72 protein-coding genes and 5 tRNA genes are annotated in these 81,026 nt (G+C 62.4%); 53 read left to right on the top strand and 24 right to left on the bottom strand.

Features of this window, described 5'->3' with window-relative positions; all coding sequences use genetic code 11:
• Window positions 1–6: 6 nt before the first annotated feature.
• From Q0J57_RS08960 to Q0J57_RS08970, 3 genes are all read left to right on the top strand, one after another.
• Window positions 7–81 (top strand) — tRNA-Gly (locus tag Q0J57_RS08960).
• Window positions 82–113: 32 nt separating this feature from the next.
• A tRNA-Gly gene (locus tag Q0J57_RS08965) sits at window positions 114–188 on the top strand.
• A 16-nt stretch (window positions 189–204) separates the two neighbouring features.
• Window positions 205–279 (top strand) — tRNA-Gly (locus Q0J57_RS08970).
• Between the two features lie 301 nt (window positions 280–580).
• Here the strand turns inward: Q0J57_RS08970 and mgtE are convergent.
• Window positions 581–2,146, bottom strand: coding sequence for a magnesium transporter (gene mgtE, locus Q0J57_RS08975; RefSeq protein ID WP_297219426.1), 1,566 nt, complete (start codon window positions 2,144–2,146; stop codon window positions 581–583).
• Between the two features lie 148 nt (window positions 2,147–2,294).
• On the opposite strand from mgtE, the gene nadC reads away from it, so the two are divergent.
• The 12 genes from nadC (at window position 2,295) to Q0J57_RS09035 (ending at window position 15,724) form a co-directional block, all read left to right on the top strand.
• Window positions 2,295–3,173 carry a carboxylating nicotinate-nucleotide diphosphorylase gene (nadC, locus tag Q0J57_RS08980; RefSeq protein ID WP_297219428.1) on the top strand — a complete coding sequence of 293 codons (879 nt, stop codon included), beginning with the start codon at window positions 2,295–2,297 and terminating at the stop codon, window positions 3,171–3,173.
• A 33-nt stretch (window positions 3,174–3,206) separates the two neighbouring features.
• Entirely contained in the window at window positions 3,207–4,265 is a 1,059-nt protein-coding gene (gene nadA, locus Q0J57_RS08985) for a quinolinate synthase NadA (protein WP_297219430.1), read from the top strand.
• Between the two features lie 39 nt (window positions 4,266–4,304).
• Complete coding sequence (gene nadB, locus Q0J57_RS08990; protein ID WP_297219432.1) at window positions 4,305–5,903, top strand: L-aspartate oxidase; 1,599 nt, start codon at window positions 4,305–4,307, stop codon at window positions 5,901–5,903.
• 101 nt (window positions 5,904–6,004) lie between these two features.
• Window positions 6,005–7,465: a hypothetical protein gene (locus tag Q0J57_RS08995; protein WP_297219433.1), complete on the top strand. Its 1,461-nt coding sequence runs from the start codon at window positions 6,005–6,007 to the stop codon at window positions 7,463–7,465.
• A gap of 49 nt (window positions 7,466–7,514) precedes the next feature.
• Window positions 7,515–8,978, top strand: a complete 1,464-nt coding sequence (locus tag Q0J57_RS09000; protein WP_297219435.1) for a hypothetical protein — start codon at window positions 7,515–7,517, stop codon at window positions 8,976–8,978.
• A 9-nt stretch (window positions 8,979–8,987) separates the two neighbouring features.
• Window positions 8,988–10,181 carry a class I SAM-dependent rRNA methyltransferase gene (locus Q0J57_RS09005; protein WP_297219437.1) on the top strand — a complete coding sequence of 398 codons (1,194 nt, stop codon included), beginning with the start codon at window positions 8,988–8,990 and terminating at the stop codon, window positions 10,179–10,181.
• 50 nt (window positions 10,182–10,231) lie between these two features.
• On the top strand, window positions 10,232–11,416 hold the full coding sequence (locus Q0J57_RS09010; protein ID WP_297219439.1) for an alanine--glyoxylate aminotransferase family protein: 1,185 nt from the start codon (window positions 10,232–10,234) through the stop codon (window positions 11,414–11,416).
• A gap of 20 nt (window positions 11,417–11,436) precedes the next feature.
• Window positions 11,437–11,727 carry a DUF1844 domain-containing protein gene (locus Q0J57_RS09015; RefSeq protein ID WP_297219441.1) on the top strand — a complete coding sequence of 97 codons (291 nt, stop codon included), beginning with the start codon at window positions 11,437–11,439 and terminating at the stop codon, window positions 11,725–11,727.
• A gap of 24 nt (window positions 11,728–11,751) precedes the next feature.
• Window positions 11,752–12,807: an N-acetyl-gamma-glutamyl-phosphate reductase gene (argC, locus tag Q0J57_RS09020; RefSeq protein WP_297219443.1), complete on the top strand. Its 1,056-nt coding sequence runs from the start codon at window positions 11,752–11,754 to the stop codon at window positions 12,805–12,807.
• A gap of 70 nt (window positions 12,808–12,877) precedes the next feature.
• Complete coding sequence (gene hypD / locus Q0J57_RS09025; protein WP_297219445.1) at window positions 12,878–14,029, top strand: hydrogenase formation protein HypD; 1,152 nt, start codon at window positions 12,878–12,880, stop codon at window positions 14,027–14,029.
• Between the two features lie 16 nt (window positions 14,030–14,045).
• Window positions 14,046–15,059, top strand: a complete 1,014-nt coding sequence (gene hypE, locus Q0J57_RS09030) for a hydrogenase expression/formation protein HypE (protein ID WP_297219566.1) — start codon at window positions 14,046–14,048, stop codon at window positions 15,057–15,059.
• A 104-nt stretch (window positions 15,060–15,163) separates the two neighbouring features.
• The gene (locus tag Q0J57_RS09035) at window positions 15,164–15,724 is read left to right on the top strand and encodes a cupin domain-containing protein (RefSeq protein ID WP_297219447.1); all 561 of its coding nucleotides are present in this window, start codon (window positions 15,164–15,166) and stop codon (window positions 15,722–15,724) included.
• Window positions 15,725–16,297: 573 nt separating this feature from the next.
• Here the strand turns inward: Q0J57_RS09035 and argF are convergent.
• On the bottom strand, window positions 16,298–17,323 hold the full coding sequence (gene argF / locus Q0J57_RS09040; protein ID WP_297219448.1) for an ornithine carbamoyltransferase: 1,026 nt from the start codon (window positions 17,321–17,323) through the stop codon (window positions 16,298–16,300).
• Window positions 17,324–17,534: 211 nt separating this feature from the next.
• Between argF and Q0J57_RS09045 the strand changes: the two genes are divergently transcribed.
• Window positions 17,535–18,959 (top strand): histidine-type phosphatase, encoded by a 1,425-nt coding sequence (locus Q0J57_RS09045; protein ID WP_297219450.1) that lies wholly within the window; start codon window positions 17,535–17,537, stop codon window positions 18,957–18,959.
• A 331-nt stretch (window positions 18,960–19,290) separates the two neighbouring features.
• On the opposite strand, the gene Q0J57_RS09050 is transcribed toward Q0J57_RS09045, so the two are convergent.
• Entirely contained in the window at window positions 19,291–20,541 is a 1,251-nt protein-coding gene (locus tag Q0J57_RS09050; RefSeq protein WP_297219452.1) for a uracil-xanthine permease family protein, read from the bottom strand.
• A gap of 11 nt (window positions 20,542–20,552) precedes the next feature.
• Entirely contained in the window at window positions 20,553–21,179 is a 627-nt protein-coding gene (gene upp / locus Q0J57_RS09055) for a uracil phosphoribosyltransferase (protein ID WP_297219454.1), read from the bottom strand.
• Window positions 21,180–21,397: 218 nt separating this feature from the next.
• Between upp and mnmH the strand changes: the two genes are divergently transcribed.
• From mnmH to Q0J57_RS09085, 6 genes are all read left to right on the top strand, one after another.
• Window positions 21,398–22,486: a tRNA 2-selenouridine(34) synthase MnmH gene (gene mnmH, locus Q0J57_RS09060; protein ID WP_297219456.1), complete on the top strand. Its 1,089-nt coding sequence runs from the start codon at window positions 21,398–21,400 to the stop codon at window positions 22,484–22,486.
• A 7-nt stretch (window positions 22,487–22,493) separates the two neighbouring features.
• Window positions 22,494–23,681: an alanine racemase gene (locus tag Q0J57_RS09065; protein ID WP_297219458.1), complete on the top strand. Its 1,188-nt coding sequence runs from the start codon at window positions 22,494–22,496 to the stop codon at window positions 23,679–23,681.
• Window positions 23,682–23,798: 117 nt separating this feature from the next.
• Window positions 23,799–24,893: a DUF362 domain-containing protein gene (locus tag Q0J57_RS09070; protein WP_297219460.1), complete on the top strand. Its 1,095-nt coding sequence runs from the start codon at window positions 23,799–23,801 to the stop codon at window positions 24,891–24,893.
• Window positions 24,894–25,068: 175 nt separating this feature from the next.
• Window positions 25,069–25,905 (top strand): EamA family transporter, encoded by an 837-nt coding sequence (locus Q0J57_RS09075; protein WP_297219462.1) that lies wholly within the window; start codon window positions 25,069–25,071, stop codon window positions 25,903–25,905.
• Between the two features lie 110 nt (window positions 25,906–26,015).
• Entirely contained in the window at window positions 26,016–27,515 is a 1,500-nt protein-coding gene (locus Q0J57_RS09080; protein WP_297219465.1) for an APC family permease, read from the top strand.
• 158 nt (window positions 27,516–27,673) lie between these two features.
• Window positions 27,674–28,717: a transporter substrate-binding domain-containing protein gene (locus Q0J57_RS09085; protein WP_297219467.1), complete on the top strand. Its 1,044-nt coding sequence runs from the start codon at window positions 27,674–27,676 to the stop codon at window positions 28,715–28,717.
• A gap of 288 nt (window positions 28,718–29,005) precedes the next feature.
• Here Q0J57_RS09085 and Q0J57_RS09090 read toward each other — a convergent pair whose 3' ends face one another.
• The 4 genes from Q0J57_RS09090 to carB all read right to left on the bottom strand — a co-directional run bounded on the left by Q0J57_RS09090 (window position 29,006) and on the right by carB (window position 34,420).
• Complete coding sequence (locus tag Q0J57_RS09090) at window positions 29,006–29,251, bottom strand: glycine zipper domain-containing protein (RefSeq protein ID WP_297219469.1); 246 nt, start codon at window positions 29,249–29,251, stop codon at window positions 29,006–29,008.
• 25 nt (window positions 29,252–29,276) lie between these two features.
• On the bottom strand, window positions 29,277–29,693 hold the full coding sequence (locus Q0J57_RS09095; protein WP_297219471.1) for a hypothetical protein: 417 nt from the start codon (window positions 29,691–29,693) through the stop codon (window positions 29,277–29,279).
• Between the two features lie 350 nt (window positions 29,694–30,043).
• A complete protein-coding gene (gene carA / locus Q0J57_RS09100) occupies window positions 30,044–31,174 on the bottom strand; it encodes a glutamine-hydrolyzing carbamoyl-phosphate synthase small subunit (RefSeq protein ID WP_297219473.1) in 1,131 nt (376 codons plus the stop codon).
• 3 nt (window positions 31,175–31,177) lie between these two features.
• A complete protein-coding gene (carB, locus tag Q0J57_RS09105; RefSeq protein WP_297219475.1) occupies window positions 31,178–34,420 on the bottom strand; it encodes a carbamoyl-phosphate synthase large subunit in 3,243 nt (1,080 codons plus the stop codon).
• A gap of 294 nt (window positions 34,421–34,714) precedes the next feature.
• On the opposite strand from carB, the gene Q0J57_RS09110 reads away from it, so the two are divergent.
• The 15 genes from Q0J57_RS09110 to Q0J57_RS09180 all read left to right on the top strand — a co-directional run bounded on the left by Q0J57_RS09110 (window position 34,715) and on the right by Q0J57_RS09180 (window position 52,093).
• Window positions 34,715–35,923, top strand: a complete 1,209-nt coding sequence (locus Q0J57_RS09110) for an argininosuccinate synthase (protein WP_297219477.1) — start codon at window positions 34,715–34,717, stop codon at window positions 35,921–35,923.
• Between the two features lie 72 nt (window positions 35,924–35,995).
• Window positions 35,996–37,384, top strand: a complete 1,389-nt coding sequence (gene argH, locus Q0J57_RS09115; protein ID WP_297219479.1) for an argininosuccinate lyase — start codon at window positions 35,996–35,998, stop codon at window positions 37,382–37,384.
• Window positions 37,385–37,411: 27 nt separating this feature from the next.
• Window positions 37,412–37,870 carry a hypothetical protein gene (locus tag Q0J57_RS09120; protein ID WP_297219481.1) on the top strand — a complete coding sequence of 153 codons (459 nt, stop codon included), beginning with the start codon at window positions 37,412–37,414 and terminating at the stop codon, window positions 37,868–37,870.
• 505 nt (window positions 37,871–38,375) lie between these two features.
• A complete protein-coding gene (locus Q0J57_RS09125; RefSeq protein WP_297219483.1) occupies window positions 38,376–39,239 on the top strand; it encodes a hypothetical protein in 864 nt (287 codons plus the stop codon).
• An 18-nt stretch (window positions 39,240–39,257) separates the two neighbouring features.
• On the top strand, window positions 39,258–41,300 hold the full coding sequence (gene fusA / locus Q0J57_RS09130) for an elongation factor G (protein WP_297219485.1): 2,043 nt from the start codon (window positions 39,258–39,260) through the stop codon (window positions 41,298–41,300).
• A gap of 24 nt (window positions 41,301–41,324) precedes the next feature.
• Window positions 41,325–42,137, top strand: a complete 813-nt coding sequence (gene rsmA / locus Q0J57_RS09135) for a 16S rRNA (adenine(1518)-N(6)/adenine(1519)-N(6))-dimethyltransferase RsmA (RefSeq protein WP_297219487.1) — start codon at window positions 41,325–41,327, stop codon at window positions 42,135–42,137.
• 88 nt (window positions 42,138–42,225) lie between these two features.
• Entirely contained in the window at window positions 42,226–42,513 is a 288-nt protein-coding gene (locus Q0J57_RS09140; RefSeq protein WP_297219490.1) for an HU family DNA-binding protein, read from the top strand.
• A gap of 153 nt (window positions 42,514–42,666) precedes the next feature.
• Window positions 42,667–42,870: a 30S ribosomal protein S21 gene (gene rpsU / locus Q0J57_RS09145; protein WP_296305852.1), complete on the top strand. Its 204-nt coding sequence runs from the start codon at window positions 42,667–42,669 to the stop codon at window positions 42,868–42,870.
• A 124-nt stretch (window positions 42,871–42,994) separates the two neighbouring features.
• Window positions 42,995–43,453, top strand: coding sequence for a GatB/YqeY domain-containing protein (locus Q0J57_RS09150; RefSeq protein WP_297219492.1), 459 nt, complete (start codon window positions 42,995–42,997; stop codon window positions 43,451–43,453).
• A gap of 126 nt (window positions 43,454–43,579) precedes the next feature.
• A complete protein-coding gene (locus Q0J57_RS09155; protein ID WP_297219494.1) occupies window positions 43,580–45,973 on the top strand; it encodes a Smr/MutS family protein in 2,394 nt (797 codons plus the stop codon).
• A 292-nt stretch (window positions 45,974–46,265) separates the two neighbouring features.
• Window positions 46,266–48,005, top strand: coding sequence for a DNA primase (gene dnaG / locus Q0J57_RS09160; protein ID WP_297219496.1), 1,740 nt, complete (start codon window positions 46,266–46,268; stop codon window positions 48,003–48,005).
• A gap of 174 nt (window positions 48,006–48,179) precedes the next feature.
• A complete protein-coding gene (gene rpoD, locus Q0J57_RS09165) occupies window positions 48,180–49,943 on the top strand; it encodes an RNA polymerase sigma factor RpoD (protein ID WP_297219498.1) in 1,764 nt (587 codons plus the stop codon).
• A gap of 92 nt (window positions 49,944–50,035) precedes the next feature.
• Window positions 50,036–50,827, top strand: a complete 792-nt coding sequence (locus tag Q0J57_RS09170; protein WP_297219500.1) for a thermonuclease family protein — start codon at window positions 50,036–50,038, stop codon at window positions 50,825–50,827.
• Window positions 50,824–51,579, top strand: a complete 756-nt coding sequence (gene queC / locus Q0J57_RS09175; protein ID WP_297219503.1) for a 7-cyano-7-deazaguanine synthase QueC — start codon at window positions 50,824–50,826, stop codon at window positions 51,577–51,579. The genes Q0J57_RS09170 and queC overlap by 4 nt, the downstream gene beginning before the upstream one ends.
• Window positions 51,572–52,093, top strand: a complete 522-nt coding sequence (locus tag Q0J57_RS09180; RefSeq protein ID WP_297219505.1) for a serine/threonine protein kinase — start codon at window positions 51,572–51,574, stop codon at window positions 52,091–52,093. Before queC ends, Q0J57_RS09180 begins: the two co-directional genes overlap by 8 nt.
• Before the next feature lie 253 nt (window positions 52,094–52,346).
• Here the strand turns inward: Q0J57_RS09180 and Q0J57_RS09185 are convergent, their stop codons facing one another.
• A complete protein-coding gene (locus tag Q0J57_RS09185) occupies window positions 52,347–53,231 on the bottom strand; it encodes an ornithine carbamoyltransferase (protein ID WP_297219507.1) in 885 nt (294 codons plus the stop codon).
• Between the two features lie 176 nt (window positions 53,232–53,407).
• Between Q0J57_RS09185 and Q0J57_RS09190 the strand changes: the two genes are divergently transcribed.
• The 6 genes from Q0J57_RS09190 (at window position 53,408) to nifS (ending at window position 58,274) form a co-directional block, all read left to right on the top strand.
• On the top strand, window positions 53,408–54,079 hold the full coding sequence (locus tag Q0J57_RS09190; protein WP_297219509.1) for an HAD family hydrolase: 672 nt from the start codon (window positions 53,408–53,410) through the stop codon (window positions 54,077–54,079).
• A 58-nt stretch (window positions 54,080–54,137) separates the two neighbouring features.
• Window positions 54,138–54,818: a 4Fe-4S binding protein gene (locus Q0J57_RS09195; protein ID WP_297219511.1), complete on the top strand. Its 681-nt coding sequence runs from the start codon at window positions 54,138–54,140 to the stop codon at window positions 54,816–54,818.
• A gap of 73 nt (window positions 54,819–54,891) precedes the next feature.
• Complete coding sequence (gene metA, locus Q0J57_RS09200) at window positions 54,892–55,824, top strand: homoserine O-succinyltransferase (RefSeq protein ID WP_297219513.1); 933 nt, start codon at window positions 54,892–54,894, stop codon at window positions 55,822–55,824.
• Window positions 55,825–55,831: 7 nt separating this feature from the next.
• Window positions 55,832–56,242 (top strand): RrF2 family transcriptional regulator, encoded by a 411-nt coding sequence (locus Q0J57_RS09205; RefSeq protein WP_297219515.1) that lies wholly within the window; start codon window positions 55,832–55,834, stop codon window positions 56,240–56,242.
• Window positions 56,243–56,259: 17 nt separating this feature from the next.
• Window positions 56,260–57,114, top strand: coding sequence for a Fe-S cluster assembly protein NifU (nifU, locus tag Q0J57_RS09210; protein ID WP_297219517.1), 855 nt, complete (start codon window positions 56,260–56,262; stop codon window positions 57,112–57,114).
• A 2-nt stretch (window positions 57,115–57,116) separates the two neighbouring features.
• On the top strand, window positions 57,117–58,274 hold the full coding sequence (nifS, locus tag Q0J57_RS09215) for a cysteine desulfurase NifS (RefSeq protein WP_297219519.1): 1,158 nt from the start codon (window positions 57,117–57,119) through the stop codon (window positions 58,272–58,274).
• A gap of 189 nt (window positions 58,275–58,463) precedes the next feature.
• Here nifS and Q0J57_RS09220 read toward each other — a convergent pair whose 3' ends face one another.
• From Q0J57_RS09220 to Q0J57_RS09285, 14 genes are all read right to left on the bottom strand, one after another.
• Window positions 58,464–59,255 carry a hypothetical protein gene (locus Q0J57_RS09220; protein ID WP_297219521.1) on the bottom strand — a complete coding sequence of 264 codons (792 nt, stop codon included), beginning with the start codon at window positions 59,253–59,255 and terminating at the stop codon, window positions 58,464–58,466.
• A gap of 203 nt (window positions 59,256–59,458) precedes the next feature.
• On the bottom strand, window positions 59,459–60,901 hold the full coding sequence (locus Q0J57_RS09225; RefSeq protein WP_297219523.1) for a cation diffusion facilitator family transporter: 1,443 nt from the start codon (window positions 60,899–60,901) through the stop codon (window positions 59,459–59,461).
• A gap of 68 nt (window positions 60,902–60,969) precedes the next feature.
• Window positions 60,970–61,701, bottom strand: coding sequence for an outer membrane protein assembly factor BamD (locus Q0J57_RS09230; RefSeq protein WP_297219525.1), 732 nt, complete (start codon window positions 61,699–61,701; stop codon window positions 60,970–60,972).
• Entirely contained in the window at window positions 61,694–62,623 is a 930-nt protein-coding gene (gene trxB, locus Q0J57_RS09235; protein ID WP_297219527.1) for a thioredoxin-disulfide reductase, read from the bottom strand. Before trxB ends, Q0J57_RS09230 begins: the two co-directional genes overlap by 8 nt.
• Window positions 62,620–62,943, bottom strand: a complete 324-nt coding sequence (trxA, locus tag Q0J57_RS09240; protein WP_297219529.1) for a thioredoxin — start codon at window positions 62,941–62,943, stop codon at window positions 62,620–62,622. Before trxA ends, trxB begins: the two co-directional genes overlap by 4 nt.
• Before the next feature lie 113 nt (window positions 62,944–63,056).
• The gene (gene tsaD / locus Q0J57_RS09245) at window positions 63,057–64,133 is read right to left on the bottom strand and encodes a tRNA (adenosine(37)-N6)-threonylcarbamoyltransferase complex transferase subunit TsaD (protein WP_297219531.1); all 1,077 of its coding nucleotides are present in this window, start codon (window positions 64,131–64,133) and stop codon (window positions 63,057–63,059) included.
• Between the two features lie 8 nt (window positions 64,134–64,141).
• A complete protein-coding gene (gene fbp, locus Q0J57_RS09250; RefSeq protein WP_297219533.1) occupies window positions 64,142–65,146 on the bottom strand; it encodes a class 1 fructose-bisphosphatase in 1,005 nt (334 codons plus the stop codon).
• Window positions 65,147–65,290: 144 nt separating this feature from the next.
• Window positions 65,291–66,817: a hypothetical protein gene (locus tag Q0J57_RS09255; protein ID WP_297219535.1), complete on the bottom strand. Its 1,527-nt coding sequence runs from the start codon at window positions 66,815–66,817 to the stop codon at window positions 65,291–65,293.
• Between the two features lie 17 nt (window positions 66,818–66,834).
• A complete protein-coding gene (locus Q0J57_RS09260; RefSeq protein WP_297219537.1) occupies window positions 66,835–68,088 on the bottom strand; it encodes a tetratricopeptide repeat protein in 1,254 nt (417 codons plus the stop codon).
• Complete coding sequence (locus Q0J57_RS09265) at window positions 68,069–68,392, bottom strand: septum formation initiator family protein (RefSeq protein WP_297219539.1); 324 nt, start codon at window positions 68,390–68,392, stop codon at window positions 68,069–68,071. The genes Q0J57_RS09260 and Q0J57_RS09265 overlap by 20 nt, the downstream gene beginning before the upstream one ends.
• Window positions 68,393–68,608 carry a hypothetical protein gene (locus tag Q0J57_RS09270; protein WP_297219541.1) on the bottom strand — a complete coding sequence of 72 codons (216 nt, stop codon included), beginning with the start codon at window positions 68,606–68,608 and terminating at the stop codon, window positions 68,393–68,395.
• The gene (gene pgsA / locus Q0J57_RS09275; protein ID WP_297219543.1) at window positions 68,586–69,170 is read right to left on the bottom strand and encodes a CDP-diacylglycerol--glycerol-3-phosphate 3-phosphatidyltransferase; all 585 of its coding nucleotides are present in this window, start codon (window positions 69,168–69,170) and stop codon (window positions 68,586–68,588) included. The genes Q0J57_RS09270 and pgsA overlap by 23 nt, the downstream gene beginning before the upstream one ends.
• 196 nt (window positions 69,171–69,366) lie before the next feature.
• On the bottom strand, window positions 69,367–70,272 hold the full coding sequence (locus tag Q0J57_RS09280; protein WP_297219545.1) for an Mrp/NBP35 family ATP-binding protein: 906 nt from the start codon (window positions 70,270–70,272) through the stop codon (window positions 69,367–69,369).
• A 37-nt stretch (window positions 70,273–70,309) separates the two neighbouring features.
• Complete coding sequence (locus tag Q0J57_RS09285; RefSeq protein WP_297219547.1) at window positions 70,310–70,996, bottom strand: protein-L-isoaspartate(D-aspartate) O-methyltransferase; 687 nt, start codon at window positions 70,994–70,996, stop codon at window positions 70,310–70,312.
• Window positions 70,997–71,172: 176 nt separating this feature from the next.
• Here Q0J57_RS09285 and Q0J57_RS09290 point away from each other — a divergent pair, with 176 nt between their 5' ends.
• Complete coding sequence (locus Q0J57_RS09290) at window positions 71,173–72,492, top strand: M23 family metallopeptidase (RefSeq protein ID WP_297219549.1); 1,320 nt, start codon at window positions 71,173–71,175, stop codon at window positions 72,490–72,492.
• 126 nt (window positions 72,493–72,618) lie between these two features.
• On the opposite strand, the gene Q0J57_RS09295 is transcribed toward Q0J57_RS09290, so the two are convergent.
• Window positions 72,619–73,854: an alanine racemase gene (locus tag Q0J57_RS09295; protein WP_297219551.1), complete on the bottom strand. Its 1,236-nt coding sequence runs from the start codon at window positions 73,852–73,854 to the stop codon at window positions 72,619–72,621.
• Between the two features lie 252 nt (window positions 73,855–74,106).
• On the opposite strand from Q0J57_RS09295, the gene Q0J57_RS09300 reads away from it, so the two are divergent.
• The 9 genes from Q0J57_RS09300 to mobV form a co-directional block, all read left to right on the top strand.
• Window positions 74,107–74,805, top strand: coding sequence for a DUF533 domain-containing protein (locus tag Q0J57_RS09300; RefSeq protein ID WP_297219553.1), 699 nt, complete (start codon window positions 74,107–74,109; stop codon window positions 74,803–74,805).
• Window positions 74,806–74,995: 190 nt separating this feature from the next.
• Window positions 74,996–75,070: transfer RNA gene (locus tag Q0J57_RS09305), tRNA-Gln, on the top strand.
• 17 nt (window positions 75,071–75,087) lie between these two features.
• A tRNA-Glu gene (locus Q0J57_RS09310) sits at window positions 75,088–75,164 on the top strand.
• Window positions 75,165–75,403: 239 nt separating this feature from the next.
• Entirely contained in the window at window positions 75,404–76,630 is a 1,227-nt protein-coding gene (locus tag Q0J57_RS09315; RefSeq protein WP_154508201.1) for an integrase arm-type DNA-binding domain-containing protein, read from the top strand.
• Window positions 76,612–76,779 (top strand): hypothetical protein, encoded by a 168-nt coding sequence (locus Q0J57_RS09320; RefSeq protein WP_195840911.1) that lies wholly within the window; start codon window positions 76,612–76,614, stop codon window positions 76,777–76,779. Before Q0J57_RS09315 ends, Q0J57_RS09320 begins: the two co-directional genes overlap by 19 nt.
• A 171-nt stretch (window positions 76,780–76,950) precedes the next feature.
• Complete coding sequence (locus tag Q0J57_RS09325; RefSeq protein WP_297219560.1) at window positions 76,951–77,856, top strand: hypothetical protein; 906 nt, start codon at window positions 76,951–76,953, stop codon at window positions 77,854–77,856.
• 124 nt (window positions 77,857–77,980) lie between these two features.
• Entirely contained in the window at window positions 77,981–78,199 is a 219-nt protein-coding gene (locus tag Q0J57_RS09330) for an AlpA family phage regulatory protein (protein WP_072337233.1), read from the top strand.
• Complete coding sequence (locus tag Q0J57_RS09335) at window positions 78,192–79,973, top strand: AAA family ATPase (RefSeq protein WP_297219562.1); 1,782 nt, start codon at window positions 78,192–78,194, stop codon at window positions 79,971–79,973. Before Q0J57_RS09330 ends, Q0J57_RS09335 begins: the two co-directional genes overlap by 8 nt.
• A gap of 201 nt (window positions 79,974–80,174) precedes the next feature.
• Window positions 80,175–81,026 (top strand): MobV family relaxase (mobV, locus tag Q0J57_RS09340; protein ID WP_297219564.1); only part of this gene is annotated, 852 nt, incomplete at its 3' end.

An 81,026-nucleotide genomic window follows, 5' to 3' on the forward strand; every position in this document is an offset into this window, starting at 1 on the left:
CACTCTGCGGGAGTAACTCAGTGGTAGAGTGCAACCTTGCCAAGGTTGAAGTCGCGGGTTCAAATCCCGTCTCCCGCTCCACAAAAAATTGCATAGCCGGATGTCTTCACTCTGCGGGAGTAACTCAGTGGTAGAGTGCAACCTTGCCAAGGTTGAAGTCGCGGGTTCAAATCCCGTCTCCCGCTCCACAGTCTCCTTTCTCCGGCGGGAATAACTCAACGGTAGAGTGTCAGCTTCCCAAGCTGAAGGTTGCGGGTTCAAATCCCGTTTCCCGCTCCAGAATTCATGACCCTGCTCAGCAGGGTCTTTTTTTATGCGCAGGGCTTCGCCATCCCACCGCTTCCCATACCGTGCGAGCGCGGCGGGGCGTGCACTCCTGTCCTGGAGCACGGCGGGCACCGTCCCGCCCCTCTGCGCCCGCCTGCCGCAGCTGCGGCATCCTGTGGAGAAAGAAAACAGCACCTTGCTGCCCGCTGCCTGCCGGCGCACCCTGCCTGCACCCGGCTGTTTGCCCTGTGGCACCGCGCGGCAGTCCTGAGCCAGGCCCCGCCGGTGCCGCTGGCCGAAGCCCGGCGACTCTTCAGGAAAACAGCAGCAGCGTTGCCAGGCCCAGAAAGATGAAAAAGCCTGCGCCGTCAGTAATAGTGGTGAGAAAAATGCTGGAGGCCTGGGCCGGATCTCGCCCCATGGCCCGGAAAATAAGCGGAATGGACCCCCCGGCCACGGCGCCGAGCATCATGTCGCACAGCAGTGCACCGCCCATGACAATGCCTACCAGGGGAATGCCCGTGAAGACCCAGGCACCGCCCAGTGCCAGCAACGACATGAATATGCCGGTGACCAGGCCGATCTTGGCTTCGCGCAGCACGGCCAGCCAGGCCTTTTTCTGCTCGAAACGGTCCGTGGCCAGCTGACGGATCATGACGGCCAGCGCCTGCTGCCCCGTATTGCCGGCCTGATTGGCCACCATGGGCATGAGCACGGCCAGGGCGGCCATCTGGGCTATGCTGCCCTCGAACATATAGACCACCGACGCCGACAGGGCGGAATTGACCATGTTGACCACCAGCCAGGGCAGTCGCTTGGCCACGCTCTCCAGCCACGGGGTATCCACGCTTTCGCCGGGGTCGGCGCCCACCATGCCCTGCATGTCGGCGCTGGCCTCTTCGTGCATGATGTCCATGATGTCGTCATAGGTCACAAGGCCCATGATATGCCCCTCGTGATCCACCACGGGCATGGCCAGAAAATTGTAGTGCGACAGCAGGTTGGCCACTTCGCCCTTGTCCATGTCATAGGGCACGGTAACCACGCTCTGATCCCGGACAGCGTCTCCCACCACGGTGCCGGGACGGGCCAGCATGATGTCGCGCAGGGAAAGCACCCCCAGCAGCACGTCATGGGAATCCACCACATAGCCGTAGTAGGGGCTTTCCTTGTCGGCCATTTCGCTGCGGATGTGCGCAATGGCCTCGTCCACGGTCATGCTTTCTTCCAGCAGAATCAGCTCGGTATTCATGACGCCGGCGGCGGAATCCGGGTCAAAGTTGAGCAGATTGCGCAGCTCTTCGGAATCTTCCTTGTTCAGCTTGCCCAGCAGAACGTCGCGATGTTCCTCGTCCAGCTCATCCAGCACGTCCGCTGCGTCGTCCGGCTCCATTTCCGCGATGATCTGGGCGGCCACATCGGCATCGAGATTTTCCAGCACGTCCACGGCCACGCTGCCATCCAGCTCGGCCAGGGCCTCGGCGGCGTCCTCGGTGTTCATGTGGCGCAGGGCGCAGACCTGCTTTTCGAGGCTCAGATTCTCGAGGTGATCCGCCATGTCCGCCGGATGAATGAATTCGGCATCCATGTCCTCTTCATCCTGGCAGATATCCGGCACGCTGTAGCTGTGGCGCTCCTCCGCGGAGGCGGCGCCATCTCCCGTACCGGGCAACGCGCCGGAAACCATGCCCCGCCCCGCCTCCGGGTCCAGCGGCGGCGGCACGGCGGCGGGCAGCTCCCCGGGAACAAGCGAACAGGCCGGCCCCGCCACGGAAGGCGCGGCATCCGTCTTCCCCTGCTGCGGGGAAGGGGCCGGAACAACGGCAGGGACATCCGCCGCGGAATTGTGCTGCTGTGGGCTGTTCTGCTGCTCGCTCATGGGACCTGCCTGAACATCTGGCGACCTGTTGTGAAAAACCTCTCAATTCAGACCCCGCCTTGACGCAACGGGGCACTGAATTTATCAAGGATACTGCATGCCGTCTTCCGGCATGGACTTAGCACGCACCTCCTACCGGGACAAGCAAATGTTGACGCCTTGGGCAACTTTTTTCTCCGGCCGCGGACGGACTTTCCTGGACCGCGCCATCGAACTGGCTCTGGATGAAGACGGCCCGGACCTGACGGCCGAGGGACTCTTTACGGCCGATGCGCCCATGCGGGCAGTCATCCGCGCCAAGGAAGATACCCTGGTGGCCGGTCTGCCCGTCATGGAAGAGGTTTTCCGCTGCATGGGCGCGGCAGACCGGGTCAGCGCTGTCTGCCTGGTCGACGAGGGCAGCCGCGTGGCTGCCATGACCGAGGTGGCCAGCATGCAGGGGCCGGCCGTGGTGCTGCTCAAGGCTGAACGGGTCATCCTCAATTTCATCACCCACCTTTCGGGCATCGCCAACCTCACGGCCCGCTACGTGCACGAACTGGAAGGCTCCGGCGTGCGCCTGCTGGATACGCGCAAGACCACGCCCGGCCTGCGCTGGCCGGAAAAATATGCCGTACTGGTCGGCGGCGGCTGCAATCACCGCCGGGACCTGACGGAAATGCTCATGCTCAAGGACAATCACATCGATGCCGCCGGCTCCATTGTGGCTGCCGTGGCCCGGCTGCGCCAGCGCTATCAGCCCTGTCCCCCCATCGAGGTGGAGTGTCGCACCCTTGACCATGTGCGCGAAGCCGTGGCTGCCCGCGCCGACCGCATCATGATGGACAATATGCGCCCGCCGCTGCTCTGCGAGGCCCTGTCCCTCGTTCCGCCGGACCTGGAAACGGAAGTGAGCGGCGGCGTTACCCTGGAAACCATTGGCACCCTGGCCCGCTGCTGCCCGCGCCGTCCCGACTTCATTTCCGTGGGACGACTGACACATTCCGCCGTGGCGGCAGATTTCAGCATGACCCTGCAGCAGGGTTAGCTTTTGCACCCTATCACCGCAAGGAAAGGCACCATGCAGACCACCACCGACGCCATCGCCGCACTGAAGCGCAAACTGGGTTCCCGCCTCTGTATCCTGGGACATCATTACGAAAACGACGCCGTGATACAGCATTGCGACATCACGGGGGACTCGCTGGAGCTGGCCCGCCGCATACCGGACATCACGGCCGAGCACATCGTGTTCTGCGGGGTCTACTTCATGGGCGAGTCGGCGGCCCTGCTGGCCGCACCCGGGCAGCATGTCTATCTGCCGGCCCCGGATGCGGACTGCGCCATGTCCCTCATGGCACCGGGAGAACGCGCCCGCGCCGTTCTTGCCTGCCTGCATGCCGGCGGGCGTCCGGTCATTCCCGTGGCCTATGTCAATACCACCCTGGCCCTCAAGGCCGTGGTGGGCGAATACGGCGGCACGGTCTGCACCTCGGCCAATGCCCGCACCGTGCTGCGGTGGGCACTGGACCAGGGCCGTGGCGTGCTCTTTCTGCCGGACAGGCACCTGGCCCGCAACACGGGCAGGCAGCTTGGCCTGAACGAAAGCAACTGGTGCCAGCTGGAGCTGGACGAACAAGGGCTGACGCCTGCCGAACAGGACAAAAGCCATCCCCTCTGGCAGGCGGACATGCTGCTCTGGCCGGGCTGCTGCCCCATTCATGAAGAACTGACCGAGGCCCAGGTTCTGGCCATGCGCGCGGCCCATCCCGGATGCACCGTGGTGGCGCATCCCGAATGCCGCCCCGAGGTCATCGCCCTGTGCGACGGTGCCGGCTCCACCTCCTACATCATCAGGGAAGCGGCCCGCCTGGCTGACGAAAAACCGGGCAGCACCCTTGTGGTGGGCACGGAAACCAATCTTGTGCAACGCCTTGGCCGGCGCCACGCCGCCACCTGCACGGTCCTGCCCCTGGCACAGGCCATCTGTCCGGATATGGCCAAGATTACGGAAGCCCGGCTGCTGACCCTGCTGGAAGGCATTGCTGCCGGCACGGCCGAAGCCCTCACGGTGGACCCGGCCCAGTGCCCGCCGGCCCGTCTGACGCTGACCCGCATGCTGGATATCTGCGCCCGCTAGTTCCGACCTGTAACCGCCGAAAGGCAAAAAGGTAGTATTATGAGTCATACCCGCTGTCATGTGCCTGTTCTGATCATCGGTTCGGGGATTGCCGGCTGCACGGCCGCCCTCACACTGGCTGACGCCGGCCACGAAGTGCTGCTTATCAGCGCGGGGGAAGGTCTGGGCAAGGGCAATTCGGAACTGGCCCAGGGCGGCATCATCTACCGTGCGGCCACGGACGACCGGGAGGCCGAGGCCCGCGCCCTGGAACGCGACATTCTTGTAGCCGGCCATCGTTACAATTCGCGGGCAGCCGTGCGACAGCTCTGCCGCCAGGGGCCTGACTGCGTGGATGCCATGCTCATCCGGCGCGCCGGCATCAAATTCGACAGCAATGCCGACGGCAGCTTCAACCTGACCCGTGAAGGCGGGCACGGGGCCAACCGCATCCTGCACTGCGCCGACTATTCCGGGCGGGCCATCATGGAAGGCCTCATTGCCCAGGTGCTGGCCCATCCGCGCATTACCCGCCTGTTCCGCCGGGCGGCCATTGACCTGCTGACCAGCCGTCACCATGACCATTCCACGCAGTACCGTTACAACATCACCAATCGCTGCCTTGGCGCCTATGTTCTCAATGAGGAAAGCGGCGAACCGGAAACCATTCTGGCGGACTGGACCGTTCTGGCCACCGGCGGCGTGGGCCAGGTTTTTCTGCATTCCACCAACGCGCCGGACTGCGTGGGCGCGGGTATTTCCATGGCGGCCCGGGCAGGCGTGACCCTGGCCAACCTGGAGTTCATGCAGTTTCATCCCACCGCCCTGTATGAGGAGCGCAGCAACCGCCGCCCCCTCATCACCGAAGCCATGCGTGGCGAAGGCGCCCATCTGCTGGATGAAAAGGGCCAGCCCTTCATGCTGCGCCACGACAAACGCGGTGACCTTGCCCCACGCGATATCGTGGCGCAGGCCATGATGGAGGAAATGCTGCACAGCGGCTCCCCCTGCCTTTTCCTTGATGTGAGCGACGTCAAGCAGGACCTGCCCACGCGCTTCCCCACGGTGTTCAATCAGTGCCTGGAAGTGGGCATCGACATCCGCAAGGAACCCATCCCCGTGGTGCCGGCGGCGCACTACTTCTGCGGCGGCGTCCTGTCCGACGGGCACGGGCGCACATCCATGCCCGGTCTGTATGCCATTGGCGAATGCGCCTGCACGGGCCTGCACGGGGCCAACCGCCTGGCCAGTACCTCCCTGCTGGAGGGGCTTGTGTGGGGCATGGCCTGCGGGCATGATCTGGCCCGTCAGCTGGACCGCAAGGTCGGCGTCATCCCCAAGGTTCAGGCCGATGCCATCCCCGACTGGCAGCATGAAGGCGACGAACAGCGCGACGACCCGGCCCTGGTGGCGCAGGACTGGGCCAACATCCGCAGCACCATGTGGAATTATGTGGGCATTTCCCGCACGGCGCCCCGCCTGCGCCGGGCATTCGAAGACATGCGCGATCTGGTGCGGCACATCCACGACTTCTACAAGACCACCCGCATATCCCGGCGGCTCGTGGATCTGTTCCACGGTTCGCAGACGGCCTACGTCATCACCCAGGCCGCCATGCGCAACCCCGTCAGCCTGGGCTGCCATCACCGCGTCAACTGACCCTTTTGACGGCAGGAGCGGCCGGACCGACCTGGCGGTGCGGGCCGCTCCGCTTCTGCCGTCTACTCTCTCCGGCCTTTGTGAAAACCGCCGCCATCTCCTTGAAAAAAATTCTTCTTGCCCTTTTGCTCGCCCTGCTTGTGACGCTGGGGGCGCTGGCCGGCGGCATGGCCTGGCTGGACAGTCGCCTGGGCAACGCGCTGCACGACCGGCTTCCCGCCCTGCTGGCAGTGCCTGCCCCCGGTCTGCATGCGGGCGGGGTCAGCCTTTCCCTGCGCAAGCGGCAGGTGACCCTGCATGACCTTACGCTGACGCAGACTGACGGCTCACGCCTGCATCTGGCCCGTCTCACAGCCACGCTGGACAGCGCCGCCCTGTGCGCCCTGCGGCCGCTGGTGCCCCTGCCCCGCTGGCTGCTGGGGCTTCTGCTGCCGCCAATGCCGCCGGCCCTGCTGCCGGACGCCCCCGCTGCACCGCGCCCGCCCCTGCCCCTGCTGGCCGATGTGGAGGCCACGGGACTTTCCTGGCAGACCGCCGCCTTTCGTTGCCGCATACAGCGGGCGCACATCGCCCGTCTGAGCCTGGATGCCGATGCGGCAGAGGCCCTTCTGGCCGGGCAGATGTCCTTCCGTCACCTGCCGGAACATCTGCATCTGCATGAACTGCGCTGCCGCTTTCTTGCCCTGGAACAGCCCTCGCTCCTGCGGCCCGTGCATGTCTCCCTGCAGGAACTGCATGCGGAGGCCCTGCATCAGGGCATCATGCAAACGCTGCGGGGCACGGCCCTGAACGTGCGTGACAGCCAGGCGGACCTTGCCTGCCGGGAAGTGCGGCATTCAGCCCTGTCCCTGCCGGCCCTGCTGGCCGCCCGGGAACCGAAAGAGGCGCTGCTTGCGGCGCTGGACACACCTGCCGCAACGGACAGGCCGCTGCACTGGTCCGTGAGCGGTCTGACCTGTCTGGTGGGCGGACAGACCCTGCTGGATGCGCAAGCCCTTTCCCGTGACGTGCGGACCACGGACGGCGACCGCCGGGAACAGCTGCGCCTTGACGGGGCACGCCTGCATGTGCCGGCGCTGGCGGCCCTTCTCGGACTGTCTCTGCCGGGACAGGACCTCTGGTCCCTTGACGGCAGCAGCGAACGCTGCACACAAACAGGCGGAGACAGCCGGCTGCGGGTAATGGTGAACAGCACCCCGGCCAGCCTGCGCTATACGGTGCGCCTGCACGCATCCCCCGCTAGCCGGCGCTGGAGCAATCTGGATCTGACCCTTGACGACCGGGGCCTGCTGGCCCTGTGGGCGCTGAACTGTCCGGGGCATGATCCGCTGGCTGCCCTGCAGGCCCGGCTGCCCGATCCCCTGCCCCCGGACATTCTGCGTCCCCTGCGTTGCTTTGCGGCCCGGCCGGGCAGCCTGCATCTGACCAGCACCACTCCCGGCGGACATGCTCCCCTGTGGGAATCGCCGTCCGGCTGGGCACAGGATGTGCGCCTTTCCGTACAGCCGGGACCCGACTTTCTGCGTGAACAGATTGACAGACTGCTGCAAATGCAGAAATAACTGAACGACAGTCCTTTTCCACTGATATCCAGTCCGGGGAGAACCTCTCATGAAAAAATGCCTTCTTGCTCTGTTCCTCTGCTGCCTGCTTGTGGCAGGCCTGTTTGGCGGTGCGGGCTATCTGTTCCAGAAACAGGTGGATGCCCAGCTGGCCGCCCTGCCACAGGGCTGGACAGTGGCATCCCGCGACGTTTCGCTGCTTTCCCGTCAGGTTCGCCTACAGGGCGTGCATCTGGTGCTGTCGGAAGGCATGGGCGCCCCCCTTGTCTGCGACATGGGGACCCTGCAGGCCACCCTGTCCTGGAAGGGCCTGCTGAGCTGCCTGCCCCTGGGGGACACCCTTCTGCCCCACGAAGACACCCTGACGCTGCTGGACAGCCTGCACCTGACGGACATGACGGGCCAGCAGCCCCAGCCTGACGGCAGCATCCTCCTGCTGCGTGCCCGGCGCGGCGACTTCCGGCAGGTAAGCCTGCCCGCCCAGGTCTGCCGCGACTGGTCACATGGTTCGGCGGAGGCCACGCATGCCCTCCTGCAGGCGCTTGTCATCGGCAGCGCCAGCTTCACGGACACCCAGCAGGAAATCAAACGAAATGACGTCACCTTGAGCCGGCTGTCCTGCAAAACGCTCCAGGCCGAAAATCTTTCCGCCACGCGCACGCAACGTGCCGTGGCGCAGGAGCTTGCCCTGGACGTGGAGGAAATGCACACCACCATTGCAAGCCTGGAAATCCGTGATCTGCTGCTGCCCACCGCCGATCAGTGGCAACTGCTGGCCGAAGCCGATGAATCGGAGGCCCTGCAAAGCCTGTTGCAGGAATTTTATGCCGAGCAGCCGGCCTTTTCCCTGCTGACCCTTTCCGGGCTGACGGTGCGCAACCGTCCCGTTACCCTGCTGTCTTTGCAGGAACTGCGCATGGACTGGCTCCAGGACGGCGACAGCCAGACCCTGGGAAGCTCGCTGCGTGACCTGAGCATTCCCGTCAGCGTCCTGCGCCTGCTGCTGCCCGTGAACCTGCCCGGCATGGATGCCCTGCACATCAACGGCAATGGCACGGTGCGCTGTGCCGAGGGGCTGGGGCATGTCACCGGATCGGTCAATGTGGAATCCGTGGCCGGGCTTTCCTATGCCTACGACATGCCCACGGCCAGCGTGCTGGGGACGGTTGCGGACGAAATATCCAATCTGGACATGACCCTGACAGACAAGGGACTCATGGCCCTGATTGCCGTGAACATCTCGCCTGATGCCGCCACCTCGCGCATGATTCTTTCGGCCGGGACCGCTGCCCTCAATGACGGCAGCGACAATGGCGCAGCCATGATGCAGGCCCTGCAGGACTTCATTGCCCGGCCGGGCAGCCTGCACCTGACCTCGCAGCCGGGCGTCCCCCTGTTTCTGTTCTCCGCCAGCGATCCGGCCAGCCAGCTTTCCCTGCTGCGCCTGACGGCCACCCCCGGTCCTCGCACGCTGGAAGCCCTGGTGGAAGCCCTGCCCCGCACCGCACAATAAGGAGACGGCATGCGTACCCTCTGGCTTGGAAAAGGCGAAGACCGCCGCCTGCGTGCCGGCCATCTCTGGATATTCGGCAACGAGGTGGACGGGCAGCGCAGCCCCCTCACCGATTTTGCGCCCGGTGAAGGCGTGACCGTGCGGGATGCGCGGGGCGGTGTCATCGGCAGTGCCTTTGTGAACCCGCATTCGCTCATCTGTGCCCGTCTCTACAGCCGCCACCCTGACCGCGAGCTGGACGAGGCCCTGCTGCGGGAGCGGCTGACGGCGGCACTGGCCCTGCGGCAGCGCCTTTTTGACGTGCCCTATTACCGCCTCTGCCATGGCGAAGGCGACCTGCTGCCCGGCCTGGTGGTGGACCGCTTTGGCGACCACCTGACCGTGCAGCTGGGCACGGCCGGCATGGAGGCCCGCCGCGAACAGCTGGCCGCCTGCCTGCACGAGCTGCTGCATCCTTCCTCCATCCTCTGGGACAATGATCTGGCGGCCCGCGGTCTGGAACAGCTTTCCCGCCAGTCGGTGCTGGAAGGGCCGGTGCCCCGGCGCCTGGATATTCCCGAAAACGGCTGCCGCTTCACCGCTCCCCTGCTGGACGGGCAGAAAACCGGCTGGTTCTATGACCAGCGGGCCAATCGCCGCGAGGCCGCCCGGTATGCCCGCGGGGCCGATGTGCTGGACATCTTCTGCTATGCCGGCGGCTTTGGCGGCACGGCAGCGGCAGCCGGCGCCCGCTCCGTCACCTTTGTGGATGCCTCGCCCCAGGCTGTGGAGCTGGCTGTCGACAATGCGGGCCGCAATGCGCCCGAGCTGGCCCGTGCCCAGGCCGTTACGGGCCTGTGCGGCGATGCCTTTGTCCTGCTCCAGGAACTACATGAAGCAGGCCGTCGCTTTTCCCTCATCTGTCTTGACCCGCCGGCCTTCATCAAGCGCCGCAAGGATATGGCGCAGGGCCTGGCCGCCTACCACCGGGTCAATGCCCTGGCGCTGCACCTGCTTGCCCCCGGCGGCATCCTGGTGAGCTGCTCCTGCTCCCATCACCTGCCCGCCGACGAGCTGCGCCGCTGCCTGAGCCACGCGGCCGCCAAGCAGAAGCAGGCCCTGCGCATGCTGTACGCCGGCAGCCAGGGACCGGACCACCCCGTGCATGTGGCCATGCCCGAAACCGCCTACCTCAAGTGTTTCATTGTTCAGAAAAACGCTTGATTTTTCATAACCGGTCCGGCCTTGCCCGGACCTGCCCAAGGAAGTGTACCATGCTTAACAAGACCAGACTGCTGACCCCCGGACCCACGCCCCTGCCGGAACAGGTGCGCCTTGCGCTTGCGCAGGACATGATTCATCACCGCAAAAGCGACTTCATGAACATCATGCAGCGCGTGCAGGGGAACCTGCGCACGCTTTTCGGCACGGAACAGGCTGTGCTGCCGCTGAGCTGCTCCGGCACCGGCGCCATGACCGCAGCCGTCTACAGTCTCTTTTCTCCCGGCGAACGGGTGCTGGTGATCAATGGCGGCAAGTTCGGCGAACGCTGGCGCGACATTGCCCGCATGCGTGGTCTGGATGTCAAGACCATTGACGTGGAATGGGGCAAGGCCGTCGAAGCAGCCGATGTCATTGCCGCTCTGGACGCGGATCCTGCCATCCGCGGCGTTTTCATCCAGCTTTCCGAAACGTCCACGGGCGTGCTGCATCCCGTGCAGGAAGTGGCCGCCGTGACCCGGCAGCGGGATCTGCTGCTGGTGGTGGACGGTGTTTCGGCCGTGAGCATCTCGCCCTGTCCCATGGATGCGTGGGGCATCGACTGTCTGGTCACCGGCTCGCAGAAGGGCCTCATGCTGCCTCCCGGTCTGGCCCTGCTGGCCCTTTCTCCCAGAGCCTGGAAACGCGCCGAGGAACTGACGCCCGGCTGCTTCTACTTCAACCTGCCCAAGGAACGCGACAAGCTGCTCAAGGGGCAGACGCTCTTCACCTCGCCCATCAACCTCATTGTGGGGCTGGACGTGAGCCTGGGCATGCTGCTCAAGGATGGTCTGGAGGCGGTCTATCGCAAGCAGTGGGCGCTGACCATGCTGACCCGCACCGCCCTTGAGGTCATGGGCCTGGAGCTGCTGGCCCGTGATCACTTCACCTGGGGCATCACCAGCGTCAAGCTGCCCGAAGGAGTGGATGGCGTGCAGGTGGTGAAGCTGGCTGCCGAAAAGTACGGCGTCATGATGGCTGGCGGGCAGGACAAGCTCAAGGGCCGTATTGTGCGCGTGGGGCACATGGGCTGGGTGGACTGGTCCGACGTCACGGCCGGCCTGTATGCCCTGAACCGCTGCCTGGCTGCCGTAGGCGGCTACAGCGGTGCCCGCGACTATCTGGAACAGGGCCTTGATGCCTACGAACGTGCGCTGGAAGTGGCCCCCGGCACACCCATTCTGCGTCATCACGGCTAGTGCGCTGCGGGGAGGCTGCCATGAACAAGCAGAATGCGTCGTCCGCCTCGTCATTGCCGGAGGTGACCTTTTCCACCTTTGTCATGTCCCTGGCCTCTGCGGCGCTGGTGCAGCTGGGCGAGGTACCCAATCCCGATACCGGCGCCCAGACCGCCAATCCGGAACTTGCCCGGCACAGCATCGACATGCTGGAAATGCTGCACCGCAAGACCACGCAGGGCCTGGACGAACAGGAGCGGAAGCTGCTGGAAAGCCTGCTCTACGAACTGCGCATGAAATATGTCATGAAATGCGGCAATGCCGCCCGTTAACCCTCTGCAAAGGATACGTCTATCATGGCTGACATGATTCGCGCCGGTCTTGTGGGCATTACCGGCTATACCGGTATGGAACTGGCCCGCCTGCTGGCCATGCACCCCCGCATGCGCCTGGTGGAAGCCTGTTCCCGTGCCGAGGCCGGCCGCCGCCTGGGTGACTTCTACCCCTTCCTGGAAAAACTGCCCGGCGCCGATGTGTGCATCAGCGAGTTCCATGCCCAGCGCATGGCCGCGGCCTGTGACGTGGTCTTTCTGGCCGTGCCCCATGGCACGGCCATGGAAATGGCCGCCGATCTGATCGCTGCCGGCACCCGTGTGGTGGACCTTTCGGCAGACTTCCGCCTGCGGGATGCCCAGGTCTACGAACAATGGTATGTGCCGCACACCCGCCAGAGCCTGCTGCCGCAGGCGGTCTACGGCCTACCGGAACTCTATGCGGACCAGGCGGCCCGCAGCCGTCTGGTGGCCAATCCGGGCTGCTATCCCTCATCGGCCATTCTCGGCCTGTATGCCGCCCTGAAGCATGACCTCATCCAGACCGACGGCATTGTGGTGGATTCCAAGTCCGGCACCACGGGCGCGGGGCGCAAGGCGACCGTCTCCTCGCTGTACTGCGAAGTGGCCGATACCTTCCGGGCCTACGGCCTGGCCAAGCATCGCCATACACCGGAAATCGAGCAGGAAGTCTCCCTGCTGGCAGGCCGGGAGGTGCATGTCTCCTTCAATCCCCATCTGGTTCCCATGAACCGCGGCATCCTGTCCACCATCTACACCATGCTCAAGAATCCGGCCACCACGCTGGATGACGTGCATGCCGCCTACAGCCGCACCTGGGCCGGCAGCCGCTGGATCCGCGTGCTGCCCAAGGGCAAGCTGCCGGAAACCCGCTTTGTCCGCGGCACCATGTTCTGCGATCTGGGCCTGGCTGTGGACCCGCGCACCGGGCGCCTCATCATTGTGGCGGCCATTGACAATCTGTGCCGGGGCGCTTCCGGACAGGCCATTGCCAATGCCAACCTCATGTGCGGCCTTCCCGTGGAAACGGGCCTTGAACTGGCGCCGCTCATGCCGTAATTCCCCTGTCCGGGAAGGGCACCGCCCTTCCCGGACAGACAACCCTTTTCCTTCCGGGGCTTGTGACCTCATGACGCCTTTTTCCTCCACAGACGGTGCCGCAGCGGACAGCAATCTGGCCGCACGGCTCACCCGTTCCCTGCGTGATCCGCAGCTTTGCCACGCCCTGCTGGCCCGACTTGAGCAGGCTCTGGACGGCCGGTCCCTGCGCTTCATGGAAGTCTGCGGCACGCATACCGTGTCCATTTTTCAAAGCGGCCTGCGCTCCCTGCTGCCGGCTGCGGTACGGCATCTTTCTGGTCCGGGCTGTCCGGTCTGCGTCACCCATGATGCGGAAGTGGCGGCCTTTCTGGACCTGGCCGGCCGGGACAACGTCATTGTGGCCACCTTCGGGGACCTGCTGCGCGTTCCCGGCCCCGGCGGCAAAAGCCTCAAGCATGCCAAGGCCCAGGGCGCGCGGGTGGAAATCGTCTACTCGCCCATGGATGCCCTGACGCTGGCCGCGGCCAATCCCCGGCAGACCGTGGTCTTCCTGGGGATCGGCTTTGAAACCACTGCCCCCACGGTGGCCGCCACCCTGAGCATGGCCGAAAGCCGCGGACTGGACAATTTCACAGTCTTTTCGCTGCACAAGCTGGTCCCCCCGGCGCTGCGCGCCCTGCTGGATGACCCCCTGCAACAGGAACAGCCCATCGAAGCCTTTCTGCTGCCGGGGCATGTGTCCACCATTCTCGGCCTTGCCCCCTATGCCTTTCTGGCTGACGAATATCACGTGCCGGCCGTGGTGGGCGGCTTTGAACCGGCGGACATTCTGCTGGCCCTCTGCCTCATGGCCGAACAGCGCCGTGACGGCAGGGCCGCCGTGGTCAATGCCTATCCCCGTGCCGTGGACAATACGGGCAATCCCCGCGCCCGCGCCCTGCTGGAACAGTATTTCCAGCCGGCCGACGCCCTGTGGCGCGGCATAGGCCGCATCGCCCGGAGCGGCCTGGCCCTGCGCCCGGCCTATGCCCGCTTTGATGCTGTGGCCCGGCTGGACATTCCCCTGCCCGACGTGCCGCCCCTGCCGGGCTGCCGCTGCGGCCAGGTGCTCAAGGGGCACATCACGCCCCCGCAGTGCCCCCTGTTCGGCAAGGCCTGTACCCCGGCCACCCCCGTCGGTCCCTGCATGGTGTCCACCGAAGGCAGCTGTGCGGCCTATTACAAATATTCGCAGCTCTGATGCAACAGGAGATATGATGGACGACTGTATCCTGCTTGATGCCGGCAGCGGAGGGCGCGCCTCCCAGCGGCTCATCGGCCAGTGCTTTCTGCGTCATTTTGCCAATCCGCTGCTGGAACGCATGGACGATGCGGCCCTGCTGGACCTGCACGGCCCGCTGGCCATGAGCACCGATTCCTATACCGTGACGCCGCTCTTCTTTCCCGGCGGCAGCATCGGGACCCTGGCCGTGCACGGAACGGTCAATGATGTGAGCATGCTGGGGGCTGTCCCCCGCTATCTGAGCTGCGGCTTCATCATCGAGGAGGGCCTGCCCCTGTCCACCCTGGAACGGGTGGCAGAGGACATGGGCAAGGCGGCAGCTGCCGCCGGGGTACAGATCGTGACCGGGGATACCAAGGTGGTGCAGCGCGGCGCCTGCGACAAGCTGTTCATCAATACCACGGGCATCGGCACCGTCCGCGCTTGCCCGGCGCCTTCCGGCCATGCCGCCCGCCCCGGCGATGCCGTACTGGTCAGCGGGGCCATGGGCGATCATGGCCTGACCATCATGGGCAGCCGCGAGGGTCTCTCCTTTCTGACAGACGTGCAGTCCGACTCCGCACCACTCAACGGGCTTGTGGCGGCGGTGCTGGATGCCGTGGGCGACAGCGGCGACGTGCACGTGCTGCGCGATCCCACCCGTGGCGGTCTGGCCACCACGCTCAATGAAATTGCCCAGCAGTCCGGCGTCCAGATTCGGCTGGAGGAATCGGCCATTCCCGTGCACGAAGCGGTGCGCAGCGGCTGCTCCTTTCTGGGGCTGGATCCCCTCTATCTGGCTAATGAAGGCAAGTGCATCTGCATTGTGCCGGAACACAGGGCCGAGGCCGCTCTGGCAGCCATGCGCAGTACGCCCTACGGCAGGGAAGCTGCCCGCATCGGCAGTGTCACGGACGGCAGGGCCGGTCAGGTGGTGCTGCAAACACCCATCGGCGGCGAACGCCTGCTGGGCATGCTGGAAGGCGCCCAGCTGCCGCGCATCTGCTGACGCCCTGTCCGGCGGCAGGACGGCACCGCCTTCACCGGCGCAGCAGGGAGCTGCCGGCCGCCGGTGCAGGGGAGTTCCTGCCGCCGCATTGTCTGGAAATATCCATGTGCACACGGCAGAAGCTTTCCGCCTCGCAGCTTGTCACCCTGTACAAGCTGGAACCGCATCCCGAAGGCGGCCACTACAGGCGCATCTGGCAGAGTGCCGGCGGCATTGACGCGGCATCCCTGCCGCCGCAGTACGGCGGATGGCGCCATTACAGCACCTCCATCCTCTTTCTGCTGCAAGCGGGCGAATATTCCCGGCTGCATCGTCTCCATTCTGACGAGATATGGCACTTTCTGCTGGGCGGCCCCCTGCGGCTGGTGCTCATCTTTCCTGACGGGCACGGCGAAGAACGGCTGCTGGGCAACCAGCCCCTTTCCGGACAGCTGCCGGTGAGCGTGGTGCCGGGCGGCTGCTGGTTTGCCGCCCGCCCCGCCCCGGGCTGTCCGTATGCCCTGGTGGGCTGCACCGTGGCGCCGGGCTTTGACTTTGCCGATTTTCAGCTGGCGGCGCATGCACGGGACATTCTGCATGGTCTGCCGCAGGCTGATGCCGCGACCCGGCGCATCCTGACGGAATTCCTCCCCGCAGCCGGCCACACCTCACCCCACGACGCCTGATCCGGGCTGCGGCGCCTGCCCGGCCACAGGCAAACGGGTATGCGGCACAACGGCCACGGTACGCACCGGGGTATTTCCCCGCATCCTTCTCCGGCCGCGCATGCCATGTCGCCGCAACGGCTGCCATGCTTGCACCCAGCAGCATGGGACGCCCCGCCGCATGATCACCCTCTGCTGCATGATATGCCCCGTACCGGCAGTGCGCGTCCCTTCCGTCAAAGGTCTGCCTGTTTACCAGCGGATGACGCGGGGCAGCGCCGGAAACAGACCGACAATGTACTGCCGGCCCGGCCATACCTGGGCAGGCTGTTCCGCCCTCTCCGCGCCGCACACATCTCGTCACCGCACACAGGCGATGACCGCCATTTGGCTGCCACCGGAGCGAGGTCACGGCATGTCACCGACAAGAAGCGGCCGTCGTCCCCCGTCCCTGTCGGACAGGCTGCGGCACAGGCCCGCACAGACGGCAGACCGTTTTTACGTCAACAACGGCAGCGCAATGCCGACAAAAAAGGGGACCCGAAGGTCCCCCCATGCTATCGTCACGACGCAGGCTTTCCCGCCGTGCGGCGGCTATTTGCCGTAGATGAAGTCGTCCGGCACATCCGCCAGCGTGGCCACCATGACGGCCTTGATGGTGTGCATGCGGTTTTCCGCTTCCTGGAATACATAGCTGTTGGGGCCTTCGAAAACGTCGTCGCTCACTTCCATGTATTCCAGACCAAAGCGCTGGTAAATCTTTTCCCCAATGGTGGTCTGCCGGTTATGGAAGCTGGGCAGGCAGTGCAGCAGGCCGCAGCGGGGATTGTTGGTCTTGCGCATGACCTCGGCGTCAATGCTGTAGGGGGTCAGCAGATTGATGCGCTCCTGCCATACCTCGTCCGGCTCTCCCATGGAGACCCAGACATCGGTATACAGAAAGTCGCAGCCGTCCACACCCTCATCCACGCTTTCCGTGCGGGTGATGCGGGCACCGGTCTTTTCGGCAATGGCGCAGGCCGTGGCAAAGATTTCGTCCGATGTCCAGAGCGGCCGGGGCGCCACAGACCGGAAGTCAAGCCCCAGCATGGCGCAGCAGATCATGAGGGAATTGCCCATGTTATAGCGGGCATCGCCCAGATAGGCCAGACGCTGTTCCTTCAGCGGCTTCTGGCTGCATTCGCGCATGGTCAGCATATCGGCCAGCATCTGCGTGGGATGCCATTCATTGGTCAGACCATTCCACACGGGCACGGAGGCATAGGCAGCCAGGGTTTCCACAATGTCCTGCCCGAATCCGCGGTATTCTATGCCGTCATAAAAACCGGAGAGCACCCGGGCTGTATCGGCCATGGATTCCTTCTTGCCCATCTGGGAACCGCTGGGGCCAAGATAGGTTGTGGACGCGCCCTGATCATGTGCGCCCACCTCAAAGGAACAGCGGGTACGCGTGGAGTCCTTTTCAAACAGCAGCACAATATTCTTGCCTTCCAGAAAGCGGGGTTCCCGCTTTTCCTTCTTGGCCTTCTTCAGGGCCGCCGCCAGATCCAGCAGATACAGCAGGTCTTCGGCGGTAAAATCCGTTTCCTTCAAGAAATGACGATTGGTCAGTCTGCTCATGCCCTCTTCACCCTTCAGCAAAGGCGGCCGCCGCCACACGTGCGCCCCATGCGCCCGGTACGGCAGCATAATCGGAAAGAGTTACAATAGCAGGGTCCGGGTACCTTGTCCATGAAATACGTTTGCCCCTCCCGGCACGCACGCGGGGAATCTCTTTTCTTGACATTGCTCCATCCCCTCTTTACCCCTAAAGAAAGCAAGGAGGAAGGCCATGCTCAGGAATCTGCTACGGCACACGGCAAGGATACTGCTGTGCCTTTGTCTGCTGCCGCTGCTGCACCATGTTTCCCCTTGCTTTGGCGCCCCGGCCGATCCGCAGGCGCCCCGCCTGCTCAAGGTTGTGGCCCTGGCCGATCACGGCGTGCATGCCCCCGCCCTGTCCGCCGCCCTGCTCGGCACCTGGACCGAACGCCACTGGCCTGTCTGGCCGGTGGAACGTGGCGAACTGACCCCCCGTGGCGCCGCCCTCATCCGCGACCTCTGGACCGTGCTGCGCAGTCACTACCAGCAGCTGGGACTGCTGCCGCAGCATACGTCGCCGGCAGCCATCTACGTCCGTACCGACAATACGCAACGCTGCCGGGGGACGGCCACCTCCCTGCTGGAAGCGCTGCTGCCCCAAAGCTCGGCCCTGAGCTATGCCATTGTGGACGCCATGCCGGATCCTCTCTTTCATCCCGTGCGCACCGGCCAGTGCGTTTTCAACATTGCCGAAACCGCCTCCGACGTGCTCCAGAACATGGATGACGGCCTTGCGGGCCTCAGCGATTCCCTGAGCGATCAAATGTCCCTGGTGGACTCACTGCTGGGGCCGGTGTCGCCTGAACTGTGCGCGCGCTTTGCCATGCCGGAAAACTGTCAGCTCTCCTCCATTCCCGCCATCATCAGCATTGCGGCACAGGGGACATCCGTGCGCATTCAGGGCGGACTGGGCATGGCATCCTCCATTGTGGAAAGTTTTCTCAATGAATACAGCCAGTGGCCCGGTGCGCTTGCTGCCTGGGGACAGGCCGATGCCCCTTCCCTGCGCAAGATGATGGTGCTGCATACGGAAGTCTTCAACGCCGTGCAGCGTACCCCCTCGGTGGCTGCCGCCCAGGGCAGCGCCCTGCTGGGGGCCATGGTGGCTGCCCTTGACGGGCGGGAAACGGACAGCCGCGCCAACCGTGCCTCGCTGGTGGTCTTTGTGGGCACTCCGGCCAATATGGCCAATGTGGCCGCCCTGCTTAATATCCACTGGCAGGCATCGGGCTATGTGGCCAATGCCATTCCGCCCGGTACGGTGCTGGCCCTTGAACTGTGGGAACGTCAGGGCAGGCAGGAAATCCGTGCTGCGGTTTTTGCCCAGTCGCTGGAAAGCCTGCACAGCAGCCAGCTTACGGCCAATGCCCAGTCGCTGGTGCCCTTCACGGTGCGTGTGGGCGATGATGACGATGCCACCGTCAGCTCTGCCGTTTTCCATCAGCGGGTGAAGGATGTGCTGCGGCACGACTGCATGCCCCGGGCCGGCAGGCTGCCCAGGATTGTGTCGGCGGGATCCGAAAAGACAGCCTTTACTGTTCCTCTCAGTGACAGCGAGGCCGAAGCGGAAGCCGGCGGCCCCACCCCGGACGACAGCATCCGTCCCACCCCGTAGACCGGCATGCCCCTGCCGGCAGCGGCATGTCATGGCGGCAGCCCTTCTGCGCAGCCATGCGGGGCAGCCCGGTCTGCTGCCGCTGCCTCTGCTCCCGCCGCGTTTCGCCGGCGTATCCCGTCTGTGTGCTCCGGTGCCGACCGGATGCCCCTCTTCCCCGCCTTCCGCGGCCGTCCTGACGGCCATCGGAGCAGCCTTTCACCGCGTCACGTGCCTGCCCGTGCCCCCCTGCACCGGCGTTTTTTCTGCGCAAAACGCAACGGGGTCCATGGGCAGAACCCGCGGACCCCGTTGGTGGCAAAAGGCGCCTGGATGCTACAGCGCGTGTGGTCTAATCATCCAGTCTGTCCCGCGGCAGCAGCAGATTGAGCAGCACGCCGGTCACCGCCGCCAGGCCGATCCCGCCCAGCTTGAAGGAGCCAAAGTCAAACTGCATGCCGCCCACGCCAAAAATGATGATCAGGGCCACAATGACCATATTGCGCGGCCGCAGCAGATCATGCCCGGCCCGCACCAGCGTATTGAGGCCCACCACCATGATGGCGCCGAACAACAGGATCATGATGCCGCCCATGACGGGGCCGGGGATGCAGCTCAGAAAGGCGCCCACCTTGGCCACAAAGGACAGCAAAATGGAGCAGATGGCTGCCCAGGTCATGACGGCCGGATTGAAGGCCCGCGTCAGGGTGACGGCCCCCGTCACTTCGGAATAGGTGGTATTGGGCGGACCGCCCAGGGCGCAGGCGCACATGGTGGCCAGACCGTCCCCCAGCATGGTATTCTTGATGCCGGGATCCTTAAGAAAATCCTTGCCCGTCACGGAACTGATGGCGATGATGTCGCCAAAGTGCTCGATGGCCGGGGCCACGGTGATGGGAATGATGAAGAGCATGGGTTCCCAGGCAAACTGGGGCAGGGTGAATTCCGGCATGGCGATCCAGGGCACAGTATGCAGGGGGGTCCAGTCACATACGCCCAGCCCCATGCTCACCGCCAGCCCCACCACGATGCCGCAGAGAATGGGAATGAGCCGCAGCAGCCCCCTGCCCAGCAGGGATACCAGAATGGTGGCCAGCAGCGCGGACATGGAGATGATCAGCGCCGTGGAACGCGGCATGCTCTGCTCCTCCCCGTTGAGGCCCAGCGCCATCTTTACGGCCACCGGGGCCAGCACAAGGCCAATGACCATGATGACCGGCCCGGTGACAATGGGCGGCAGAATGCGCAGGATGATCTGTGTGCCCCGAAAGCGTATCAGTGTGCTCAGAGCCACATAGAGCAGGCCGGAGAAGATGAGCGCCCCCATGGTCGGCGCCAGGCCCCAGGTCTGGGTGCCGTACATGATGGGAGCAATGAAGGCAAAGGACGAGGCCAGAAAGATGGGCACCTTGCCCCGGGTGCATATCTGAAAGACCAGCGTGCCCACACCGGCGGTGAAAAAGGCCACGTTGGTGCTCAGCCCCGTGAGCAGCGGCACGAGCACCAGCGCGCCGAAGGCCACAAAGAGCATCTGCGCCCCGAGCAGGGCATCCCGTGGATGAAAATGGTAGCGGCAGGGATCGGAAGAGTCGGTCTTGGCCATGACAACCTCTGCTATTTGGTGCCGAAGATGCGGTCGCCCGCATCCCCAAGACCGGGAATGATATAGCCGTTTTCATTCAGGTGGCTGTCAATGGCCGCCGTGAAGATGTCCACATCGGGATGCGCCTGCTGCACCCGGGCAATGCCTTCCGGCGCGCAGACCAGGTTGAGGCTGCACATCTGGCGGCAGCCCCGCTTCTTGAGCAGGTCGATGGTGGCAATGAGCGAGCCGCCCGTTGCCAGCATGGGGTCAAGAATGATGGCAAAGCGATGCTCCAGATTGCGGGCCGTCTTGACGTAGTATTCCACCGGCTCCAGGGTCTCCTCGTTGCGATACAGCCCCACCACGCTGATCTTGGCGCCCGGAATCATGTCCAGCACCCCGTCCATGAGGCCGAGACCGGCCCGCAGAATGGGCACCACCGTCACCTTCTTGCCGGAAATGACATCCACCTCCACCGGGCCGGCCCAGCCCTGCACCGTGCGCTTTTCCGTTTTGAAATGCTTGGTGGCCTCGTAGCTCAGCAGCCTGGCCAGTTCGTTGGCAATGGTGCGAAATTCGCGCGTACCTGTGGAGTCCATACGCAGAATCCCCAGCTTATGCCGCACCAGCGGATGATCAACCACATGGACAGCCATGACAACCTCCTTGATAACCCCTTGAAATATAAATATAATATACTCCTTTTACAATATACGGCCCCGCTGTGTCTGTCAAGGCAAGGCCGTATTTACATGCGGAAACTTTTGTCGTAGAGCAAAGCCACGCCGTTTTGCCCCCTCGTTTGCCGGTTTCTACGATGTTGCGTATACACGGGGCCGGCAGGTCCCGTATTTTCGTCTATCCCGAACGTCCTATGCCCACCTTCCTTGCCATTGACCAGTTTCTGCGTCTGCGTGATGCCGGCGTCCCGGTTCTGGATGTGCGTTCACCAGGGGAATTTGCCTGTGCCCATATGGCCGGCGCGCAGAACCTGCCCCTGTTCTCCGATGCGGAACGTGCCCAGGTGGGCACCTGCTATGCCCGGCAGGGTCGCACGGAAGCCGTCCTGCTGGCGCTGCGCCTGGTGGGTGATCAGCTGGCCGGCAAGGCCGGGCAGGCGCTGGACCTGTGCCGCTCCTCCGCGCATGCTGCGGCTTCGCCCGCACGGCCGCATGTGCTCCTCTACTGCTGGCGCGGCGGCATGCGCAGCCGCAGCATGGCCTGGCTGCTGGAAAGCTGCGGTCTCACCGTGGCCCTGCTGCACGGCGGCTACAAGAGCTATCGGCGCCACGCGCGCTACGTACTGGGCCTTCCCCGGCCTGTGCTGGTGCTGAGCGGCCTCACCGGCTGCGGCAAGACGGACATGCTGCATGCGCTGGCAGCCCTGGGGGAACAGGTGGTGGACCTGGAGGGACTGGCCTGCCACCGGGGGTCGGCCTTCGGGGCCGTGGGCCTGTCCATCCCCCAGCCCGGCAACGAGGATTTTGAAAACCGCCTTTTTGAGCAGTGGCGCCGGCTGGACCCGCAGCGCCCCGTCTGGCTGGAGGATGAAAGCCGCCGCATCGGCCAGGTGACCCTGTGCGAGGAATTTTTCCATCACATTGACGCCTCCCCCCTGATCATGGTGCATCTGCCCCTGGATGACCGCATACGCCGCCTTGTGCGCATCTACAGCGGCGACGGACACAACCCCGCCGTCCAGGAGGCCCTGTGCGCGGCCCTGCAAAAGCTGCAACGCCGTCTGGGCAGCGAAACCACTGCCCGCTGCTGCGCCGCGGTGCGGGCCGGCCAGCTGGAAGACGCCGTACGGGCCGTGCTGACCTATTATGACAAATGCTATGCCCACCAGCAGCAGCATCGCAGCGGCCCGCTCCTGGCCAGCCTGGACTGCACCACGGACTGCCCGGAGGAAGCCGCCCGCCAGCTGCGCCGGCTGGCCCTGTCCGCTCCCGCTGCCCTGTGAGGTTCCCATGCCCACCGTCATTGCCTCTTCCCTGCGGGACAAGCGCTTGCCCACCCCCTGTCTGCTGCTGGACGAAACCCGCCTGCTGGCCAACTGCGCCAGAGTTTCCGCCCATGTGCGCCGGCAGGGACTGTGCCTGCGGCCGCATCTCAAGACCGTCAAGAATGCGGAGCTGGCCCGCCACTGCATGGCGTCGCCCCATGGACCGGCCACGGTATCCACCCTGGCCGAGGCCGACTATTTTTTCCGTCACGGCATAACGGACCTCTGCTATGCGGTGGGCATGGTTCCGCAAAAGCTGGACAGGGTGCTGGCCCTGCGCCGTCAGGGCGCGGACCTGTCCGTGGTGCTTGATGCCGCAGAAAGCGTGCACCTGCTGGATGCGGCGCTGGCATCCCTGCGAACCAACGACGACAGCCCCCTGCCCGTGCTGCTGGAAATCGACTGCGATGGTCACCGCAGCGGTCTTGCCCCGGAGGGGAGCGAGCTGCCTGCCGCGGCGGAACAGCTGCGGCGCAGCACGGGCCTGTGCCTGCGCGGGGTGCTGACCCATGCCGGGGGCGCCTATGACGCGCCCCATACGGACCGCTGTGCCACGCTGGCCCAGCAGGAGGGGCACGCCGTTGTGCTGGCTGCCCGCCGCCTGCGCGAGGCCGGCCATGCCTGCCCGGTGGTCAGCGCCGGCTCCACGCCCACGGTCCTGCTGGGGCGCTATCCCGCCGGTGTCACCGAAGTCCGGGCCGGCGTCTATCCCTTTATGGATCTGACCATGGCCGGTCTGGGCGTCTGCACCCTGGACGACATTGCCCTGAGCGTCCTGACCACGGTGCTGGGCAGACGCCGCAGTGACGGCAGTCTGGTGGTGGATGCCGGATGGACGGCCCTTTCCGCGGACAGGGGACTGACGCGACAGTGGCCCTTTCAGGGCTACGGTCTGGTCTGCCGTGAGGACGGCACGCTGCTGCCCGGCCTGCGCGTCAGTGAAACCAATCAGGAGCACGGCATCATCAGCTGCGGGCCTGTGGCACCCGCACAGGCCATGCCCGGCCCCGCCGCCTGCCCGGACCTGCCGGTGGGCACGCGCCTGCGCATCCTGCCCAATCATGCCTGCGCCACGGCCGCCTGCCATGCAGGCTATGTGCTGCTGCGGGATGGACGACCGGCGGATTTTCTGACACGCTGCCGCGGCTGGTAAGCCCGCCGGGCCGCAGGAAACGCCTTTTTTCGTGACAGCTGGGCCACGGATGCCTATAGTGAATAAAAGCGTCCGCAGCCCATCTGTCCCGCACTTTCATGCAAGGAGGAACGAACTATGGCTGCCACTGTTTACTTTGCCGACATGCACAGCCGCTCCCACGAGGACAGCAAGCTGGCCAAGCTGGCCCGCCTGTGCGATGCCGTGGGTCTCAAGCGCACGGTCCGCAAGAATGACCTCACGGCCATCAAGCTGCATTTCGGCGAATATGGCAATGATACCCACCTCAACCCCACGCTTGTGCGCCAGGTGGTGGACAAGGTGCTTGCCGCCGGCGGTAAGCCCTTTCTGACCGACACCACCACCCTGTATTCCGGCACGCGCCACAATGCCGTGGACCATCTGCAAACGGCCTACAGCCACGGCTTCACGCCGGCGGTTGTGCATGCTCCCGTGATCATTGCCGACGGTCTCTATGGGGAGAACGATGTGCCGGTGCGCATCAACTGCAAGCACTTCAAGGAAGTGCATATTGCCAGGGAAATCCGCCGGGCGCCCAGCATGGTGGTGCTTTCCCACTTCAAGGGGCACGAAATGGCCGGCTTTGGCGGCGCCATCAAGAATCTGGCCATGGGCGGCGCCTCGGTACGCGGCAAGCGCGATCAGCACGGCACGCACGTTTCCGTGGATCACAATATCTGCGTGGGCTGCGGCAAGTGCGTCCGGAACTGCCCCCAGCATGCCCTGAGCCTGCAGGACAAGAAAAGCCATGTGGATACCTCGCGCTGCATCGGCTGCTTTGAATGTATCACGGTCTGTCCCACCAAGGCCATCAGCATTGACTGGGCCACGGAAATGGAACCCTTTGTGGAGCGCCTGACCGAATACGCCTATGGCACCGTCAAGGGCAGAAAGCACATCTGCTACATCAACTTTGTGATGAATGTCACACCTGACTGTGACTGTGTGGCCTGGAGCGATATGCCCATGGTGCCCGACATCGGCCTGCTGGCCTCCACGGACCCCGTGGCACTGGATCAGGCCTGTTTTGACCTGGTAAACAAGGCGCCCTGCCTTGATCCTGCCCTGAAGGTACAGCCCGGTGACGACAAGTTCACGGCCCGCTGGCCCTATACCCGCGGACATGTGCAGCTGAGCTACGGCGAGCAGATCGGTCTGGGCAGCCGCCAGTACACCCTGGAAAAAATCTAGGCTCCATACTGACAAAAAAATACGCTAACATATTGTCCCGGCAGACTTTTTCCGTCTGCCGGGACATGTGTTATGAACATTCGTCATTTTTGTTTCGCATTGCGTTGACCAGCCGTTTGTGACAATATGCTTGAAGTAGAGACTCCTCCCTTCCCTGCACGCCACTGGAGGGCTTATGTCAAGCCATGTCATGCTGCTGGTTCTCGGAGCCGCCCTTCTGCACGCCACCTGGAACATCATTGTCAAGGGTGGCGACAACAAGCTCTTTGAATCCGCCATGAATGCTCTGGGCGGCGGACTGGGAGCACTGCTCATCCTGCCCTTTCTGCCGCCGCTGCCTGCTGCCTGCTGGCCCTACCTGCTGCTTTCCTGCTGCTGCCACCTGACCTACTACATCTGCATTTCCGCCGCGTATGACGAGGTGGACCTCACCCTCGGCTACACCATCATGCGCGGCTGTGCGCCTCTGCTCACCTCCCTTGTCATGCTCTGCCTGGGGCAGTCGCTGCCGCCGCTTGCCTGGTGTGGCGTGGCCATACTCTGCGGCGGCATTCTGGTGCTCACGCTGGACAATTTCCGCCGCAGCGCCAGCCTGCACGGTATCCTCGTTTCCCTGCGCACCTCCTTTGTCATCATGGGCTACACCCTGGCCGACGGCTTTGGCGCCACCACGGCCCATGACGGGGTGACCTATGCCTGCTGGATATTCTTTCTCAATATCTTTCCCCTGCACATTTACGTTTTCTGGCGTCACGGGCGGGCCTACCTGCCCTATCTGCGGCGCCGTGCCCTGGTGGGCATTGCCGGCGGCCTGGCCGGACTGGGATCCTACGGCATAGCCATCTGGGCCATGACCATGGCCCCCATCGCCATGGTGGCGGCCCTGCGCGAAACCTCGGTGATTTTCGGCATGCTCATGGCCGTCATCTTTCTTGGTGAACGCCTGACGCTCGTCCGGGGACTTGCCGTACTGCTTGTGTGTTGTGGCACAATGCTTCTCAAGATTGGCTGATCTGCTGAGCACATACATGCTCAACTGGCAGCATTCCTTGACTTTCAAGGATTTTGACTGTACATGGTTATTCGTTCTTTTTTGAACAAGTCATACCAGTGGAGGTACAAATGGGGGAATTCGCCAACAAGAACGAACTGATGAATGAAGTTCGTGAAGAACTTGCCAAGACCCTTGGCCCCACCGAAGTTCTGGCTCTCGCCCTTGGTGCCATTGTGGGCTGGGGCTGCTTCATGCTGCCCGGCATCACCTTTCTGCCCAATGCGGGACCCATCGGCACCGTCATCGCCTTTTTCGTCGGCGCACTGTTCCAGTGCGTCGTGGCGCTGACCTACAGCTTTCTTATCAAACCCTATCCTGTGGCCGGTGGCGCCTTTGCCTACGCCTATGCCGGCTTCGGCTCCAAGGGCGCCTTCATCTGCGGCTGGGCACTGGTGCTGAGCTATATCTGCGTCATTGCCGCCAATGCCACGGCCATCATCCTGCTGGTCCGCTTTCTCTTCGGATCAAGCATACAGTTCGGCTACCTGTATACCGTGCTTGACTGGGACATCTACCTCAGCGAGGTAGGCTACATCACCGTCATTCTCATCGGCTTCGGCTACATGAACTTCCGTGGCGTGGACGCCGCCAGCACCATCCAGGTATTTCTGGCCTTTGCCCTGACCATCGGCGTGCTGGTGTTGGCAGGCGGCACGGCTGCCGCCGATACGGCCAGCATCGAAAACCTCAAGCCGTTCTTTGCGGAAAACCGTTCGCCCATTGCCTGTGTCATGATGGTCCTGGCCCTGACGCCATGGCTGTTCGTGGGCTTTGACACCATCCCGCAGACAGCGGAAGAATTTGCTTTTTCGCCCAGTAAGGCCCGCGACCTCATGCTGCTGTCCATCATCTGCGGCGCCATCATCTATGCCCTGGTCACCCTGTCCGTGGCCGGTCTCATTCCCTACAAGGAACTGCTGGCCGCCAACCACTCCTGGGCTACCGGCTGGGTGGCCGACCAGGTCTTCGGACGCTGGGGCGGCGTGGCCCTGGCCGTGCCGGTGCTGGCCGGCATCCTTACCGGCATGAACGGCTTTTTCATGGCCACCACCCGCCTGCTCTTCAGCATGGGGCGCAGCAAGTTTTTGCCGAACTTCTTCTCCGAAGTGCACCCCAAGTACAATACGGCCTGGAAGAGCGTGGTCTTCATCACGGTGCTGACGCTCATCGTGCCCTGGTTCGGCCGCCCCGCCCTGGACTGGATCGTGTCCATGTCCTCCATTGGCACGGCCCTGGCCTACCTTTTCACCTGCCTCACCGCGCGCAAGTATCTTGAGGCCCATCCCGAACTGCGCGAATCCACCTGGGGCAAGCCGGTCTGCATCATGGGCGCCATGACCTCCGTCATCTGCATCGGCCTGCTCATGGTGCCCAGCTCCCCCGTTGCCATCAATGTCCCCAACTGGTGCATGCTCTTTGCCTGGGTGACCCTGGGCGCCATTTTCTTCATCGGCAAGCAGCAGGAACTGCTGGCCATCCCGCATTCGACCATGCGCTATCTGCTCTTTGGCAAGGCTGAGCAGGAAGTGCTCTTTGATACCATGGAGGATGATGAGGACATCATGTAGGGTCCGGCCGGCCGTGACCGCCTGCCCCGTCTGCCGCGGGCTTGCCCTGCCGGCAGCTGACCCGCAGCCCTACCCGTTCATGCACAAAACCCACGGCACCCGCCGGCATGCCCCTGCGCTGACTGGACGCGGCTGGTGCCCGTTATCGGAGATATGGAATGCGCCTGCTTCTCTCGATTATTCTGGCCTTTCTCCTGACCATTGTTCAGGTATATATCGGTCTTGAAACCTTTTTTCCGTCTGTCTTTCAGGAAAAGACCCGTGTTGTGGATGAGCTGATTGCGGACAAGAAACCCATCATCAACAAGCTGACCCCCGAAGAACAGGCCTGGATCACCAGCCACGGTCCGGTTTCCGTTGGGGTTGACCCCTATTTCTACCCCATCGAAACCTTTGATGGCCGCGGGCAGTATTCCGGCCTTGGCGGGGACTACATGCGGCTGCTGCATCACCTGACCGGTATCACCTTCGTGCCCCTGCGCCTCAGCGACTGGGCACAGACCGAGCTGCATGCCCAGGCCCGCGTGGTGGATGTGTACATGGCCGCCGCCCAGACGGCCCGGCGCAGCGAATACATGCTCTTTACCGAGCCGTATATCAACGAACCCGGCGTCATCATGGCCCGGCGCGATTCCGGCTTCATGGACATCAGCATGGCCGACCTGCACGACAAGCGGGTAGCCGTGGTGGCCGCCTATGCCTGGCATGACTTCTTGCTGGAACATCACCCCGAAGTGGTGGTCTGCCCCTACCCCACCACCGTGGATGCCCTCAAGGCCGTGGTCAATGGCGAGGCTGACGCCATCGTGGACTATGAATTCAACCTGAAGGAAAAGATTCATACGGCCGGCATCCTGCAAATCGAGGCCGTGGGCAGCGTGGAATCCAGCTACGGGCATGCCATTGCCGTGCGCAAGGACTGGCCCGTTCTCTTCAATATTCTGAAGAAGGCCATGGATACCATCGAACCGGAAGAACGCCAGGCCCTTGCCAACTACTGGATGAATACGGAAAGCGACATCAGCGCGCCTGACACACATCTGCAGTGGCTGTTCTTCTTCTTTACGGAAATCATCCTGCTGGGCTTTGCCTTCCATACCTGGTGGCGTATCTCCGTCATGAAGGCCACCCGTGCCGCCATTCAGGACATCCGGGAAACCAATCGCGCCCGGGCCGCCAGAGAACAGCAGCAGGCCTCCTGATCTCCTCTCACACGCCATACTGGCAGGAAGCGGCACGGTATCCCCTACCGTGCCGCTTCTGTCGTCAGGGGCAGTCCCTGCGGCCATGCCGCGCGGCACGCTTGCAAAGCCCATAGCCTGCCTTGCCTCGTCTGCCGGACTTGCCGGGCAGATGGCGCGGTCTGGCCCATGCGCCATGCGGCAACGACGGCAAAGCCGCCGCCGGCCCCACCCGTAAAAAAAGGGGGAACCGGATGTCCGGTCCCCCCTGCATCACCAGCCAGAGGTCACCCTCTGCTGTACGCTTTTTTACCAGTGATGAGAACGGCGTTCCTGGCTGTTACCAACAATGCCGCCGGCCAGCGCACCCACACCGGCGCCGGCCAGTGCGCCCCAGCCGGCGGAGCCGCCGGAAATGGCCGCCACACCGGCGCCGCCAAGCGCACCAAGGGCCGCACCGCTGGCCACACCCTGCTGGGTACGGCTCATATTGGTGCAGCCAAAGCCACCAACACACATGACGACGAGCAGGGCGCCCGCAAACAGCTTTTTCATAAAAAAGACTCCTCGTATGGCCTGGCTACTTTGCAGCAGCGGAGGCCAGTGTCGGCTTGATAAACACAATCCAGATGGCCGTCATGACCGGCGTATCCAGCTTGTCGGGATTGGCAGCATACCAGGCATCAATCTTTTCGATGATCTGGCGGCGGCTCACATCCTTCATGGCGGTCATCCAACCCTTTTCAAAGGGCGAGAGGTTGGAAGCCGGGGCCTTTCCTTCCTTGGCAGCCTTTTCGGCGGCCTTGCTGTTCACAAAGTATTCCACCGTAATGGCCGATTCCACGCCAAAAAGAAATGCGGCCTTGTTGTCCGGGCTGGTCGCCTGCCACACCGTACCCGTGAACTGGTCCACGGGATTGCTCCGTGGTGCGGCCTGCGTGGAAGCCCCCATTGCCAACGTAAGCATCAATGCCAGCGCAGCGATGGTTTTCTTCACGTCAAGACTCCTCTTGGTCTGGAGGCTGCGCGGGAACATCCCGCCCTCCGCCTTCTGCACATGCCAAAGCGGGAGGTACCTCTTACGCCGCTATAGCCTACATCCCGTCATCTTGGCAAGTATGCCGCTGGGCGTGGGCCGGGCACGCCACCAGACAGCAGGCTGGCCTCATGCGCCCTGCGCCGGGTTCCTTCGCAGCCGCGGGCATATGCCGGCCCGTCCAAAGGCATTGCGGATGCCCTGCGCCCCCGTGGCATATGCCTTTCCCGCACAGTGGCCTGCGCCGCAAAAAAAAACGGGAGAGCCGCCATGCAGCAGCTCCCCCGTGTGACATCGGCATGCAGCGCGATCTAGTCTTTAGTAGCCGCGCTGGCCATCTGGAAAAAGCGGTCAAAGAGGTAACGCCCATCATGGGGGCCGGCGGCGGCCTCGGGATGGTACTGCACGCTCATGACCGGCAGCGTCTTGTGGCGCATGCCTTCCAGGGTCTGGTCGTTGAGGTTGATATGGGTCACTTCCACATCCTCCACGCCATCAAGCACCACATGGAAGCCATGGTTCTGCGAGGAGATTTCGATGCGTCCGGTGGTCAGGTCCTTGACGGGATGGTTGCAGCCATGATGCCCGAACTTGAGTTTGGCCGTGGTTCCCCCCAGGGCATGACCGAGCAGCTGGTGCCCGAGGCAGATGCCGGTAACGGGAAATTCCTGCACAAGCCCGCGAATGATCTCGATTTCGCCTTGCAGAGTTGCCGGGTCGCCGGGGCCGTTGGACAGAAAGATGGCCCGGGCGCCGCTGGCTTTGGCCTGCTCCACCGTAAAGGTGGGCGGCACGGCCACCACCTCAAAACCGGCCTGCGCCAGCAGGCGCAGAATGTTCCATTTCACGCCAAAGTCATAGACCAGCAGCGGAATGCCCGTCCCTTTCCAGGCATAGGCCCCGCGACTGTTGAAGGAAACCTCTTCCGTATGGTCACCATTCAGGACATAGGGCTTTCTGGCGCAGACATAGGGCACAAGGTTCTGCCCTTCCATGCTGGGCAGCGCCCGGGCCTTGGCCTGCAACGAGACCGGATCAAGGTCCCGGGTGGAAATGATGCCCCGCATGGCCCCGTTGATGCGCAGGTGCCGGGTCAGCGCGCGGGTATCGATGCCTTCCAGACCGGGCACGCCCCATTGCTTGAGAAAGGCCGGCAGCGACTTGGTGGCACGCCAGTTGGAAGGCTGCTTGCAGCATTCCTTGACCAGCAGCGCGCGCAAATGGATGCGCGGGGACTCCATGTCCTGCGGATTGATGCCATAATTGCCGATGAGCGGATAGGTCATGCAGACCATCTGCCCGTAGTAGGACGGGTCGGTGAGAACTTCCTGATAGCCGGTCATGCCGGTATTGAAAATCACTTCACCGCCGGTTTCAAACTCGCCGGTAAAGGACTTGCCTTCCAGGCAGAAGCCGTCTTCGAGCACAAGTAACGCTTTCATCTCTTACCTCCGCACTTCGCGGGCGTAGTATTCCTGCAGGCTTTCCACGTGCATGCCATCGCTCTTCTTGCCAATGGCAATGGCCGTGGCCTTGGCGCCGGCCACCGTGGTGCAGTACGGCACCCCATAGGTCACCGCCGCATGGCGGATGGACTTGGAATCGCGGGCCGTGTTCTTGCCCGAGGCGGTATTGACCACCAGGGCAATCTCATGATTGACGATACGATCCACGATGTGCGGCCGTCCTTCATAGACCTTGCGCACCTCTTCCACCTCCAGCCCGTGTTCGCGCAGCAGCTTGGCCGTGCCGCGCGTGGCCAGCAGGTGGAAGCCCAGCTCCGCAAACATGGCCGCCACCTCGGGCAGCAGGGGCTTGTCGCGATCATTGACCGACAGGAAGACGTTGCCGCTCTGCGGCAGGGACTGGCCCGCGCCAAGCTGGCTTTTCATGAAGGCATCGGGGAAGTTGGTGCCCATGCCCATGACCTCGCCGGTGGAGTGCATTTCAGGGCCGAGGATGATGTCCACGCCGGGGAAGCGCTGGAAGGGCAGCACCGCTTCCTTGACGCAGGTAAAGCCGCCGCGCAGCATGCTCCAGGGGTCCAGTTCCTCCAGGGTCTTGCCCAGCATGATCTGCGTGGCCAGATAGGGCAGCGGCACGCCGGTGGCCTTGGACACAAAGGGCGCCGTGCGCGAGGCGCGGGGGTTCACTTCCAGGATGTAGACATCATCGCCCTTGACGGCAAACTGGATGTTCATGAGGCCCACCACCTTGAGTTCGCGGGCCAGGGCCTCGGCCTGCGCAGCAATGAGGGCCACATGATCATAGGACAGGGAGAAGGGCGGCAGCACGCAGGCCGAGTCGCCCGAATGGATGCCCGCCTCCTCGATGTGCTCCATGATGCCGGCCACATAAACGTCGCTGCCGTCGGACAGGGCGTCCACATCCACTTCCACGGCATGTTCCAGGAACTTGTCGATGAGGATGGGATGTTCCGGCTTTTCGGGCACCTGCTCCGCAAAGTATTCGCTCAGCTCTTCCTTGTCATAGACCACGGCCATGGCACGGCCGCCCAGCACGTAGCTGGGGCGCACCACCACGGGATAGGTGATGCGTTCGGCCACGGCCAGGGCGTCTTCCAGGCTCATGGCCGTGCCGTTGTCCGGCTGGAGCAGCCCCAGCTTTTCGATGAGGGCCTGGAAGCGCTCCCGGTCCTCGGCGCGGTCGATGGCATCCGGGGACGTGCCAAGAATGGGCACCCCGGCACGCATGAGCGGCACGGCCAGATTGAGCGGCGTCTGCCCGCCGAACTGCACGATGACGCCCTCGGGCTTTTCCTTTTCGATGATGTTCATCACATCTTCAAAGGTCAGCGGCTCGAAATAGAGCCGGTCCGAGGTGTCATAGTCCGTGGACACGGTTTCGGGATTGGAATTGACCATGATGGCCATGACGCCGGCGTCACGCAGGGCAAAGGAGGCATGGCAGCAGCAGTAGTCGAATTCGATGCCCTGACCGATGCGGTTGGGGCCGCCGCCCAGAATGACCACCTTGCGGCAGTCGCGGCTTTCCACTTCCTGTCCGCGCTCGTAGGTGGAGTAGTAATAGGGGGTATAGGCTTCGAATTCCGCCGCGCAGGTATCCACCAGATAGAAGGTGGGGATGATGCCCAGCTCCTTGCGCAGGCGGCGGATGTCCGTTTCCGGGCGTTTCCACATTTCGGCCAGCTGACGGTCGGAAAAGCCGTATTCCTTGGCTTCGCGCAGCAGCGGGGCCAGATCGGCATTGGCCGGGGTCATGTCATTGGCCAGGCCAAAGTCGCGGATGCGGTTTTCCATGTCCACGATGTCGCGCAGCTGGCGCAGGAACCAGGGGTCGATGGACGACGCCTCGTAGATTTCTTCCTCGCTGATGCCGGCCAGCATGGCGCGGCGCAGATCAAAGATGCGGCGCGAATGGGGCGTGCGCAGCCCCTGCAGAATGGTTTCACGATCCGGCAGCTCGGCACGGAAATTGAAGCCCAGACCGGACGCGCCGATTTCCATGGAGCGCAGGCCCTTCTGCAGCGCTTCCTTGAAGGTGCGGCCAATGCTCATGGCCTCGCCCACGCTCTTCATGGACGTGGTCAGCTCATCCTTGGCACCGGGGAACTTTTCAAAGGTAAAGCGCGGAATCTTGACCACGCAGTAGTCGATGGCCGGCTCGAAGCTGGCCGCCGTCTCGCGGGTAATGTCGTTGCGCAGTTCATCCAGGGTGTAGCCCACGGCCAGCTTGGCCGCGATCTTGGCAATGGGAAAGCCCGTGGCCTTGGACGCCAGCGCCGACGAGCGGGACACGCGGGGGTTCATCTCGATGACCACCATGTCGCCATTGCGGGGATTGATGCCGAACTGCACGTTGCTGCCGCCGGTTTCCACCCCGATTTCGCGCATGATGGCCAGGGAGGCATCGCGCATCTTCTGGTATTCCACATCGGTGAGGGTCTGTGCCGGCGCCACGGTGATGGAGTCTCCCGTATGCACCCCCATGGCATCGAAATTTTCAATGGAGCAGACAATGACGCAATTGTCCTTCTTGTCGCGCACCACTTCCATTTCGAATTCCTTCCAGCCCAGCACGCTCTGCTCGATCATGACTTCCGAGGTGGGGCTGGCCGCCAGACCGCGGGCAGCCACCTCTTCCAGATCGGACATATTGTAGGCCACGCCACCGCCGGTGCCGCCCAGGGTGAAGGCCGGCCGTACAATGAGGGGGAAGGGCAGGATGTCCCCCAGGCGGCGGACATCATCCATATTGCGGGCAATGCCGCTGGCCGGCACGGTAAGGCCGATGTTTTCCATGGCCTGGCGGAACTGTTCGCGGCTTTCGGCCTTTTCGATGACTTCGGCATTGGCGCCGATGAGTTCCACCCCGTATTCCGCCAAAATGCCGCTCCGGGCAAGGCCGAGAGCGGCGTTGAGGGCCGTCTGTCCGCCAAGGGTGGGCAGGAGGGCATCGGGGCGTTCCTTGCGGATGATGGCCGCAAGCGTGTTGCGCTCAATGGGTTCCACGTAGGTGGCATCGGCCATGTGGGGGTCGGTCATGATGGTGGCAGGATTGGAGTTCACCAGCACGACCTGATACCCCTCTTCCTTCAGGGCCTTGACTGCCTGCGAGCCGGAATAGTCAAACTCGCACCCCTGGCCGATGATGATCGGCCCGGCCCCTATAACCATAATCTTGTGTAAATCCGTGCGTTTGGGCATGGGATATTCCTGTGGTTTGGAAGTATCGCAGGGTGCGGCCCTGCCCCTTGGAAAGCCTTGCGCCGCCCCACTGGCCCCTTGCGCAAGTGTCATCCGGTCAAAACGATTTCTTCTATCCGCTGCCTGCCCGTCCGTCAAGCGGAGATGTGCCGCACGGCAGTTCTCCTGCCGGAACGGGCCGGCCTTCTCCCAGTCTACCCGCTTTTGCCGTTCATGGCGATGCCTCTGCCGGGACTTGCCAAAAAAATGCTTTGGGGCGATACTGAATGCCCAAATTTTCTAGCGAGGCTGCCCATGAGCAACAAAATCAAAAAAGTGGTGCTCGCCTATTCCGGCGGGCTGGATACTTCCGTTATCCTCAAATGGCTTATTGAAACCTACCACTGCGAGGTTATCACCTGCACGGCCAATCTCGGCCAGCCCGAAGACCTGAGCGGCGTGGAAGCCAAGGCCTACAAGACCGGCGCCAGCAAGGCCTATGTGGTGGACCTGCGCGAGGAAATGGCGGCCAACTACGTCTTTCCCATGATGCGCGGCGCGGCCCGCTACGAAAACCGCTACATGCTGGGCACCTCCATTGCCCGCCCCTGCATCACCAAGGCCCTCATCGACATTGCCCGCAAGGAAGGTGCCGACGCCATTTCCCACGGCGCCACCGGCAAGGGCAATGACCAGGTGCGCTTTGAATTCTCGGCCAAGGCCCTGGCCCCGGACATCAAGGTCATTGCGCCCTGGCGCGAATGGGACCTCATGTCCCGCACGGCGCTCAACGCCTTTGCCGAAAAGCACGGCATTCCCATTTCCTCCGCTGCCAAGCGCTACAGCATGGATGCCAACATGCTGCACACCAGCTTCGAAGGCAGCGAACTGGAAAATCCGGCCAATGCCCCGCACGAATCCTGCCATGAACGCTGCGTTCCCGTGGAGCTGGCCCCCAATGAGCCGGAAATCATCGAAGTGGGCTTCGAGGCCGGCAATCCCGTGTCCGTCAACGGCGAAAAGCTCTCGCCGTACAATGTCATCCGCGTGCTGGCCGAAAAGGCGGGCAAGCACGGCATCGGCCGGGACGACATGGTGGAAAACCGCTACGTGGGCATGAAGTGCCGCGGCGTGTACGAAAATCCCGCCGGCACCCTGCTGTTTGCCCTGCACCGCGACCTGGAAGGCATCTGCATGGACCGCGAGCTGCTGGCCATCCGTGACCAGCTGTCCGTGCCCTTCTCCCACGCCATCTACAACGGCTACTGGTTCTCCCCCGAACGCGAAGCCATGCAGGCCTTCTTCGACAAGTCGCAGGAAACCGTCACCGGTACGGTGAAGGCCAAGCTCTACAAGGGCGGCGTGTGGCCCCTGTGCCGCACCTCTCCCTACTCGCTCTTCTCCGAAGACCTGGCCACCTTCGAGGGCGGCAACTACGATCACAAGGATGCCGCCGGCTTCATCCGCCTCAACAGCCTGCGCCTCGGCATGTATGCCGCCATCAAGGCCAAGATGGGCAAGTAGCCCCGTTCTGTCTCCCTGTGCGGGCGGCTTCGGCCGCCCGCCTTCCTTCACCCTTTTTCCCGTGAGCCGAACATGAGCACCAACCAGAGCTGGGGCGGCCGCTTTGCCGAAGGCCCCAGAGAGGCCGTGGCCGCCTATACCGATTCTCAGACCTATGACCGCGCTCTCTATGCGCAGGACATCCGCGCCTCGCAGGCCCATGCCCACATGCTGGGCCGCCAGGGGGTCATCACCCCGCAGGAAGCCCAGATACTGGTGGACGGGCTGGATGCCGTGAAAAAGGAAATAGAAGACGGCTCCTTTGTCTGGAAACCCGCGCTGGAAGATGTGCACATGAATATCGAAGCCCGCCTTACCGAAATTGTGGGAGATACGGGCAAGAAGCTGCATACCGGCCGCAGCCGCAATGACCAGGTGGGCCTGACCTTCCGCCTTTTTGTCAATGACCGTCTGGCCGCCTGGCAGAAGGCCGCCGAACATCTGGTGGCAACGCTGGTGCGCCGTGCCGACGGGCACCAGGCCGATATTCTGCCCGGCTGCACCCATCTGCAACCGGCCCAGCCCGTGAGCCTGGCCCATCACCTGCTGGCCTATGCCTGGATGTTCGCCCGCGATGTGGACCGGCTTGACGACGTGCGCAAACGGGTGCGCATCTCGCCCCTGGGCTGCGCTGCCCTGGCCGGCACCACCTATCCCCTCGACCCGCAGAGCGTGGCCCAGGAAGTGGGCTTTGAACGCATCTACGGCAATTCCATGGACGGCGTTTCCGACAGGGATTTCGTGCTGGAATCGCTCTTTGCCGCCTCCTGCATCATGGCTCATCTGTCGCGCCTGTGTGAGGAAATCATCCTCTGGGCCAATCCGTCCTTTGGTTTCGTGAGCCTGTCCGACGGCTATTCCACCGGCTCCTCCATCATGCCGCAGAAGAAAAATCCCGATGTGGCCGAACTCATGCGTGGCAAGACCGGCCGCGTCTATGGCGCGCTCATGGCCATGCTCACCGTTGTCAAGGGCCTGCCCCTGACCTACAACCGGGACCTGCAGGAAGACAAGGAAGGGTTCCTGGATACGGACCGCACGGTGGAATCCTCCCTTGCCCTCATGGCCGGCATGCTTGACGAAACCACCTTCCGCACCGATCGCATGCGCGCTGCCTGCGCCCGGGGCTTCCTCAATGCCACGGAACTGGCCGACTATCTGGTGGGCAAGGGCCTGCCCTTCCGCGAGGCCCACCATGTGACCGGCCATGCCGTAGCCCTGGCCGAAAAGGAAGGCAAGGGCCTGGAAGACCTGTCCCTGGAACAGCTGCGCGCCCTTGACGCGCGCATCGGGGAAGACGTCTACGCCGTTCTGGATTATGACGCCGCCGTGCGCCGCCGCGAGACGCCGGCGGGAACCGGCCCCCGCTCCGTGGCCCGGCAGCTGGAGCAGCTGCGCCAGTGGCTGAAGGACCGGGAGTAGCCTTTGCCCTTTCGTGCTGGAGGACCCATGCGCAACATCCTTTTTCTTCTGGCAGCCCTGCTGCTCACTGCCGGCCTTTCCGCCTGTGACGGTACCGAAACCCTGCCCCCGGAACTGGAAAAGGAGATGGCCCGGCGGGAACAGCTTGTCCAGGCCTTTGTGCAGGATACACGGGGCGATCCCCTGTCGCAGGAACTGGCGGCCATTGTGCTGACCAGAGACGCCCCCGCCCACAAGGACGAGCGCCGCAAGCTGCTGGTGCGCGACGCCCTGAAGAAGGACCGCTTTGACGCAGCCTGCGCCGCGGCGCTGGCCGTGGAAAATCCCGCCCTGCGCGATGCCAGCCTGGTAACCATCTGCCACGAGGCCAGCCAGGACAAGGAAACCCTGCCCTGGGCGGCTCTGGCCGCCAGCAGGATCAGCGATGCGGAACTAGCCGCCAAAATGCGGGAGCATACCGCCCTGCGTTACGAGGAAGCGCGCTAGCGCCTGACGCAGGAGGCCCTTTCGAAAAGGGGAACCGGCGTTTCCTGCCGGCGGGCCACACGGACTCGTGCCTTCTCCTGCCCGGAACGCCCGTTTTCACGGGATATGCGGGACGGCACGCGCCGGAGACGTACTGTCGCGAACCGATACCGCCAGCGCCGGACATGCCCGGTACCGTGCGGAAGCATCCTGCGCATGCCCGGTGCGGCACCATCGCGTGAACAGGCCCTGGCCTGCATGCCGGCATGTTTCCCTCGTGCTTTTCCGGCCATTCCCGCCGGCAGGGCCTTTCCTGCGGGAAAGGCCCGTTTCGTCGTTCATGCGCGTGGCGGTGCCGGCGTTCCGTCTGGCGGTGGTCCCCCCTCCTCCCGGACTAGCGCGAACGGTCCGCAGCTGTTATGCTTCCTGGGCGGGCCGTGTCGCCCGCCCCTGCCGCAGCATGCGTTGGTGCCGCCGCACCGGCATGGAGGCTGTTTTTTGTATGCAAAGCTCTCTGCGAGGTCCCATGACAACACAGCTTCACGAGACGTTGGACATGTCCGCCCCGTCCGCCTGGCCCCAGTGGCTGGATGCGGCCCGCGTACCGGATCAGGCCGTTGCCGCTGCCTATGAGGCCATTCCCGCCAGCGGACGCGCCATGATCAAGACCGGACTGGCCCTGGCCCGGCAGTATTACGGCCTCCCCGTGCAGCAGGAGGAACGGCACTGGCGGGACTCGCTGAGCGGTTTCTGGCTGGAAATGTCCCGCCAGCCCGCCCCCTGGGCCATTGTGGCCTTTACGCCGGCCTATGCGGCAGCGGCCCGTCTTGCGGCGGCCTGCATGCCTGCCCTGCTGGCGCAGGTTCCCCTGCTGGCCGCGGTCTGTGTCGGCTCGGCCGCGCCATCGCCCCAGGCCCTGCTGGCCCTGGAACTCTGCGGCGTGGAAGATATCTTTCAGCTGGAGGAAGCTGCCCTCTGCCGCCTGATGGAAGAAATCCCCACCGGACCGGGGCGTCTGGTGCTGCTGCACAAGGGCGAGCTGGACATGATCGGCCAGAGCGCGCGCAGCCAGCAGATTCCCCTGTTTGAGGAAACCGTGGCCCCGGCCCTGGCCCTGCCCCATCCGGAATGTTTCGACATGGATGCTCTGGTTCTCGCCCATGGCGAGGGCTGCATCAAGCGCGCCCGCACGGCGGCCCTAGCCGAGGTCCCCGCCGCCATCTATACCACGCCCGAGGCCGCCCGCGCCCACTGCCGCCTGACCGAAAAGCGCCCCTTCAGTCATGTGGCCCCCCTGGCCCTGACGCCGGGCTGCGAGGGCTTCTGGCTGCACTTCGGGCTGACGCCGGCCTTCTTCAGCCTGCGCTGCGGCGCCTTCGGCCTGCTCTAGCCCGTGGAGACCCCGCGCATGAAAGATATCCGCAATATCGGCATCATTGCCCACATTGATGCGGGCAAGACCACCCTTTCGGAACGCATGCTCTTCTACAGCCACAAGATTCACCGGCTGGGCGAGGTCCACGAGGGCACGGCCACCATGGATTATCTGCCCGAGGAGCAGGAGCGCGGCATTACCATCACCTCGGCCTGTACCTCCTGCCAGTGGAACGGCCACACCATCAATCTCATCGATACGCCCGGCCATGTGGATTTCACCATCGAGGTGGAACGCTGCCTGCGCGTGCTGGACGGCGCCGTGGGGGTGTTCTGCGCTGTGGCCGGTGTGGAGCCGCAGTCCGAAACGGTCTGGCGCCAGTCGGAACATTTCGGGGTCCCCAAGCTGGCCTTCATCAACAAGATAGACCGGCTGGGCGCGGACTTCGAGGCCGTTCTGGACGCCATGCGCCAGCGCCTGGGCGCCAACCCCCTGCCGCTGACCGTGCCCCTGGGACAGGGCGAAGCCTTCCGGGGGCTGGTGGACCTGCTGCACGAAGAAGCGCTCACCTTTGCGCAGGAAGACCAGGGGCGCACCATCACCCGCCTTCCCGTGGCGGACGCCGGCGAGGAGGCCCTGGCCCTGTGCGGGCGCTGGCGGGAATTCCTGCTGGAAAAGCTGGCCGAGGCTGACGATGCCTTTCTGGAGTGTTACCTGGGGGGACAGCCCACGGTGGACGAGGCCATGCAGGCCCTGCGCCGTGCCACCCTGGCACGTGCCGTTACGCCGGTTTTCTGCGGGTCGGCCCTGCGCAACAGCGGTGTGCAGCCCCTGCTGGACGGGGTATGCGCCCTGCTGCCGTCGCCGCAGGATGTTCCCGCTCCCCTGGGTCGGAATGCCGACGGCAAGGACGTTCCCATCCCGGCCGATGCGGCGGCGCCGCTGGCTGCCCTGGTGTTCAAGGTCCTCATGGAAAACGGCCGCAAGCTCTGCTTCCTGCGCCTCTATGCCGGAACCCTGCACGAGGGCGACAGCCTGTGCAATGTCAATGCAGGGTGCGAAGACCGGGTGGGACGCATCTACCGCATGCACGCCGATCGCCGCGAACAGCTGGAAAGCGCCTGTGCCGGCGATATCGTCAGCGTTATCGGCCTGCGTTCGGCCCATACGGGCGAAACCTTCACGTCCCGCCAGCGCCGGATCAGGCTGGAAACCATACACAATTCCGCACCGGTCATTACCCTGGCCCTGGAGCCGCGCAATGCCGACGAGGGCAAGCTGCTGGACGAGGCCCTGGAACGCTATGCCGCCGAAGACCCCACCCTCCTGGTGAAGCAGGACGAGGAATCCGGCTGCCGCATGGTGTCCGGCATGGGAGAGCTGCATCTGGATGTGCTGCTGGAGCGCATGCGCCGCGAATACGGCATCAGTCCCCGGGCGGGACATCCGCAGGTCATCCTGCGCGAGACCATACGCCGGCAGGGACAGGCCGATGTGTGCTTTGAACGGGACCTGGGCAAGGAACATCATCAGGGACATGTGCGCCTCAGCGTCTCGCCGCGCCAGCGTGGAGCGGGCAACCTGGTTCGCGTGGGCGACTTTCTGCCGCAGGATCATCAGGAAGCGGCCCGCCTGCTGCCCCGCGTTCTGCTGGAAGCGGCCCTTTCCGGAGTGAACGATGCCCTGCAAAGTGGCGAGCGCACCGGCTATCCGCTGGAAGATGTGGAGGTCTGCCTTGATCTGGTGGAGCGGACCGAAGGGCTGACCACCGTACCCGGTACCCACATGGCCGCCGGCCAGGCCCTGCGCGAGGCCGTGGCCGCTGCCTCACCCGTGACGCTTGAACCCATCATGAAGGTGGAAATCAGCGTGCCCGACGACTTCCTGGGGGCAGCCATCAGCCTGCTGGGCACCTGTGGCGGCAAGGTGGACGATCTGCGCGACCAGGCCGGACGCAAGGTGATTCAGGCCACGGCCCCCCTGCGCAAGCTCTTCGGCTTTTCCACCCAGCTGCGCTCGGCAACCCAGGGACGTGCCGGCCTCATGCTGTCCTTTGACCGCTTTGACCTGCCCTAAGCATCCGCCGGTGGCCTCACTGTCATGAACGCGCATACCCCCCGCCCGGCTGCCAAGAAAAGTCTGGGACAGCACTTTCTGAAGCACGAGCACATCTGCCGGCGCATTGCCGAGCTGGTGCTGCCGCAGCCCCAGGACCGGCTGCTGGAAATCGGCCCCGGCCCCGGCGCCCTGACCCGGGCGCTGGAAGAGCAGCCGCACAGCCGCCTGCTGCTGCTGGAAAAGGACCGCTACTGGGCCGTGGAGCGGCAGCGCCTGGCCGGTCCGCATACGCAAGCCGTGCTGATGGATGCCCTCCGCTTTCCGTGGTTTCGCATTTCACCAGCCAATCCGTGGAAGATTGCCGGCAATCTGCCCTATAATGTTGCCTCTCCCATGCTCTGGGACATGGTGGCGCAGGCCCGGGGCATGGTGCGCGGTGTCTTCATGGTGCAGAAGGAGGTAGGCCAGCGCCTGGCTGCACAGCCTGGTTCGGGACAGTACGGGGCGCTTTCCGTGTGGGTGCAGAGTTTTGTGCAGCCGCGTCTGGAATTTGTGGTGGGGCCGGGGGCCTTCAGCCCGCCTCCCAAGGTGGATTCGGCCGTGCTTTCCTTTATGCCCCAGGACGACGCAGCGCGGCCCGTTCACACGGCACATCTGTCCCGCCTGCTCAAGCTGTGCTTTCAGCAGCGCCGCAAGCAGCTGGGCGGCATTGTTCGCCGCTGCGGCCAGCCGGCGCTGGAAGCAGCCCTGGAAGACAGCGGCATCGGCCCGTCCCTGCGGCCGGAACAGCTTGCCGTGACTGATTTTCACCGCCTGGCCAGTCTGTGGGCCTGCCAGGAACAGCCCCGAATGTGACAAGCGCGCCACACCTGTTTCCCCACCCTGTACCCGGAAAAGGCACGGGATTCCAGGGGGAAGGCGTGCGCGCCGGGAGGAAGAAGAGATGACAAAAGCCGAATTTGTGGAAACCATTGCCGTTCGCGCCAATCTTACCAAGGCTGCCGCGGAACGCGTGCTCAATGCCTTTTTGCACACTGTGCAGGAAAGCCTTGTGGAAGAATCGCACCTTACGCTCACCGGCTTCGGTACCTTCAGCATTGAAAACCGCAAGGCCCGTCAGGGGCGCAATCCGCAGACCGGCCAGCCGCTGGTCATTCCGGCCGGCAAGCAGATACGCCTGACGGCCGGCAAGCTGCTCCGGGAAAGCCTGCGCAGCAGGAACGACGCCTAGACACGGCGAAAAAAAATTTTTGGCGGTCAGCAAAAAGCGCTTGCTTTTTCCCTTGACCTGCCATAAAAGAACTCTTCCGTGTAAACACGGCGGCAGATATCTGCCACACGCCCGGCCACGGCCGGAGCCCTGAAAAAAAAGGGGGTGATGACTGTGCCCGGAGTGTTCCTCAACGAAGACGATTACAATTTCGATATCGCGCTGCGCCGCTTCAAGAAGCAGGTGGAAAAGGCCGGTGTGCTGTCCGAAATGAAGAAGCGTCAGCACTACGAAAAGCCCAGCGTGATGCGCAAGAAGAAGAAGGCCGCTGCCCGTAAGCGCCTGATGAAGAAAATGCGCAAGATGAACGCGGCGTAATGTCGTCTTCACGTCCCCACGGGGCGTGAACAACGCTGTCCGTATGCGGGGGGCCTGGAAAGGGCTTCCCGCTTTTCCGTTTTTACGGGAGTGCCGCGCGCCTCCCCTTCACGAGGTTACGTGCATGAGTCTGTTTGAACAGATCGACAAGGATTACGTGCAGGCCTACAAGGCCAAGGATGCCGTGCGCGTGGGCGTGCTGCGCCTGCTCAAGACGGCGGTCAAGAACCGTCTGGTGGACCTGCGCCGGCCCGGGGGAACCCTGTCCGACGAGGAAATGCTGGATGTCATCATCAAGGAAGGCAAGCAGCGTCAGGACTCCATCGAGCAGTACACGGCTGCCGGCCGGACCGACCTGGCTGACAAGGAAGCCGCGGAACTGGCCATCATCCAGGACTATCTGCCCAAGGCCCTCAGCCCCGAGGAACTGAGCCAGCTCATCGACACCACCATCAGCGCGGTGGGCGCCACCACCCCCCGCGACATGGGCAAGGTCATTTCCGCCATCATGGCCACCCACAAGGGCCGTGTGGACGGCAAGGCCCTGTCCGAAGCCGTCAAGGCCCGGCTCGCCGCCCGCTGATCACAGGGCCGCGCTTCGGCGCGGCCTTTTCCCGCTATCGGCTGCGGGCCGCCCCTGTCCGTCCCGCTGTGCCGGCACGTCCGGCCGCTCCCGCTTCACCCTGACCCGGCGTCACGCCACTCTGCCATGATTCACGCGCGAACCCTTGCCGCTCTGGAATTTGATGCCATCACCGCCCATCTGGCAGCGCACTGCTGTTCCGGCGTAGGCCGCCAACGTGCCCTGAGCATCCGCCCCCTGCCCCATGCGCAGGCTGTTACCGACGCAGCCCGCCTGTTTGAGGAGTCCCGCATCTGGGCCGCCCGCCCCCTGGGCGACGGCGGCTTCAGCCTGACCTCCTTTCCCGACGTGAGCGGACTGCTCCGGGCCGTGGAACGCCCCCACGCCCAGCCGGATACCGATGCCTTCTGGGCCTTGCGCGAGGTGCTGCGGCTGGCCCAGGCAGCCGTGCAGTCCATTGCCGTTGACGAGGCGGAGCGCCAGTGGCCGCATCTGCTGGCCTTTGCCCAGGCAAGCCCCCTGCCCGTGCAGCTGACGGCAGCCCTCAACCGCTGCCTGTCCGATGACGGTTTCATCCGTGATGAAAGCTCGCCCGAGCTGCATCAGGTGCGCTCCGAACTGCGCCGCCTGCATCAGAGCTGCATGCGCAAGGTCAAGGACTATGCCGTGCAGTACAATATGCTGGCCTATCTGCAGGACGAGTTCATGACCCTTTCGTCCGACCGCTATGTGCTGCCGCTCAAGGCCAATTTCAAGGGACGCATGCAGGGCATCATTCACGACTGGTCGCAGACCGGCGAAACCTGCTATTTCGAACCCATGTTCCTGGTGGAAATCAATAACCGCCTGCAGGAACTCAAGCGTGAGGAACGCGAGGAAGAGCAGAAGATTCTGGCCTATCTGCGCTCGCTGCTGCTGGCCGAGCTGCCCAATGCCCGTGCCGCCCTGGATCTGCTGGCCGGGCTGGACCTGCTCCAGGCCAAGCGCCGCCTGGCCGAATCCTTTGACGGCCGCTGCGTGCCCCTGACCCCGGCGGAAGAAGGCATCTGCCTGCGGGAAGCGCGCCATCCCCTGCTTCTGCTGGGGCGCCCGGACGATGCGCCCGCCAGCGAGCGCAGCCGGCAGGCCGACAAGGATGCGGCACGGCAGCGTGTGCGGCCGCTGGACATCATTCTGCGGCCCGGCGAGCACGCCCTGATCATCACCGGCGGCAATGCCGGCGGCAAGACCGTCTGCCTCAAGACCCTGGGACTCATGGTGGCCATGACCCTCAGCGGCCTGCCCGTGCCGGCCGGCCCCGGCTCGCACCTGCCGTGGTTCTCGCGCGTGGACGCCTTCATCGGTGACGAACAGAGCCTGGCGGACAATGTTTCCACCTTCACGGCCCAGATTCAGCATCTCGGCAAGGCGTGGAAGCACCTTGACGCCCAGGGTCTAGTACTGCTGGATGAATTCGGCGCCGGCACCGATCCTGCCCAGGGGGCGGCGCTGGCGCAGGCGGTTCTGGACGAGCTGCTGGCCAAGCAGACCTATGTGCTGGCCGCCACCCACTTCCCGGCACTCAAAAGCTATGCCCTGACCCGAGAGGGCGCACGGGCCGCCTCTGTACTTTTTGATCCCCAGAGCAAGAAGCCCCTCTTCCGCCTGGCCTACGATCAGGTGGGGGCCAGTCAGGCCCTGGACGTGGCCCGCGAACACGGCCTGCCGGAAGCCATTCTGCGCCGGGCGGAACAGTACCTGCTTCAGGACGGGCAGGAGACCGGCCAGGTGCTCAACCGTCTCAACGCCCTGGCGGCCCAGCGCGAGGAAGAACTGCGCGATCTCAAAAAAGCCCAGGACAAGGCCCGCCGCGACGCGGAACAGGCTAAGGAGAAGTGGGAAAAGGAACGCCGGCGTCTGCATGACGAAGTGCGCGCCCAGGCTCAGGAACTCATGCGCGCCTGGAAGGAGGGACGTGCCACGCAGAAGCAGGCTCTGCGGGAAATGTCGCGCCTGCGTGCCTCGCTGGCCACGCCCCCCCAGTCCGAGGAAGATGCCGCTGCCCAGCCTGCGGCAACGGATTTTCGCGTGGGGCAGGAGGTCCTGCACACGGCCTTCAACAAGCGCGGGCGCATTACGGATATTGATCAGCGCCGCAACCGCCTGCGTCTTGACCTCAACGGTGTGAGCCTCTGGGCCGCCATGAAGGATGTGCGCCTGCCGGTCAGTGCCGCCCGCCCGGCGGCTCCCTCGGCCGTGGGCATGGCCGTGCGTGCTCAGAGCGCTGCCGACGATGCCCCTGCCCTCAAGCTGGACCTGCGCGGCATGCGCGCCGATCAGGCTCTTGCCGAAGTGGAACGCTTTCTGGACAAGGCCCTGCTGGCCGGTTTTCACGAGCTGGAAATCGTGCACGGCAGGGGCACTGGCGCCCTGCGTCGGCAGATACATGACTTTCTGCGCAGCTTCCCGGCTGTGGCCAGCTTTGCCACAGCGCCGGAAGACCGTGGCGGCGACGGCATGACCATTGTGGAGCTGCGCTAGGAGGGATGCCGCCCGCGTGCCCGCCGCCACATCCGGCCCCTGTGCGCGGCAATGTCGTGCAGGGGGAAATGCCGGCGCGGCGGCAGGCCCGGGCAAGCGGCCGCCCTTCCCCTGTTGCAGACAGCAAAAACCATGCAACGGCATGTTCCCTGCCCTTGTACCGGGGCTGTGCGGCATACGGCACGGAAGAAAAACGGGATTTTTTCGCAAAGAGACTTCACAAGCACGCCACGCGCCCTATTATGAAAAACAGAGGCACGCTGTACGTGCCCAATGCCGGGGAGGCGGAAGCATGCAGTCGCGGGAGGCCATTCGCGCCATAAAAGAGCGCCTCAATATCGTGGACATTGTGCGCCGCTATGTGGAGCTGAAGCGCAATGGGCCGCGCTGGATTGCGCCCTGCCCCTTTCATCAGGAAACCAAGCCGTCCTTTTCGGTCAATGAGGAACAGGGCCTGTTTTACTGCTTCGGCTGTCAGGCTTCCGGTGATCTGCTTGACTTTTACGGCCGCATCAACGGCCTGGACTTTCGGGAAACCCTGGAACAGCTGGCCGCTGAAGCCGGGATTACCCTGGAGCATGGCCCGTCCGACGGCCGGCGGCAGCAGCAGGCACGGCAGGAGCGTTCGGCCCGGCAGCAGATGCTGCGCATGAACGAAATGGCTGCCAGTCACTTTGCCGCCACTCTGCGCGGACCGCAGGGGGAAGAGTGCCGGGCCTATGTGGCCCGGCGCGGCCTGTCGCCGGACATCGTGGAGCGCTTCGGCCTGGGCTGGGCGCCGCGGGAATGGCAGTCCCTGGCCGGTGTGCTGCACCGGGCCGGCTTCGCCGATGCCCTGGCCGTGGAAGCCGGCCTTCTGGGCCAGTCGGACAGGGGGCGGGCCTATGACCGCTTCCGGGGGCGGCTCATGTTTCCCATACGCAATCTCTCCAATCAGATCATTGCCTTTGGCGGGCGCATCATCGGCGATGAGGATGAGGCCAAATACATCAACAGCGCCGAAACGCCCCTGTATCACAAGGGGGACAATCTCTACGGGCTGGCACAGGCCCGCAAGGGCATAACCACCTGCGGCCGGGCACTGCTCACCGAAGGCTATATGGATGTGCTGACCCTGCATCAGTTCGGCTACGACAATGCCGTGGGCGTGCTGGGAACAGCCCTGACGCCGGAACAGATCAAGCGGCTTTCCGGCTTTACCTCGCAGGTGGTGCTGCTGTTTGACGGAGACCGGGCCGGGCGCAAGGCGGCCTTGCGCTCCTGCGAAATGCTGCTGGCCCGCGGGCTGGCCTGCCAGGTGGTGCTCATGCCGGATGGCGAGGACATCGACAGCCTGCTGCGCACCCGGGGAACAGAGGCCTTCGAGGACCTGCTGCGCCGGGCACCTGACGGTCTGCGCTTCTGCGTGGATGTGCTGCGCGCCCTGGCCCCCCGGGAAACCGTGGAATGGGCACGAACCTTCCTGTCCCGCGTGGAAGTGCCGGAATTGCTCAGCCAGTATGCCTCGCGCCTGGCCACCCACCTCCAGCTTGCCGAAGACCTGCTGCGCCAGGGCATGACGGAACGACGCGGCCGGCCCGGCCCCGCTGCGGGACGCCCCGCGGATGCCGGTCTGGCACGCCAGAACATGCGCGATGTGCAGATCATGCTTTTTGCCGTGCGCTATCCCCACCGGCTGGAGGATCTGCGTGACATCGGGGCGGACCTTGCCCTGCAATCGCCGGAGGCCCGGGCCTTCTGGGATGTCATCGAGCAATGGGGCGCCGAGGAAGCCCCCTATCATATGACGGAACGGCAGCGACAATTCTGGTTTGCCCAGCGCGAAGGCCCTGCCGCCGCTCCGCTGGATTCGGGGGACCATGAATTCCAGTACCTCAAAAAAAATCTTGACGCCTACTATGCTTCAGCGCAAAAGTCCTCTGTTTCCGCGGCCTTACAGCACAATACGGGAACAGGTGACTTTTCTGCAGATTTGGAGTATCTTCGCGCGTTGCAGGATTCTCTGGAGAAATCACGCCATGATCAGACATAGCGCAGACCTGGCGGCAGAGGGCAGACGGGCAGGCTTGCCCCTGCTCGCGAGCGGCACGGGCAGCGACCGCTCCACCGGAAGTTCTCCGGCTAGGTATGCCGCTCCTCTGCGACTTCCCGTGAGGGGCAGACAGGGCGCGCCCATGAGTGCTGCAGGAAAACAGGGAGAATCGGAATGAACAACCTGAAGGAAATCCAGCAAATTCAATCCCTCATCGCCAAGGGCAAGAGTTCGGGCTTTCTCACCTTCGACGAGGTGAGCAAGGCCCTGCCCGTGGAGATGAATACCTCGGAGCAGTTCGAGGAAATCATCGGTATTTTTGAGGAGCTGGAAATCGCCATTGTCGATTCCGAAAAGGAAGGCAAAAAAATTTCTGCCGCTCCCGCCGAAGCCGATGATGACGTGACATCACTGGACCTGGCCGAAGACGAGGAATCTGCGGATTATTCCTCGCGCAGCACTGACCCCGTGCGCATGTATCTGCGCGAAATGGGCGCCGTGCCCCTGCTGGACAGGGACGGCGAAGTGGTCATTGCCAAAAAGATCGAAATGGGCGAGCAGGATGTGCTCTATGCGCTGGTGGAAGTTCCCGTGGCTGTGGAGGAACTCATCAACGTGGGCGAAGACCTGCGCCAGAACCGCATCAAGCTCAAGGATGTGGTCAAGACCATAGAAGAAGATGACCCCAGCGAAGACGAAATGAACCAGCGCTCGCGCGTCATCATGCTCATGGACGAAATCAAGGCCGTCTACAAGAAGAAGCGCAAAATCTACAAGAAACTTGATGACTGCAACACCCTGGAACGCAAGGTAACGGCCATCCAGAAGGAAATCATCGCCTACAAGGAAGAAATCGTTTCCCGCCTGCGTGACATCAAGCTGGAAAAGACGCTCATCGACCGCATCATCGAAACGGTGGAAGACTACGTGCGCCAGATGCACAACTGCCAGCGCGATCTCTCTGCCTACATTCTTTCCACGGGCCGGACGCAGGCCGAGATTCAGGCCCTGTTCGACGGCCTGGAAAAGCGCGAGATCAACCCCAATGACGCCGCGCGCGAGCTGGGCCTTTCCGTGGACGAGCTGTTCTCCTTCAAGGAAATGATCCTGGGCAAGATTGAAATCCTCAAGCGCCTCCAGGAAAAATGCTGCCACAATGTGACGGACCTGGAAGAAGTGCTCTGGCGCATCAAGCGCGGCAACAATGCCGCCATGCGCGCCAAACAGGAACTCATCCGCTCCAACCTGCGTCTTGTGGTTTCCATTGCCAAGAAATACACCAATCGTGGCCTGCAGTTCCTTGACCTTATCCAGGAAGGCAATATCGGCCTCATGAAGGCCGTGGACAAGTTCGAGTATCAGCGCGGCTACAAGTTCTCCACCTATGCCACGTGGTGGATACGCCAGGCCATTACCCGGGCCATTGCGGATCAGGCCCGCACCATCCGCATACCCGTGCACATGATCGAAACCATCAACAAGCTCATCCGCACCTCGCGCTACCTTGTGCAGGAACTGGGACGCGATCCCACGCCCGAGGAAATCGCCGAGCGCATGGAATATCCGGTGGAAAAGGTCAAGAAGGTGCTCAAGATCGCCAAGGAACCCATTTCCCTGGAAACGCCCATCGGCGATGAGGAAGATTCCAGCCTGGGCGATTTCATCGAGGACAAGAAGGCCGTGGCCCCGGCGGAAGAAGTGATCAATACCAAGCTCAGCGAGCAGCTTGCCGCGGTGCTGGCCGATCTCACCCCTCGTGAGGAACAGGTGCTGCGCAAGCGTTTCGGCATTGCCGAAAAGAGCGACCATACCCTCGAGGAAGTGGGGCGCCTCTTCAACGTGACCCGTGAGCGCATCCGCCAGATCGAGGCAAAGGCCCTGCGCAAGCTGCGCCATCCCGTGCGCAGTCAGACCCTGCGCACCTATTACGACAACTGATTTGCCCAGGCCCCCTTGTTCCCCCAGGCCGCTGAAAAGCCCTTTTTCAGCGGCCTGGGGATTTTCGCAGCCGCATGAAAAAAGGATGTCGCATGGACCTTCCCTTTTTCGGACACCGCCCCGGCCGAGCACACCGGCTCATTCTGGCCTGTCTCCTGGCCGCCCTTCTGGGGGGAGCGCTATGTCTGCCCCCGCTGTCCGCTCGTGCCGAAGCGGCGGAAACGGACAGTGCCACGGTCACGCCTCCGCCTGCCGCCTCCCTGTCACGCCCGGACCTGGAACCGCTGCGCACCGTGGGCACCGCCACCGTGGCCAGCTGTCTGGACGGCGATACCCTCACCCTCACCTCGCGCCGTACCGTGCGTCTGGCGGGCATCGACACCCCGGAAATGAAGGGCCGCACGGGCAAACCCCAGTATTACGCCCGCGAATCCAGAAATCTCCTGCGCGAGGCTGCGCGCGGCCAGACTGTCCGCTTGTTTCAGGCCGGGGAAAAAACGCAGGATCGCTACGGCCGCATCGTGGCCGATGTGCAGCTGCATGACGGCCGCTCGCTCAGTGCCTTCATGCTGGAACAGGGAGCCGCCTACTTCTACCCGCACACGGACCTGACGCCTGCCTATCAGGACTGGCTGCGCTCCCTGCAGGCCCGCGCCATCCATGAACGCCGGGGCATGTGGGCCTGGCTGCTGGCCCAGCCCTTTGCCCTGCAAAGCTATACGGGCAACAAGCGCAGCCTGCGCTTCTTTCCGGCGGATTCCCGCGAGGCGCAGTCCATCAAGCCGCGCAACCGCATTCACTTCGGCACCCTCATGGATGCCTTTCTGGCCGGCTACGCGCCGGCCCGCAACGCCAGTCCCTGGCCGGAGGCCGACGCACAATGAGCCTACCAGCAGCCCCTGCCCCGTCGCTGTCCACTCAGGAGGCGGTGGTCATCTTTTCCGGCGGGCAGGATTCGGCCACCTGTCTGGCCTGGAGCCTGAACCGCTTTGCCCGGGTGCATACCCTGGGCTTTGACTATGGTCAGCGCCATCATGTGGAATTGCAGTGCCGTCAGCGGGTCCGTGCGGGCATTGCCGCCCTTTCGCCGCTCTGGTCCTCCCGCCTGACTGACGACCACCTGCTGACGCTGGACATCTACCGGCACGAAGCCGCCAATGCCCTGACCACGGACCGCACAGCGCCCCCCGGCACACGGGAAAAAAACGGCCTTCCCGACACCTTTGTGCCGGGCCGTAACCTGCTCTTTATCCTGCAAGCTGCCATCTGGGCCTATGCGCGCGGCATACGGCACCTGGTTACAGGGGTCTGCCAGACGGATTCTTCCGGCTACCCCGACTGCCGCGACGACAGCATCAAGGCCCTGCAGGTGGCCATCAATCTGGGCATGGACAGCCGCTACGTCCTGCATACGCCGCTCATGTGGCTGGACAAATGCGCCACCTGGCAGCTTGCCGCCGCGCTGGGGGGAGACGCCCTGGTGAACTGCATTGTGGAAGAAAGCCACACCTGCTATGCCGGCACGCGCGGCCAGCGCCATCCCTGGGGCTACGGCTGCGGCCAGTGTCCGGCCTGCCAGCTGCGCGCCAGAGGCTATGCCGCCTATCTGGCCAGCAAGGAAGGCTCCCGTGCCTGAACACAAAAAAATCCTCTCCGCCGCGCAGGGCGTGGAGGCCGGACGCATTCTTTTTGCCCTGAACACGCAGGAAGATGCCGCCCTGCGCATGCTGGCCGCCTGCGGCATTCCCGCAGCCTGCTGCACCGGCGACGCCGGCTGGCGTCTGCATGCCGAATGGTGTGCCTTTGTGCATGCCGCCGTTACCAGCAGCCTCATGCAGCATGCGCCCAACACGGTGCTGCTGGCCTATCTGCGGCAGACCGGTTCCCTGCTGGCAGCCGCAGGAACCACCACGCCCCAGGACCTGCACAAGGATATTCAGACCTTTGTGGACGGCCCCTTTGCCGCCTACATGCCTCTGCTGGCCCAGGAACAGCCCCAGCGCTGTCCGGCCCTGTTCTGCCAACGGGTGCTGCCGGACCTGCCCCCCGGGCAGGCGCTGCCTGTACAGGCCCGCCTGGCTGCCGCCATGGCCCTGCTGCTGGGCGCCCTGAACGACAAGCTGGACCAGTACGACATCAGGCCAGACTAGACGCTGCTGCCGCAGGAAGGGCAACAGAACCTTCCGGGCGCTGCACGCCAGGGCGATGCCGTTTTCCGTGCAGGCCCCTCGCGAGCCGCTATCGTGGCGCGCTGCCGTGCGTCCTGTGGCAGATGCGCCTTGGGCGGCGCTGCCGCCGATTCCACGCATCGCCCTGTCCACAGGACAGCAAAGAGGGGAAGCCGCAGCGTACAGCTTCCCCTTCGTTTGTCACCTGGCCGGACAGCGCGCAGCGTTGTGCCGATCAGTTTTCCAGAAATACCCAGTGCAGCAGACGCTTATGCACGCGCAGGCGATTTTCGGCCTGCAACAGCAGCAGGGAGCGGGAACTTTCGGCCAGCCCTCTGTCTACCGTGATTGCCCGGATGGGCTGGGACCCCAGCAGCACATGGGCGCCCGGCGCCGCCTTGTCCAGCAGCGCCGGCGTGATGGACCAGCGCTCTTCATCCTCGGCAGCCAGTTCACTGCGGCAGCCGGCAAAGACGTACTGGCTCCCGGCAACCGCCTGTTCCGGCGTATCCACAAGGGTCAGCTCCACGCCAAAGCGGCGGGCGGCGTCACGCACCGCGGCGGGATCATTGCGCGGCGGCAGGGAAACCTGAAGCGAGTAGGGGAAATACTGCATGGCCTCGATGAGGGAATACAGCGTTCCGTTGGCACAGCCCACCCAGCCGACGCGAACGCCCTGCAGATTGTCGCGGGAATACTTGAGCATGCAGGCAATGTCAGCCAGCGCATGGGCCGGATGGCCATCAGGACTGCCGGCATTGATGACCGGATACTTCACGTCGGCCTCGCGCTTTGCCCAGACAGAGGCCGGAAAGCCATAGAGGTACATGCAGTCCACATAGTAATTGATGACGCCCAAGAGCTGCACCTGATGGCGGTGCAGCTCCTCGCGCCAGTCCCCCACGGTTCCCTGATACAGGGTCGCTCCGTTCATCTGGCGCACGGCAGCCGTGATGCACAGGCGCTCCGGCAGGGACTCCTGCGCAAAAAGCAGCAGGGCCACCCGCTCGGTCATGAAGTCGGTCTGCGTGCGCGCATCGGGAATTCCCCGGGCCTGCTGCACGATCAGCCAGCTGCCCGCCTCGCCAAGGTCCTGCAAACTCAATACGTGTCGCGGCATAAAAGCACCTCCGTTGGCTTTTTGCCTTTTAAAAATAGCAGCAGGCGATAACGCTGTCCAGCAGGCCCCGGAAATATTGCCCTTGTTCCTGTGAGGAAATGCGCGTAGACTATTGCCCGTTTTACACAGCGGCAACGGCCTTCACGCCATGCCCCAAACTTTTGCAAGGACCTGCCATGCACGCGTTTATCTTTGATCTGGACGGCACCCTGCTGGATACCCTGGCGGATATCGCTGCTGCCTGCAACACCATGCTGGCCGCCCACGGCTATCCCGTCCATAGCGTGGAATCCTATCGGCAGCGGGTGGGCAACGGTTTCGGCAAGCTGGTGCGCCGCGCCCTGCCGGCAGAGACGCTGGAAGAGCTGCGGCAGCAGGCCCCGGACGAACAGGCCATCGAGGCCCTCGTGCAGGAAACACGCCTTGCCTACAGCCGGCACATCAACGACCACACCCGCCCCTATGACGGCATCCCGGAGGCTCTGGCAGAACTGCGCCGGCGCGGCATGCGCCTGGGCGTGCTTTCCAACAAGACCGACGAATACACCCGTGCCCTCATTGCGGCCCACTTTCCCGGCGTGTTCTGCGCGGTGCGCGGCGCCAGGAAGGACACCCCGCTCAAGCCCGCCCCCGACGGCGCCCGTGCTGTGATCGCTGCCACAGGCACGGAAGCCGCTCTGTGCTTTTATGTGGGAGACAGTGATGTGGACATGCTCACAGCCCGCCATGCCGGCATGGTCGGCGTGGGCGTTGCCTGGGGATTCCGCGGTCTGGCGGAAGTGCAGGCCGCCGGCGCTGCGCGCATTGTCCACCATCCCGACGAACTCCCCGCCCTGCTCGACCACTGATCCCCATGGCCGGACAGGCCGCGGACACACCCTATACGCCTGTTCTGGAGAATGCCCTATGCAACGTCCCATCATTGAAATCGACGAAGAAAAGTGCACGGGCTGCGGCCAGTGCATTCTGGATTGTGCCGAAGGTGCCCTGGCCATCATCGACGGCAAGGCCCGTCTGGTGAGCGAGGTCTTCTGCGACGGTCTGGGCGCCTGCCTCAACTGCCCGCACGGCGCGCTGCGCCTGGTCACACGTGAGGCGCCGGCCTTTGACGAGGCTGCTGCCCTGGCTGCCAAGGCCAGGCGCAGCGGCCAGCCCGCGTCCTGTGCCGGCAGCGCGCCCCGCCAGCTTGCGCCCCTGCGCTCTCTGACACCAACGGAACAGGGCGCGGATCCCGTGGCCAGCACGGCTACATGGCCGTTGCAGCTGCGCCTTGTGCCGCCCACGGCCCCTTTTCTGCGCGGGGCGCATCTGCTGCTGGCCGCCCATTGTGCGGGTTTCTGCCTGCCCCGTCTGCACGAGGACTGGCTTGCCGGGCGGGTGCCGGTCATTGCCTGCCCCAAGCTGGATGATCCCGCGGCAAGCCGCCAGGCCCTGACGGCGCTGCTGACCCATGGCGGCATTGCCGCCGTCACGGTGCTGCGCATGAGTGTTCCCTGCTGCGGCGGCCTGGAGCGCCTGCTGCATCAGGCCATGGACGCCTCCGGCTGGCAGGGTGCGGTAAGCAGCCGCACCGTACGCCTGCCATAATTTTTTTCTGCCTTGACAAAACATACTTCATCGCTAAGTTTATAGCACACCCCCCAACGTCACGAGGTTACCGATGCCTATCAAGATTCCCGCCGATCTCCCCGCCCGCCTGGAACTGGAAAACGAAAACATCTTCGTCATGACCGAAGAGCGCGCCCGGAGTCAGGACATCCGTCCGCTGGAGCTGGCCATCGTCAACCTCATGCCCACCAAGATCGCCACGGAAACGCAGCTGCTGCGCCTGCTGGGCAATTCTCCGCTTCAGGTCAACATCACCCTGCTGCGGACCATGCAGCATGAGTCCAAGAATACGCCCCTCCAGCATCTGGAGCGTTTCTACCGGACATTCGAGCAGATACGCAACCGCCGTTTTGACGGCATGGTGGTGACGGGGGCACCGGTGGAGCACCTGCCCTTTGAAGCCGTAGACTACTGGCAGGAACTGCGTGACATCATGGAATATGCCAACAGCCACGTGTATTCCACGCTGTACATCTGCTGGGCGGCACAGGCAGCGCTCTACCATTTTTACGGCATTCCCAAGTATGACCTGCCGACCAAGCGATCGGGCATCTTCCGGCACCATGTGCTGCATGCCTCCTGCCGCCTCTTCCGCGGCTTTGACGACGAGTTTCCCGCGCCCCATTCCCGGCATACGGAAATTCGCGCCGAGGATGTGGCCAAGGTACCCAATCTGCGCATTCTGGCCGAGTCGGACGAGGCAGGCCTGACACTGGTGGAAAGTGTGGACCACAAGCAGGTCTTCATGACCGGACACCTGGAATATGACCGCGGCACCCTGGATGCCGAGTACCGGCGGGATCTCCTGCGCGGCATGAATCCGCAGCCTCCGCTGCACTACTATCCCCAGGAGGACCCCCAGCGGATGCCCCTCATGACCTGGCGTGCCCATGCCCACCTTTTCTACAGCAACTGGCTCAACTACTACGTCTACCAGGATACGCCGTTCGACTTCACCCGAGAAGCAGGCGACGACAATGTGTGAGGACGTTATGAAGTTTTCTACGCGAACCCGATACGGCCTGCGCTTTCTGCTGCGCCTGGCGCAGCAGCCGGACGCAAGCCTTGTGCAACTGGGACAGGTTGCCCATGACGAAAAGATATCCTCCGGCTATCTGGAACAGATTGTGCGTGCCCTCAAGCCCCTGGGGATTCTTCATGCCGTGCGCGGGTCAGGAGGCGGCTACCGCCTGGCGAAGCCCGCCAGCGAAATTTCCATGGAAGATGTCTTTTCACGACTGGAAGGGGAAATCTCTCCTGTTTCCTGTCTGGCCAAGGGCAAACACTGCGCCCGACAGAACGAATGCAGCTCGCACACCTTCTGGTGTGAACTGGATGCTCATATCCGAACCTTCCTGCGCAATCGAACGCTGCAGGATATCATTGATTCCGAAAAGGGCTAGTCCTCAGGAGAAATAGTATGTGGAACTATACCGAAGCCGTTCATGACCATTTCCTGCATCCCCGCAATGCCGGCGCCCTGGCCGATGCCAATGCCGTCGGCGAAGTGGGCAGCATTGCCTGTGGTGACGCGCTCAAGCTCTACCTGCGCATCAATGACGACGGCATCATCGAGGATGCCAGCTTTGAAACCTTCGGCTGTGCCAGTGCCATCGCCTCCAGCTCTGTCCTGACCGAAATGGTCAAGGGCATACACGTGGACGAGGCCCTGCGCCTCACCAACAAGGATATTGCCACGGCCCTGGGCGGTCTGCCCCGGGAAAAGATGCACTGCTCCGTCATGGGCGCCGAAGCCCTGGAAGCCGCCATCCGCCAGTGGAAGGGAGAACCCGCCGTTTCCCATGCCCATGAGGAAGGCAAGCTCATCTGCAAGTGCTTCAACGTGACCGATGCCCAGATTATCCGGGCCATCCGGGAAAACGGCCTCAGAACCGTGGAAGACGTAACCGACTACACCAAGGCCGGCGGCGCCTGTGGGCAGTGCCTGGATCAGATCGCCGAGATTCTGGCCCAGGAGCTGCACCAGCCCGGCGCCATGCCCCGCCCTGCCGAGGCGGCTTCCCAGGCCGCCCCCCGGCTGACCAACGTGCAGCGCATGCAGCGCATCCTCACGGTCATTGACAAGGACATCCGCCCCCTGCTGGCCGCCGACGGTGGCGACATCGAGCTGGTGGATGTGGACGGACCGCGCGTGCAGGTGAGCTTCCGCGGGCATTGCGCCCAGTGTCCGGCCAGTGCCGCCACCCTGCATGATCTGGTGGAAGGCCAGCTGCGCGACAAGGTGGAAGCCGACATTACCGTGGAGGCCGTATAGCCATGAAGACCATCTATCTTGACAACAATGCCACCAGCGCCGTGGCACCCGAAGTGCGCGAGGCCATGCTGCCCTATCTGGGCGAAGCCTATGGCAATCCCTCTTCCATGTATGCCTTCGGCGGCCAGGTGGCCGGCGCCGTGGACGAGGCCCGGCAGCAGATAGCGCAGCTCATCGGCGCCCGGCCGGAAGAAATCATTTTCACCTCCTGTGGCTCGGAAAGCGACAATACGGCCATCTGGAGCGCCCTGCAAACCCAGCCCCGGAAGCGCCACATCATCACCACCCGCGTGGAGCATGCGGCCATTCTCAGCACGGTGGAATTCTGGGAAAAGCAGGGCGGGTATGAGGTGACGCTGCTTTCCGTGGACGAAAAGGGCCGCCTGGACATGGATGAATACGCCGCCGCCCTGCGCGAGGATACGGCGCTGGTCAGCATCATGTGTGCCAACAACGAGGTGGGCAATATCTATCCCGTGGAACAGATGGCAGCCATGGCCGCGGAAAAGGGCGTGCTCTTTCACACCGACGCCGTGCAGGCCGTGGGCAAGGTGCCGCTGAACATGGCCCAGAACAGCATCGGCATGCTGTCCCTTTCCGGGCACAAGCTGCACGCCCCCAAGGGCATCGGCGTACTCTACGTGCGCAAGGGCGTGCGCTTCAGTCCCTTCCTGCGCGGCGGCCATCAGGAGCGCGGCCGTCGGGCAGGCACGGAAAACGTCCCCCACATTGTGGCCCTGGGCATGGCGGCCAGGCTTGCCGCCAGCCACATGGACGAGGAGCGTACCCGCGTGGCTGCCCTGCGCGACCGCCTGGAACAGGGCATCCTGGCTGCCGTGCCGGATTGCCGCGTCAACGGCGATACGGAAAATCGCCTGCCCAATACGTCCAACATCTCTTTCAAGAATGTGGAAGGGGAGGCCATCCTCCTGCTGCTTGACCGCCTGGGCATCTGTGCCAGCTCCGGCTCGGCCTGTACCTCCGGCAGCCTGGAACCGTCCCACGTGCTCCGGGCCATGAACGTGCCCTTCAACTATGCCCACGGTTCGCTGCGGCTCTCCCTGTCGCGCTATACCACCGAAGAGGACGTGGACTACGTGGTGGATAACCTGCCGCAGGTCATCTCCACCCTGCGTGCCATCTCCCCCTTCAAGAACTGATCAACACCTGCCCACAGGCGCAGACAACACAGGGGAGGAAGAGCGTGCTCTTCCTCCCCTGTGCCTTCCATGGGACCATGCCGCGAAGAATGGGGGGCCGTGCATCTCTCCTGCTGGACGATTTCCCCTTTCCGCAGCTTCTTTCATATGACATCCTGCCAGGGAAGTCTCCCTGCATGGCTTGTCTTCTCACTCCATGATCTTCCTGCTGAATTCCTGGGCGTAAATCTGATTATCAAGTTTGAAAAGCGCAATCTGCCCGCGATATATCCTGATAGTGTCACCAGCAACATCAGACAGGGCTGTAATATAATACTCTTTAAAAGTACTGACGATTATAAATTCATCAATGCCACTTTTTATATATGTAAAGCGCTTGTTTGCTGATTCAACAGTATATTGAATCACAATAACAGCTGCCATAAGTATAAATATTATGAAGCACACATTTGTTCTCAAAAATGTATATTCACCTATTATGAATGACAGATTAACAACTTTAAAAAGCACTCCAAAAACACAAAGAATTCCAACAATGCTCATTCCATGCCATAGCGTCATATAATAAGTCTGAGTATACCATAAGAATGCTGTGTATAGTGATAGCATTAGCATATGAACAAAAATAAATTTCATATTTGATTTTTTATATTTATTATGATAAATACGAACATCATTCCACAGGAAGAGGCAGTAAATAAATACGAACAAATAGCTTAACCCTTGTAGCACCTCTTCTGTTCGCAACTCCATAAGATACAGATGGTCAACTTTATAATAAGCAAATCTAACAGTCTTTTGTATCAGCGAAAGAACAAACCCAAGACATAACAATAACGGTGCAAGTCTGATTATATAGGTATAAATATCTTCACTGAGACGGTTGAGACGTTGAAGATTATCGTCCTCTCCCGAGCTATCCTGTTGCATTGTATTAAGTATTTCTGCCTTTTTGGGTTTGCGACTTCTCCACTTGGCCATGCTTCCCTCCAGGGAATCAGTATCTTATAAAAATAAATATAAGTAAATATATAGCATCTGTGCCTCCCGGAAAAATACCAGAACCATGCGAGCATAAAGCAAATCAGCCACAACGGGAAAAATACGACAAAAAACGGGGGATATGGTGTTGTTCTCCACCATATCCCCCGTTTTTATACGGTATGGAACTGTCCTTTACGGTCTCAGCATTCCACTCCGCTGGCAGCGGCCGGCTCCAGATGAATGCTGACACGGCCCAGCGAGGGCAGCAGCTCCCGCAGCTGACTTTCCAGACGGGAAGAGATGACGTGTGCCTGCGCCACCGTGCAGTCTGCCGCCACTTCGCAATGGAAGCTCACGCACAAGCCCTGCTCTGCCGTGGCATAGGCGGAAAACTTGTGCGCCTTGCTCAGCAGGGGCTCGCGGTCCACGGCCTGGCGAATCTGGTCCCATGCGGCCTGGACTTCCGGCGAAGCCGCCGTCAGCCCGCGGTAGGAAGCTGCGGCATCCCGCGGTTCCAGATGGGTCAGGATTTCTTCCAGCGACAGGCTGCGGCTCACGTCTTCCTCAAAGGCACGAACCTGTTTGTGCGCCCGGGCAAAGGGCATGTCGGCAGGCAGTTCCACATGCAGTTCAATGCGTGTGGCCGTGCCGCTGCGCAGCACGTGAATATCGTGCACATCCAGTCCCTGACGCTCGGCCGCACGCTGAATGACCATGAAGGGGTCCAGCGGTGCCGCCGGCGAGACCATGGGTTCCACGTGCACGGTCACATCCGCCCCGGGCAGGATGCTGTCCACCGCCAGCTCGGCCTCATGCGCCAGGCGGTGCCCTTCGCTGACGCGCACACAGGGATCCACCCCCACCGTCAGGTCCACAAAGGACTGGGGACCACTGGTGCGCAGGCGCACCCGGCGTACGGCCGTAATGCCGGACAGCGCTCCCACGGCCGCCTCGATCTGCTGGCATTCTTCGGACGAGCTGGAATCCATGAGGGTATTCACGGCATCGCGGGCCATGTGCAGGCTGGCCCGGAAGATGATGACGGCCACAATGAGTGCCGCGACCGTATCTGCCTGCACCAGCACCTTTTGCAGGGGGCCGGTAATGTGCAGCGCCGAGGCCAGCCAGACAGCCAGCACGCCCACCAGCACCACGGCCGATGACAGGATATCCGTGGCAAAGTGCAGGGCATCGGCCTCCAGTGCCTGGCTCTTGGTTTCGCGCGCCACGCGCCGCAGCATGCGAACGCGGTTGATGTCCACAATCATGGAAATGGCCATGATGACGGCCCCCCACAGCGAGGGCACCACCGGCTCGCCGCCGCCCAGCAGCCGCTGGATGCCTTCATAGATCACCCAGAAGCTGATGAGGAAGAGCAGCAGGGTCTCGGCCAGGGCAGAAAGATTTTCCACCTTGCCGTGCCCGTAGGGGTGGCCGCTGTCCGCCGGACGGCTGGACACGCGCACGGCATAGAGCGTCATGAGCGCAGCCAGCAGGTCCAGCCCGCTGTGCAGCGCCTCGGAAAGAATCCCCAGGCTGTTGGTGTACAGCCCCACCACAAGTTTGAGAAGGGTCAGCCCCAGGGCCGCCAGCACGGAAAAAATGGCGGCTCTGTGCTTGGCCTGTGTGTGTTCATGCTCCATGTCCAAAACTCCTTGACAAAAAAGCCCCCGAAGGGGCTTTTTTTCAGCAGTATCACATCCAGGGATGTCTACAGCCAGCGGAACCAGTCTCGCCAGGAACCTTCCCGCCGTTCGCGCCGGTCGTTGGCCTCTTCCTCCCGATAGTGGAGATAGGCGGCCTGGGCTTTTTCCTGGGCATGGTCAGCCACTTCCGGCACATCGCCAAAATTGGCCATGATGAAGCGGTAGCGCCGCCAGGCCGGGCCGTATTGCTTCATGTGCCAGAACACATCGGCAATATAGAGTTCGTGCTCGGCCATGATCTTGCGGCAGCGGGCCATCTTTTCGTCCGCATCCTTGGCATAGGGGGAATCGGGATAGGTTTCCTTCAGCCGGCTGAAGACATTGTAGGCTTCCTGCACTTCCGTGGTGGCGCGGTCGATGGAACGGAACTGTCCCAGCAGCGACATGCCGGTCTGATACAGCACGTAGGGAATGGCCTCATTGCGGGGATGCATGGACTCGAAGTCCTTGTAGGCTTCGGCGGCCAGCACGTATTCCTCGTCAAGATAGTAGGCATCGGCCAGTGCCAGCTCGGCTTCCAGCGTATAGGGGCTGAAGGGATAGGCATCCCGCAGCTTGGTATACATCTCCACAGCGCGCACGTAGTTCTTTTCGCTCATGGCTTCATTGCCGGACTCGAAAAGCTCCTGAGCGGTATCTTCCGGCGGCGGCAGATAAATCATGTCGATGATGCCGCAGCCGGAAAGGGTAACGAGCATGAAGGCCAGAGCCAGAGAGCGAAGAGAGGATTTAAGCATGGAGCTGTTCCAGGAAGACGAATGCCGCCTGCGCGGCAGTTGCGCCGTCACCAGCGGCGGTTATGACCTGACGGCAGAGCTTGGAGCGAACGTCCCCGGCGGCAAAGATGCCGGGAATGGACGTGCGCATTTCCGCATCCGTCACAATGAATCCTTGTGCGTCACGCTCCAGCGCGGCCGGCAGAAAAGCGGTTCCCGGTTCAAAGCCCACATAGATGAAGAGACCCTGAACGGCAATGCGGCGTTCTTCTCCGGTGGTCACATGACGCACGGTAATGCCTTCCAGCGCCTTTTCCCCGTGCAGCTGACTCACCACGCTGCTGCGTACCAGCTCCACCTTGTCGGGCATGGCCTCCAGCTTGTCCTGGTAAATCTTGGCCCCCCGGAAGGCATCGCGACGATGGATGACATAGACCTTGGCAGCCAGCTTGGCCAGATAGAGGGATTCTTCCAGGGCGGAATTTCCCCCGCCCACTACGGCCACGTCCTGCCCGCGGAAGAAGTTGCCATCGCACAGGGCACAGTAGGAAACCCCCCTGCCCTGCAGCAGGCTTTCACCCGGCAGGCCCAGCCGCCGATGATGGGCGCCGCTGCACACCACCACCACACGGCACTGGTGTACCTCGTCCTTGCCGGCTTTGACGGTAAAGGCTCCGGCCTCGCCGCTCACCTCCGTCACGGCGCTGGCGCTGCGCTCCACCGGCAGCCCCTCAAGGTGCGCCGTGAAGAGATCGGCCAGCTCGTAGCCCTTGATCCCCTTGGGAAAGCCGGGGTAGTTCTCCAGCTCGGCCGTCTGGAGAATCTGCCCACCGGAGGTCATCTGCTCGAACAGACGCACGGAACAGCCGGAACGGGCCAGATAGAGGGCGGCGGTGATGCCCGCCGGCCCGCTACCGATGACTGCGGCATCGAAGGTGCTCATGCCAGGGCCTTGGTGTCAAGAATATCCTTGATGGCATCCTTGCCCACGGCGCCGGTCACCTGTTCCACGGCTTCGCCGTTCTTGAACAGGATGAGCGTGGGAATGGCGCGAATGCCGAATTTGGTGGGCGTGGCCGGATTTTCGTCCACGTTCATCTTGACGATGCGCACACGGCCCGCATATTCCGCTGACAGTTCGTCAATGACAGGGGCAAGAGAGCGGCAGGGGCCGCACCAGGGCGCCCAGAAATCAAGCAAAACCGGCTGATCGGACTTCAAAACAAGGGTATCAAAGGTCGCGTCAGTAATCTGTTCAGCCATGTCTGACTCCTTCGTTCGTTGAGGTATGGGAAGAAAAATCGCGTACCCCGTCTGCAGCAGGGCACGCCAACAGCGCTATCAAGGTAGATTGCCCATCGGCAAGTGTCAAGACATCATGCCGCTACATGCGGCACCCCATCCCGGCGCATGTCGTCGGGAATGGGCCGCCCCCGGGGAATGGCCTCCAGCGAAAGGTCATGCCGCCAGCCCTCGCGCGCCAGCAGCCAGCCGGCATACGCCACCATGACGGCATTGTCCGTGCAGTAGGCCGGCGCAGGCATGATGGCCCGCCCTCCGTGACGGCGCATGACCTCCCTGGCGCGGGCACGCAAATGGCTGTTGGCCGCCACGCCCCCTGCCAGGATCAGGGTCTTGAGGTCCGGCTGCCGTTCCAGGGTGCGCTCCACCTTGATCATGAGCGTATCCACAATGGCCCGCGTGTAGGAGGCGCAGCAGTCGCACAGCACGCGCGAGGCTCCCTGCGCCGTCGTCACCGGGCGCGGCCAGCGGGCAGAGGGCGGCAGACTGTCCAGATAGGCGGATGCCGCTGTCTTGAGACCGCTGAAGCTGAAATCCAGCGTGGCATTGCGCACATAGGGGCGCGGAAACGGCACGGCCCGGTCATCTCCCGCGCAGGCCAGCGCATCCATGAGCCTGCCCGCGGGATAGGCCAGGCCCATGAGCTTGCCGGCCTTGTCAAAGGCTTCTCCCGCAGCATCATCCAGGGTCCGGCCCAGCGTCACAAAACGTGCAGGGCCTTCCATGCGGTACAGATGCGTATGCCCCCCCGACACCAGCAGGCCCAGCGCGGGAAAGGGCAGCGCCTCTTCCAGCCCTGCCGCCAGCAGATGGGCATGCAGATGGTTAATCCCCAGCAGACGCGCCCCCGTGCCCAGCACCAGCCCCTTGGCAAAGGCCACGCCTACCAGCAGGCTGCCCAGAAGTCCCGGCCCGCGCGACACGGCAACCACATCCAGGTCTGCCGGGCGGCAGCCGGTGCGCTGCATGAGCGTATCAAAGAGCACCCCCATGAAGCGGTAATGCTCCCGCGACGCCAGTTCGGGCACCACGCCGCCGAACAGCGCATGCACATCCACCTGACTGGCCAGCACGGCATCCAGCAGAACGCCATCCCGCACAAGGGCCAGAGCGGTTTCGTCACAGGAACTTTCGATGCCAAGGCAGAGCATGAAACTACCTAGCGGGGATAGCGGGCATAGATGGCTTCCACGGCCTCCACATCCCGCCGGGAGCCGATGAAGAGCGGCGTGCGAGCATGCAGCTTGTCCGGCTGCCGCTCCAGAATGCGCCCGTAGCCGTCGGAGGCCTTGCCGCCGGCCTGCTCCGCCAGAAAGGCCAGGGGGTTGGCCTCGCACATCAGCCGCAGCTTGCCCTGGGGCTTGTCCGCATCCGGCGGATACATGTAGATTCCGCCATAAATGAGCGTGCGGTGAAAATCCGCCACCAGGGAGCCGACATAGCGGGAAGAATAGTGCTTGCCATTGGCGGCTCGGGTCGTATGGAACCAGTCCACGGCTTCGCGCGAGGCATCGCTCCAGTTCTGGCGGTTCCCCTCGTTCACCGAATAGATGTAGCCCTGTTCGGGAATCTGCATATTGGGATGCGACAGCAGGAATTCTCCCACGCCGGGGTCCAGCGTAAAGCCGTGCACCCCCTGTCCGGTACTGAGCACCAGCATGGTGGACGGGCCGTACAGCATGTATCCGGCCGCCACCTGCCGGCAGCCCTGCTGCAGGACTTCTTCCAGGCGGACTTCGCCACTGCCCCCTTCGGGACGGTGAAAAATGGAAAAAATGGTTCCCACATTGACGTTGACGTCAATATTGGACGAGCCGTCCAGCGGGTCGAAGATGAGGATGTAGTCCCCCTGGGGAAATTCGGGACGGACGCGGATGAGGTCCGGTTCTTCCTCGCTGGACATGGCGCAGAGCGCGCCGCAGCGCTCCATGCGGTAGAGCAGAATGTGATTGGCAATGTCATCCAGCTTCTGGACGTTTTCCCCCTGGACATTGACCATGCCGGTTCCGCCCAGCACGTCCAGCAGGCCGGCCTTGTTGATGCGCATGGCAATGGACTTGCCGGAAAGGATGAGGTCATACAACAGGCCCGTGAACATGCCCGTGGCATGCGGGGACAGCTTCTGATGCAGCAGCAGGTGTTCGGTTACGGTAACTTCAGGCATGATGTCCTCCGTGGGTACGGGGCAGAAAGCCCTGCCTTGCCGCCGGGGCGGCAGCAAGACGACATGACGGATGCGGGAGTACGACGGGGCGAAACCGCCTTGTATCACAAGGGGTTTCGCCCCGTCCCGAGATGGTTCAGTACGCTAGCGGCGCGGTCCGAAGGGACTGGGGCGCCCGCCGGGCAGCAGCGCCGGACCGGATGATGCCGGCGTTTCCGCCGGAGCGGCCTCGTCAGTCTTCGGCGCGGACGCTGCGGGGGCCGCTGGCGGCGTTGTTGCAGGCGCTGCCGGTGCTGCCGACGGCGTTTCCGCCGGGCTTGCGGGGGCTGCCGGAGCCGCCGCTGGCGGGGTTGCCGGGGCCGGAGAGGTCGCGGCAGGGGCGGTTGCCGGCGTTGCCGGTGTCTCCGCTGCCGGTGTCGCCGTTTCCGCCGGCGTGCCTGCGGGCGCTGCGGACGGCGCAGGCGCTTCCGTCCGGCGCGGGCCGAAGGGACTGGGCATCTGCACCTGCGGCACGGGCTGCGGCGCGGGCGCATCCGGAATTTCCAGAGCCGAATCGGGGATGTGCATGCGACGGCTGGGGCGACGCACCTGCACGTTTTCGCCTTCAAGCTGGCGTTCCTTCACGCGGCCGGACTTCTGGGCCGGGGCACCCGCCGGCGGAGCCGTCAGCAGGGCACCCGGGCTGCCGGGCTGCACATCCGTGGGCTGCTGACCGGGAATGGTATCTCCGGCGCCACCCAGACCATCCAGCGTATCCTGCGATGCGCCAAAGACCGGCGTCACCTCGTGGGCATCGTCACGCTTCTTGCGTTCCGGCTGCGGCGGAGGCGGCAGCTTTTCCGTAATCTTGGGGAAGAAGCGGACCCCCTGGTTCACATCGCCATTGCCCTGGGGGAAGTCCCCCGATTCCACCACGGCGAAGACCAGGGGCAGATTGCCCAGATAGCGGACCTGATAGTAGAAACTGCCCCGTTCGTTGGTGCAGGTACCGGAAGAACTCTTGCGCACCACCTCTTCCCAGTCCACCGAGGACAGGGGCGTGGCGGCAAAGTCGTATTTGCCGGGCCAGAGCAGGGCCTGCGGCGAAAGGATAACCAGGTCTTCGGGGCTGCTGGAAAACTTGACCAGGTTACGCATGTCGAAATAGGCCACCACAATGCCCAGAAAATCCACGCCATCATACAACGGCGCGGCCAGCATGACCTCCGGCCCCAGATCGCTCTGCTGCACATAGCCGCGCAGGGCACGGCTGTTCTGCTTCTTGTCCTCATACAGCAGGGGGATGAAGTCCAGGTTCTTGAGACTGGGACCAGGTTCCTGCCCCAGCAGGGTGCCGTCGTACTTTACCCCTGCAAAGCCGTTTACCCACGGATAATCGGCAAAAAAACGGTCCATCCACTCGCGCGTGGGCGGCCTGTCGGCATTGAGCATGGTCCGCTCGAAGCGGCTCAGTTCCATGTCCACCCCCATCATGCAGGCAGACAGGGCCTGCCCGCGCGGGGAAAGAGTGCCCTTTTCGCTGTAGTCCACGGTGGCCGGCACGCTCACATAGGAGTACCACATATCCTTGGTGGACTTCCACACGTTCTTGGTAGGCTGGTACGAACTGCATGCCGACAGCAGCAGACTGCCGGCAAGAACAGTGCAGCACACGAGGGAACGTTTTTTCACGCTATCTTCTCCACAACTCAATTCTGTGCCCTGGCTTCCACGCGTTCTGCCAGGGCTTCAAGCACGGTAATGAGTTTTTCCTTGCCCGAAAGCTCTGCCGTACTGCCGGCAACACTTTCGTCCTGCCCGCTCTGCCCTTCCAGACGGGCCATGAGGGCATCCACACGCTGCTGAAGTTCGACACGTTCATGCACATTTACCGCAGCAGCCAGCAGTTCCGCATAAATGTCCAGGGCGCCCCGCAGGTCTCCCTGCTCGGCCAGCACATCGGCCATGGAACGGGTGCGCAGGGAGAAGACCTCATCCCCCTCCTCGTCCGACGGCTGTTCGTCAGCCTGCTCCCCGCTCGTCTCCGGCGCAGCCATGAACGGCAGTGACGACACCTCCGGCCGGAAGCCCTCGCCCTCGTCCCGGGCCTGCCCCGCGCGGCCATGGTCTGCCAGGGGCGCAGCAGCATCGGGCAGCGGCGCATCCTCCGTGGCCTCCGCGGCGGACAGGCCCAGCTCACGGGGCAGCGGCATATGCGCGGGCAGCACATCGTCATCCAGGCTGTCGTCCACCGCATCCATGACCGCGGCCAGCAGGCTGTGCGGCGCCGGCCCCCGGCTGTCGCCCGGGGCAGCGGCCTTCGGCGTGTCCGTATCGTGCGGCACAGGCGCAGGCGTTTCCGCCGGCGTGCTGACGGCCATGTCGGCAACATCGGCCACATCATCCAGCAGCGAGGACACTGCCGGAGAGGGCACAAACAGACCCTGCGGCGACGCATCATCGCACCGGACCGTGCCCGCTGCGGGGGACGCCGCCGCTGCGGACAGACGCTCCGCATGCTCGGCAGGCGTAGCCGTGGCGGCGTCAGGCTCATGGAGCACCGTATCCAGGCCCCGGTTCAGCAGGTCCTGAAGGGAAAGGGGACCATGCAGGAAATTGGCCGCCATGAGGCGCAGCGCCGTGGCAACTTCCGGCGGGCCGTCCGTGGCGGAAAGGCAGACCGCCCAGGCCTGCCAGAAATGGGCATAGGTGCTGAACAGCCGGCCCAGCTCGCTGACCTGCCGGGTGCAGGCCTCCTGGCGGCCCGTGCGGTACAGCAGTTCCACCAGCAGCAGGCGGGCTTCCAGATGTTCGGGGTGCCGCGCCAGACCGTGCTCCAGCACGGCAATGGCCTCATCCTCCTGCCCGATCTGGAGATGGAGCCGGGCCAGCGGCAGAAAGACCTTGGAATTGGGTTCCAGCTCCAGAACTTCCCTGTACCAGTCAATTTTTTCCGTTGTCATCGGCCGCCCCGCTGCCAGCGTCCCTGGAGGACGAAAAAAGATAGAGCAATTCGTTTTCCCGCACGTAGTGCAGGCGCTCGCGAACCACCTTTTCCACATACTGCTTGTCTGTTTGCAGCAGGCGGATTTCGCGGCTCAGGGCCAGATTTTCCTTGTCCACGCTGGCGATTTCCTGCTCCAGCGCCTGATAGGTACGCTTCAGGTCACGATAGGCCATGATCCCGCCCTCTCCCCAGAGCATGTGGAAGAAGAGCACCATGTTGATGGTCCACAGACCCACCAGAATGACAACGCGCGCGGCCATTTATTGCAGCACCCGCGGCGAAATCATGCGGCCGGACGGTCGCAGCTCGGAAAGAAAGGTGGCCGTGGCAGATTCCAGGCGTTCCACATCGGACTCCAGAAGATTCATGCGGTCAATCTGATCCAGAAGGACCCGCAGCGCCGAGAACTCCCTGGCAAAAAACGGCTCCAGCCCATGCGTGTGCATCTGCGGCTCAAGCTCGAGTATGGTCTGCACGCAGTTCTTCAGGCGCATCTGCAGATTGCTTGTACTGCTTCCCATAAAAGCCCATGCAGTAATTGATGCAGGAAAAAACGGACATGGCCATGGCGAGATAGAGCAGCCATTCGCCCACATGCCAGACCTCGTACCCGAAGTAGGGGTAGTGCAGCATCATGGGAATGATGGCGCAGATCTGCAGCACGGTCTTGGCCTTGCCGAACTTGTCGGCAGCCAGAACAATGCCCTCGTCAATGGCAATGGCCCGCAGACCGGTGACCACAAGCTCGCGGCAGATCATGATAATGACCAGCCAGGCCGGCGCCCAGTCCAGCTTGACAAACATGATGAGCACGGAACAGATGAGCACCTTGTCCGCCAGCGGATCAAGAAACTTGCCCATGCTGGTGACCATATTGTGACGACGCGCAATATAGCCGTCCGCCCAGTCCGTGGCCGAGGCAAAGGAAAAGGCAAGCATGGCCAGGACACAGAGGACAGGGCCTTCAAAATACAGAAGAATAATGACCAGCGGCGCCATGAGCATGCGCAGCAGGGTAATCTTATTGGCCAGGTTCATGTGTCTGCCTCGCGTGTCTGCTAGACGGGTTTCGGGCATCTCTATCACAAAACGTGCCGGGAGAAAAGGGAAAAACCGAAGGAGGGCGCGCGCGGCTGTCCGCCCCGTGGCAGGTGCCGGTGCACGGCTGCCGGCCCGCAATGTAAAAAAGCGCCCCGAAGGGCGCTTTTTTTTCACTCATGGCAAACGGGCCGGCCTATTCTGCCGGCGGCACGGCGGCCTTTCCCGCCTCCACAGCGGCAGCCACGGCATCGGCCACCTTCAGGAAGGCTTCCTTGGCCGCGCTTTCCTGATCCAGGAAAACCACGGGCACGCCCCTGTCGGCGGCCACCACGGTAACCGGGTCCAGCGGAATCTCGCCCAGGAAGACGGTATGGTAATGCTCGGCCAGCTTCTTGCCGCCGCCCTTCTTGAAGATGTCGATTTCGGTATGGCAGTGCGGGCACACAAGGCCACTCATATTTTCCACCACACCCAGCAGCTTGCCTTCGGCATGGTGCAGGAAGTTCACGGCCTTGCGCACGTCGGCCAGGGAAATTTCCTGCGGCGTGGTCACGGCCACGCACTGGGCATCAGGAATCAGCTTGAGCACGGTCATGTGTTCGTCGCCGGTTCCCGGAGGGGAGTCGATGAACAGGAAGTCAAGGTCTCCCCAGGCCACATCGGACAGGAACTGCCGGATGGCGGCCGTTTTCTTGGGGCCGCGCCAGAGAATGGCGGTATTGCGGTCCTGCAGCAGGGAATCCATGGAAATGACCGACAGATTGCCATTGTAGCGCGACGGAATGAGCAGGTCATTGACCACACTCACATCAGACGGCAAGCCCAGCAGGTTGGGCACGCTGGGGCCGTGAATGTCCACATCCATGATGCCGACCTTGAAACCGCGATGCGCCAGGGCCGCGGCCACATTGACGGTCACGGAACTCTTGCCTACGCCGCCCTTGCCGCTCATCACGAATATCTTGTTCTTGATGCGGCTCAGATTGTCGGCAATGAGCTTGTCCTGGGCGTCCATGGGATTTTCTGTGCAGCCCTCGCCCCCGGGATTGCCCTTGGACGAACAGGAGGCGGCAGAGGAACACGATGAACAGGAAGACATGATAGCTGTTGCTCCTTGCAAGATTGACACACGCCGGCTACCAGCCGTGGTCTCCCACGAGGTCCACGAAGATGGCCGGCCCGAGGTCCGTTTTTTCAATATGTTTTCCGTGTTTTTCCAGACGCAGCAGGCGCTGGTTACGGGGCTTTGTTCCTACAGGAATAAGCAGTATCCCGCCTTCGTCAAGCTGTGCCAGCAGGGGGCGCGGCACTTCCGGCCCGCCGGCCGTGACAATGATGCGGTCGTAGGGGGCGGCATCCGGCAGCCCGAGGGTCCCGTCGCCCAGCTGTCCGTGCACGCGGCGCAGGCCCAGGCTCCGGAAGAGCTGCCGGGTATGCAGATAGAGTTCGCGCAGGCGTTCGATGGTAAAGACCACACAGCCCAGTGCCGCCAACACGGCCGTCTGATAGCCGGAACCGGTACCGATTTCCAACACGCGGCAGCCGGGAAAGACCTGAAGCAGCTGGGTCATGTGGGCCACGGTGGAGGGCTGGGAGATGGTCTGCCCGTAGCCGATGGGCAGCGCCGTATCCTCATAGGCGCGGGCGCGCAGCGCCTCCTGCACAAAAAGATGGCGCGGCACGCTGCCCATGGCAGCCAGGACATTCTGATCCGTAATGCCCCCGGCAGCCAGCTGGCGCACCATGCGGGCACGCTGCCGGCGGGGGTCCACATGGACCGGCCTGGGGGCCGGCGGACGGGAATACGGACCTGAATACTGCATGACATGGAGAAAGAACAGATTTTTCCCCGCAAGTCAACGGAGGCCCCCGAAAACAACAGGGAAAAACCCCTGTCATTTTGCGCAGGGCCAGTGCGCAGCCGCCCCCGCCGCAGGAGCTTTCTTGAAAAAATCAAGAAAATATGCAAAGGCTGAACTCTTGAGACAAGGAGTTTCCCATGCGCAAAAAAAATTTCCTCTCCTCGGTGATAACCCTCATCTTCATCGGGGCACTGGCCGCTGCCGGATACATCTTCTTCAAGGACCTGGACGGCCCCACCATCACCATCCGCCCCGACACGGACCGGGTTTCTCCTGCCACGGTGCTCACCTTTACCTTGCAGGACCCCTCGGGCATCCGTTCCCTGTCTGTGGGTGTGCGCAAGAATAATGTGGTCAATCCGCTGTACAGCAAGCACTTTGACCAGTACCTGACCGAGCGGATCATCGAGGTGCCGCTCAAGAACGCCAATCTGCGCGACGGCGCCTTTGAGCTTGAAATCAAGGCCACGGATGCCTCCCTGGCCGGCTTCGGTCAGGGCAATACCCGCACGGAACTCCGCCCCATGCGCCTTGACGTGCAGCCGCCGCGCATTTCCGTCAAGACACTGCCGCCCTATGTGCGCCGCGGGGGCGCCAGCGTCATCAAGTATACCGTGGATGAGGAAGTGGTCACCAGCGGCGTGCTGGTGTCCGGCTATTTTGTGCCCGGCTATCAGCAGAAGGACGGAAGTTTCATCTGCTTCTTTCCCTATCCCTATACCATGACGGCGCCGCAGTACAAAAATGCCGTGGAAATCACGGCCACCGACATTGCCGGCAATACCACGCGCAACCGCCTTACCGTCATGGCGCTGGAGCGCAAGTTCAGAAGCGACAATATCACCATCAGCGACGACTTTCTCATGGCCGTGCAGAACAAGCTGGGCCACCTGGCCGGACAGGCCGGCTCTCCCCTGGACTGCTATCTGACCATCAACAATGACGTGCGCGCCGCCAATGTGGAGCAGTTGCGCACCCTCAGCAGCGATTCCGTCAGCGGGCAGCTGTGGAGCGGCTCCTTCCAGCGCCTGCCCCGCTCTGCCCCGCGGGCCGGCTTTGGCGATCATCGCTTCTTCAGTTATCAGGGCCGGCGCGTGGGCGAGTCCTACCATCTGGGATTTGACCTTGCCTCGGTGCGCAATGCCGATATTCCCGCCGCCAACAACGGGCGCGTCATCTTTGTGGGGGATATGGGCATCTACGGCAATCTCATCGTCATTGACCACGGCATGGGGGTCATGTCGCTGTACTCGCACTGCAGCGAAATTCTCACCACCAAGGGGGCCGTTGTCAAAAAGGGCGATGTCATCGGCAAGACCGGCAGCACGGGTCTGGCCTTTGGCGACCACCTGCACTTCGGCATGCTGGTGGGCGGCGTGGAAGTGACCCCCCTGGAATGGCTTGATTCCAAGTGGGTACGCGACAATATCGTGGACCGGCTGAACAACGCGCAATAGGCGCCCAGCAACGCCAAACGCCCCGGAGTTTCTGACTCCGGGGCGTTTTTTCATACTGACAGAGGCTTCGCCGCCCCGCTCTTGGTGTTGCTTCTATTGCTTCCCGAATGCGCGGGAGCGCGGACCTCAGGCCAGGCTGATCACATCGCCACGGCATGTGCGCAGGAACTGCCGCGGCGCATCATGGGACGAAAACTGCATGGGTGTGAGCACACTGGCATAGCTGCCCGCATGGGTCAGCACCACCATGTCGCCGGGTTCCAGACGCGGCAGGCGAATGTCGCGGGCAATGACATCGCTGGCTGTGCAGAGATTGCCCACCAGGGTCACCATTTCCAGACCGCTCTTGCGCGTGGTGTCCCACGGGATGACGTGAATGGCGCAGGCATCGCGCGCGGTGAACAGCGGCTCGTACGGGGATGTTTCGTGATCCCCTGCAAAGGTTGTGACCAGCTGGGCCAGACAGGGACGCAGAAAGCCGTTGAGCGTCTTGTCAAGAATCACGAAGGTTCTGCCGTGGGACATCTTCTTGTCCATGACGCGGGTAACGTACACCCCGCTGCGGCAGATGGCAAAGCGCCCTGTCTCCAGAAAGACGCGGCTGGCTCCCAGGCTGGACGCAAAGCGCTGGCGCAGTTCACGCAGGGCCTCGCCCAGCCTGGCCGTATCCAGGGGCTGATCTTCAATGGCATAGGGCACCCCCAGACCGGACCCCAGATTGATGAAGCGCAGCGGCTCGCCCAGGCTCTCGCGCACGGCAGCGGCCAGCTCAAATATCCGCTCATGGTAACGGCGCAGCACCGCAACATTCAGTTCCTGGCTGCGCAGATGAACATGAATGCCCGTCAGGCGCAGGTGCTCGCATTCCCGTATCCAGGGCAGGGCCTCGAAAAACTGGGCACTGTCCACACCGAATTTGGAGGGCAGCCCCGTGTCCCCGCCCAGCGAGAAGTCAGGATTGAGGCGTATGCCGATGGGCGCAATGGTGCGCTTGGCGGCAGCCAGATGCTCCAGGCGGCGTACCTCTCCCAGACTGTCGGCAATGAGGGTGGCGACATCCAGCGTGGCTTCCATATCCGCATCACTCTTGCCCGGTGCGGAATAGTGGATGTTTTCACGCGTGCAGCCCTGCTCATGGGCCAGCAGGGCTTCGGTCCGGCTGGCGGCATCTGCCCCGAAGCCGTGGGCAAAGATGCGCCGCGCCAGCACGGGATCAGGGTTGGCCTTCAGGGAATACAGCAGCGAGCAGCCGCTGAAATCCCGCAGCAGCCTTCCTAGGGCCTCGTTCAGGATCCGCTCGTCATACAGATAAAAGCTGTCATGATCGGCAGCCAGCTGGCGAATGGTTGCGCTATCGAACATGATGAACTCCTTTCGGGCATCCTAGAGCCAGACGGCGCGGCTGTAAAAAGATTTTTTTTGGGGGGAAATGCCCATCCCCTTGACTCTGCCCGCCACAAACCTATGTACTCCATACTACAGGCAGCGGATACTGCGAACATACGGCCCATGTGCCACGGATACGGCCCCTGCCGGGAGGCGTTTAGGACATGCGCCTGGTTTCCGCAGCTGCCCTGCCGGACTATCCCCCCCATTTCAACAGACGAGGTTTCCATGTCCCTTTTTGATATTCTCAAGAATAGCAATCTTTCCTCTGTGCTGGGTTCCCTGACGGACAAGGCGCAAAGTGGTGCCGCAACCCTGCAAAAGACCACGCCCGGTGGCGTGGGCGGCCTGCTGGGCGCCGGTGCTGTGGGCGCCTTGCTCGGTTCTGTCCTTTCCAAGGATATGTTGCAGAATGCCGCCCTGGTGGGTGCGGGCGCCGTGGCCTGGAATTTCTACAAGAAATGGTCGGAAAACAGGAACGGCAATGTCGCTGCGCAGGAAATGCCGGCCGCCCCGCAGCAGCCGGCAGCAGTGCCTGCCCCTGCGGCGGCCGTTGACCCCACGGCCATGCTGCTGCTGCGGGCCATGATCTATGCCGCACGCGCCGACGGCCATGTGGATGCTACGGAGCAGGAGCGCATCGGCACCCTGCTGCAACAGATGTTCCCGGGACAGGATGCGGGCCAGCTCACCCAGTCCGTCATGCATGAGCCGCTGGACCCCTTTACCCTGGCCCGTCAGGTACGCTCTCCGGAACAGGGCGAGGACCTCTACCGCCTCTCCTGCCTGATCATTGATATTGATCACTTCATGGAGCGCAGCTATCTGGATGGCCTGGCACAGGGCCTGAATATCGGCACGGAACGCAAGGCCGCCCTAGAACAGGAAGCCGTGCAGGCCCGGCATCAGCTTGCTGCGGGGGCCTAGCACGCCCCTTTCCGGTCCTCTTTTCTCGCAGGCCGCCCCGTGGGGCGGCCTTTTTGTTTTGCCCATACCGGCGCCACAGAAAAAAGACAATACATTTCAGTATATTACCAGCAATAAGCATTTATTTGCTCATTTTTGTAAATTTTCGTTGACAAGAGACCCCTGTTTGCGTAGTTTCCTTTTTGCGCGTTGGGCTGTCGTTCAATTGGCAGGACGGCGGATTCTGGCTCCGTTAATCAAGGTTCGAGTCCTTGCAGCCCAGCCACCACAACTTCATAGCGCGTCCCCATCGTCTAGCCGGCCCAGGACAACGGCCTTTCACGCCGTCGACAGGGGTTCAAATCCCCTTGGGGACGCCAAATTTAGGTACAAAGAAGAATGCCAAAGTCCAAAAGACCTTGGCATTCTTTGTTTTTTCATTCCAATACGGTTTCCCGAAGTCCAGCCTCGTCCGCTTGCATCCATGAAATTTGTGGGTATATCCGTAGGTAGGAATGTGGTACGACATTTCCGATACCTACACGGATAACCTGACGGAATCAAACATATTTTTGTCCATGTGGGTATCTCTCCGTCCAACGACAACCAGGGAGTGCCCATGCCTCTTACCGATACCCACATCCGCAGTCTGAAACCCGATTCAAAGCCCCGCAAATATTTCGACGGCGGCGGCCTGTTCCTCTATGTGCCCACCAGCGGCAGCAAGCTCTGGCGGATGGCTTACCGCTTTGACGGCAAGAGCAAACTGCTCAGTTTCGGGGAATACCCCAGCGTCTCGCTCAGGGACGCCAGAGAACGACGCGAGGATGCCCGGCGTCTGCTGGCCAAAGGCGTTGATCCTTCCGAGCAGAAACGGGAAGAAAAGAAGGCCAGAATCTCAGCCGAACGCGAGAGCTTCCAGAATATCGCCAGAGAATGGCATGAAACCCGCATGGCGGAGTTTTCTGAAAAGCATCAGGGAACCGTCATGTACCGGCTGAAAACCTACATCTTTCCACGTATTGGCAAAACGCACATCGCCAAACTGGAAACACGGGATATCATGGAGGTGGTCAAGCCTCTGGAGCAGCGGGGAAACTATGAGACTTCCCGGAGAGTGCTGCAGATCATCAATCAGGTATTCCGCTATGCGGTCATCACGGGCCGGGCAAAGCACAATATCGCAGCCGATCTCCGGGGAGCCTTGAGGCCGAGAAAAACGGTCCATCGCGCGGCGGTGCTGGAACCGGAAAAAGTCGGCCAGCTTTTGCGGGATATCGACGCCTACGAAGGCTATTTTCCTCTGGTCTGTGCCTTGAAGCTGGCTCCGTTGGTTTTCACCCGTCCCACGGAACTGCGGGCTGCCCAATGGAAGGAATTCGACCTTGAGTCCGGGGAATGGCGCATCCCTGCGGAACGCATGAAAATGCGCCGTCAGCATCTTGTGCCCCTGTCCCGGCAGGCAATGTTCATTCTTCGGGAACTTCAAAAATACTCCGGGGAGGGAAAATTCCTTTTTCCCTCCATCCGCACGGAGGTACGGCCCATTTCCGATGCGACCATGCTTAATGCGCTTCGGCGCATGGGCTACCAGAAGCACGAAATGAGCGTGCATGGTTTTCGCTCCATCGCATCCACACTGCTCAACGAACTCGGCTACAACCGGGACTGGATTGAGAGGCAGCTTGCCCACGGGGAGCAGGACGAAGTGCGTGCGGCATACAATTATGCGGAATATCTGCCTGAGCGCCGAAAGATGATGCAGGATTGGGCGGACTATCTGGACGGATTACGCAACACACAGCAGAAAAGAAATAAGGAGGGAGTATGCAAAAGGACACCATGACAGACCGTGATGTTTGTATCTCCATCGGGAAAATAGAAGACGAGACGCAGGTGACGAGCAATGACACCGGCTGGAGTGAAGAAGACAAGGAGCGTATGAGACAATACGGCTATGACGACATGGACATGATCCGGGCGTGGTATAGCTGAAACAGGTTTTACAGGAAAACAGCGGCACGGAAGGTACATGACTATCCCTGCCGCTGTTTTTTATTGTCCATTTTTGGGCGACAGGGTATCCTTTCCTCCATGACAGACCGACAGAACTTGACCATAGGCAGAGTGCGGCAGGCGTATGGCCTGACCGCCAGAGAAGGCGAAATGCTTGTTCAGGCACTCTGGCCTGACGCCGCTCAGCCTCTGGGGCTATGGCACACGACCTATGAAAATTGCTGGCAGGCATTTGTTGCGGGCAGTCATGTCGCATATGGAACGCAGATGCCGGAATTTCCTTCAGTGCCAGACCCGGATGCGGGCATTCAGACATATTTGCTTGGCTTTGATGTGATGGAATTTTTCAGAACGATATCGACAGTTGTTCCTCTTAACTCCCTGCGATATGGACTGGATGTTATTCTTGAGGAATCCTTTGAAGATACGGCGTCTGTCTTTCCCAAGGAACGAGAATTTCTGTTCAACAGTCTGGAGAGGCTGAAAACAGAAGATATCTTCGAGCAGTATTCACCGGACTCGCCTCTCTTTGAGAAGCCGATATTCTCCATTCCCGCCTCAAGTTATCACTTCATTGCGCATATCTTTGTCGATAGCATAATGGTGGATAGGGACGTTGCTATCAGATATCTCCGTTATTACCCTTTACGCCGGGAAGCGAAGGGCATCACTCGCGCTCTTGTGGAAGCCGTTTTACGGACAGCTCCGCCGGAATCCTCCGTTGCCGACAAAGCGGTGGCAGTTCCCCTGTGTGAAAGGGCACCGCATGATGGCAAACTCGTTTTTCATATTCCCAGGGCCTTTTGGGAAGGAAGGCCGGATGCCGCCGTCCGTGACGCCATGAAAGAAAAGTATCCTCTTGCGGTCATCGCTTATGTTCTCCTGTACTGGTGTGGTCCTCAAAAATCCGAGACCAGTCACAGAACCCCGCAGGGCAGAAAGACGCATGTGGGGCGCTTGCTTGCGGGCAAAGAGTACAGGGACGACAAATCCTATCGCAATTTGATGGATATGCTCCTCAAGGAAGCAGATGCATACTCCATAGTCAAGGAATGATCAGCTTGCCATTTTCCCGTATTTTTTAGATTTTCCCGTCATTTTCCCGTCCGATTCCCTCACGGGAATCTTCGGACGTGTGCCAGAGTCTCCTGAAATCCAACCAGATTCAGGAGATTTTTTTATGAAACAGCATCAACCGTCCATCCCCGCTCACGGCCTTTTGCGTCTTCCTCAGGTTCTCAACATGATTCCCATAAGCAAGAGCGCATGGTGGGAAGGGTGTCGCACCGGACGTTATCCCAAACCCGTGAAGCTCGGTCCCAGAACAACAGTCTGGCGGGCGGAGGACATTGCCGTATTTATCGAAAGCCTTGGCCGTCAGGGAGAGAATCATGAATAATCCCCTGCAAACCTTTCGGGACATCCTGACCGACAAGGGATTGATTCCGGCCGAAATCATGGCGGACGGGAACTTGCATCGTTGTCCTACCCAGACCAAACCGCACAAACAAAACGGTGCATATATCGCGCATGTCGATACCCCTGCGACGCTTTGGTGGTGCAACTGGGAAAACGGAGAACAGGGCACGTTTTGCGCCGAAGCAAAACAGACACTTTCAAGTGCGGAAATATCCGCATGGCGGGAGCGTCAACACTCCATACAGCGGCAACGCGAAGCGGAATATACCGAACGCCATGCTGAAGCGGCTCAACTGGCCAGACAGGAATGGAACTCTGCGCGTAGGTGCGATGCCAACCATCCTTATCTGTGCAGCAAGGGCATTACAGCTTTGGAAGGCATACGGCAGGCACGAGACGGTTCCCTGCTTGTTCCTGTTATGGATGCCGCACACAATCTGCAAAGTCTGCAACGCATCTATCCCGATGGAACAAAACGTTTTCTTGTGGGCGGCAAGGTATCTGGAGGACAATTCATCATTCAGGGGCAGCCGGAAAAGCCTGTTGCCGTTTGTGAGGGGTTTGCTACGGGCACAAGTATCCATCTTGCCACAGGCTGGACGGTTTATGTGGCCTTTTCCGCAAACAATCTCGCGAGAGTGGCCAAGACGGTGAAAGAACGATTGCTGGACAAGACAATCATCATTTGCGGCGACAATGACGAAGCAGGACTCAGGAAGGGGGAAGAGGCAGCCGGACTTGCAAACGCTCAACTTCTGTTTCCCCACTTCACCGACGCCAACGGTACGGATTTTAATGACCTTCACCAGATAGAAGGCATTGAGGCCGTCCGTTCGCAACTGGAAACGGCGCTGATCAAACAGCAAGGTCTTATCGCTCTGGACATGGGCGAATTTCTTTCCATGTCCATACCTGAACGGGGGTATCTTTTATCGCCCATTCTTCCGGTACAGGGCATAGGCATCCTGTACGCTCCGCGCGGTATAGGCAAGACATTCGCCGCGTTGAGCATCGCCGTTGCGGTGGCTTCCGGCGGAGCCGTGTTCAACTGGCGTGCGCCGATGCCCAAGCGAACGCTGTATGTGGATGGGGAAATGCCCGCCACGTCTATGCAGAACCGTCTTTCCGCTCTTGTCAACGGCATGTCCGTCCCCCCGCATACATTGAAAAATATGGCGCTCATCACACCGGATCTACAACCCTGCCCCATGCCGGATTTGTCCACAACCAGCGGACAGACCATGATTGAGCCGTTTCTGAAAGACGTGAACATGGTTGTGCTGGACAACATTGCAACCTTATGCCGCACCGGCAAGGAAAACGAGTCTCAGTCATGGCAGACCATGCAGGCGTGGCTGCTGGAATTACGCCGCAGAGGGATGACCGTCCTGCTTATCCATCATGCCGGAAAATCCGGCGACCAGCGCGGCACCAGTGCCAGAGAAGACATCATGGATACGGTGATCAGTCTGCGCAGGCCCAGGGAATACAGCATGGCCGAAGGCGCACGTTTTGAAGTTCACCTGACCAAGGCGCGGGGCATATTGGGCGATGATGCCAAACCCTTTGAGGCCAACCTGATTACCGAAGGCAATGCCCTGCATTGGCGGGTTCGGGACATTGAAGATGTTGAACTGGAGGAATTGAAAAGGCTGCTTGGCGAGGGTTACAGCATTCGTGACTGCGCCGAGGAAATGGGAAAATCGAAATCATCTGTCCACAGACTGAAAAGAAAACTGGAAGGTCTCGCTTGACCATTTTTCAGGTGTCCCGCTGTACCGCTGCCTAAGCGCCGGTACAGCGGGACACCTGCAATATTCATCGTATCCGTTATCCTATGAAGTCCAGCCAAATCCGAACATGTTTTCAACTTTTGTACCGCGTAAACTGAAAAAGTGTCCCGCATTCCTGCCACAGAAAGAACGGGACATCCATTGATACAAGGAAGTATTGCCATGTCCTATCTCGTACTCCATATGGACAAATTCAAGAAAGAGGCCATACGCGGCATCCAGAGCCACAACCGGCGGGAACGGGAGAGCCACAGCAACCCCGATATTGACTACGACAGAAGGGCGGCGAACTACGAGCTGCACGAAGCCGCCTCATCAAACTATGTCGAAACCATTCAGAACCGCATTGACGAGCTTCTGCTGGTCAAGGCCGTGAGAAAGGACGCCGTGCGCATGTGCGGGCTTATCGTCACCTCGGACAAGACGTTTTTTGATGGCCTCACGCCGGAGGAAACAAGGCGTTTCTTTGAGGAGAGCAAGGCCTTTCTCACGGAGTTTGTGGGCGCGGAGAATGTCATTTCCGCTATGGTCCACATGGATGAAAAGACGCCGCACATGCACTTCCTTCATGTACCGGTGACGCCGGAAGGGAGGCTCAACGCCAACAAAATTTATACCCGCCAGAGTCTGCGGAAACTGCAATCCGAGCTTCCCGCCTATCTGCAAAGCCGGGGCTTCGCCATTGAGCGCGGCGTGGAACAGATGCCTGGTTCCGTGAAAAAGCATCTGGCTACCCGCGAGTTCAAGCAGCAACAGGAAGCATTGGAGAAACTGATTCAGGAATCCGAAGAGACCGCACGGAATTCCCGGCAGCTTATCAACGCATTGGAACAGCGTGAAGAAGAGTTGAGAAAGAGCATTGAAGAGTATGAGCGGCAGTCCGAGGAGGCGGAAAAAGTTCTTCGTGAAGATTCCTCTCTGCCGAAAGCCTCTCTTTTCAATTATCCGTCCGTGCTGAAAAAAGCCTCTTCCCTCATTGAAGAACTGAAAAAGGCGCTTGCCGTCAAACACCTT

The organism is uncultured Desulfovibrio sp., assembly GCF_944324505.1.
Classification (GTDB): Bacteria; Desulfobacterota; Desulfovibrionia; order Desulfovibrionales; family Desulfovibrionaceae; genus Desulfovibrio.

What these genes read in the sequence shown, in the direction of transcription:
- Q0J57_RS09295 (WP_297219551.1), bottom strand. Translation starts at nt 73,854, where the DNA reads ATGTTCGATAGCGCAACCATTCGCCAGCTGGCTGCCGATCATGACAGC.
- hypE (WP_297219566.1), top strand. Translation starts at nt 14,046, where the DNA reads ATGGACGACTGTATCCTGCTTGATGCCGGCAGCGGAGGGCGCGCCTCC.
- hypD (WP_297219445.1), top strand. Translation starts at nt 12,878, where the DNA reads ATGACGCCTTTTTCCTCCACAGACGGTGCCGCAGCGGACAGCAATCTG.
- Q0J57_RS09315 (WP_154508201.1), top strand. Translation starts at nt 75,404, where the DNA reads ATGCCTCTTACCGATACCCACATCCGCAGTCTGAAACCCGATTCAAAG.
- nadB (WP_297219432.1), top strand. Translation starts at nt 4,305, where the DNA reads ATGAGTCATACCCGCTGTCATGTGCCTGTTCTGATCATCGGTTCGGGG.
- Q0J57_RS09005 (WP_297219437.1), top strand. Translation starts at nt 8,988, where the DNA reads ATGCGTACCCTCTGGCTTGGAAAAGGCGAAGACCGCCGCCTGCGTGCC.
- Q0J57_RS09140 (WP_297219490.1), top strand. Translation starts at nt 42,226, where the DNA reads ATGACAAAAGCCGAATTTGTGGAAACCATTGCCGTTCGCGCCAATCTT.
- Q0J57_RS09325 (WP_297219560.1), top strand. Translation starts at nt 76,951, where the DNA reads ATGCTTGTTCAGGCACTCTGGCCTGACGCCGCTCAGCCTCTGGGGCTA.
- Q0J57_RS09150 (WP_297219492.1), top strand. Translation starts at nt 42,995, where the DNA reads ATGAGTCTGTTTGAACAGATCGACAAGGATTACGTGCAGGCCTACAAG.
- Q0J57_RS09120 (WP_297219481.1), top strand. Translation starts at nt 37,412, where the DNA reads ATGCGCAACATCCTTTTTCTTCTGGCAGCCCTGCTGCTCACTGCCGGC.
- Q0J57_RS09205 (WP_297219515.1), top strand. Translation starts at nt 55,832, where the DNA reads ATGAAGTTTTCTACGCGAACCCGATACGGCCTGCGCTTTCTGCTGCGC.
- Q0J57_RS09000 (WP_297219435.1), top strand. Translation starts at nt 7,515, where the DNA reads ATGAAAAAATGCCTTCTTGCTCTGTTCCTCTGCTGCCTGCTTGTGGCA.
- Q0J57_RS09075 (WP_297219462.1), top strand. Translation starts at nt 25,069, where the DNA reads ATGTCAAGCCATGTCATGCTGCTGGTTCTCGGAGCCGCCCTTCTGCAC.
- Q0J57_RS09080 (WP_297219465.1), top strand. Translation starts at nt 26,016, where the DNA reads ATGGGGGAATTCGCCAACAAGAACGAACTGATGAATGAAGTTCGTGAA.
- Q0J57_RS09220 (WP_297219521.1), bottom strand. Translation starts at nt 59,255, where the DNA reads ATGGCCAAGTGGAGAAGTCGCAAACCCAAAAAGGCAGAAATACTTAAT.
- metA (WP_297219513.1), top strand. Translation starts at nt 54,892, where the DNA reads ATGCCTATCAAGATTCCCGCCGATCTCCCCGCCCGCCTGGAACTGGAA.
- mnmH (WP_297219456.1), top strand. Translation starts at nt 21,398, where the DNA reads ATGCCCACCTTCCTTGCCATTGACCAGTTTCTGCGTCTGCGTGATGCC.
- Q0J57_RS09280 (WP_297219545.1), bottom strand. Translation starts at nt 70,272, where the DNA reads ATGTCTTCCTGTTCATCGTGTTCCTCTGCCGCCTCCTGTTCGTCCAAG.
- Q0J57_RS09290 (WP_297219549.1), top strand. Translation starts at nt 71,173, where the DNA reads ATGCGCAAAAAAAATTTCCTCTCCTCGGTGATAACCCTCATCTTCATC.
- Q0J57_RS09185 (WP_297219507.1), bottom strand. Translation starts at nt 53,231, where the DNA reads ATGCCGCGACACGTATTGAGTTTGCAGGACCTTGGCGAGGCGGGCAGC.
- nadC (WP_297219428.1), top strand. Translation starts at nt 2,295, where the DNA reads ATGTTGACGCCTTGGGCAACTTTTTTCTCCGGCCGCGGACGGACTTTC.
- Q0J57_RS09195 (WP_297219511.1), top strand. Translation starts at nt 54,138, where the DNA reads ATGCAACGTCCCATCATTGAAATCGACGAAGAAAAGTGCACGGGCTGC.
- rsmA (WP_297219487.1), top strand. Translation starts at nt 41,325, where the DNA reads ATGAACGCGCATACCCCCCGCCCGGCTGCCAAGAAAAGTCTGGGACAG.
- Q0J57_RS09265 (WP_297219539.1), bottom strand. Translation starts at nt 68,392, where the DNA reads ATGGCCGCGCGCGTTGTCATTCTGGTGGGTCTGTGGACCATCAACATG.
- mgtE (WP_297219426.1), bottom strand. Translation starts at nt 2,146, where the DNA reads ATGAGCGAGCAGCAGAACAGCCCACAGCAGCACAATTCCGCGGCGGAT.
- Q0J57_RS09035 (WP_297219447.1), top strand. Translation starts at nt 15,164, where the DNA reads ATGTGCACACGGCAGAAGCTTTCCGCCTCGCAGCTTGTCACCCTGTAC.
- carA (WP_297219473.1), bottom strand. Translation starts at nt 31,174, where the DNA reads ATGAAAGCGTTACTTGTGCTCGAAGACGGCTTCTGCCTGGAAGGCAAG.
- trxA (WP_297219529.1), bottom strand. Translation starts at nt 62,943, where the DNA reads ATGGCTGAACAGATTACTGACGCGACCTTTGATACCCTTGTTTTGAAG.
- dnaG (WP_297219496.1), top strand. Translation starts at nt 46,266, where the DNA reads ATGCAGTCGCGGGAGGCCATTCGCGCCATAAAAGAGCGCCTCAATATC.
- pgsA (WP_297219543.1), bottom strand. Translation starts at nt 69,170, where the DNA reads ATGAACCTGGCCAATAAGATTACCCTGCTGCGCATGCTCATGGCGCCG.
- Q0J57_RS09155 (WP_297219494.1), top strand. Translation starts at nt 43,580, where the DNA reads ATGATTCACGCGCGAACCCTTGCCGCTCTGGAATTTGATGCCATCACC.
- Q0J57_RS09225 (WP_297219523.1), bottom strand. Translation starts at nt 60,901, where the DNA reads ATGGAGCATGAACACACACAGGCCAAGCACAGAGCCGCCATTTTTTCC.
- fusA (WP_297219485.1), top strand. Translation starts at nt 39,258, where the DNA reads ATGAAAGATATCCGCAATATCGGCATCATTGCCCACATTGATGCGGGC.
- Q0J57_RS09260 (WP_297219537.1), bottom strand. Translation starts at nt 68,088, where the DNA reads ATGACAACGGAAAAAATTGACTGGTACAGGGAAGTTCTGGAGCTGGAA.
- argH (WP_297219479.1), top strand. Translation starts at nt 35,996, where the DNA reads ATGAGCACCAACCAGAGCTGGGGCGGCCGCTTTGCCGAAGGCCCCAGA.
- Q0J57_RS09230 (WP_297219525.1), bottom strand. Translation starts at nt 61,701, where the DNA reads ATGCTTAAATCCTCTCTTCGCTCTCTGGCTCTGGCCTTCATGCTCGTT.
- nifS (WP_297219519.1), top strand. Translation starts at nt 57,117, where the DNA reads ATGAAGACCATCTATCTTGACAACAATGCCACCAGCGCCGTGGCACCC.
- Q0J57_RS09125 (WP_297219483.1), top strand. Translation starts at nt 38,376, where the DNA reads ATGACAACACAGCTTCACGAGACGTTGGACATGTCCGCCCCGTCCGCC.
- Q0J57_RS09285 (WP_297219547.1), bottom strand. Translation starts at nt 70,996, where the DNA reads ATGCAGTATTCAGGTCCGTATTCCCGTCCGCCGGCCCCCAGGCCGGTC.
- Q0J57_RS09065 (WP_297219458.1), top strand. Translation starts at nt 22,494, where the DNA reads ATGCCCACCGTCATTGCCTCTTCCCTGCGGGACAAGCGCTTGCCCACC.
- argF (WP_297219448.1), bottom strand. Translation starts at nt 17,323, where the DNA reads ATGAGCAGACTGACCAATCGTCATTTCTTGAAGGAAACGGATTTTACC.
- queC (WP_297219503.1), top strand. Translation starts at nt 50,824, where the DNA reads ATGAGCCTACCAGCAGCCCCTGCCCCGTCGCTGTCCACTCAGGAGGCG.
- Q0J57_RS09335 (WP_297219562.1), top strand. Translation starts at nt 78,192, where the DNA reads ATGAATAATCCCCTGCAAACCTTTCGGGACATCCTGACCGACAAGGGA.
- Q0J57_RS09070 (WP_297219460.1), top strand. Translation starts at nt 23,799, where the DNA reads ATGGCTGCCACTGTTTACTTTGCCGACATGCACAGCCGCTCCCACGAG.
- Q0J57_RS09010 (WP_297219439.1), top strand. Translation starts at nt 10,232, where the DNA reads ATGCTTAACAAGACCAGACTGCTGACCCCCGGACCCACGCCCCTGCCG.
- Q0J57_RS09300 (WP_297219553.1), top strand. Translation starts at nt 74,107, where the DNA reads ATGTCCCTTTTTGATATTCTCAAGAATAGCAATCTTTCCTCTGTGCTG.
- trxB (WP_297219527.1), bottom strand. Translation starts at nt 62,623, where the DNA reads ATGAGCACCTTCGATGCCGCAGTCATCGGTAGCGGGCCGGCGGGCATC.
- Q0J57_RS09085 (WP_297219467.1), top strand. Translation starts at nt 27,674, where the DNA reads ATGCGCCTGCTTCTCTCGATTATTCTGGCCTTTCTCCTGACCATTGTT.
- rpoD (WP_297219498.1), top strand. Translation starts at nt 48,180, where the DNA reads ATGAACAACCTGAAGGAAATCCAGCAAATTCAATCCCTCATCGCCAAG.
- nadA (WP_297219430.1), top strand. Translation starts at nt 3,207, where the DNA reads ATGCAGACCACCACCGACGCCATCGCCGCACTGAAGCGCAAACTGGGT.
- carB (WP_297219475.1), bottom strand. Translation starts at nt 34,420, where the DNA reads ATGCCCAAACGCACGGATTTACACAAGATTATGGTTATAGGGGCCGGG.
- Q0J57_RS09110 (WP_297219477.1), top strand. Translation starts at nt 34,715, where the DNA reads ATGAGCAACAAAATCAAAAAAGTGGTGCTCGCCTATTCCGGCGGGCTG.
- fbp (WP_297219533.1), bottom strand. Translation starts at nt 65,146, where the DNA reads ATGCCTGAAGTTACCGTAACCGAACACCTGCTGCTGCATCAGAAGCTG.
- Q0J57_RS09320 (WP_195840911.1), top strand. Translation starts at nt 76,612, where the DNA reads ATGCAAAAGGACACCATGACAGACCGTGATGTTTGTATCTCCATCGGG.
- tsaD (WP_297219531.1), bottom strand. Translation starts at nt 64,133, where the DNA reads ATGCTCTGCCTTGGCATCGAAAGTTCCTGTGACGAAACCGCTCTGGCC.
- Q0J57_RS09170 (WP_297219500.1), top strand. Translation starts at nt 50,036, where the DNA reads ATGGACCTTCCCTTTTTCGGACACCGCCCCGGCCGAGCACACCGGCTC.
- upp (WP_297219454.1), bottom strand. Translation starts at nt 21,179, where the DNA reads ATGGCTGTCCATGTGGTTGATCATCCGCTGGTGCGGCATAAGCTGGGG.
- Q0J57_RS09090 (WP_297219469.1), bottom strand. Translation starts at nt 29,251, where the DNA reads ATGAAAAAGCTGTTTGCGGGCGCCCTGCTCGTCGTCATGTGTGTTGGT.
- Q0J57_RS09015 (WP_297219441.1), top strand. Translation starts at nt 11,437, where the DNA reads ATGAACAAGCAGAATGCGTCGTCCGCCTCGTCATTGCCGGAGGTGACC.
- Q0J57_RS09050 (WP_297219452.1), bottom strand. Translation starts at nt 20,541, where the DNA reads ATGGCCAAGACCGACTCTTCCGATCCCTGCCGCTACCATTTTCATCCA.
- Q0J57_RS09045 (WP_297219450.1), top strand. Translation starts at nt 17,535, where the DNA reads ATGCTCAGGAATCTGCTACGGCACACGGCAAGGATACTGCTGTGCCTT.
- nifU (WP_297219517.1), top strand. Translation starts at nt 56,260, where the DNA reads ATGTGGAACTATACCGAAGCCGTTCATGACCATTTCCTGCATCCCCGC.
- Q0J57_RS09190 (WP_297219509.1), top strand. Translation starts at nt 53,408, where the DNA reads ATGCACGCGTTTATCTTTGATCTGGACGGCACCCTGCTGGATACCCTG.
- Q0J57_RS09330 (WP_072337233.1), top strand. Translation starts at nt 77,981, where the DNA reads ATGAAACAGCATCAACCGTCCATCCCCGCTCACGGCCTTTTGCGTCTT.
- argC (WP_297219443.1), top strand. Translation starts at nt 11,752, where the DNA reads ATGGCTGACATGATTCGCGCCGGTCTTGTGGGCATTACCGGCTATACC.